Consider the following 115343-nt stretch of genomic DNA (forward strand, 5'->3'; position numbering starts at 1 on the left):
CGAAGCAGCCGGGCGTCAACCCGCAGGGCTGGGTCGGCATCCAGTACGTCTCGATCCCCGAGTTCCAGGACGTCGGCAACCAGTGCGCCCAGCTCGTCGCGGACTACCTGGCCAACCGCGGCACGATCGACGACGCGCTCAGCAAGTGCCAGTCCATCGCCCAGGCTGCGGGCGACAAGCACAAGAAGTGACCTCCTGTTGACGAACAGGTGACACCTGGTGCCGGGCCCGGCACGCCCCGGGCCCGGCACCACACCCCCTCCAACCCGCAGTCGCACGAGCCGCACAAGGGAGTGCCGACATGACGACGACCACCACCACGCAACCATCCGAGCTCGAGGACGTCCGAGCCAGCACCGCGACCGACAAGCGGCGCGTGCAGCGGACGGAGCTCTGGCGCAACCGGGGACTGCTGCTCCCGGCCGTCATCTTCCTCATCCTGCTGACGCAGATCCCGTTCCTGACGACCATCGGGTTCTCACTGACGAAGTGGAACCTGCTCTACCCCAACGACCGTGCGTTCGCCGGGTTCGACAACTACACGAGCGCACTCACCTCGGGCGACCTGTGGCCCTCGATCCGCGCCACGGTGCTCATCACGGCCTTCTCGGTCACCCTGGCGGTCCTCTTCGGCCTGCTCTTCGCCGTCCTGCTCGACCGCCCGTTCCGCGGTCGCGCCCTCGCCCGGACCCTGATGATCACGCCCTTCCTCATCATGCCGGCGGCGGCCTCGCTCATCTGGAAGTACTCGATGTTCGACACCAACATCGGGATGCTCAACTGGGTCTTCCGGACCCTGCACCTGCCGGTCGTCGCCTGGAGCACCGAGCACCCGATGGCCACGGTGGTCATCGTGCTGACGTGGCAGTTCACGCCGTTCATGATGCTCATCCTGCTGGCCGGTCTCCAGGGCCAGGACAAAGGCATCCTCGAAGCCGCCCAGGTCGACGGGGCCGGCACGTGGCGGACCTTCACCTGGATCACGCTGCCCCACCTACGGATGTACATCGAGATCGGGGTGCTCCTCGGCTCGGTCATCATCCTGCAGGTCTTCGACCCGATCGCGATCCTCACCAAGGGGACCGGCGGCACGAAGACCCTCGCCTATCTCCTCTACGAGCGGGCCTTCATCGGGCTCGACGTCGGGCAGGCAGCGGCATACGGCGTCGTGACCGTCGTCCTCACGATCATCGTCGCGACCATCGCTCTCAAGAGCGTCTTCAAGGTCTTCATGGCAGGAGGAAGCCGATGAACGGCTCAGGCAGCACCACGAGGTCGAAGGCATCGGCCCGAGGAGCCCTCACGACGCTCGTCACGTGGATCCTCGTGCTCATCTTCTTCTTCCCCGTCTTCTGGATGGTCCTCAACGGGTTCAAGCCGGAGTCGCTCGCGTCGTCCGTCAACCCGACGTTCATCTTCAAGCCCGTCACGGAGGGCTACCAGCTCGCGATGGACCGCGGGATGGCCGGCTACCTCCAGAACTCGCTGACCGCCGCTGTCATCGCGACGATCATCTCGGTGGTGCTCGCGATCCCCGCCGCGTACGCCCTGTCGATCCGGCGGGTCAAGAACGTCGAGAACTCGCTCTCGTTCTTCATCTCGACCCGGTTCATGCCGCTCGCCGCGATCGTGCTGCCGCTCTTCATGATCTTCAAGACCGTCGGGCTGCTCGACAACATCTACATGCTCGCCATCGTCTACGGCGCCATGAACCTGCCCGTGACGGTGTGGATGATGCGCTCGTTCTTCCTCGAGGTGCCCTACGAGATCATCGAGGCGGCCCGGGTCGACGGGGCCGGCATGTTCCGTGAGATCGTGCGGATCGTCCTGCCGCTCGTCCTCCCCGGGGTCGCGGCCGCAGCGCTCATCAGCTTCATCTTCGCGTGGAACGAGTACTTCCTCGCCCTGCTGCTGACGAGCTCGGCCGCCCGCACGACGCCGCCCTTCCTCGGCAGCTTCGTCGACGGCCGAGGACAGTTCCTCGCCGTCCTGTCCGCCGCAGCGACCATCGCGGCCCTCCCCGTCATCATCGCGGGCTGGGCGGCCCAGAAGCAGCTCGTCCGCGGCCTGTCGATGGGGGCGATCAAGTGACCGGCACCAGCACCACGCCCGGTCCCGTCACGCTCCCCGCCGTCGACCGTGGACGGAGCCTCGAGGACTCGGTCGTCGTCGTCACCGGTGCCGGCGGTGGCATCGGTGGCGCGATCGCCCGGATCGTCCTCGAAGCGGGCGGTCGCGTCGTCGCCGGTGACCTCCGGCCCGAGGCCCTCAGCTCGCTCCGCGACGCCTGGGGCGAGGAGCGGCTGGCCGTCGGCCTCGGCGACGTCCGGGACGAGAGCACCGCCGACGCGCTCGTCGCCGCGGGAGTCCAGGCCTTCGGTCGGGTCGACTCCGTCGTCGCCAACGCCGCCGTCGGCTTCTACGGCGGGATCCTCGACTACTCGGCCGAGCAGGCCTCGCTCATGGTCGACGTCAACGTCAAGGGCACCGTGTGGCTGGCGCGGGCGGCCGTGCGCCAGTTCCGCGCCCAAGGTGGAGGTGGTGACATCGTCATCATCGGCTCGGTCGCCGGACTCCTCATCGGGGGCGGCAAGGAGGCGGTCTACTCCGCCACCAAGGCTGCGCAGATCAACCTCGGCTACGCCCTCGACCGCGAGCTGCGCTCGGAGGGGATCCGCACGACGACCATCGCACCGGCCGGCGTCAACACCCCCTTCGCCGCCGCCGACGGACGCTTCGGCGACCGCGACCCGTCCGAGGGCGACTTCATGGAACCGGAGGACATCGCCCAGGCCGTCGTCTACACCCTCCGACAGCCACGACGGATGCGCACCGAGCTGTGGACGATGTGGAGCCTGTCCGAGACGCACTGACGACCGTCAGCCGCGCGTCGAGGACGACCGGCTCCCCCGTGTCCGGCCACCCCGCCGCCGACGACATCCCTTTCCTCCGAGAGGACCCAGACGACCATGACCACCACGCCCGCCACCTCGCCCCCGCGGCCCACGACTCTCGCGAGCGCGACGCTCGACGCACTCCCCGCCGCGGTGGGCCGACCCACCTACGACCGGACGGCCGTCACCGCGAGCATCGTCCACTTCGGCGTCGGCGGCTTCCACCGTGCCCACGAGGCGATGTATGTCGACCGGCTCATGGAGCTGGGCGTCCCCGGAGCCCTGGACTGGGGCATCTGCGGCGTCGGGGCCCTCCCCCACGACCGGCGCATCGTCGACACCCTCACGGCGCAGGACGGCCTCTACACCCTCGTCGTCAAGCACCCGGACGGCCACCGGGAGCCGCGCGTCGTCGGGAGCCTCGTCGAGCTCGTGTTCGCACCGGACGACCCGCAAGCCGTCGTCGACCGGCTGGCCCACCCCCGGACGCGGATCGTGTCGCTGACCATCACCGAGGGTGGCTACCTCGTCAACCAGGTCACGGGCGAGTTCGACGCCGCCGACCCGGCGATCCGGGCGGACCTCGAGGAGGGCGCCGTCCCGCGCACCGTCTTCGGCTACGTCGTCGCGGGTCTCGCGGCCCGCCGCGACGCGGGGCAGGAGCCCTTCACCGTCATGTCGTGCGACAACCTGCCGGGGAACGGTGACGTCGCGCGGACGATGATGACGGCATACGCCCGCCTCAAGGACCCCGCGCTCGCGGACTGGATGGACGAGCACGTCTCCTTCCCCAACGGCATGGTCGACCGCATCACACCCGTCACGGTGCAGGACGACATCGACCGCCTCGTCGAGGAGTTCGGGGTCGAGGACGGGTGGCCCGTCGTGTGCGAGCCGTTCACGCAGTGGGTCCTCGAGGACCACTTCACCCGGGGGCGTCCTCCCCTCGAAGCGGCCGGCGTGCAGCTCGTCGAGGACGTCGTGCCCTACGAGCTGATGAAGCTGCGCCTGCTCAACGCGAGCCACCAGGCCCTCTGCTACCTCGGCTACCTGTCCGGCTACCGCTACGCCCACGAGGTCTGCCAGGACCCCCTCTTCGTCGACTTCCTGCTCGGCTACATGGAGCACGAGGGCAGTCCGACGCTCCCCGACGTGCCGGGGGTCGACCTCGACGCCTACCGGCACGAGCTCATCGCGCGCTTCGCCAACCCGGAGGTGCGTGACACGCTGGCACGCCTCTGCGCCGAGAGCTCGGACCGCATCCCGAAATGGCTCGTCCCCGTCATCAGGCGCAACCTCGAGACGGGCGGGCAGATCGACCGCTCCGCGCTCGTCGTCGCCTCGTGGGCGCGCTACGCGGAGGGCGTCGACGAGCAGGGCGAGCCGATCGAGGTCGTCGACCGCGTCAAGGACCGGGTCATGGCCGCAGCCGCGCAGCAGGGCACCGACCCGCTCGCCTTCCTCCGCGACCGGGACCTCTTCGGCGACCTCGTCGACGATGAGCGGTTCACCTCGGTGTTCACGCGGGCCCTGTCGGCCTTGCACACCAAGGGCGCTCGGGAGACCCTGCAGTCATGGACCGGGCGGAGCAGCACGACGTGACCGATGGACGCACCCTCGTGGCGGGGGTCGACAGCTCGACCCAGTCGACGAAGATCGTCGTCTGCGACGCCGAGACGGGGCAGGTCGTGCGCACGGCCCGGGCCCCTCATCCCGACGGCACCGAGGTGCACCCGGACCGGTGGTGGGAGGCCTACGAGCACGCGTGCGGCGACGGCGTCCTCGACGGGGTGACCGCCATCGCCGTCGGTGGCCAGCAGCACGGCATGGTGACGCTCGACGAGGACGACACCGTCGTGCGGGACGCCCTGCTGTGGAACGACACCCGCAGCGCGGGGGCAGCCCGCGACCTCACGACCGAGCTCGGCGGCGTCAGTGCGTGGGTCGACGCCGTCGGCCTCGTCCCCGTCGCGAGCTTCACGGTCACGAAGCTGCGATGGCTCGCAGAGCACGAGCCCGACCACGCTGCACGGGTGGCCAGGGTGGTCCTCCCCCACGACTGGCTCACCGGCCGGATCCTCCAACAGGGCAACGGTTTCGAGCGCTGGAGCACGGACCGCGGGGACGCGTCCGGCACGGGCTACTGGTCGGCCGCCGACGGTGACTACCGGCTCGACCTGCTCGACCGGGCGTTCGGCCGGACCCTCGAGGTCCCCGAGGTGCTCTCTCCCGCCCAGGCTGCCGGCCGCACGGCCGACGGCCTGCTCGTCGCCGCCGGCACGGGCGACAACATGGGTGCCGCTCTCGGCCTGACTCTCCACCCCGGTGACGTCGTCGTCTCGCTCGGCACGAGCGGCACCGTCTTCACGCCGCACGGCTCGGCGATCCGCGACGAGACCGGTGCCATCGCCGGCTTCGCCGATGCGACCGGTCACCACCTCCCGCTCATGTGCACCCTCAATGCGGCCCGCGTGCTGACCGCGGCCGCATCGATGCTCGGTGTGGACCTCGCAGAGCTCGACCGTCTTGCGCTGCAGGCGATCCCGGGCGCGGGTGGCCTGACCCTCCTGCCCTACCTCGACGGCGAGCGCACCCCTGACCTCCCCGAGTCGACCGGCACTCTGAGCGGACTCACCCGCACGAACGCGACACCCGAGAACCTCGCCCGGGCCGCGGTCGAGGGGATGCTGTGCAACCTCGTCGCGGGGGTCGACGCCCTGCGCGACCACGACGTCGAGGTCGGACGCATCCTGCTCATCGGCGGAGCGGCCGCGTCACGTGCCGTCCGCGAGATCGCGCCGGGCCTCTTCCGCGCCCCGGTCGTCGTGCCGGCACCAGCCGAGTACGTCGGCGTCGGCGCCGCGCGCCAAGCCGCGTGGGCCCTTTCGGGAGAGGCGGACCCACCGACGTGGGCCCTCGCGATCGACTCGGAGTATGCCGTCCCGAGGAGTGACGAGCAGGCGCACGTCGACGTCGTGGCGCGCTACCAGGACCTCGTGTCCCGCACCCACGGGGTCTGAGCCACCAGCGCTCGGGACGCGAGCGGCATACGCCCTCATGCCTCGCGGAGGCTCGGCGCGACGGCCGAGCCTTCGGGGGGCGCCTACGGGTGGTGCCGTGACAGGACGGCGAACCCAGCCGTCAGGCGAGGGCCTTCGCCTTGAGGGCAGCGAACTCATCGGCGGAGATGGTGCCCGCGTCGAGCAGCTCCTTCGCCTTCGCGATCTGCTCCGGTGCCGAGGTGCTCGAGGCCCCAGCGACGGAACGAACGTAGTCCTCCTGCGCCTGGCGGGCATCCGCGTACTTCTGCGTCGAACGCTCGTTCATGCCGCGACCGCGGACGATGAGGTAGACGATCGCGGTGATGAAGGTGAAGAAGACGAGGCACACGACCCACAGCGCCTTCATCCCGCCGGAGACCTGGGGGTCGCGGAACAGGTCGGCCACGATCGAGAACAGCACCAGGAGGTAGGTCGCGAACGCGAAGAAGATGACGATGAACCAGACGATGTCCCAGAACGACATGGGGCGACCTTTCTCGGAGGGCAGCACGGAAGCGGTGCTCACCCCCATGGTCGTGACGCGCAGCCACCGTCGACATCATCCACACGGGGTGACCGCGCGGCCCGGCGCCTCAGCGGTACTCAGGGTTGTGCCAGCCGAAGTGCTCGCCGGCGTTCCAGGCCGACCGCAGGTTGCCGTAGGCCGGCACGCCCCCCGCGTCGTGGAGCATCCTCGCGAGGTGCATGAGGTTCCACGTCATGAAGGTCGTGTTGCGGTTGGTGAAGTCGTTCTCCGGGCCACCGCTGCCGGGGTCGAGATAGCTCGGCCCCGGACCGGCCTCGCCGATCCAGCCGGCGTCGGCGTTGGGCGGGATCGTGTAGCCGACGTGCTGGAGGCTGTAGAGCACGTTCTGGGCGCAGTGCTTGATCCCGTCCTCGTTGCCGGTGATGAGGCAGCCGGCGACCCTGCCGTAGAAGAGGTACTGCCCCTGGTCGTTGAGCATCCCGCTCAACGAGTAGATGCGCTCGATGAAGCGCTTCGTGACGCTCGAGTTGTCCCCGAGCCAGATGGGGCCGGCGACGACGAGGATCTGGCTGTCGAGGATGCCGGGGTACAGGTCGGGCCACGCGTCGCTCTCCCAGCCGTGCTCGCGCATGTCGGGGTAGACGCCCGTGGCGACGTCGTGGTCGACGAGGCGGATCTCGTCGACGGTGACCCCGTGCTCGCGCATGATGGCGACGCTCGCGTCGACGAGCCCCTGAGTGTGGCTCGGCTCGGGGCTCTTCTTCAGCGTGCAGTTGACGTAGGTGGCCTTGAGGCCGGTGAAGTCCCAGTCGGTCATGGAGTCGACTGTCCTCCGACGCGGCCCGCCGCCGCAATGGCCCGGATGTGACGAGGTGCTGACGTCCTCGCGGTCGTCAGCACCTCGTCGGTCACGTCTCAGGACGTCGGGTGGTCAGCGGCGCGTGAAGCCCATGACCTTGCGGATGAGCAGGATGCCGACGACGCCGGCGGCGGCCCCGAAGACGCCGCCGAGGGCCTCGTACGTCAGGCCCGTCTGCAGCGTGGAGACGAGGGAGTCGAGGGAGTCGGGCTGCTCGATCCCTCGCTGCGCGGCGCGGCCGAGCATCGCGAGGACGAGGTTGACGGCGAGCACGACCCAGAGGGCGATGATCAGCGGCGGGGTCGTCGACGGACGATCGTGGCGGGTGCGCGGGTTCGCGTGCTCGGTGCCCCAGAGGACGTCGCGCAGGGCCAGTGGACCCAGGACGACGTTGGCGAAGGGGATGAACCATCCGCCGATGGCCATGCCGGTGCCACGCGTGTAGAGCGCGTGGTCGGACCGGTCGGAGGTCCAGACCCGGTGGAGCCAGACGAGCATGACGATGCCGGCCAGCCCGGCGAGGGCGAGGATCGGCAGGTAGAGGGCATCGGCGCTCTCGGCCTCGCTGACGACGGCGTCGAAGTCACCGTCGCTGAGCAGCCCCTTGATCCGGATGTCGAACCAGGCCAGGTAGAGGTTGGCGACGGCCGCGACCGCGAAGAGGGCCTGCGCGATGATGGCGAGCACGGCGGTGGACTGCTTCCACGGGCGCACCTTGACGGTCTTGGAGTTGGCGGTCAGGCCCGGCTCGGGGGTCGGCGCCGGCTGGGCCGGTCCGGTCGGCGCGGGCAGGTGGCCCTGCGGGGCGATCGGGACGGGCGGCGCCGCGGCCGGGACCGGGGGTTCGTGAGGTGCAGCGTGTTGGGTCATGAGTGTTCTCCCCTGTCGATGAACGTGTGCGCCCGAAAACTACAGCAGCAGGCGCGCCGACAGGAGCGAAGAACGGGGCGACCGCCGCGACCGGGCCGACACCGACCCGCCCTCGAAGGTCACATCTGCTCGGGGGACTCCAGTCCGAGCAGGTCGAGACCGGTCGTCATGACCCGGAAGACGAGCGCGCACAACGTCAGTCGCGACTCCTTGACCTCGTCGAGCTCGGCCTTGAGCACGGGACAGTTCTCGTAGAACGCCGAGAACGCCTGCGCCAGCTCGAAGAGGTAGCCGGCGAGCCGGTGCGGCTCGTAGGTGTCGCCGACCTCGGCGACGACGTCACCGAAACCGAGCAGGTGCGTCGCGAGGGCACGCTCGTGCGGCTCGCCGAGCAGGATCGGCGCGTGCTGGGCGGCCGGATCGAGCCCGATCTGGCGGAAGATCGACCGGACGCGGGCGACGACGTACTGGAGGTAGGGCCCGGTGTTGCCGGTGAGCGCGACCATGCGGTCGAGGTCGAAGACGTACTCGCTGTCGTGCGCGACGGACAGGTCGGCGTACTTCACGGCGCCGATGCCGATCTGCCGGGCGATGGTGGCGCGCACGGTCTCGTCGAGGTCGGGCCGCGTGCCGTCGATGACGGTCCGGGCCTTCTCGACGGCCTCGTCGAGCAGGGCCATGAGCCGCAGCGGCTTGCCGGAGCGGGTCTTGAGGATCTTGCGGTCGTCGCCGAGCACGTTGCCGATCTGGACGTGGACGGGCACGACGTCGTCGGGCAGCCAGCCGGCCTTGCGCGCGGTGTCCCACACCATGTTGAGGTGCAGGGCCTGCGGGGCGCCGATGACGTAGAGCACCCGGTGCGCCTTGAGGTCCTCGACGCGGTGCTTGATCGTCGCGAGGTCGGTCGTGCCGTAGTTGTAGCCGCCGTCGCTCTTGCGGATGATGAGCGGCACCGGCTTGCCCTCACGGCCGGTGTAGCCGTCGAGGAAGACGCACAGGGCGCCGTCCGAGACGGTCGCGATGCCCTTGGCCTCGAGCTCGGCACAGAGGTCGGCGAGCACCTCGTTGTAGGTGGACTCACCGGCGAGGTCGTCGTCGGTGAGCGTGATGCCGAGCGTCGAGTAGATCTTGTTGAAGTAGATCTTCGACAGGTCGACGAGCTCACGCCACAGGGCGAGGGTCTCGGGGTCGCCGGCCTGCAGGCTCACGACGCGCGTGCGGGCCCGGACGTTGAAGTCGCCCTCGCTGCCGGCCGGCTCGGCCTTGTCGGCGCGGTCGAACTTGACCCGGGCCGCCTGGTAGAAGGCGTTGGGGTCGGTGACGAGGAGGTCGGCCTCCTCGGAGTCTCGACCGACATCGAGCAGGTGCTCGATGAGCATGCCGAAGGGCGTGCCCCAGTCACCGATGTGGTTCTGCCGGATGACGTGGTGCCCGAGGTGCTCGAGGGTGCGGGCCAGGGAGTCGCCGACGACGGTCGTGCGCAGGTGCCCGACGTGCATCTCCTTGGCGACGTTGGGTGCGGAGTAGTCGATCGGGATGTTCTGCGTCGCCTGCAGCGCGACACCGCCCCGCTCGTCGGCCTCGACGTCCTGCAGCAGTCCGGCGATCCACGAGCTCGAGAAGGTGAGGTTGATGAAGCCGGGACCGCTCACCTCGACGGAGTCGCACACACCGTCGAGGTCGAGGGCGTCGACGATCCTGGCCGCGACCTCGCGCGGCGGCATCCCGACCTTCTTGGCCAGGGCGAGCGCTGCGTTGACCTGCACGTCGGCGAACTGCGACGGACGCAGCACCGGGTCGGCCTCGCGGAAGTCGTCACCGAGGGCGGCGGCGATCGCGGACTGGACCTTGGGCGTGAGCGCGACGAGCGGGGAAACCATGCCGGCAAGTCTATTTGCGCCGACCGGGTGCCCGCGCCACCGTTTCGGGCCGGCCCCACCGAGGGCGTATGCCGTGTCGCCCGGACCCTAACCGAGCGCGGGCCGAGCGTGGTGGCCCCGCGGAGAGGTCCCGGGCACGAGCGTGGCCGCGTGCACACCGTTGTGCACGCGGCCACTGTCCGTCAGGGAACGGTCACTCCCCGTCGCGGTGGAAGCCCGCGCGCCGGGCCGCCTCCTCGCTGTAGAACCACACGTCGGGCTCGACGTCGTCGTAGCCGGCGTCGTCGGGGCCGACGAAGGTCGTGCCGTCGCGCCGGCCCTTGACGGCGTGACCGAGCGGCTGCGCCCCGTCCGCGATGGGTGCGGCCGAGCCCAGGCCGAACCCGCCGTCGGCGACCTCGTCGAACCCGGAGATGCGTCGCCCGGAGGCCGCCGGCTCCTCGGCAGAGTCCGTGTCATCGGCGGTGTCATCGGCCGTGTCATCGGCCGTGTCGTCCGCCGAGTCATCCGTGGCGTCATCCGTGGCGTCGGAGGTCACCGCGTCAGCGGTCCTCGTGTCGGCGTCGGTCACGACGGTGTCGTCGTCCGTGCGGGCCTCGGCCGCGTCCTGGTCGGACTCGTGCGCCGGCTCCGCCAGCTCCTCGTCGGCCTCGCTCTCGTGCGAGTGCGGCGCCATGTCGACGTCGAAGCCGTCGTCGACGGTGTCGTCGTCGAGGTCGGTGCCCTCCTCTGGACCTCGTTCGCCCGGTGTCGTCGCCCATGGCTGGCCGCGGTGGTCGCCGGGGTCGTCGGCCGGGGTGCCGCCACCGGTCGCGACCTCGTCGCGATCGTCGAGCGCGGGCACCTCGACGGACTCCGTGTCCGCCTCGGCCTGCGCCGGGTCGCTCTGCGGCGTCGGGTTCTCCGAGGCGGTCTCGTCGGCGGACCGGTCTGCGGGCTCATCGTCGGCGTGCTCGTCGTGGACGGGCTGCTCGTCGTGGACGGGCTGCTCGTCGTGGTCGTGGTCGTCGTCGCTCGACGCCAGCGCGCCAGCAGCAGCCACACCTCCGGCGGCGGCCCCCACCTGCGGGGCCTCGTCCCGCGCGTCAGCACCCGCGTCGGCACCAGCATCGGCACCCGCATCCGCATCCGTCGCGGACCAGTCGTGACCGCCCGCCTCCCCTGCGGCGTCAGCACCCGCGTCGGCACCACCATCGGCACCCGCGTCCGCATCCGTCGTGGACCAGTCGTGACCGCCCGACTCCCCTGCGGCGTCAGCACCCGCGTCGGCACCACCATCGGCACCCGCGTCGGCGTCGGTCGACGGCGCTGCCGCCGTCGCTTCGCCGGTGACCTCGGGCTCGTCGGTGACCTCGGGCTCGTCGGTGGCGTAGGAGGACTGCTCCTCGTCGGCGCGCAGGTCCGCCTCGCTCGCGAGGTCCGTGCGCTGCGTGGCCGACTCGTCGTCCGTGGCGGACGCGCTGGGCGCGAAGGGGTTCTCGGCGTCCGCGAGGTCGTCCTCGTCGTCGTCGTGCGCGAACGCCGCGGCCCCGACCGCTGCCGCACCGGCAGCACCCGCCGCACCGGCGGCGAGCCCGGCACCGCGCGGCGGCTCCTGACCCGGCAGGCGCTTCCCGGCGTCGTCGACGCGGTAGCCCTCGTCGTCGGTGGCGACGTCGGGGTCGACGCGGTCGGCCTCACGCTCGAGACCTGCGTGCTCGACGCGGGCGGACTCGGCGGAGGTGCGGTGCGCCTCGGCCTGCTCCTCGAGCCGCCGCGCCTCCGCAGCGACTCGCTCGGCCTCGGCGGCCTTGCGCTCGGCCTCGGCGCGGGCATCAGCAGCCATCGCGGCCGTCACCGACGCGCGGTCCTCGGTGTCCTGCACCTCGGGCAGGCGCTCCTCGACCTTGGCTCGCAGCTCTCCGGCCTCGAAGCGGCGTGCCTCGACCTCGCGACGCCGCCCTGCCGAGACGAACAACCAGATGATCACTGCAATGACGACGATCGCCACCACGATCCACAGAATCGTCTTGCCTGTGTCGGACATGCCATCCCCTTACGGATTACGGGCCCTCACGACCACTTCCCCCGAAACCTACTGCGCTGGGGGACCTCTGCGGCACCCAGCGCGCCGACGTCGTCGTGCACGTACCCCGAACCGTGGGCACGTCCGCCCGGTTCGCACCCCGACGAGCGCGCGTATGCCGTCCGGCCAGCCGGACGGCATACGTCATCGGTGCTCGGGTGCAGCCCCGCACGCCGCTCGTGCGCGCGAATCCCGTTGCTCCGCGGCCCCACTCGGGTCCGCCCGAGGTGCTCAGCCGAGTCCGAGCTTCTTCGCCGTGGTCTCGCGCATCTCGACCTTGCGGATCTTGCCCGTCACGGTCATCGGGAACTCGTCGATGATCTCGACGTAGCGCGGGATCTTGTAGTGGGCGAGCTGACCGGTGCAGAACTCGCGCAGCGACTCAGCGGTCAGCGGGGTGGCGCCCTCCTTCATCCGCACCCAGGCGCACAGCTCCTCGCCGTACTTCTCGTCCGGGACGCCGATGACCTGTGCGTCGAGGATGTCCGGGTGCGTGTAGAGGAACTCCTCGATCTCGCGGGGGTAGACGTTCTCGCCACCGCGGATGACCATGTCCTTGATTCGTCCGGTGATCTCGACGTAGCCGTCGTCGTGCATCACCCCGATGTCGCCCGTGTGCATCCACCCGTCCTCGATGGCCTCCGCCGTCTTGTCGGGCTGCTCCCAGTAGCCGAGCATCACCGAGTAGCCCTTCGTCAGGAACTCGCCGGCCTTCCCCCGGGGCAGCGTCTCGCCGGTCACCGGGTCGACGATCTTGATCTCGAGGTGCGGGCCGACCCGACCGACCGTGCCGACCTTCTGCTCGAACGTGTCGTTCGTGCGGTTCTGGGTCGACACCGGCGACGTCTCGGTCATCCCGTAGCAGATCGTCATCTCCTCGATGCCGGCCGCGATGAGCTGCTTCATCAGCTCTGCGGGACAAGGGGATCCGGCCATGATGCCGGTGCGCACGGTGGACAGGTCGTAGTCGGCGAAGGAGGGGAGGTTCCACTCGGCGATGAACATCGTCGGCACGCCGTAGAGCGAGGTGACCTTCTCGTCCTGGGTGGCCTTGAGGGTCAGCGCGGGGTCGAAGCCGGGCGCCGGGATCACCATGCAGGCACCGTGCGTCGTGCAGGCGAGGTTGCCCATGACCATCCCGAAGCAGTGGTAGAAGGGCACCGGGATGCAGACGCGGTCGGCCTCGGTGTAGTCGCACAGCTCGCCGACGAAGTAGCCGTTGTTGAGGATGTTGCGATGGCTCAGGGTCGCGCCCTTCGGGAACCCCGTGGTGCCCGAGGTGTACTGGATGTTGATCGGGTCGGTGTTCGAGAGTCCCGCCTGGACGCGCGCGAGCTCCTCCGGGGCGACCTCGTCGGCACGGGCGACGAGGTCGGCCCAGTCGGACGTCCCGATGTAGACGACGCGCTCGAGGCCGTCGACCTCGTCGCGCACCTCGTCGACCATCTGCCGGTAGTTGCTCGACTTGAAGGACTCCGCCGCCACGAGGGTCGAGATGCCGGCCTGCCCGAGGACGTACTGCAGCTCGTGGGACCGGTAGGCCGGGTTGATGTTGACGAGGATGGCGCCGATCTTGGCCGTCGCGTACTGCACGAGCGTCCACTCGGAGCAGTTCGGCGCCCAGATGCCGACCCGGTCGCCCGTGCCGACGCCGACGGCGAGCAGCGCGCGGGCCAGCCGGTCCACGTCGGCCCGCAGCTCGGCATACGTCCACCGGCGGCCCTGGGTGACGTCGACGAGGGCGTCACGCTCGCCGAACCGCTCGGCCGTGGCGTCGAAGCTGTCGCCGATCGTCGTCTCGAGCAGCGGGGTGTCCGTCTCGCCGCGGGTGTGCGAGAGGTTCGGGTCGAGCGTGACGGGCGGTGCGGCGGTCATCGGTGGCCTCCCGGCGTGCGGCGGTGGACGGTCTCACCACACCCAACCCCGGCACGACCCGGCGCACAAGGGAAAGCGCGCGAGGTGGAGCGAACTCACATGGTGCGCCGGGTGGACGTGCCCGTCGGCGACCTCACGCGTCGGCGGCCGGAGGCGCGTGCACTCCCCGGTGGATCTCGTAGGCCCGGGCGTCACCGGGCGAGTCCGGGTCGTCCCGGATCGGTCGGTCCGACATGAAGAGCCGCGTCACGTTGGCCAGCTCGCCGGGGTGGCTGAAGTTGATGGCGTGCGCGGCGCCGTGGATGACGACGAGGATCACGTGGCTGTCGGTCTGCCCGGCGACCTCCTTGATCCGCGGGGGCGCGGGCATGAGCGGGTCGGCGCTCCCGACCACGACGAGCGTCGGGATGTCGAGCGCGAGGAGGCGGTCGAGCGCCGGGTAGCGGGTCAGGGCCCGGAACATCCGCACGGTGCTCGGCACCCCGAACCGCAGGTAGTCGGGCACGGCCACCGGGATGAGGCCGAACGGCTCGCGTATGCCGTCGCGCGCGAGCTGCTGCACGGCCCGGCGCAACGGCTGGTTGTGAAGGCCACCCGCCGGCGCGACGAGCACGGCCCGCTCGAGACGCTCCGGGTAGAGGTGGGCGAACTCGCAGATGACGGCGCAGCCCATCGAGTTGCCGACGAGGGTCACCCGCTCGACACCTCGGTCGTCGAGGAACGCCGCTGCCGCGTGGGCGAGCTCGGGCACGTCGAGAGGCTCGCGCGGCCGACCGCTGCGACCGAAGCCGGGCAGGTCCGGGACGAGGGTGCGGAACTCTCCCGCGAGCCGCTCCGCCGTCGGCAGCAGGTAGCGACCGGAGAGACCGAAGCCGTGCAGGTGCATCATCGGTGCGGCGCCCGGCGGCCCGGGCGACTCGCGGTAGAAGAGCTTGACCCCGTCGATCACCGTCCATCGCTCGGCGAGCGCCGGCGCGGCCACGGTCAGGCCTCGCCGGGCAGGGGCGAGCGTCGCCGCGTCCAGGACCGCGAGGATCGGACGGATGCCGGTACTGATGGGTGAGTCGACACCGGACCAGAGTCCGCCCCCCGGCACGCGTGCCGCGTCACCCCCACAGGATGAACGCGGACGGCCGAGGCCGCCTCGGACAGCACGACGCCCCGGCCGGGAGACCCGGTCGGGGCGTGGTGTTCTGTCTCAACACAGAGTGCACCCGTAGGGATTCGAACCCCAAACCTTCTGATCCGTAGTCAGATGCTCTATCCGTTGAGCTACGGGTGCGTCGTTCCGTCACTCGGAGGAACGAAAAGTTACCTTAGCGCCTCGGGTCCGCATCCACGAAATCGGCCCCGGCTCGAGCCTGACGACCCCGCCCGGCACCCCACGAGCAGCGGCCCGCGGACGCCGCCTCACGGCATACGCGGTCGGCCCGAGCAGGGGCCACGATCACCCGATGCCCGGTACCGGCGAGTACTGAAATTCCTGCAAGAAACCGACAACAGATCGTCGTTTTTCTTGCGGGCCCGAGCCCATGTGAGGCGTCTCACCGCCCCGGCGCCCGCATGCGGTCAACGGCGTCCACGACGGCGCGTACCTTGAAGTCATCACGTCATCTGTTCAGCATGTGGACACCTGCAGCCCGATCCGGGCTCGTCCAGGATCCACCTGCGGAGCAGCTTCACACCGGCACGACGTGGTGCCGGGCGGCACCGCGCGCGAAGGGATGGGCCCCGAGTTGACCACGACCCACGAGAAACAGACACACACGACGCACGCGGGTCTTGCCGCGTGGGTCGAGCAGGTCGCCGAGCTGACGCAGCCGCGCGACATCCGCTGGATCACCGGCTCCCCCGAGGAGTGGACCGAGCTGACCGACCACCTCGTCGAGGCCGGCACCTTCGTCCGGCTCGACGAGAGCAAGAAGCCGAACTCCTTCTACTGCGCCTCCGACCCCAGTGACGTCGCGCGCGTCGAGGGGCAGACCTACATCTGCTCCGTCGACGAGAAGGACTCCGGGCCCACCAACAACTGGATGGCGCCCGACGAGATGAAGGCTCGGATGACCGAGCTGTACCGCGGCAGCATGGCGGGCCGCACGATGTACGTCATCCCGTTCGTCATGGGTCACCTCGAGGCCAAGGTCCCGATGTTCGGCGTCGAGATCACCGACTCTGCCTACGTCGTCGTCTCCATGCTCGTCATGGCCCGCTGCGGCGACAAGGTGCTCCACAAGATCGAGGAGACGAACGCCGACTACGTGCCGGCGCTCCACTCGGTCGGTGCCCCGCTCGCCGAGGGCCAGGCCGACGTCGCGTGGCCGTGCTCCGACACGAAGTACATCGTCCACTTCCCCGAGGAGCGCACGATCTGGAGCTACGGCTCCGGCTACGGCGGCAACGCCCTGCTCGGCAAGAAGTGCTACTCGCTGCGCATCGCCTCGGCCATCGCCCGCGACGAGGGCTGGATGGCCGAGCACATGCTCATCCTCAAGCTCACCTCGCCCAAGGGGTCCGTCCACTACATCGCGGCGGCCTTCCCGTCCGCCTGTGGCAAGACGAACCTCGCGATGATCACGCCCACCATCCCCGGCTGGAAGGCCGAGATGGTCGGCGACGACATCGCCTGGATGCGCTTCGGTGAGGACGGCCGCCTCTACGCCGTGAACCCGGAGTTCGGGCTCTTCGGCGTCGCCCCCGGCACGGGCGAGTCGACCAACCCCAACGCGATGGCCACCATCGAGAAGGGCAACTCGGTCTTCACCAACGTCGCCCTGACCGACGACGGCGACGTGTGGTGGGAGGGCATGACCGACGAGCCGCCGGCACACCTCACCGACTGGCACGGCAACAGCTGGACGCCCGAGGACGGCAAGGCGGGGACGCTCTCGAGCCACCCGAACAGCCGCTTCTGCACGCCGGCCTCGCAGTGCCCGATGATCGCCCCGGAGTACGACAACCCCGACGGCGTGCCGATCGACGCGATCCTCTTCGGCGGCCGCCGCAAGACGACCGTGCCGCTCGTCTACGAGTCGCGCGACTGGCAGCACGGCACCTTCATCGGCGCCACGCTCTCCTCGGAGACCACCGCCGCCGCGACCGGCGCCGTCGGCGTCGTGCGCCGCGACCCGATGGCGATGCTGCCCTTCATCGGCTACCACGCCGGCGACTACATGAACCACTGGCTCGAGATCGGCAAGAGCGCGGACGCCTCCAAGCTCCCCCGCATCTTCGGCGTCAACTGGTTCCGTCGCGACGAGGAGGACGGCTCCTTCCTCTGGCCCGGGTTCGGCGAGAACAGCCGTGTCCTCAAGTGGGTCATCGAGCGCCTCGACGGCGACGCCGATGCCGTGGAGACCCCGATCGGGTTCGTGCCGACCGAGGGCGCCATCGACATCGACGGGCTCGACATGACGCCCGAGCAGGTCGCCAAGGCCATCCGGGTCGACGCGGCCGACTGGGAGAAGGAGCTGCCCCTCATCCAGGAGTGGTTCGACAAGTTCGGCGAGCAGCTCCCCGCGGAGCTGTGGGCCGAGTTCGACGCCCTCAAGGCCCGCGTCAGCGAGCGCTGAGAGGTCGGTCCACCGCCTGCTGGCCGGCGGGCGGCGGACGACGTGATGCAGGGCCCGGCACCTCACGGTGCCGGGCCCTCCGTCATGCCACGGGTCCGTGGCGTCGTCGACCCGCCCGGCACCCGAGGTCGTATGCCGTGTCGCCGGGGCAGGCGGCATACCCCCCTGTCGTCGGGTGCCCGTCGTGGGGTACAGGTGGGCCATGAGCAACTCACACCCCTACACCCGCGACGAGACCGAGGCCGAGCGGCTCGATCGCAACTTCGGCGAGCAGCTGCAGGAGCTGCGCATCGCCCAGGCCGGCGTCCAGATCCTCTTCGCCTTCCTGCTGACCATCCCGTTCCAGCAGCGCTTCACGATCTTGAGCGACCTGCAGCGCGACATCTACGTCGCGACCCTCATGGCCGCCGCCGTCAGCGTCATCGTCTTCACGGCGCCGGTCGCGCTGCACCGCACGCTCTTCCGCGACGGGCTCAAGGACTTCATCGTCACCTACACCGACCGGCTGATGAGCGTGGGGCTGCTCACGCTCGGGCTCGGCATCATCGGCGGAGTGGTGCTCGTGCTCGACGTGCTGATGTCGCACACCGCCGCGTTCTGGTTCGGCGGCGCGCTGGGCGTGCTGGGGCTGGCGCTGTGGGTCGGGGTGCCGCTGTCGAAGAAGGGCAGCGCCCGCCAGAACCTCGAGGGCGACGACGACGCGAATGCGAACGGCGCCCACTCCTCGCCCGCCTGAACCGTCGAGAGGCCACCGTTTGCGGGTCCCAACTGTTGAGGGGCCAATGTTTGCGGTCCTGCCCAGGGCGGAGGCGGCGGGAGCCGTCGCGTTGGTCGTGGCTCGTTCCTCGCCGCGACCAGCCGCTCCTCCCAGCATCGCGCCGCCTCCGTGGAAGAACGCCGAATGCCCCCGAGCTCGCTCGGGGGCATTCGGCGTTCTGGCGCGGAGGCGGCGGGATTTGAACCCGCGAGAGGTTTTATCCTCAACCCGCTTAGCAGGCGGGCGCACTAGGCCACTATGCGACGCCTCCGTGCCCGCGACGAGGCCGCCGAGGCGGCGTCAGATGCACGGGCGAGCACAGGCTACCGGCACCGGTGCGCCCGACCCAAACCGGGGGTGGACGCGTCCAGGCGCCTTACCCAACTCGATGCGGCATATATCAGGTTGGCAGGGCACAATGTGCATCGGCTCGTGCGCACGGGCCGATGCAGAGAGGACTCCATGACCTACCCGAACACGCGAGGTCCGGCTGCGCCCCCGACCCGTGAGGCGCTGCGACGCGAGCTCAAGTCAGGCTTCCGTCGCGCCGTCGGGCTCACGGCCCTCGGCACCGTCGTCCCCGGAGCAGGCCTGACCCAGACCCGTAGCCGCAAGTTCGGATGGCTGCTGCTCGCTCTCGCGATCGTCAGCCTCGGCGTCGGCGCGTACTACGTGATGCGCACCGGCGTGACGAACGCCGCCCTGTCGATCGTCGCGCGCCCCACGGTGCTGCAGACGCTCGCCGTCGCCTTCGTCATCGGCGGCATCCTCTGGTGCGGCTCGATCATCCTCACTGCCGTGCAGTCGCGCCCCACGAGGCTCGACCGTGCCCGTACGCGCCTGCTCGCCGGCTTCACCACCCTGATGGTCTTCGTCGTCGCCGGCTCGTCGTTCAAGTTCGCCGAGTACGCCACGATCACGCAGAGCACCGTGGCGCAGGTCTTCGGCAAGACCCCCACGACCCCCGGAGCCGGAGCCCAGGTCTCCGAGGGCGAGGACCCCTGGGCCGAGCAGGCCCGCGTCAACATCCTGCTGCTCGGCTCCGACGCCGGCGCCGACCGGGTCGGCATCCGCACCGACTCGATGATCCTCGCGAGCATCGACACCAAGACCGGACGCACCGCGCTCATCTCGATGCCGCGCAACCTGCTCAACGCGCCACTGGCGCCGAAGAGCCCGCTGCGCGCCATCTACCCCTCCGGCACGTTCGGCTCGCCCGACAGCTCCTGTGACCAGGGCACCGGCCAGTGCATGCTGACCAACCTCTACGTCGACGCCGAGAACTACGCCAAGGCCCACCCGGGCGCCTACCCCTCGGGTGACCAGCCCGGGCGCGTCGAGCTGCGTGGGACCGTCCAGGAGATCACCGGACTCGAGGTCGACCAGATGGTCGTCATCGACCTCAAGGGCTTCTCGCGCCTCATCGACGCCATGGGTGGACTCGACATCAACGTCAAGCTGAGCGGCTACGGCACCAAGCTGACCATCGGCGGCGAGCACGCCCCCGACGGCAGCGTCTTCGGCGTCAAGGGCTACTTCGAGCCCGGCCGCCAGCACCTCGATGGCTACCACTCCCTCTGGTACGCCCGCTCGCGCGCCGCCGACAGCGACACGTTCCGCCAGATGCGCCAGCGCTGCGTCGTCCAGGCGATCGTCCAGCAGGTCAACCCGGCCCAGATGGTCTCGAAGTACCCCGAGGTCGCGAGCATCCTCAAGGACAACATCTACACCGACATCCCGGTGCAGAACCTCCCGGCCTTCGTCGAGCTCGTCGAGCGTGTGCAGAAGTCGAAGATCAACAGCGTGGCGCTGACGCAGAAGCAGAAGGTCTACTCCAACGACCCCGACTACGCGCTCATCCGCGAGCTGATCCAGAAGGGCATCGCGCCGCCGAAGGCGACGCCCAAGCCCTCCTCGACGTCGACGAGCACGCCGACGAAGACGAAGACCCCGACCTCGTCGAGCACCGACTCCTACGAGACCTGCTGACCCGCAGGCCCGCCGACCCACAACAAAGCCCCCGGCCGATGGCCGGGGGCTTTGTCACAAACGACTGAGGTTGGTGTCGCTCGTTGCTGTTGCTCTCGAGTGATCAGAGCGGGCGAACTGCGTCGGCCTGCGGGCCCTTGGGACCCTGCGTGACCTCGAACTCGACTCGCTGCGCCTCGTCCAGCGAACGGTAACCGTTCGACTGAATGGCCGAGTAGTGGACGAAAACGTCGGGGCCGCCGCCGTCCTGGGCGATGAAGCCGAAGCCCTTTTCAGCGTTGAACCACTTGACGGTGCCCTGTGCCATACGGGTAACTCTTCCTTCTTTAGCGTGTGGGACAACGCACCTCGCGCATCCCAAGCTGCCGCTTTGACTCCACTCGACGGGCGCGAACCCACCGAAGCCGAAAGGAAACCCGTCACCGTTGCGGATGACGGGCACCTGCTCGACTGCGAGGAACTGCAACTGCAACCGCGACGAACCTAGCAGAATACCGGCCGGTCGGCCCGTCGGATGACACTCGTTTTTGGGCGTTCAGGAACCGTTCGTCGCGACGTCACGTCGGGTGCCTCGCAGCGCGAGCCGCGGGGGTCGGTCGCCGCGGATCGTCGCGACCATGTCGAGGACGCGCCGGGTCGCCCGGACGTCGTGCGCGCGGAACACCGTGGCCCCCAGCCAGGCCGCCACCGCGGTCGCCGCGAGCGACCCCTCGAGCCGCTCCTCGGCCGGCAGGTCGAGCGACTCCCCGACGAAGTCCTTGCGCGACATCGCCTGCAGCACAGGGTAGTTCAGGGCAGTGATGTCGGCCGTGTGCCTCAGGACCTCGAGCGAGTGCGCCGTGGTCTTGCCGAAGTCGAGCGTGGGGTCGACGAGGATGCGTTCACGAGGTATGCCGGCCTGCTCGGCCGCCAGGGCGCCGTCGGCCAGGGTGCGCACGACGTCCCGCACGACGTCGAGCGGGTCGTCGCCGTAGGTGACGTCGACCGGATCGGTCCGGGGCGGAAGGCCGCCGGTATGTGAGATGACGTAGCCGGCACCGATGCCCGACGCGACGTGGACGAGCTCGGGGTCGTGTCCGGCCCACGTGTCGTTGACGAGGTCCACGACCCCGGCCGCCTCACGGGCCACCTCCGACCTCCACGTGTCGAGGCTCAGCAGGACGTCCGGGTGCTCGGCCCGCGCCCACTGCAGGAACGGGACGACGCGCCGGATCTCCTCGTCGGCGTCGACGACCTCGCCCTCCTGACCGGCGCGCACGCCACCGACGTCGACGAGGTCCGCGCCGAGCTCGACGGCCTCGACGAGGGCCGCCTTGGCGGACTCGAGGTCGGCGTGGCGGTTGCCGCTGAAGAAGGAGTCACGGGTCCGGTTGACGATCGCCATGACGGCGGGCGAGGCAGCGTCGAAGCGGCGTCCCCGCAGGACGAGAGGGCTCGCCGACGTGAGCTCGAGAGGGGCCAGCCGGCTCAGGATCTCGGCGGTGTCGGGCGCGGGATCCGAGCCGGAATGTCTGGTCACACTGTCGTATCTCACGGCCCCACCCAAAGGTCAACGCCGGTCGGGAGCATGGTTGCGGAACTGTTACCATTGTCGAGCAGACATCGCCCACGGCCCGGCCACGCTCCCGGCCGGGTCGCGGGTGGTCCGCCGGTCCTGATCGTCCCGCAATGACGGTCGACCAACCGGGCCCGCGACGACGCGTCGGCGGGCCCAGTCACCAAGGAAACTGAATACAGAGATGTCGTACATCGTGTCGTTCTTCGCGGCCATGAACCGTCCGTCCACGTCGATGCCGGTCGGTCAGTACAACTCCAGCACGACGTTCGAGGAGAGGCTCGGCCTGCTCTGAGAGCGCGTGCAACCGCTGGGCTCACCGTCGAGGCCGGCGCATGAGAACAAAAGGGACTCCGGATCTCCGGAGGCCCTTTTTTCATGCCCGGATCCGGTCCGAGGCCAGGCCGGAGGAGTGGGGTCGTGAGGTCGCGCGTGAGATCGCGCACGAGGTCGTGCGACTGCTGCGCCCTGGCGACACGAGCTGCGCGATCTCCCGCGCTGTCTGGGTGCACCCGTGGCCTGCGGCGTGGCGACGCGCTCCGGCCAGCGTGCGGAGGGCGTGGGACTCCGCGCTGGTACCGGGCTCGTTACTCGCCCGGGCCCAGCGCTCCCCGTCATCTCACGCCTCCGCAAGCTGCTCCGAAGGCGCTCCGCGCCGACGGAGCAGTTGGCGGAGGGCGTGGGATTCGAACCCACGATGGGCTATGAACCCATAGCGGTTTTCAAGACCGCCGCACTCGGCCACTATGCGAGCCCTCCAGTGTCCGCGGAAGTCTAGCCGCGGGCGACCCAGCCGTCCGAATCATCCCGGCGCCGACCATGACGCGCCCGATGACACGCCTCATGATGCTGCGTCTGGTGTGGTCATCACCCCACGAGCGGCAGGACCATCCGCAGGACGATGACGGCGGTGCCGGAGCAGTGGGTCAGATGTACATCGCCGGGTCGAGCCACTGGTTGGTCGCGTCGCGCTTCGGGAACCGGATGACCGCCGGGATGCCGGTCGCGACCGCGCCGGAAGGGACGTCCTTGACGACGACCGAGTTGGCGCCGATCTGGACGTCGTCGCCGACGCGGATGGGCCCGAGCACGCGGGCACCGGCGCCGATGGTGACGCGGTTGCCGACCGTGGGGTGCCGCTTGACGTGTTCCATCGACCGGCCACCCAGGGTGACCCCGTGGTAGATCATGACGTCGTCGCCGACCTCGGCGGTCTCGCCGATGACGACTCCCATGCCGTGGTCGATGAAGAACCGCCGGCCGAGCCGGGCCGCCGGGTGGATCTCGACGCCCGTGATCGAGCGCGTCACCGTCGCGAGGACCCGCGCCGGCAGCCGTCCGCCCGGGCGCTTCCACAGCTCGTGCAGGCCGCGGTGCGCCCAGATGGCGTGCAGCCCAGGAGAGGTCAGGACCATCTCGAGCCGGGAGTTGGCCGCGGGGTCGCGCTCGATCGCGCCGTCGACGTCCTCGCGGGCCCGGTCGGCGAGCTTGCGCACGAGGCCGAGCGGGCCGGCATACGACCGCCCGCCGGGGACGACGGCGGCTGCGTGGGAGGTCACAGTCGCCGCCGGCTCCCCGGCTGTCCCGACCACCTCGGCCGCGCCGTCACCGCGCACGAGCGTCAGCGGCTTCTCGGCCGGCCGGGGCTCGTGGTCGATCTGTGGTGCGGTGCTCATGCACGACTCCTTGGTGGCATTGCAGGTGGGGCGGGCGAACGAGGGGACGTCAGTCGACGAGGCCCTCGAAGAGGATCGTCGACAGGTAGCGCTCACCGAACGACGGGATGATGACGACGATCGTCTTGCCGGCGTTCTCGGGACGCTGGGCGACCTGGACGGCGGCAGCGATGGCGGCACCGGACGACAGGCCGACGAGCAGGCCCTCCTCGGTCGCGGCGCGGCGGGCCCACTTGACGGAGGTCTCGGCGTTGACGTCGATGACCTCGTCGTAGACCTCGGTGTCGAGGATCTCGGGGACGAAGTTGGCGCCGATGCCCTGGATCTTGTGCGGACCGGGCTGGCCGCCGTTGAGGATCGGGCTCTCCTCGGGCTCGACGGCGATGATCTGGACGCTCGGCTTGCGGGCCTTGAGCACCTGGCCGACGCCGGTGATGGTGCCGCCCGTGCCGATGCCGGCGACGACGATGTCGACCTCGCCGTCGGTGTCCTTCCAGATCTCCTCCGCGGTGGTCCTGCGGTGGATCTCGGGGTTGGCCTCGTTGGCGAACTGGCGGGCCAGCACGCCGCCTCGCTCGGCGACGATCTCGTCGGCCTTGGCGACCGCGCCCTTCATACCGGTCGACGGGTCGGTGAGGACGAGCTCGGCGCCGAAGGCGCGCAGCAGCGCGCGGCGCTCCTTGCTCATCGACTCGGGCATCGTCAGCACGACCTTGTAGCCACGGGCGGCGCCGACCATGGCGAGCGCGATGCCGGTGTTGCCGGAGGTGGCCTCGACGATGGTGCCGCCGGGCTCGAGCTGCCCGCTCGCCTCGGCGGCGTCGATGATGGCGACGCCGATGCGGTCCTTGACGGAGTTGGCGGGGTTGTAGAACTCGAGCTTGGCGGCCACGGTCGCCTGCGCCCCGTCGGTGACCTTGTTGAGGCGCACGAGCGGCGTGTTGCCGATCAGCTTGGTCACGTCGTCGTAGATCGGCATTGCTGGAGCCCTTTCGGCTGGGTACGGCGGAACGGTCTGTCGCCTCGATTGTCTCCGACAACCGAGTTCTCGTTATGCATATTCCAACACGTCGTTATCGATTGCCAAGGCCGCGCCCATGATCCGGGCGCCGACACGACGCCGGGCCACCCGGCACACACCCCGAAGGGCGTATGCCGCCCGGCGCGGGACGAAGGGGACGAGCGTCACGCCGCGACGGCCGTCACAATCACTAAGCGCTTGCTCACGCGTCAGTAGACTCCCCGGCATGAGTGCGCTCCAGATCGTCGCCGTCGTCGTCTGCCTCGGCGTGACCGCCGTCGCCGTCGCCCTGCTCGTCAAGACGGTCAACCACTTCCTCGCGACCTTCCGCCTCGGCCAGCCCGAGGACCGCGGCGACGACAAGGGGGCCCGCACGCGCACGCTGCTGCGCGAGTTCCTCGGCCACACGCGCATGTCGCGCCTGCCGGTCGTCGCGATCGCGCACTGGTTCACGATGGTCAGCTTCGGCGTCCTCTTCTTCACCCTGCTCAACGCGTTCGGTCAGCTCTTCCAGCCGGAGTTCGTGCTGCCGCTCATCGGCCACTTCTTCCCCTACGAGTGGATCACCGACTTCTTCGCCTTCGCGGGCTTCCTCTCGATCCTCGTGCTCATGGCGATCCGCCAGAAGAACCACCCGCGCTCGGCCGCCGGTGAGGACGGTCGCCGCAGCCGCTTCTTCGGCTCCACGTGGTGGCAGGCCTACTACGTCGAGCTGACGATCCTCGGCGTCACCCTCTGCATCGGCCTGCTCCGCGCCCTCGAGTGGACCCTCGCGCGCAAGACCGGCACCGGCATGGACACCGCCCTCCACTTCCCGCTGACGGGCTGGATCGGCAACTTCTTCACCGGCCTGTCGGTCAGCGCCGTCGAGAACCTCATCGTCGTCATCGCCGCGGTCAAGATCCTCATCTCCTTCGCCTGGATGATCACCATCGCGCTCCAGCCGACGATGGGCGTCGCCTGGCACCGCTTCCTCGCGTTCTTCAACATCTTCTTCAAGCGCCACGCCGACGGCCGCACGAGCCTCGGCGAGCTCCAACCGATCCGCGTCGGCGGCGAGGTGCTCGACTTCGAGAACGTCGACGAGCTCGACGAGGACGCCGCGCTCGGCGTCGGCAAGGTCGAGGACTTCACGTGGAAGGGCCTGCTCGACTTCACGACGTGCACCGAGTGCGGTCGCTGCCAGAGCCAGTGCCCGGCATGGAACACCGACAAGCCCCTCTCCCCCAAGCTGCTCGTCATGACGCTGCGCGACCACGCGCACGCCAAGTCGCCCTGGCTGCTCGCCTCCGAGGAGGTCCGCGCGGGCGGCATCGAGTCGGCCGAGGGCTTCAGCGACGCCACGAAGGGCGCCGTCGCGACCGAGCAGCTCGTCGGCGAGACCGGCTACGACATCCGCCACCCGCTGACGGCCTACAACCCGCACGGTCCCGACGCCGTCATCGACGAAGACGTGCTCTGGTCGTGCACGACGTGCGGCGCCTGCGTCGAGCAGTGCCCCGTCGACATCGAGCACGTCGACGCCATCGTCGACATGCGCCGCTACAAGAACCTCATCGAGTCGGCCTTCCCGGCCGAGCTCAACGGCCTGTTCAAGAACCTCGAGAAGAACTCGAACCCCTGGGGCCTCGCACCGCGGCTGCGGATGGACTGGGCCAAGGACCTCCCCTTCGAGGTCAAGCAGGTCGGCCAGGACGTCGAGAGCCTCGACGAGGTCGACTACCTCTTCTGGGTCGGCTGCGCCGGCGCCTACGAGGACCGCGCCAAGAAGACGACCCGCGCGGTGGCCGAGCTGCTCGACACCGCCGGTGTCTCCTTCGCCGTGCTCGGCGACGGCGAGGCCTGCACGGGCGACTCGGCCCGCCGCGCCGGCAACGAGTTCCTCTTCCAGATGCTCGCCCAGCAGAACGTCGAGACCCTCAACGAGGTCGGCGCGACGAAGATCGTCGTCACCTGCGCGCACTGCTTCAACACCATCAAGAACGAGTACCCGCAGCTCGGCGGGCAGTACGAGGTGCTGCACCACACGCAGCTGCTCAACCGCCTCGTCCGCGAGAAGCGCCTGACGCCCGTCGCGCGCCCGGGTGACGCGGTCGCCACCGGAGCGGCGTCGACCGGCGCCAAGGTGACCTACCACGACCCCTGCTACCTCGGTCGGCACAACCAGGTCTACGCCCCGCCGCGCGAGCTGCTCCAGATCCTCCCCGGCGTCGAGTACGCCGAGATGGAGCGCAGCAAGGAGAAGTCCTTCTGCTGCGGCGCCGGTGGCGCCCGCATGTGGATGGAGGAGAAGCTCGGCACGCGGATCAACACCAACCGCACCGAGGAGGCTCTCGCGACGGGCGCCGAGCGCATCGCCGTCGGCTGCCCCTTCTGCAAGGTCATGCTCTCCGACGGCCTCAACGCCGCGATCCAGGACGGCAAGGCCACCGACGCCGTCGAGGTCGTCGATGTCGCCCAGATGCTCCTCGCCGCCGTGCGCCGCGGCGACGGCGGCGGTGAGCCCGACGAGGCGGAAACGCCTGAGCCCCAGCCGGACCCGGAGCCCGCACCGGTCGCCTGAGCCCGCCGGACGGCATACGCCCGTTTCCTGACGAAGGCCCCCTCCGCACCCGCGGAGGGGGCCTTGTGCGTATGCCGTCACGCGACGTCGGCGTGTATCAGCGGGTCGCGCCCGCCGCACTGACTCCCTGCAGCCGGCGCACCGCAGCCGGCCCGAGCACCGGGGGAACCCATGAGCCTGACCGATACCTCCGAGGTCTTCGTCTCCGCCGAGGAGTCAGCCCTCAACGACCTCGTGACGGCGCTGTGCACCGCCAGACCACACCTGCTGTCGTACGGGTCACCGGCCTTCGTGCCGGTCTCGGACGTGGCCGACACGCAGATGCCGCCGATCCTCTTCCCCGGCACCGGGGGCATCCAGTGGCACGTGCGCTTCTCGGTGCCCCACCTCGACCTCTACGACGAGGACGCGCCCCTGCCGCCCCAGCTGAGCCTCGGCCCGGGGCAGTTCAGCGTGTCGACGAAGGTGCAGATCTGCGTCGACTGCCCGAAGGACCGGCACGACCCCAAGGACGACCCGCACGACCCGCACGACCCGCACGGCGACCACGGTGGCGACCACCCGAACGAGCCGGACGACCCCCGCTGGGACGACAAGCCGGGCAAGGCCGAGAACCCCGTGTGCACGACCATCGAGCTGTATGCCGTCGGGCACCTCGTCGGGACGACGTTCGACGGGCAGCCCGCCCTCGGATTCGCCGTCGACGCGGTCGAGCTCGTCGACGTGATGCCGGACGACCTCGAGTCGGTGCTCGAGTGCCTCATCGGCCAGATGCTGCGCGCCGTCCTCACGGCGATCCGCGTCCCCGTCTCGGCGCTGCGCGTCGGCGCCTTCACCCTGACCCCGACGGTCGGCCCGCTCATCGACACCGACCGCGTGCTCGCCCGCGGCAACCTCTAGGAGACCCACATGTCCGAGATCATCGCCGCCATCGACGAGGGCGCGGCCAACGACTTCCTCGACACCGTCGTCGCCGGGCTCGGCCCGCAGTCGACGAGCGGCTCGTCCAGCCTCGGACCGTTCGCGGTGAGCTACTCCGTGAGCGGCACCCTGAGCAACGGCACCGTCGACCTCATCCCGCCGGGCACCCTCCGGATCGCCGACCTGCGCCTCGACTGGAGCGCGAGCGCGACGCTGTCGCTCGACCTCGGCGACTTCCTCCCCGAGATCCACATCCCCCAGGTCTGCATCGACATCCCGTGCGTCGGGACGGTCTGCACCCCGCGGATCGACATCACGTGGCCCACCGTCTCGGTGCCCGTGTCGTTCGGCGACTTCGTGCGGGCCACCGTCGACCTCGGGCTGTCCGTGACGCTCGTCGGTGGCGTGTGGAAGGTCGAGGGCATCGTCCAAGGCGTGCCGAGCCTGGCCTTCGGCCCGGGGACCGCGGCGATCGTCGCCGGCATCGGGATCGCCGTCGCGGCCGCCGTCGCCTGGGTGCCGCTCATCGGTCCCTTCCTCGCCGGGCTCGCCATCGCCGTCACCGCGGCCATCGGGATCGCCGGGCTCACCGGCTGGCTCGGCCCCATCATCACGCCGTTCATCTCGGGCACCCGCTTCCCGGTCTACGAGCAGCCCGAGTGGTTCGAGGTGCTGCCGGCGACGTCGGCGATCGACCCGGCCGTCTCGGTCCACATCGACGCCGTCGGCGCCGAGGTCCAGCACAACGCGCCCGAGGACGAGCTCGTCCTCAGCGCCGACATCAGCGCCTGAGGAGGGCGGAACCATGAGCGACCACTTCGACAGCAGGGCGCTGCGACAGACCGACTGCTACGGGCAGCGGTTCATGAAGCCCGGCACCTACGCCTACGCGATCGGCCACGCCGGCACCGCCGCCCTGGCCCAGGACCACCCCTACGTCGTCGTCGTCGAAGGTGACTCCCCGAAGCGCGGCGAGATGGCCCAGACGCTCGTCACCGTCCACGCCGAGGGCAAGGCCTTCGTGCCCGACGCCCCGAAGGTGACGGTCAACGCGGGCGACATGGTCATGTGGCACTGCCCCGACCCGCACGCCCGGCCCTTCGCCGTCTCGGGCGAGAAGGACTTCTTCTCGAGCGACCGCCTCGTCAACGAGTCGGGCTACTCGCACGCCTTCACGTGCACCGGGACCTACGAGTGGGCCGACGCCCACGGCTCCGGCGCCAAGGGAGTCGTCCGCGTCTCGACGCCCGACTCGAGCTCGGACAAGGGGATCCGGACCTGGCAGAGCCAGCAGCGCCAGGGCGTCCTCGTCATGGTCACGGACGGCCAGGCGGAGCCCGCCGAGGTCGACGTCGTGCTGGGCCAGACGGTCTTCTTCGCGATCGTCGCCGGGCCGGGCATCTCGATCACCGACACGGCCGTCATCGAGGCCGAGCGGCCCGTGCCCGGGATCGCCTTCTACCGCAAGCCCACCCGGGGCAAGGACGCCGTAGCCTGACCGGGTGACTGCGACCCCGACGCCCGCCATCGCCCAGGACCTCGCGCCGACGGGCGTCCTCCGCGCCTCGATCAACCTCGGCAACCCCGTGCTCGCCCAAGGCACCCCGGACTCGCCCAGCGGGGTGACCGTCGACATCGCCCGCGCCGTCGGCGATCGGCTCGGCGTGCCCGTCGAGCTGGTCTGCTTCGACGCGGCGCGCCGGTCGTTCGAGGCCATGACGACGGGCGCGGCCGACCTGTGCTTCCTCGCCGCCGACCCGGCCCGGGCGACCGAGGTCGCCTTCACGGCGCCGTATGCCGTCATCGAGGGCGTCTACGTCGTGCCCGTCGACTCGCCCGTGGTTTCCGTCGCCGACGTGGACCGCGAGGACGTCCGGGTGGGGGTCAAGGAGGGCTCGGCCTACGACCTCTTCCTCTCCCGCACTCTGGCGCACGCGACGGTCGTGCGTGGCGACGAGGGCGTCGACGTCTTCGTCACCGAGGGTCTCGAGGTCGGCGCCGGCATCCGCGAGCCCGTCACGGCCTTCGCCGCGCGCCGCGACGACGTGCGGGTCGTCGACGAGGCGTTCATGCAGATCGGGCAGGCCGTGGGAACGACGTGTACGCGTACGGTCGAGACCGTCGCCTTCCTCCACGAGCTCGTCGAGGAGCTCAAGGCGAGCGGCTTCGTCGCGGACGCGCTCTCGCGGTCGGGGCAGTCGGGGGCGGCGGTCGCCCCGCCCGCCTGACGGCATACGCCGGTCGGACGGCATACGCCCGCCGACACCCGGCCCACGACGGCGTGGAGGTCCGCACCCCCGCACAGGGGTGCGGACCTCCACGGTCCGGTCGGACTCAGCCGACCCGGCCCACGGTCGGAGCGGTGATGCCGAAGGCCGACAGCTCCGCGCCGGTCAGCAGGCGCGAGCGGATGAGGAACCGCACACCCTCGGGCGCCTCGACGGAGAAGCCGCTGCCGCGGCCCTTCACGACGTCGACGGTGAGGTGCGTGTGCTTCCAGTACTCGTACTGCGAGACCGACATCCAGAAGCCGATGGGCGCTGGGGCACCCTCGACAACGAGGTCGGCCAGGTGCACGTCGGCCTCGCTCGTCATGAACTCACCGGCCGGGAAGCACATGGGAGAGCTGCCGTCGCAGCAGCCGCCCGACTGGTGGAACATCAGCGGACCGTGGATCCCGGTGAGGCGGCGGAGCAGGTCCGCCGCCTCACCGGTGAGGTCGACCCGGCTGGGGGAAGCCGATGGCTCACCGGGTGCGACCGTCTCTGGGGGCGTGGTGGCCACGGGGGCCGGCCCGCTCAGAAGAACCCGAGCGCGTCGGGCGAGTAGGAGACGAGGAGGTTCTTCGTCTGCTGGTAGTGGTCGAGCATCATCTTGTGGTTCTCCCGGCCGATGCCCGACTGCTTGTAGCCACCGAACGCGGCGTGCGCCGGGTACTGGTGGTAGCAGTTCGTCCAGACGCGACCGGCCTTGATGCCACGGCCCATCCGGTAGGCGCGCGAGCCGTCGCGGGTCCACACACCGGCGCCGAGGCCGTAGAGGGTGTCGTTGGCGATGGAGAGCGCGTCGGCCTCGTCGTCGAAGCTCGTGAGCGAGACCACCGGGCCGAAGATCTCCTCCTGGAAGATCCGCATCGAGTTGTCGCCCTCGAAGATCGTCGGCGCCACGTAGTAGCCCTCGGCGAGGTCGCCGTCGAGCACGTTGCGGTCGCCGCCGGTGAGGATCTTCGCGCCCTCCTGGCGGCCGATGTCCATGTAGGACAGGATCTTCTCGAGCTGGTCGTTGCTGGCCTGGGCGCCCATGGTCGTCTCGGTGTCGAGCGGGTTGCCCTGCTTGATCTTCTCGACCCGGGCCACCGCGTCAGGCACGAAGTCGCTGTAGATCGAGCTCTGCACGAGCGCGCGCGACGGGCACGTGCAGACCTCGCCCTGGTTGAGGGCGAACATCGTGAAGCCCTCGAGAGCCTTGTCGTAGAAGGCGTCCCGCTCCTGAGCGACGTCCTCGAAGAAGACGTTGGGGCTCTTGCCGCCGAGCTCGAGGGTGACCGGGATGATGTTCTGCGAGGCGTACTGCATGATGAGGCGGCCGGTCGTCGTCTCGCCGGTGAAGGCGATCTTGGCGATGCGGGGGCTGCTGGCGAGCGGCTTGCCGGCCTCGACGCCGAAGCCGTTGACGACGTTGAGCGTGCCCGGGGGCAGCAGGTCGCCGATGAGCTCGACGACCTTGAGGATCGACCACGGCGTCTGTTCGGCCGGCTTGAGCACGACGCAGTTGCCGGCGGCGAGGGCCGGGGCGAGCTTCCACACGGCCATGAGGATCGGGAAGTTCCACGGGATGATCTGGCCGACGACGCCGAGGGGCTCGTGGAAGTGGTAGGCGACGGTGTTCTCGTCGATCTCGCTGCTCGAACCCTCCTGTCCCCGAAGGACGCCCGCGAAGTAGCGGAAGTGGTCGACGGCGAGCGGGAGGTCGGCGGCGAGGGTCTCGCGGACGGCCTTGCCGTTCTCCCACGACTCGGCGACGGCGAGCGACTCGAGGTTGGCCTCGATGCGGTCGGCGATCCGGTTGAGGATGAGCGAACGCTCGCCGAGCGAGGTCTTGCCCCAGGCGGGTGCGGCGGCGTGGGCGGCGTCGAGGGCGGCCTCGATGTCCTCCTCGGTGCCGCGGGCGACCTCGCAGAACGGCTTGCCGTTGACCGGCGAGATGTTCTCGAACCAGAGGCCCTTCTTCGGGTCGACCCAGTTGCCGCCGATGAAGTGGCCGTAACGGTCGAGGACGGTGACGAGCGAGTCCGGCGAGCCGGGCGGTGCGTAGACGGTCATGGTTGATCTCCCAACATCCTTGGTGGTTCCCCTCCCAGGGGTTGGCGTGACCGTAGGCAGCGCAACGTTGCAACCACGTTGCGTCGCGTATGCCGGGTGGCGGCGTCACGGCATACGCCCGGTTGGGGTCAGGTGGGGCCGAGCTCGCGGTCGAGGCGGTGGATCTGGTTCTGGACGAGGGGCATGAGGGGCGAGCCGGGGCCGAGCACGCGTGCCTGCGCCTGCCACATCTCGTAGTCGTCGGCGCCCGACGCGGAGCGGGTCCACGCCGACATGAGGTCGGCGCGACCGCTTCCGAGGACGGCTCGACGCAGGTCGCCCTCGACGCTCGCGCGCAGCCGGACCACCCCGGGTGCCGTCGACCGCGGGAGCAGGGGTCCCCGGTAGGCCCGCATCGCGCTCGCGACGTCACCGGCGGCGAGGTGCGCCTCGACCCCGATCCAGTCCCCGGAGAGCTCGGCGACGAGGCGATACGGGCGCGATGCGAGGAGGTCCTCCCCGAGCAGGCTGCGCAGCCGGCCCATCTCGACCCGGAGCGTCGAGGCGCTGCTGTCCTCCTCGTAGAGCAGGACGGCGAGCTCGTCGCCGGAGAGGCCGCGCGGTGCCGAGGCGAGCAGGAGCAGGATCTCGCTGTGCCGCGGGCTGAGCCGCACCGTCCGGCGGCGGCCCCGGCCGTCGTCGACGGTCAGGAGGGTGTCGTTGCGACCGAGCGACTCCATGAGCACCGAGAGCCCGCGCCCGACGGCGTCGGGCTGGGCGCCTCGGCCGCTGACGAGCAGCTCGCGGGCCAGCTCGGACTCGGCCATCCGGGCCGCGGCGCGCACCATCGCCATCGTCTGCGGCACGACGATGTCGTCACCGCCGGTGATGTCGAGGACCCCGAGCACGCTCTGGTCGGACGGGTCGTGGATCGTCGTGGCCGCGCAGCTCCAGCGCTGGACGGAGTGCCGGAAGTGCTCGGCGCCGATGACGTTGACGGACTGGTCGAGGCGCAGCGCCATGCCGGGGGCGTTGGTGCCGGCGAGCCGCTCGTCCCAGTTGCTGCCCTCGACGAAGCCGATCGACTCGGCGCGACGGAGCACGCTCGGCGTCCCGCACACCCAGAGCAGCTGACCGGAGGCGTCGGACACCGCCATCACGGCGTCACAGTCGCGCGCCGCCTGGCCGAGCACGTCGTCGAGCAGGGGGAAGACCCTCGCCAGCGGGTGCGCTTCACGGTGGTCGCGGAGGGCGTCCCCGGGCAACGTGATCGGCGCGTCGACGGTGTCGACCTGCACGCCGGCCGCGGCCGAGCGCAGCCACGAGTCGGCGACGTGGGCGCGGACCCCGCCGCTCTCGGACTCGGCGTGCGCGTCGACGGGCATGGGCCGATTGTGCACACACTCCGACGCCCAGCGACAGGAGTGCACGCGATCCCACAGCCACCACCCTGACCACGGGGTTGGACAGAAGGGGTGGTCAAGGAGCCGATTGAGGCGCACCATGAAGGAACCCGCACAGGATCCTTGATGGGAAAGTCCGAGGAGCGACGATGTCACGACGAGCCCCCTTCGTGCCCGACGGCGTGCCGGTGCTGTCGCGCGGCCGCCACCGCAGCTCGCGCAAGGGCGCGTGCTTCATGGAGATGGCCTCATTCCTGGCCGGCGAGCGGTGGAGCGACCACCCGGAGTGCACGCACCCGGTGCTCGCGACCCTGGCGCGCTGCGTCAACGACATGCTCGACGAGACGCATCGCCAGCGCCTCGTGATGATGATCCCCGAGGTGGTGGGCCTCAACCCGGACGACCCACGGGTCACGACGGCGCTCGTGCTGACCACGGCTCGGGCGGCACTGCCCGTCGCCGCCGAGGAGCGCCAGAACGTCATGGCCCTCGCCATCCTCAACGCCGAGGGCATCCTCGCCGAGCAGGACGGGCGCGCTCACGGACAGCTGTCCAGGGCCTCTCGCGCCGCGCTCACAACGGCGCCGGCGGCCGAGCGTTGGGCGCGGATCCACTTGGCCCGCATGGGATTCAACACCGCAGCCGTCCGGCCGGCCAACGCCGCCAAGGTCGTCGCCCTCGCCGTGGACGGCATCGCCCGCGCCTGTGTCGACGACCCGGAGGAGCGGCTCGTCAAGCTCCTCCGCGACGGCATCGACGTCGTGGCCACGTTCGCGCCGCTCGCGCCCGAGCCGGTCAGCGTCACCTGGGCCACCCCCGCGTCGACGCCCGTCGCCCCCGAGACCACCCCCCAGGCAGGCAGCCTCACCCGCTGATCGCGCCCGCATACGCGAGTGGCCACGTCCGAGGTCGGACGTGGCCACTGCGCGTCGGCCGCGGGTCGCGGCAAGCGCCTGCCGTCAGCGGGTCTCGCGGAAGTCGACGTGCTCGCGCGCCACGGGGTCGAACTTGCGCAGCACCATGCGGTCGGGGTTGCTGCGACGGTTCTTGCGCGTCACGTAGCTGTAGCCGGTGCCGGCGGTCGAACGCAGGGTGACGACGGGGCGCAGGTCGGTGCGCTTGGCCATGGGGGCTCCTTCGGTCTCGGGGTCATGAGTTTTCGCGACTGTAATGAGAACCATTCTCGGTGGTGCTACATTCCCGGTACGGCCGAGTCAGCCCGGCCTGTCCTGTCGGGGCACGACCGAGGCCCCCGCATCCGACGCGGGGGCCTCAGGCGTGTCCTGCGGACAGAAGGCGTAGGCCGTCAGCCGCTCAGCAGGTGCCCCGGATCAGGCGAGACCGGCGCTCGCGAGCCACGTCTTGGCGACCTCGCTCGCGTCCTTCTTGTCGACGACGACCTGCTTGACCATGTCGGCGAGCGACGTCGTGTCGAGCTTGGCCGCGACCGGGTTGAGGGCCGCCTTGAGGCTGTCGGCCTTCTCGGTGCGCACGAGCGGCACGACGTTGTCGGAGCCGAAGAGGCTCTGCGGGTCGTCGAGCACGACGAAGCCGTCGGCCGCGATGGACGGGTCGGTGCTGAAGATGTTGGCGGCCTTGACCTGGCCGTTCTTCAGTGCAGCGACGGCGGCCTGGCTCTGCAGCGCGCGGAACTCCTTGGGCACGACGTTGTAGACCGACTTGAGGCCGACGAGGCCCCGCTGGCGGGTCTTGAACTCCGGCGGCGCCCCGAGCGTCAGCTCGGCCTGGTGCGCGGTGAGGTCGGGGATCGCCTTGAGCGACCACGCATCGGCCGTCTCCTTGGTGACGGCGATGGAGTCCTTGTCCTCGGCCGCGGACTTGTCCAGGACCGAGAGGCCCTCCGGCACCGCCTTCTGCAGGGCGGCGTAGACCTCGTCGGGCTGGGTGACCTTGGCGTTCTTGTCGAAGAAGGTGAGAAGCGTGCCGGAGTACTCGGGGAGCACGTCGACCTCGCCACCGGAGATGGCCTTGAGGTAGGTCTCGCGGCTGCCGATGTTGAACTGGCGCGTCACCGTCATGCCCTTGGCCTCGAGGGCCTGGGCGTAGATCTCGGCGAGCAGGGCGCTCTCGGGGAAGTCGGCGGAACCGACCTTGACCGAGCCGGCGGCGCCGGTCGATCCACCGGTCCCGCCGGCAGCGGGGCTCGAGGCAGGGGCGAGCGGGTCGCCGCCGCCACCGCAGGCGGCGAGCGGCACGACGGCGGCGAGGAGCAGGCCCGCGGCGAGGAAGCGCGTGCGTGTCATGGTCGGTCCCTTTCGGATGGGGTGCCCGTGGCGGCGGTCGCCTCCACGGGGCCGGTGCTGCCGGAGCCGACGACTGCGGCCTGCCGCGAGTCGGGGTCCGAGCGGTCTGCACCGTCGGGGTCTGGTTCGGAGTGGGGATCGGAGTTTCGTGCGCGTGAACGGGCAACACGCGTGGCCCGTCCGGAGATTCCCGGTGAGACGGCCCTCTTCTCGAGCAGGGCCAGGAGGCCGTCGGCGACGAGGGCCAGGACGGCGACGAGGATCGACCCGGAGACCATCTGCACGTAGTCACGCGAGGCCAGCCCGTCGATGAGGTAGCGGCCGAGGCCGCCGAGGCTGACGGAGGCCGCGATGGTGGCGGTGGCGATGACCTGGAGGGTCGCGCTGCGCAGGCCGCTGAGGAAGAGCGGGAGCGCGATGGGGGCCTCCACCTTGGTCAGCACCTGCCAGCCGGTCATGCCCATCCCCCGGGCCGCGTCGCGCGCAGCGGGCTCGACGCTGTCGATGCCGGCGTAGGTGCCCGACAGCAGAGGTGGGATCGCGAGCAGCACGAGGACGGTGATGCTCGGGATGACGAAGGCGAGATCGCTCTGGATGAGCGGCCCGACGAACATCGACACGGCGAAGAGCAGCCCCAGGGTCGGGATGGCCCGGGCGGCGTTGGCGCCCGTGACGAGCCAGCGCAGGCGTCCGGAGTGGCCCACCCAGGCGCCGAGCGGCACGGCGACGACGAGCGCGATGAGCAGGGTCAGCCCGGTGTAGAGCAGGTGCTCGAGCACGCGGTTGGGCACGCCGTCGGTGCCCTGCCAGTTGGCCGGGTCGGTGAACCAGGCCCAGATCGTCGCGAGGCTCATGCGGCCACCGCCCTGGTCCAGGGGGTGAGGAACCGCGAGACGACCTGGATGACGAGGTCGAAGACGAGCGCGAGGAGCAGGCACGCGACGATGCCGACCCACACCTCGGTCGGGAAGGAGCGGGCGTAGCCGTCCGTGAGGAAGTAGCCGAGCTGCGAGATGCCGATGAGCGAGGCGACACTGACGATGCTGACGTTGCTCACGGCAGCGACGCGCAGGCCGGCCGCGATGACGGGCACCGCGAGCGGGAGGTCGACCGCGCGGAACCGGGCGAACGAGCCGTAGCCCATCGCGATGGCCGCTTGCTGCGTCGACCCGTCGACGGAGGAGAGCCCGTCGGCGACGGTGCGGGTCAGCAGCGCCACGGTGTAGACGGTCATCGCGACGATGACGTTGACGGGATCGAGGATCTTCGTGCCGAGCAGCGGCGGCAGCAGGATGAAGAGCGCGAGCGACGGGATCGTGTAGAGCAGACCGGTCGTCGTGAGCAGCACGGCCCGCAGCCGCGGCCGGCGCACCGCGAGCCAGCCCAGAGGGAGGGCGATGACGAGACCGAGCACGAGCGGCAGCCCCGCGAGCCAGGCGTGCTGGCCGGCGCGGGACATGATGTCGCCGATGTGGTCGAGGGCCCAGGTCACCGGGCGGTCGCCTCCTCGGCGGGGGCTTGGGAGGCGACGGCGTCGCGCCGGGCCTCGATCGCGGGGATCACCTCGGCGGCGCGGATGGTGCCGACGAGGCGTCCGTCGTCGTCGGCCACGACGCCACGCCCGCTCGGGGACGACAGGGCCGCGTCGAGCAGGGCCCGCAGCGATCCGGTGGTCGAGGCCACAGTGCCACCGCGGTGCAGGACCGTGCGCGTCACCTCGGACTCGACGGCAGCCGCCCGGACCCAGCCCAACGGCTCGCCCGCTGCCCCGACGCACAGCACCCATGGCGTACCGACGGCTCGGACGTCGTCGGCACTGGCACCGAGGGACACGGTGGGCTCGTCGGCGAGCGAGAGCTCGGGAGCCGCGGCGAAGGACAGCGCGCGGTAGCCGCGGTCGCGGCCGACGAAGCCGGCGACGAAGTCGTCGACGGGGTCGGCGAGGAGCTTGGCCGGCGAGTCGAGCTGGGCGAGAACGCCGCCCACGCGCAGGACCGCCACCTGGTCGCCGAGCTTGACGGCCTCGTCGATGTCGTGGGTCACGAAGAGGATGGTCTTGCCGAGGTCGGACTGGAGCCGCAGGAACTCGTTCTGGAGCTGCTCGCGCACGACGGGATCGACGGCCGAGAAGGGCTCGTCCATGAGCATGACGGGCGGGTCGGCTGCGAGCGCGCGGGCCACACCGACGCGCTGCTGCTGGCCGCCGGAGAGCTGCGCGGGATAGCGCTTGGCCATCGCCGGGTCGAGGCCGACCCGCTCGATGAGCTCCATGGCCCGCGTCCGCGCGGTGCGCTTGTCGGTGCCGAGCAGCCGCGGGACGGTCGTGACGTTGTCGAGGACCGTGCGGTGCGGGAAGAGACCGGCGTGCTGGATGACGTAGCCGATGCCGCGGCGCAGCTCGGCGACGTCGAGCGAGGCAGTGTCGCGGCCGTCGATCGAGATGGTGCCGGACGTCGGGGTGATCATCCGGTTGACCATGCGCAGCGTCGTCGTCTTGCCGCAGCCCGAGGGACCGACGAGGACGGTGATCTTGCCCGTCGGGGCCTCGAGGGTCAGGTCGTCGACAGCGACCGACCCGTCCCCGCGGTCGGTGCCGGACGCATCGGCGTATCGCTTGGTCACGCCCTCGAAGCGGATCATGTCCCTCAACGTACCCGCCTGCCCCGACCGCGCCGCGATCCTCGTCGAGGGTCAGATGTCGACCGTGACGCCCCCGGAGTGCACGACCCGGGCGACGACGGCCCCGATCGGGCCGGATCGCGGCTCCCCCGTGCCACCGAGCTCGTTCGCGAAGGTGGCCTCGACGACCTCAGCGACGAGGGCGGTCCAGAGCCGGGCCCGCACGAGCATCGCGTGGTCGGCGCGCGCGACGCGGACGAGGGAGGCGTCGAGACCGTCGGCCTGCATCTGCTCGACCGCGCGGCGGGTGCGGACGAGCGAGCAGATGACGTCACGGTCGCCGTGGACGAGGACCGTGCGCCGGCCATCGCCCGGGTGCGGGTCGCCCGGCTCGACCCACGGAGCGAGGCCGACGACGAGGCGGACGTCGGGCTCGTCGCCGACGAACATCGCGACCCGGCCGCCCATCGAGTGACCGACGAGGGCGATCGGGACACCGGGGTATGCCGCCCGCACCTGTGCCAGCGCCCACCGGGCGTCCTCGACGGGCATCGCGTCGCCGTTCCAGCCACGGACGCGGAAGCGGAGTCGGGCGACGGCGATCGGACCGGGCACCCTCTTGAGGGACCGGGCGAACGGCACGAGGCGCGCGACGTTGTGCGACCAGGGCCGGTTGGGCTCGTGCCCGTCGACGGCACCGCCGTGCATGACGAGGGCGACGACGGCCGCGTCCGCGGGTCGCGCGTCCCAGACCAGGGAGGCCAGCGGCATGCTGTCGCCGTCGGCCGCGGTGGTGTCGAGGTCGGCGCTCACACCTGGGTGCGGTGGAAGCTCGCGAACGAGCGGCTCGCCGTGGGACCGCGCTGCCCCTGGTAGTGGGAGCCGTAGGCCGCTGAGCCGTAAGGGTTCTCGGCCGGCGAGCTGAGGCGGATGAAGCAGAGCTGGCCGATCTTCATGCCGGGGTAGAGCATGATCGGCAGGGTCGCGACGTTGGACAGCTCGAGCGTGACGTGGCCGGAGAAGCCGGGGTCGACGAAGCCGGCGGTCGCATGGGTCAGCAGGCCGAGCCGTCCGAGCGAGCTCTTGCCCTCGACGCGCGCAGCGAGGTCGTCGGGGAGCGTCACGGTCTCGAGCGTCGAGCCGAGGACGAACTCGCCCGGGTGCAGCACGAAGCTGTCCTCGTCGGGACCGACCTCGACGAGCCGCGTCAGCTCCGGCTGCTCGGCGGCCGGGTCGATGTAGGGGTACTTGTGGTTGTCGAAGAGCCGGAAGAACTTGTCCAGCCGGACGTCGACGCTCGACGGTTGGACCATCGAGGGGTCCCACGGGTCGAGCACGACCCGCTCGGCGGCGATCTCGGCCCGGATGTCCTTGTCGGAGAGCAGCACGGGACGAGGCTATAACGCCGGGCCGGATTCGCCCCGACACTCCTGCCCGACTCTCCTCCCTCGCGGACGCCCCACGGACGCCGTCGGCGACCTATCGTCACGTCATGGACCCCTCCGACCCCTCCGGCCCGGGCTCCGGCCGCGCCGACGACGCCCTGCTCGCCGACTTCCACTCCGTCCTCCGGCGGATCCTCGAGTCGCTACCGTCCGACGAGGCCGGACAGCGGCTGTCGGACGCCCTGCGCGAGCACCTCGGGGTCGAGCCGCACCTGCTGGCCGTCGTCTCGGCGACCGTGCTGCCGCACCGCCTCGTCGACGCGGACATCGCCCTGTCCGAGGTCGCGGGCGCCGATCCCGACGCCGCCGTCATCGGCATCGCCGGCGACGCGCGTCACCACATGTCGCTCGGCGACCTCGTGCAGCGCTTCCACGGCCAGGTCATGTCGGTCGGCCAGGTCGACTACGACCGGATGCCGACCGGCCCCGGCAAGGACGACCAGCGACAGGTCGTGACCTCCGGCATCCGCCTCTTCCACTTCGACGGACACGCCGTCGCGGTCCGTCAGCAGGGCATGAACCGACAGTTCGGGCGCGAGTCCGGGACCATCGAGGTCGTCGCCCGCGACCGCGACGTGTCCGACGCGCTCATGGCGCGCATCCAGGAGCTCATGGACGAGCGCAGCGTCATCCGCGGCCAGGTCGTGACGTTCGGCTCGGACCCCTACGGCCCCGGCATGGCGGGCGTGACCTTCATCGAGCGACCGACCGTCGACGCGGCCGCCGTGGTGCTGCCCGACGGGGTGCTCGACCGGGTGGCGCACCACGTCATCGGCATGGGCGAGCACCGGGAGCGGCTCGTGGCCCACGGGCAGCACCTCAAGCGCGGGGTCCTGCTCTACGGGCCGCCCGGCACCGGCAAGACGCACACGGTGCGCTACCTGCTCTCGGCGACGCCGGGCACGACGGCGGTGCTGCTGAGCGGCGGCTCGTTGCGCTTCATCCACGACGCCGCCAAGGTCGCGCGGGCGCACCAGCCGGCGATCGTCGTCCTCGAGGACTGCGATCTCGTCGCCGAGGACCGGTCGTTCGCCCCGATGGGGGCCTCTCCCCTGCTCTTCGAGGTGCTCGACGCCCTCGACGGCCTCGACTCCGACTCCGACGTCGCCTTCGTGCTGACGACGAACCGCGTCGAGGACCTGGAGGTCGCCCTGTCGCAGCGGCCCGGCCGTGTCGACCTGGCCGCCGAGATCCCGCTGCCGGACGCCGAGGGCCGTCGCGAGCTGCTCCGCCTCTACGGCGGGCACCTCTTCGGCCCCGAGGCGATCTCGGCCGCGGCCGCCCGGGCCGAGGGCACGACAGCGTCCTTCGCCAAGGAGCTCGTGCGGCGCGCGGTCCTCGCGGCGGCGGTCGCCGACGAGCCGCCGGCCGACGACCACCTCGGCCAGGCCCTCGACGAGCTCCTGTCGGACGCGCAGGCGCTGACGCGCAGCCTCCTCGGCGTGGGCGGCAAGGACGAAGACGGCGCCGCCGTCGACCCCGGTGGTATGCCGTCCGGCCGGCTGCGACCGCGTCGCCCGGTCGTGCTCCTCGGCCCGTCCTCCGACGGCGGGATGACCCGCCCGGGACCACCGCCGTGAGGTGACGCGTGCCGAGCGCGCCCGGGCCCCGCTGCGCGACCCGGGCACACGGCATACGCCCTCGGTGGTCTGGGGGCTGCTGCTCAGCCGGCGAAGGCGCGCACCGGCTGCCCCGGCACCGCGACGCGCACGCGGAAGACGGCTCCGGCCTGGGGCTCGGGGTCGTCGAGGTTCTCGCGCGACGTCGTGACGTAGAGGTCGCGCAGGTCGTCGCCGCCGAACGTGCACGCCGTCGTCAGGCGCACGGGGACGGCGACCTCGGCGAGCACGTCGCCCCCCGGTGAGTGGCAGCGGACGCGGCCCGCGCCGTTGAGGGCGACCCAGACGTTGCCGGCGCTGTCGACCGTGAGCCCGTCAGGGTGGCCGACGTCGTGGGTGACGAAGGGGCGCCGGTCGGTGAGCTCGCCGTCGACGACCGTGAAGACGTCGGTGCGGCCGGTCGGGGTGTCGTCGTAGTAGGCGAGCCGGCCGTCGGGCGAGAGGTCGATGCCGTTGGAGATCGTCACGTCGGGCAGCAGGGTCGTGACGTCGCCGTTGCCGTCGACACGGAAGAGCCGCGCGCTGCCGGGCACGCGGTCGTAGCCCATCGTCCCCGCCCACAGGCGGCCCTCGCCGTCGACGCCGCCCTCGTTCATCCGGACCGCCGGGTCGTCCCAGAGGTCGAACCACGGGGCGGGTGTGCCGTCCGGCTCGTCCGCGAGCGCCAGACCGCGCTCGGTCGCGACCACCCAGCCGCCGGACCTGCGTGGCCGCACGAAGGCGGCGACGTCGCCGACGTGCAGGCGGTCGACGGAGCCGTCGGCGCGCAGGGTCAGGACGTCACCGGCGAGAAGGTCGACCCAGCGCAGCCCACCCCACGTCGGCGACCACACGGGCCCCTCGCCGTGGTAGCAGACGGCGTCGGTGACCTGCTCGAGCTCTCCCGTCACGATCGGGCCGCCGTCGGCAGCCATCAGTCCCACCACACGCCGACGTAGTGGTGGCCGTCGGGCACGACCGGCCCGTCGACGAGCCACTGCGCGCTCGCGGCGGGGCCGCCGCTCGACTCGGTGTCGGCATCGATCGTCATCGCGTCGACCTCCTCGGGGAGCAGGGTCGTGATGACGGCCACCCCACTCGCGTAGGGCCATTCGTCGTCGGGGAAGTCCTGGAACTCGAGGACGTCGAGCTCCACCCGCACGTCGTGCACCTCCGGGTGCTCGCGCAGCTCGAAGAGCACCCGGCGCACGGTGTCGAGCGGCACGTCCTCGGGACGGTTCGGCGCGATGCACCACTCGCAGTCGTTGCCCTCGAAGAACTGCTCGAGGGTGACGGCCACCTGGGCACTCGCCCCGCCGCGCTCGCGGACATGGTCGACGAAGGCGGTCTGCTTGGCGAGATCCATGACGGTTTCGGCCCCTGGGGTCGCGTTCCTGGCACTGGCGCGGTGTCGGCTACACTGACGCCGCGTGCCGCCTTGCGGACCCTTTCGCGGGGCACCTCCGGGCGGCCCGTGCGAGCGTAGCTCAATGGTAGAGCGCCAGCTTCCCAAGCTGGATACGCGGGTTCGATTCCCGTCGCTCGCTCCACACGACGCGAGGGCCCCGACCGGTATGCCGTTCGGGGCCTTCGCTCGTCTCGCGGCGTCCGCCTAGCAGGTCGTCCACATGCAGACGAGCTGCGTGGGTGCCGTCGGGTCAGCGGCGACCGAGCCGTGGCCCCAGATGTGGTCGCCAGAGGGGTCGACGCCCGCCTTGGTGACCCACATGGCACCCACCCACACGTCCGGGCCGTCGGGCGCGGCCTCTCCGTTCGTGGCTGGCTGGACCTCCTTGGCGGTCCGGAACCAGGCATCGATGACGCTCATTCCGTCGCGGGTGTAGCGGGCCAGCTTGCGTCCCTCATCGGTGTTGTCGAAGGTGATCGCGCCGTAGCCGAGCATCGTGTGCAGGCCGTCGAAGGCGCCGTCCCAGCGGCTCAGCACGTCGCCGCCACCGGCCGAGATGACGTCGTCCTGGAGCGGCCCGCAGGCGGCCACGGCGAACCACTCGAGGTCGTTCTGGCCGTAGAGGTCGCCGGGTGATGCCGGCGCCGCACCGACGGAGCTCGGGGTCAGGAGCACCGACTGCTTCTTGCCGGGCACGCACAGCACCCAGCCGTTCTGGTTGGCGTGGCCGGTGTAGAAGACGAAGTCGGCGGCGTCGACCCACGTGTCGTCGTCGGAGTGCCAGTCCGACTCCCAGGCGTTGAGGTCGCCCCAGTTGAAGTTCGTCTGCCACCCGTCGGCCGACAGGCCGTCGACGAAGCCCTGGGCGTTGGCAGGGCTGCCACCCAGGGGCGTGCTCTGGTCGATCTGCCTGACCCAGCTGGTGCCCGCCTCGCTCGGGTTGACTGCACGGTCGGCTCGGGCCCCGTTGCGGTCGAAGGGTCTCCGGGCTGCCGGGGGCCTGTCCCCCCGCTCCGACTGCTCCTCCACCTGCGCAAAGACGGGTCCGCGGTCGGTGGCCGCCACGAAGGTGTGGCGCCCGTGCACGGTCGATCGACCCCTGCCACCGGCGTGCTCGACGTCGAACGCGCTCGTGAAGACCCACACCGGCGTGAGCACCTCCTGACCGACGTCACCCGGCGCGAGGTAGTACGCGAGGTAGGCACCCTCGCGGTCGAGCTTGTCGCCCGAGCCGAGCCTCTCGAACGCCTCGTCGACGTCGAGCGCGTCGACGAACGTCGGCTCGCCGACCGGGCGGAAGCCGCCGTTGGCGCCGATGAGCCGCCCCCCGTCACCGAAGGTGAACGAGAGCTTCCCACCACCGCCGATGACCGGGAGGACCTTCGGCTCCGAGTCGACCCCGGGGTTGCGGATGCCGAGGGTGAAGCGTGCCTGCACGTCCAGCTGCCGGGTGCGCCGGTCCGCACGTGCGCGGCGGCGTGCCCGTGCAGCGACGTGGGTACCGCCGGGGCCGAGCTCGACGAGCTCGACGAGCTCACCGGTCCGCGGCGCGAGGGCGTGGCGCTCCATGAGGTCCCTCGCCCGCGCGTAGGCCTCCTCAGGCGTGGGCAGCACGGGTCGCAGGGATGGGTTGTGCAGCTGCGAACGGTCCGCCGCGAAGAGCTCGCCGGAGGCGGTGAAGACCTCGAGCACGAGGTTCTCGTCGGAGACGGAGAGACGGTCCCCGTCCTCGGTCACCTCTCCCCGCAGCTCCAGCAGGTCGGCGGCGAGGGCGGCGACGCGTTCGAGGTCGAGCCGCGGTCGGCCCAGCTCGAAGACGGGCAGTGACGTGGTCATGGAGATCTCCCTGGTCCGGACGTCGGACGACGCAGGGGACAGAGGCCCACGGGACAGTCACTGATACGCCGTCCCGTGGCCGGTGGCGGACGCGCCCGACACCGGTCACGGGACGGTGTGACGGGCGTCAGGGCATGCGGCCTGCGACCCAGCTCGTCGTCCAGATCCTCGAGAGCTGGACGCGCTGGCCGGGTCTGGGTGCGTGCCAGACCTTGCCGTAGCCGGCGTAGATGCCGACGTGGTAGGCGCGGCCCCCGGACATGAAGAAGATGAGGTCGCCCTGCTGGACGTTCGCCTTGCTGATGCGGACGCTGGCGAGTCTCTGTGCGTTGGCGGTGCGCGGGACGCCGACGCCGAGACGGGTGCGGTAGGTGTAGTAGACGAGGCCGGAGCAGTCGAACGCCGACGGGCCCGCGGCCCCGTAGCGGTAGGGATCGCCCTGCTGTGCGGCGGCGATCCTGACGGCGGTCCTGCCGCGCGCAGCACGCGTGGCGGCCGAGACGTAGGCGACCGGTTTGGCCTTGATGGTGACCGGAGCGGTTCCCGCTCGAGAGGCCGCCTGGGGCGTCACCGACGATGTCGGCGCGCTACCCGTCCCGACGAGGAGGGCGGCTGCGAGAAGTGGCGTGATAGCCAGGGACTGCAAGGGAATTCGGCGTGCAAGGGTAGAAGCGGGCATGGTGGATTCCTTCCCACGCCTGTGAGGTGAGCTGTCGGGTTCGGGCGGAAGATGCCCGGCCGCAGATGCGGCTTCACCCCAAGGACCGGCTGGCCGGCCCGAAAGTGGGTCCCCCACTCCTGTCCGTTATTGCGTTGCTGCCCCACCGGTGGACAGGACTCGGCGTGCGGTGGGCCGCTCGGGGGAGACCCCGGGCGATGAGCATCCATCGACGGTGACAGACAGGTCACGAAAAGGGTCCTACACGAACAGATTGTGGCAATAGTTGACAAGTCAAATGCGGTGGGAGCGGACATTCCGTCGGCCACCGCGGCGTGATGGACGTCCTCGGCAGCCCACGGCATACGCAGTCCGGCGCTGCTGCGCTCCGGTAAACCGGTGGACCACCGCGGACGTCGTGACACACCATGGACGCTGCTCCGTCGGGGCACGTCAGTCGTCAGCGGGGAGGCCCGCGGAGAGGTGGGTGGCCGTCATGGCCTGCTCAGCGGTCAGGGTCCCGCCCCACCTCCCCCACCCCGGCTGACCGGGTCACCCGGTCCTGCCCGACTGACAGGAACAGACCGTGAAACCATTGACGGACAACGAGATTCGCGCCTCCTTCGTCAACGCCTCCCGGCGTGAGGCCAAGCAGGCCACCCTTCCCGCCGACCTCGACCTCGGATGGCGCTGGGAGACGCTCGACTACCTCGGCTGGGTCGACCGCAGCAACCCGCAACGGGCCTACGCCGTCGTCCCGGTCGACGAGGAACCCGTCGGCTTCCTCCTCCGGACCGCAGAGCGCACGCGCAAGGCGAGCGCGATGTGCGCCTGGTGCGAGGACGCCTTTGCGACGAGCGAGGTGGCCCTCTTCGTGGCCCGGCGGGCCGGGGCATCCGGCCGCGAGGGCAACAGCCTCGGCACCCTCGTGCACGCCGACTTCAGCTGCTCGACGCACGTCCGGCGCCCGCCGAACGGCATGGAGGGCGGCCTCGACCCGCTCGCCCTCGACGAGCGACGTGTCGAGGAGCTGCGGGCGCGGTCGTCGGCCTTCGCCCGCCGCCTGCGCGACGGCTCGTGACCGTCGGCTGACCTCGAGCGCGTCGGCCCGGACCCGAGCGGGCGGTCCGGCGGCGCGCCCGAGCGCCGTTTGGACGTCGCGGCCCGACTGTTGCTACGGTTGGCGACGCCTCGCAGGCGTAGTTCAGTAGCAGAACAGCCTTCTTCCAGAAGGAAGACGTACGTGCAATTCGTGCCGCCTGCTCCAGATGGGAAGGGCCCGGTCTCCGTGACCGGGCCCTTCTGCTGTCCGGGCCCTTCTGCTGTCCGGGCCCTTCTGCTGTCCGGGCCCTTCTGCTGTCCGGGCACGTATACCGTCCGGGCACGTATGCCGTCCGGGCACGTATGCCGTCCGAGCACGTATGCCGTCGGGTCGGGGCTCGCGGGCCGGGTGGCCGGCGCTCCCCACCGTCAGCGCTCGTTGCCGCGCCGGTAGTTGCCGGTCGCCCGGGCCAGGGCGTGCTGGACCGCGTCCTCGTCGTCGCCGTCGAGCACCCGTTCGAGCCGGCGTGCGGCTGCGCCGGCGACGAGCCGGCCACCCCGGCTCACGCGGATCTGGCCCGAGGCGGTGCGCTGCCAGTCGAAGGGGTCCAGGGCGAGGCGGTGACGGGCGTCCATGTCCCCATCCCAGCGGCTCCCGACGCGTGACGCACCCCGTTTGCGACCGGGCCGTCCCGGCGACGGGTGCGTGGCGCACAGGCCGGCCGGGCGGCATACGCCCTCGGAGGCCGCTCGTGGCGCAACCGTGACCTCTCCCCCTTGCGATCGTTACCGGTCAGTAGCATCATGGAAGTGACCGGCCAGTAACTTGGCGCGCCCGCCGACGACAGCGCGGACGCACGACGAGCGACAGAACGTGGAGGGTCCCCGGATGGGCCACTACAAGAGCAATGTGCGTGACCTCGAGTTCAACCTCTTCGAGGTCTTCAACCGTCAGGACGTCCTCGGCACCGGCATCTACGCCGACGTCGACGTCGACGCCGCCAAGGACATCCTCCGCGAGGTCTCACGCCTCGCCGAGCACGAGCTGGCCGACAGCCTGCTCGACAGCGACCGCAACCCGCCCGTCTACGACCCGGTCGGCCAGTCGGTGACGATGCCCGAGTCGTTCAAGAAGTCGTTCAAGGCCTACGTCGACGGCGACTGGGGCAACCTCGACGTCCCCGCCGAGCTCGGCGGCATGGTCGTGCCGGCCTCCCTGCGCTGGTCGGTCGCCGAGATGGTCTGCGGCGCCAACCCCGCGATCCACATGTTCACGGCGAGCTACTCCTTCGCCAACCTCCTCTGGCACCTCGGCACCGACGACCAGAAGAAGCTCGCCAAGCACATCGTCGACCAGGCCTGGCACACGACCATGGTGCTCACCGAGCCCGACGCCGGCTCCGACGTCGGCGCGGGCCGCACCAAGGCCGTCCAGCAGCCCGACGGCACGTGGCACATCACCGGCGTCAAGCGCTTCATCACCTCGGCCGAGTCCGACATGGTCGACAACGTCGTCCACTTCGTCCTGGCCCGCCCCGAGGGCGCAGGCCCCGGCACCAAGGGCCTCTCCCTCTTCATCGTGCCGAAGTTCCAGGTCGACCTCGAGACCGGCGAGCTCGGCGAGCGCAACGGCGCCCACGTCACCAACGTCGAGCACAAGATGGGCCTCAAGGTCAGCACCACGTGCGAGGTCACCTTCGGCGAGCACGAGCCGGCCGTCGGCACCCTGCTCGGCGACGTGCACGACGGCATCGCCCAGATGTTCAAGGTCATCGAGAACGCCCGGATGTTCGTCGGCACCAAGGCGATCGCCACACTCTCGACCGGCTACCTCAACGCCCTCGAGTACGCCAAGGAGCGCGTCCAGGGCGCCGACCTGACGCAGATGACCGACAAGGCGGCGCCGCGCGTCACCATCACGCACCACCCCGACGTCCGCCGTTCGCTCATGCTCCAGAAGGCGTATGCCGAGGGCCTGCGAGCCCTCGTCATCTACACCGCGAGCCAGCAGGACGCGGTCAACCAGGCGCAGGCCGGCAACCCGGCCGTGCCGCTCGAGAGGGGCTCGGCGGCCGAGGTCGCCAACCGGATCAGCGACCTCATGCTGCCCCTCGTCAAGGGCCTCGGCTCCGAGCGCGCCTGGGTGCTGCTCGGCACCGAGTCGCTCCAGACCTACGGCGGCTCGGGCTTCCTGCAGGACTACCCGATCGAGCAGTACGTCCGCGACGCGAAGATCGACACGCTCTACGAGGGCACGACCGCCATCCAGGGGCTCGACTTCTTCTTCCGCAAGATCGTCCGCGACAAGGGCCAGGCCCTGCAGCACGTCGCCGGACAGATCCAGGAGTTCGCCAAGGACCTCGGCGGCTCGCTCGACACCGAGCGCGAGCTGCTGGGCCGGGCCCTCGAGGACGTCCAGGGCATCGTCGGCCACATGATCGGCGACGCCATGAAGAGCGACCCGCGGATGGGCGGCGACACGGCCAACCTCTACAAGGTCGGCCAGAACACGACCCGCCTGCTCCTCGCGGCCGGTGACCTCGTCGTCGGCTGGCTGCTGCTCCGCCAGGCCGAGGTCGCCCAGAAGGCTATCGACGGCGGCGCCACGGGCAAGGACGCCGACTTCTACCGCGGCAAGGTCGCCGCAGCGTCCTTCTACGCCAAGAACGTCCTGCCGAAGCTCGCCGCCGAGCGCGCCATCGCCGAGGCCACCGACAACGACCTCATGGACGTCCCCGAGTCCGCGTTCTGACGCGCACCACCCCTCACCTCGAGGCGCCCCTCCCCACCCGGGGAGCGGGCGCCTCGTCGTCTCACGACGGCGTGCGTATGCCGTCCGCCCCGGTCACGGGGTGCCGTGGCGGGCGCGCGGTGGCGCGGCCGTGAGTGGAACGCGAGCCGGCTCGGTCGCGACGACCGAGGGGGACGAGCGAGGTCAGGCGAGCGACCGCTGGTAGGCCGGGCACAGCTCGACGATGCGGAAGCCGAGGTCCTCGTTGATCGAGACCATCCACGAGTTCGTGTCGTCGTTGCCGGTGACGACCCGCTGCCGCTCGGGGTGGTCCACCTGCAGACGCCGGAGGTTCTCGACCTTGAGGGCCATGCCGAGCCGACGTCCCCGGTGGTCGCGGTGCACGAGCGTCCCCCACTGCCAAGCGATCCCAGGGGCGCCCGAGGGCAGCATGAAGTCGGTGTAGGCCACGACGTCGCCACTGTCCTCGTGGACCGCGACGGTCGTCAGGCGTACGCGCCCTTGGGCACTCGCGACGTCGAGGTACTCCCGGTAGCGCGCCGGCGTGAGGGACTCCTCCTCGAACTCGATGTCGCCCGTCGGCGCGTCGACGGCGAGCTGGTTCATGACGGCGCAGAGCGACTCCTGCAGGTGCTCGGGCACGCCGCCGACATGGGTCTCGAGGCGGTAGACGCCCTCCCAGCGCGGTCGGGCGTGCTCGGCGTGCCGGGCGAGGAGCTCCTCGGCGACGGGCAGCTGGAGGTGGCGCATGATCTCGGTGTTGCTGAGGTGGAAGCCGTGCCGCTCGGCGAAGCGGCGGTAGCCGTGTCCGTCCGACTCCGGGGGCACGAGGAAGTCGACGACCATCGTGACGCGACCCTCCTCACGGGCCCGCTCGAGGAGGCGCTCGACGAGGGCGGTGCCGGCGCCGCGCCTGCGGTGGGCCGGGTCGACCTGGACGTCGGTCCACGTCATCGTCGTGTTGTCCGACAGCGGCAGCCAGAGCGTCGCGACGCCGACGAGCTCGTCACCGTCGTGGGCCGCCCACATCTCCATGCGTTCGGCCTCGTCGACGTGACGCCACTCGACGAGCGTCTCCGCGAGGGACGGTGGCTCGTTCCACGGGCGCTCGTGGCCCTTGCTGGCGATGATGACGTCGTACGCGCGGGCGCAGACGGCGTCGTCGTGCACGTCGATGAGCCTCGTCTCCATGGCACGACGGTAGGGGTCCGCGCGTGGGCGCTGCCATCGAGTTTCCCTGGGACGGAGCGCTCACTCGACAGGGACGGGGCGCTCACTCGACGGGTGGAGCGCGCGTCAGGTGCGGGGTGCGCGGGGGCGGGTCGCCCCTAGCAGGAGCAGGCCGGCCGCTAGGACGACGAAGCCGACGACCGGCGTGACGTCGCCGACGAGGAAGAAGACCGGCCGGTTGCCGAGCACGTCGACGCCGACGATCGAGACGATGAGGATGCCGAAGAAGAGCACGCCCGCCGACACGGCGGCCACGGGGTCGACCCAGCCCCGCGGTTCCGGCACGGCGTCCGCCGCCGGGCGAGGCCCGCGGTCGAAGCCAACGAAGACGGCCACGAGCAGGCCGGTCACGACCGCGAGCACGGCGAAGAGGAGCGGCCGGGTCAGCCACCACTGCCACGACGCGACGGACGGCTGGACGACGCCGACTGCGCGCAGCGCCAGGAGCACCGTCATGAGCGCCGTGAGGTGCCAGAGGAAGGCGGTCATCGCGAAGGGTCCGGCCAGGAAGACCGAGCGCCAGACACGGGGCCGGGCGAGCACGCGCGCCATGACCGGCCGCAGGACGACGGCGAGGCCGCAGATGCCGATGCCCTGGGCGAGCAGGGCCGCCGTGGGCGGCGCCATGTTGGAGACGGCCTGCCCGGAGAGGCCCACCATCGACGTCGGGTAGGGCCCGAACGCGACGGCGAGACCCATCGCGCCGAAACCGAGGAGGGCCATCGCCCAGCCGCGTGCGGTCGTGAGCAGGCCGTCACGCCAAGCGAACCCGAGCTGGTGCAGGGCCAGCCAGACGAGGGCGAAGTTGAGGTTGCCGACGAGCTCGGGGCCGCCCCCGAAACGCACGACGTCGACGACGCACGCCAGCAGGACGAGCACCACGACGACGACGAGGCCCCAGCGCCGGTGGAGGTCACGCATCAGCGGGGCGAAGGCACAGGCCCCCAGGTAGATCCCGACGAACCACAGCAGCTGCGGCACCATGACGAGGGCGTCGCGTGCGAGCCTCCCCGCGTCACCGGGACGCGACGTCAGGCCCGATAGGTCGGCGACGACGCCGAGCGCTACCCAGACGGCGAGGAAGGCCAGGGTGGGGCGCAGCAGGCGCGTCGCCCGCGCCCGGAAGAACGCGGCATACCGTCCGCGGGGCTCGGGTCGCCGGCGCTCGAGCGACTCGAGCGTGTGGGCGTGGGCGACGCCCCCGACGAGGAAGAAGAGCGGCATGACCTGGAGCAGCCAGGTCAGTGGCTGGAGGGCCGGCACGACCGCGAGCGCGTTCGTGATCTGCCCGTCGGGCGTGATCGAGACCATGAGCCAGTGCCCGAGGACCACGACGAGGAGAGACCCGACACGGAGGGTGTCGACCCAGCGGTCCCGGTCGGCGGGGGTCGCGGCGTCGATCTCGGAGGCCGTGCGGGGCGACGCGTCGGGGTGGGTCCGGCTCACGTCTCATCGAAGCACGGACAGCGCCCCGCGCAGGTGAGTTCTCCTGCTCAGGCCACCGTCCGTGGCTCAGCCCCCCGTCCCCCACTCACCCACCGCCGAAAGGCCACGAACCGGAGTTCCGGTTCGTGGCCTTTCGACGGTCGAGGGCCGGGTTCGTGGCCCTCCGACGGTTCTAGATGGTGCCGTCGCGGTGCTCGACGCGACGCTCGACGACCTCGTCGCCGTCGACCCGGCGCTCGACGACGTCGGGAGCGCCCCGGCGCTCCGTGACGACCGTGTGCTGGGTGCGCGCGCGCTGGGCGTTGAGGACGAGCGCGAGGATGATCGCGAGCGCGCCGGCCACCATGAGGATGATCCCGATCGTGTTGCCCGTGCTGCTGCTCAGGTTGAGGACGCTGGAGTCGATGTTCGTGAAGCTGAAGATCGCGCCGACGACGAGCAGGAAGATCCCGAGTCCGATACCCATGAGGTCTCCTTGGCTGGGGTACGCCCTGGACGCGTACCTGCGGTCCACATACCCGCCGGTCGGCAAACCGTCACGATCCCGGCATCGACGGGCCCGCGGTCAGCCGGAGCGCCGCCGCCCGAACGCGAGAGACACGGCCGAGACGACGAGCATGACGACCCCGACACCCACGGCGATCGCGATCTCGTAGTAGAGGGTGCGCGCCGCGAGACCGTAGGCGGCGTCGGCGATGGTGCGCGCCACCTCCGGGTCGACGCGGCGCATGAGCGGCTCGCGCGAGACCATGACGGCGAGGGCGAGCGCGAGGGCCGTGACGATCCAGCCAATGGCGACGAGCGTGGTCGCCGTGCGCCAGCGCCGCGCGAGCGCGATCGACAGCAGCGCCAGGGCGCCCACGACGAGCGGTCCCCACGGGCCCCACGCGTCGGCGATGCGGTATGCCGCCTGGGCCTTCTGCAGGTCGGTGGCCTTGACGAGGGGGATCGTCACGACCGGCGCGATCGACCCGGCGTCGGGGACCCCGGCCTGCTCGAGCGTCGACGTCAGGGCCGGGACCGGGATCGTCAGGCGCACCGAGACGCGCCCCTGGTCGTCGAGCTTCGTGTCGGCCCGGCCCTCCATGACGGCGATGAACTGGGTGTGCAGCGCCCGGATGCCGGTAGCCCAGGCCGTGATGACCTGGGGGCTCGCGACGAGGGCGGCAGCCTGGGTCCGGATCGGCGCCTCGAGCGCCTTCTCGATCGCCGGCTGGAGCTGGACCGCGCCGAGGACGCCCTCGACGACGCCGTCGGTGAGGGCCTCCTGGACCAGCGGTTTCGTGACGACCGGCCGCAGCTCCTCCACGAAGACATCGGTGCGCGTCAGCATGACCGACGCCCAGAAGCCGACGAGCGACACGGGCAGCAGGACGATGGCCAGCAGCCCGCACACCGCCGAGAGGACGGAGCGTCCGCTGCCACCAGATGCCGGTCGTGCCACGTGTGCCGCCTTGTCGTCCGCTGGTCTCGTCACGACCTGCCGGGGGGTCGAACCGGCTAGCTTGCGGCCTGGACCCCGCGAAGGTCGAGAGTCAGTGTGGCATCGGCGGTCGGGTCGAGGGTGACCGGGATCCCCCAGTCCTGCTGGAAGAGGTGGCACGCGGCGTGCTCGGGCACCTCGCCCGTCTCGGGGTCGCCGTCGCAGGCGGCAGCCTGCACGGAGATGTGCAGCGTGCCCGACCCGATGCCGTCACGGAGGACGAGCGTCCGGGTCAGGCCCTCGGCCCGCCCGGCCCCGGAGACGAGGAGCGCGTCGGGCGTCGCGGACACGTCGAGGCGTGTCGGGTCGCCCCAGCGCAGGTCGAGCTTCTGCCCGGTCGGCGGCACGAAGGTCACCTCGAGGGCGACCTCACCGGCGGGCAGCGGAGTCGGCGGCCGCTGGGTGCGGTGGGCGGGGCCGTCGACGCGCTGGGCGGCCTCGGGCAGGCTCACGCGGGTGAGGCGGTGGGCAGCGGACTCGACGACGACGAGGCGCACCTCGCCGGTCTCGGGGTCGTGCTCGACGACGGCGTCGCTCGGCTCGGCCAGTCCCTGGGCCAAGGTCGACACCTGGCCCGTCACGGGGTCGAAGCGTCGGACGGCACCGTTGTAGGTGTCGCTGACGGCGACCGAGCCGTCGGGCAGCTCGGTCACGCCGAGCGGGTGCTGGAGCAGCGCGTCGGCGGCGTCGCCGTCACGGTGACCGAAGTCGAACAGGCCGGTGCCGACGTGGGTCTCGACGACGAGGCCGCCGTCCGCACCGGTCGTCACCGACCGCAGGGCGGAGGTCTCGGAGTCGGCGACCCAGACCCGGTCGCCGGAGGCGGAGGCGGAGAGCCCGGAGGGTTGGGCGAACCACGCCTCGGGTGCCGGCCCGTCGACGAGGCCCTCGTTGGACGTGCCGCCCACGACCTCGACGCGGCCGTCCTCGAGGGTGTTGCCCGGCGTCCACGCCCACAGCTGGTGCGTGCCGGCCATCGCGACGAGGAGCCGGTCGCCGAGCCACGCGAGGTCCCACGGCGTCGACAGCGGCTGCTCGAGGGCGGGACCGCCCCCGGTGCGCTCGCGGAGCTGCGACCCGGTGCCGGCCACGACGTGGACCGAGCCGTCGGAGAAGCGGATTCCCTTGACCTGGTGGTTGACCGAGTCGGCGACGAGCAGGTCGATGCCGAGCCGCTCGGCCACGTCGGGGGTCGCGAGGACGACGCCCTGCGGCTCGTTGAGCAGACCGTCGCCACCCCACCGGGCCCGCTCGGTCTCGAGGTCGTCCTCGAGGTGCACGACCTCGTGGTCGGCCGTGTCACTGACGACGAACGACCCGTCCGGCAGGGCGACCGCCTTGCCGGGGAAGCGAAGGGCGGTGTCGGGGGCCGGCGGCGGGACGTAGGGGTCGTCGCCCGGCCGGAGGGTGCCCTTGGCCCGGTGCTCCTCGACGAGCTCCGTGACGAGGGAGGCGAGACCCGGGCCGTGGCCCTCCCCCGACATCGACGCGACGACGTAGCCCTCCGGATCCAGCACGACGAGCGTGGGCCAGGCGCGGGCGGCATACGCCTTCCACGTCACGAGCTCGGGGTCGTCGAGCACGGGGTGGTGGACGGCATACCGCTCGACGGCGGCGGCCAGCGCGTCGGCGTCGGCCTCGTGCTCGAACTTCGGCGAGTGGACGCCGATGATGGTCAGCGCGTCGGGGAACTGCGCCTCGACGGGCCGCAGCTCGTCGAGCACGTGGAGGCAGTTGACGCAGCAGAAGGTCCAGAAGTCGAGGACGACGACCCGACCGCGCAGATCGGCGAGCGACAGCGACCGTCCGCCGGTGTTGAGCCAGCCACGGCCGACGAGCTCGGGGGCACGGACCTTGACGCGGGAGCGCAGCGAGGCGGTCTCGACCCCGGCACCGGGCGTCACGAGAGCCTCCGGTCGGTCAGCACGGGGAACGTGCGGCGCCACTCCGGCGTCGCCGCGGTGTCGATGTCGATGCTCAGCACCTCCTCGTCAAGGCCGGCGGCGGCCAGAACCTTCCCGGTCGCGTCGACGACCTGCGAGTGGCCACCCATCTCGTGGCGGGCGTGCGTGCCCGCGGTGTTGCACTGGAGCACGACGCACTGGTCCTCGACGGCACGCGCCTGGCCGAGCAGGGTCCAGTGCGCGACCCGCTTGCGCGGCCAGGCCGCCGGGATGACGAAGACCTCGGCGCCGTGCTCGAGAAGGCGCCGGTAGAGCTCGGGGAAGCGCAGGTCGTAGCACGTCGAGAGCCCGACCGGCACCGTGCCGCCGTCCGCGACGGGCACGTCGACGACGACGAGGTCCTCCCCCGCGTCCATGAGGGTCGGCTCGCCCTCGCCGAAGCCGAAGCGGTGGATCTTGCGGTACGTCGCGACGAGCTCGCCGTCGGGCGAGAAGACGAGGCTGGTGTTCCAGAGCCCTCGCCCACCGGGCTCGGCGGGCTCGGCCCGTTCGACGATCGAGCCGCCGTGCAGCGTGACCCGGGCCTCGCGGGCGGCGGCGGCGAGCGCCTGCGCGATGGGCCCGTCGACGGCCTCGGCCCGCTCGTCCCACGCGGTGTAGTCGAAGCCGCCGGCCGACCACAGCTCGGGCAGCACGACGAGGTCGTGACCGGCCTGGGCCCGCACGAGATCGACGACGCGGGCGGTGCGGTCGGCGACCGACTCGTCGTCGCCATAGGCCAGCTGGATGAGCGCAACCTTCATGGTCCAACTCTCACACGGTCGAGCCGGTGCCGGGCCCGCGGTTCCGTCCCGCGGGCACCCTGGGCACGCGAGGCGGCCGACCGCGGTCGCCTGCAGGCCATCAAGGCGAGACTCGCACTCGCGACGCAGGTCGACGCGACGGAGCTCACGGCATACGGCCCCTGTCGGGAGGTCTACCTCGAGTCGCCGACAGGCGACGCCGACGCGGGGGTCACGGAGCTGCGGCAGCCGGTGCGCTGAGCTGCGCCGCGTGGCGCTCGCGGCGTCGTGCCGCGAGCTCCTCGCGGAGCTCCGGGTCGCTCCGGACGAGGTAGACGAGGCCACAGTCCTGCGGTCCGCTCGCCCCCGGGAAGCAGAGGGTGCACGGCTCTCCGAGCCGGGTCGGGCACCTCGGGTCGGACGGTCGCTGCGGCATGTCGCCTCCTCGACGCCAATACTACATCGAGTAGTAGTGAAGCTCCGACCGCCCGGTCAGCGCCGCGAGCCCTCGTCGCGGCGGGCGAGCGCGGCCAGACGCTCGTTGTATGCCGTGAGCTCGGCATCGCCGTCACGGTCGGCCCGGCGGTCCTGCCGCACCGACTCCGCGCTGTCGGTGCGGAACCACTGCAGGGCGACGGTGAGCGCGAGCACGAGGCTCGGCAGCTCACCGATGGCCCACGCCACACCCCCGCCGTAGCGCTGGTCCGCGAGCGGGTCGGTGACCCACGGGATGGCGACCGTCGGGAAGAAGTCTCCGCCGAGGAGCGTCGTGCCGCTGATCATCGCGACACCGAAGAAGGCGTGGAAGGAGATCGTCGCGAAGAGCACGACGAGGCGCAGCGCCGGGCTCCAGCGTTTGGGGCCCGGGTCGACCCCGACGAGCACCCACGCGAAGAGGTAGCCCGTGAGGACGAAGTGCGCGGTCATGAGCAGGTGCCCCGTGTGAGTCTGCAGGGCCAGCTGGAACAGACCGGTCCAGTAGAAGACGACGAGGCTCATGAAGAAGAAGACCGCCGCGAAGACCGGGTTGCCGACGACGGCGAGGAACCGCGAGTGGATGAGCGCGAGAAGCATCTCGCGCGGGCCGAGCGTGCCGTCGCGGCGTGACCGGACGGTGCGCAGCGCGAGCGTCACGGGCGCACCGAGCACGAGGAAGATCGGGACGACCATCGCCTCGAGCATGTGCAGCGTCATGTGCCACGAGAAGGCGACCCGCCCGTAGATGCCGAGCACGCCGTTGGTGGCGTAGACGAAGAGCAGCCAGCCCACGACCCAGCTGACGGTCCGCATCACCGGCCAGGCGTCGCCACGACGGCGCAGGCGCACGACACCGGCCAGGTAGAGCCCGACCGCCAGCAGGCCGGTGGCGAGGAAGAGCCACTCGACCCGCCAGGCCGTGAGCCACGACATCGCCGTGGGGGCGGGTGGCGCGGGGTAGCCGGTCAGCGAGAGCGCGGCGCTCGGGTCTGCCACCGTCTCGGGCACCGGGGGCTCGCTCCGCGCGAGCGCGGTCGCGACGCCGAACGCGAGCGCCATGACGAGGGTCTCGGCGACGGCGAGGCGCACGAAGAGCCGGCTCCGCAGCCTCCGGGCACCCTCAGGGACGCCGGTGCCGGCGGCGCCGGCACCCGAGGTGCCGGTCTCGTCGATGCGATCGAGCGTGACGCGCCGGTGCCAGACGCCCGCGACCCCGAGGACCGCGAAGGCCAGGACCTTGACGAGGACGAGGACGCCGTAGGGCGTCGCGAGGTCGGACCACGAGCCGAGCCGCGTCGTGGCCGACATGACGCCGGAGGCGCCGAGGGTGACATAGCACCAGAGGGCGACGGTCGAGTAGCGGCGGGCGACGACGCCGAGCGCGTCACCCAGGGGACGACGGAGCACGATCAGTGCGAGGAGTCCACCGACCCAGACGGCGGCACTGAGCAGGTGGGCGGCGATCGCGTTGACGGCGGTCTCGTGGTCGGCCGACCCGCCCGCGTGGCCGGCGAGGCCGAGGACGAGCAGGCCGAACGCCGAGACGACGGTGAGCGCGAGCGCGACCGCACGAGAGCGGGCCACGGCGGCGACCGAGGCGACGACGAACGCGGCGACCGCGCTGATGAGCCCGACCCGGAGCGGCTCGATCGACCACACCGACCCGGTGAAGTTGCGTCCGAAGAGAGGGTCGCTGAGCGGCATACCTGCTGCATCGGCGAAGGTGAAGACGACGCCGACGGCCCCCGCGAGCGCCCAGACGAACGCCGCGGCGGTCGCGACCCGGAGGGCGGCGGCGCGGCGCGGCTCGTCGAGCGCGGCGCTCTCGGCGCGCGTGCGGCCGGGGATCATCGTGGCGGCGAGGAGCAGCGAGCCGATGGTGAGCGAGGCGGCGACGTCGTGGACGACCCGGACGAGCGGAAGGGCCCAGCGGACGACCGGGCCCGCGTCGGTCAAGCCGCCGGGCAACGGGGCGGCCGCGCCGGTGTAGCGCGCGGCGACCACGCTCGCCAGCAGACCGACCGCCACGACGGCGGCGAGCACGAGCGGGACGAGCCCGGAGGCCGGGGAGGTGGGGCCTGTCCGCGGGCCGGCGAGACCGTCTCGCTGCAGGGTTGGCATGCCTCAAGGGTAAGTAGTCTGATGACATGCCCATGCATCCGGCCGCCCCAGACGACCGCAACGGACTGATCGACGCGTTCGACCACTCCGTGCAGTCGATCATCGACCTCGGGCACTCCTGCCGAGACGAGGACTTCGAGATCCAGACCGAGTGCCCCGGCTGGACCGTCAAGGACCAGATCGCCCACGTCGTCGGGGCCGAGAAGTCCTTCGCCGGCATGCCGCGGCCCCAGGTCGAGGTTCCCGACTACCCGCACGTCCACAGCGACTTCGCCCGCTTCGTCGAGGTCGACGTCGAGGCGCGGCGCGGCCTCTCCGGACGCGAGGTCGTGGCCGAGCTGGCCGAGTTCCACCCGCAGCGCGTCGCCGACCTGCGCACGTCGGACGCCGACATCGACACCGTGATCGGCGGTTTCTTCGGGCCCGAGACGACCTTCGGCGACCACCTGCACCGTCGGATCGTCGACGCCTGGGTGCACGAGCAGGACCTCCGCGCCGCCCTCGACCGGCCCGGCAACCTCGACTCCGCGAGTGCCGCGGTCTTCACCGCCGACATCCTCGCCGCCCTCCCGCGCATCGCCTCGAGGGTCGCCGGCATCGGGGCCGGCCACGCCGTGGTGCTCGACGTGAGCGGTCCCGTCGTCGCGCGCGGTGGGGTGCGCATCATCACCGGTGACGACGGGCGCCCTTACGGCGAAGCACTTTTCAGCGGCAACGACCGGCCCGAGGGTGAGGAGCAGCTCGACGTCACGTCGATCCACCTCACGACGGACGCCCTGACGCGTCGGGCCGCCGGACGCCGCGGCGTCGACGAGATCCACTACACCGTCACCGGCGACGAGGACATCGCCCGGCGCGTCCTCGAGGCGCTCGTCGTCGTCACGCACTGAGGCCCCTGAGCCGGCTGGTCCCACGCACCTCGGGAACACCGCCAGGGCCGTCGCTGCTCGCGCCCGCGTATACACCTCGGGACCCCTGGACGGGGCCGAAGTCCACCTTGTGTATATAGGGGCAACGGCTTAGCGTCACTAGTAGTCGGTCAAGCCAGCGCCGCATCGGGGATCCGATCCATCGGAGTTGAAATGACCGACCCATCCGTGGGTCCGCGCAAGGATGCGCGAACCAGAGAGCTCATCAGTACCCTGCGCACCTCGGACTCGTCGTCCGAGCGCGCCACCGCCCTCGAGACCGTGACCGTGCTGCACATGCCGCTCGCCCGCTCTCTCGCCCACCGCTACTCGGGCAAGGGCCTCGACCGAGAGGACCTCGAGCAGGTCGCGTTCCTCGCACTGCTCAAGGCGCTCCAGCGGTTCGACCTGTCCAAACCGACCGAGTTCGGCGCCTACGCCACACCCACCATCACCGGTGAGCTGCGCCGCCACTTCCGCGACCACGGCTGGCTCGTCCGCCCGCCGCGCGAGCTGCAGGAGCGACGCCAGCTCGTCACCGACACGAGGTCACGGCTCGAGCAGCGGCTCGGCCACGACCCGGACGCCGGCGAGCTCGCCCACGAGCTCGACATCACACTCGATGCCGTCAAGGAGGCCCAGGTCGCGGCGACCAACCTGCGCCCCGCCTCCCTCGACGCGACGACCGCAGACGGTGGCCGTCCGGTCCTCGACCTGCTCGACGCCCGCGGCGACTCGGGGTCCGACCCCGCCCTCGACGAGGGCATCGTCGTGCGCACCGCTCTCGGGCGGCTCCCCGCCCGGGACCAGAAGCTCGTCGAGCTCCGGTTCGGCGGCGACATGACGCAGGCCGAGATCGCCGAGTCCATGGGGCTCAGCGCGATGCAGGTGAGCCGCCTGCTCCGGCGCACGCTCGACGAGCTGCGCCGCCAGCTGTCCGCGGAGGGCATGGCCTCGGCCTGATCCCCCGCCGCTCCGACCGTGGTCCCGACGCCCGTCAGGCGCGTCGGGGCCACTCGTCATCCAGCACAGGGTCGTGCCCGCGTGCGCGCCCACGTCGGGCGCGTCGGGCGCGGCGTCGGGTCAGACCGTCGAGTCCGCCGTGGCACCGCCGGCCGGGCCGGCATGACCGAACTGCGACTCCTGCCCCTCGATGACCTGCGAAGCCACCTGGGCCAGCTTCATGTTGAGCTCCTGCGAGGTGCTGCGCAGCAGCTCGAACGCCTCCTGGCCGCTGATGTGGTGCGCCGCCATGAGCAGACCGACGGCCTTGCCGATCTCGCGGTTGCTCGTCAGCCCCTGTCGGAGGGTCGCCGCCTCCTCGCGCGCCCGGATCGCCATGAGCGCGACCGAGGCGAACGAGGCGATGACCGCGCCGACGTCGGCCGACTTCGAGGTGAGCCCGCCGGGGGTGTCCGAGAAGAGGTTGAGGGCACCGACCTTGTCGCCCTCCAGCAGGAGCCGGTAGCCGATGGCCGACCGGACCGGCGTCTCGGCGACGATGCGCTCGGTGAAGCGCGGCCACGGGGTCTTCGCGTCGGTGAGGTCGGCGTCGTGCTGGTAGGCCTCGGAGACGATGGCGTCGACACAGGGGCCCTCGCCGACCTCGAGCTCGATCTGGTCGATGCGTCGGGCGATGTCGTCGGTGCTCGCCGCCGTGACGTAGCGGTCGCGCGTGCGCACGAGGAGCGACGCCCGGTCACAGCCCTCGACGAGGCGTAGCGCGGAGTCGACGAGCGACTGGTGGATCGAGCCGGCGTCGGCGCCGGCATAGATCAGGGCCGACATCTGTCGGAAGGCGTCGTTGATCGTCGGATCGACGGGAACGTCGCTCGTCATGGCACTCCCTGCACATCTGGCCCGGCTGCTCCGCACACTGCTGGACGGTTCGGGCACGTGAGTCATCCTCGCACCTCCCCGATGGCGCGAGACCACAGACAACCACATGAGCCCCGCACGTGGCGAGACGATCCGATGGCTGGACAAACCTTCGACAGGTGAGTTGACAGCCGAGACGGTTCGGGCAAATACTTGCATGCTGCAAGCAAGTAGTTGACCCAGGGGGCATGTGATGGCCGTGAGCAGGGACGAGGCGAACGACGTCTTCCTCGGGCTCCTCCGCGTCCAGAAGCTGCTCGTCGCGGCCAAGCACACCGCCCCTCGGCTCGAGGACGGCGTGGACGTCACGGCATACCCCGTGCTCTTCGTCGTGGCGGGCCAGGGCACCGTCCGCATCTCCGAGCTCGCGACGACGCTGCACAACGACGTCTCCACCGTGAGCCGCCAGGTCAGCGCACTCGTGGCGAGCGGACTGCTCGAGAAGAGCGCCGACCCCAGCGACGGGCGGGCGTGGGTCGTCTCCCTCACCGACCACGGCCGCGCGGCCCTCGAGCGCATCCAGTCGAGCCGCGCCAGGTGGTTCCAAGGGCTGCTCTCCGAGTGGGACGGCCCTGCCGCCGAGGAGTTCGTCGACCGGCTCCGCGAGCTCGGCGACGCGCTCGACAGCAACCTCCGGGCCCGGGGTGCAGCGCCGCCCCCCATGCCCTTCGACTCCACCAGAGCCCAGAAGCAGAAAGAGGACTGACATGTCCGACACCACCGCCGAGCCGCCTCGCGTCGACGCGACCGCGGACGCACCAGCCGGTGCAGGCCCCGACGCGCGACCGGTGCTCTCCCACAAGGAGATCCTGACCATCCTCGTCGGGCTCATGATGGGGATGTTCCTCGCCGCGCTCGACCAGACCATCGTCGCGAGCGCCATGCGCGTCATCGCCGACGACCTCAACGACCTTGCCGGCCAGGCATGGGTCACGACGGCATACCTCATCACCGCGACGATCACGACGCCGCTCTACGGCAAGCTCGGCGACATCTACGGGCGCAAGAAGCTCTTCATCTTCGCGATCACGATCTTCACGATCGGCTCGATGCTCTGCACGCTGTCGTGGTCGATCCCGTCGCTTGCGGCCTTCCGAGCCGTCCAGGGCATCGGCGCCGGCGGCCTCTTCTCGCTCGCCCTCGCCATCATCGGCGACATCGTGCCGCCGCGTGAGCGCGCGAAGTACCAGGGCTACTTCCTCGCCGTCTTCGGCACCTCGAGCGTCCTCGGCCCGGTCATCGGCGGCTTCTTCGCCGGCCAGGAGACGCTCCTCGGCGTCACCGGCTGGCGCTGGGTCTTCCTCGTCAACGTGCCGATCGCCGTCGCCGCGCTCATCGTCGTGACGCGCACGCTGCACCTCCGGCACACGCGTCTCGACCACCGCATCGACTACTGGGGCGCCCTCAGCCTCTCGGTCGCCCTCGTGCCGCTGCTCATCGTGGCCGAGCAGGGACGTGCGTGGGGCTGGGGTTCACCGACCTCCATCACCTGCTACGCCATCGGCCTCGCCGGTCTCGTCGCCTTCTTCCTCTTCGAGCGGTCCATGGGTGAGGAGGCGCTCATCCCGCTGCGCCTCTTCACGAACCGCACCGTCGCGTCGTCGTCGGTCGCCTCGGTCTTCATCGGCATGGGCATGTTCGGCGGCCTCGCCGCGATCCCGCTCTACCTGCAGATCGTCAAGGGCTCGTCGCCGACCCAGGCCGGCCTCCAGCTGCTCCCGATGACCCTCGGGATCATGGCTGGCTCGATCGTCTCCGGTCAGCTCATCTCCCGGACCGGGCGCTACCGCCACTTCCCGATCATGGGCGCGGCGATCCTCGTCCTGTCGCTCTTCGCCTTCCACTTCGTCGGCGCGGACACCCCGCTCTGGAAGACGATGATCGTGATGTTCTTCTTCGGTATCGGCCTCGGCTTCAACTTCCAGCCGCTGACCCTCGCCGTGCAGAACGCCGTCGACCGCCGCGACATGGGCGTCGCCACGTCGTCCGCGACCTTCACCCGCCAGATCGGCGGCACGCTCGGCACCGCGGTCTTCCTGTCGATCCTCTTCTCGCAGGCCGGCACGAAGATCTCCGAGGCGTTCGCGGCGATCGCCCCGACCCCGGAGTTCCAGGCGGCCCTGCGCAACCCGACCGGTGGCGACCCGGCTGCCAACAAGGCGTTCATCGAGCAGCTCCAGGCCGCGCGGCAGTCCGGCGGCTCGGGGGCGGGCGTCGGCGGCGCGGCCCTGTCGGACAGCTCGTTCATCAACCAGCTCGACCCGGCGCTCGCCAAGCCGTTCCTCGTCGGCTTCTCCGACGCGATGTCGGTCGTCTTCGTCGTCGCTGCCGGGGTGCTCGTCCTCGCGTTCATCGCCACGCTCTTCCTGCCGAACATCGACCTGGGCCCCAAGCCCGGTCAGGCCGCGCCGGCGAAGGACGAGGACGTCGTGGTGGCCCCCGCCGGCCACTGACCCTCCGGGCACACCCCGCCCCACCGTCGAGAGGCCACGATCTGTGGCCTCGGAGCAGTCGAAAGGCCACTTCTCGTCGGAGAAGTGGCCTTTCGACGTGGTGGCACCGGCGAAACGTGGCCTTTCGACGGTTCAGTCGGGGCGTATGCCGTGGGCTCGGGTCAGCGGAGGTTGTGCAGCTCGCGGCGGGTGAGGAACGCGCGCGTGCCCAGGGCCATGACGAAGGCGAAGGCGCCCGCGATGATCGCGACCCAGTAGCCGTGCTGCGGTCCGACGTGGTCGACGACGATGCCCGACACGGCCGAGCCGGCCGCGATGCCGATGATGAGTCCCGTGAGCACGATCGTCATGCCCTCGTTGAGCTGGGCCTTGGGGACGATCCGCTCGATGAGGTTCATCGTCGTGATGAGGGTCGGAGCGGTGGCCATGCCCGCGACGAGCATGAGACCAGCGAGGACCCAGAGGTTGCCGGCGAAGAGCACCGGGATCTCGAGGACCGCCATCCCGAACGTCCCGGCGATGAGGAGCTTGACGAGGCTGCGGCCGTGCGAGACGTGCCCGAAGACGAGGCCCGCGGAGGCCGACCCCACGGCATACAACGCGAGGATGGCGCCGGCGGCGCTCGGCGCGCCCAGCTCCTGCGAGACGGCGAGCGTCACGACCTCGTTGACGCCGAAGATCGCCCCCGTCATCACCATGATGAAGGCGAGCGGGATGAGGCCCGGCACCGTGTAGGCGTGCTCGGTGGGTCGCTCGTGGTGCGGCACGACCGGCGGCTCCGTGGACCGTGCCGAGATGAAGATCAGCACGCCCACGGTGTAGGCGACGGTGGCGAAGGCGAAGCCCGCCTCGGGGAAGAGCGTCGTCGACAGCCAGATCGCGAGGACCGGTCCGATGACGAAGGTGACCTCCTCCATGACCTGCTCGAACGACATCGCCGCGTGGAGGTTGCGTGGGTCGTCGGCGAAGATGTGCGACCACCGCGCGCGGGCCATCGTGCCGAGGTTGGGGATCGCGCCGCACAGCGGGAACGTGATGAAGAGCAGCCACGAGGGCAGCCCCCGCATCGAGACGAGGAGGGTCATGACGGCCCAGAACCCCGACCAGAGGAAGAAGGGGATGGCGATGCGGCGCTGGCCGTAGCGGTCGACGAGCCGCCCGAGGAAGGGGGCGAAGAGCGCCAGGGAGACCATCCCGACCGCCACCACGGCCCCGGCGAGCGCGTAGGAGCCGGTGCGTGCCGAGACCATCGCGACCACGGACACGGCGAACATCGAGCCTGCCGAGCGGGCGATCAGCCCGCCGGTGATGAAGACGCGTGCCCCCGGTACCTCGAAGAGAGGTCGGTAGGACGCCAGCACAGGTGCTCCTTCGCGGTGGGGGACGGCCAACTTCCCCATCCTTGCACCACGACCCCCGAGGATCCGAAATGCCGGATTCGTGGTGAGCCGTGCCTCACACCCCGTGCTTGCGGCGCAGCGACCACATCTGCGGCGAGCGCTCGAGCTCGACGGCGACGTCCCACGGCATGCCCCCGGGCGCCGTCTCCCGGCGGAAGCTCGCGACCATCCGTCGGGCGAGGGCGGGGTCCCGGGCGACCCGAACGGCTACCGCCATCGCCGCGTCCTGCACGTCGCCGTCGTCGTAGGCCGCCCAGGCGAGTCCCAGCGCGACGGCGCGCTCGCCGTCGACCTCGTCGCCGAAGAGCCCGAGGGCCGCGGCGGCCTCGCGCCCGGCGACCCGGTTGATGAGCGTGAAGTGGCCGCCGCCGGGGTGGATGCCGATCTGGGCGAAGCCGGGGAGCAGCCGGGCCGTGCGCGAGACGATGCGCAGGTCGGTGGCAAGGGCGAGGTTGAGGCCGGCCCCCACTGCCGCCCCGCGCACGGCCGCGACGGTCGGGACCGCGACCCCGCCGATCGTCGTGAACGCGGCGTAGACGGTCTCGAGGTTGCGGTAGGCCTCGTCCTCGACGGGGTCACGGCCCGTGTCGGCGAGGACGCTGCGGACCGCCCCCGCGCAGAAGTGGGCTCCGCCCGTGACGACGACGGCACCGACCTCGTCGTCGGCCTCAGCCGTGCGGGCGGCGTCGATGAGCTCGCGCGACATCTCGACGGAGAGGGCGTTGCGGCGCTCGGGCGCGTCGAGGGTGATGAGCGCGACGCCGTCGGTCACGTCGTAGCGGATCTCGGTCATGCGGCGAATCTCCTTGGCTACCAGCGAGCTCGGTGGTTCAGGGGGTCCAGAGGGGTCCAGAGCGGTCCCGGTGGTTCAGGGTCGTTCAGGGGGCGTGCTGCGTCTTGGCACGGCCGGTCGTGATGAGGGTCCAGAGTCGGTCGTGACCAGCGGACGAGGCGAGCGCCGTGAGGGTCTCGTCCCAGTCCTGGAGGGAGCCGTACTCGCTGCGCCGGGCGAGGATCGGGCGCGTCAGGGTGTGCAGCTCGTGCTCGAGGGTCGTGCCGATGGCCCCGAGCGCCTGGTGCGACCCGCGGACGACGACCGAGGCGGCGTGCCCGACGCACGACTTGGCGACCCCGACCGCGAAGAGCATGCCGGGGTCGGTCCAGTCGGACGCGGCGGCCCGGGCGACGGCGGCGTCGGTGGCGGCACGGGCCAGGGCCGTCTCGCAGGCGATGTCGGACACGAGGTGCTGCACCGCCTGGAAGCGCCCGATCGGCCGCCCGAACTGCTCGCGCTCGCGCACGTGCGCGAGGACGACGTCGACGACGCGTTCCATGGCGCCGACGACCTGGGCCGAGCGGGCCAGCGCCCCACGCAGGTGGAACTGCTCGCCGATCGCGTGGTCGACGACGATGCCCGCCTCGAGGTCGTCGAGGTCGAACTCGACGGTGTCGCTGGGCTCCCCGGCGAGGTTGCGGCGCTCCTCCACGCCGACGCGGTCGATCGGCACGTCGGCGACCCGCCACTGGTCGCGGTCCTCCCAGAGGGCCACGACGCTGCTCGCGTCGCGCGCCCACGTGACGTTGAGGGCGACCCCGGACGGGTCGGGACGGCATACGGTCCGGAGGCCTCCGTCGTTGGGCAGCCCGGCCGCCTCGAGCAGCCAGCCACCGAGCACGTCGTGCTCTGCGAGCGGCACGGGCGCGGCCGCCGCGGCGGCGAGCCCGAGCAGCGCTGCGGCGTCGACCCAGCCTCCCCCGCTGCCGCCGGCGGACTCCGAGCCGGTGAGCCGCGTCAGTCCGAGGTCCTCGAGGCGCTGCCACAGGCCGCGGTCGAGGTCGACGACGGCGGTGGGCGTGGCGCGGGTGGCGCGGTAGTCGGCGAAGAGGTCGGTGAGGACCGCGACGAGGTCGGGGTCCGGCGTCGTGGGCGCGGCGAGGTCGCGGGGGTCGGCCATCAGCGCATCCCGAGGCCGCGGGCGATGACGCCACGGAGGATCTCGTTGGTGCCGCCACGCAGCGTGAAGCCTGGACGCTGGAGGATCGCGGCGTGCAGGAGGGTGTCGAGCTCCTCGTCGAGGGCCCACCCGGTGGCGGTCAGCGTGTCGACGTAGTCGGCGATGTCGCCCTCGCCCGTCGTCCCGAGCACCTTGACGACCGCCGCGGCCGTGTCGGCGTCCACGGCGTTCTCGAGCGCCGTCGAGACGGCGAACGACATGTGGTGCAGGGCGGCGACCCGGGCGACGTGGCGACCGAGGCCCGGGTCGGTGGGCAGGCGTCCGTCGTCCATGGCCTGCGCGGCGGCGGCGAGGAGCTGGAAGGTGGACAGGACCCGCTCGGGCCCGCTGCGCTCGTGGGCGAGCTCGGACGTCACCTGCGACCAGCCCTCCCCCACCTCGCCCAGCACGCGGTCGTCGGGAATGAGGACGCCGTCGAGGTGCACCTCGTTGAAGTGGTGGTCGCCGCCCATCGAGATGATCGGGCGGATCGTGACAGCCGGCGCCCGGAGGTCGACGATGAACTGGCTCAGCCCCGCGTGGCGGTGGGCGGGGTCGAGCGGCGCCGACCGGGCGAGCGCGAAGAAGGCGTCGGCCTCGTGGGCGCCGGAGGTCCACACCTTGGTGCCGGTGAGCCGCCAGCCGCCGTCGACCCGCTCGGCGCGGGTGCGGACACTGGCGAGGTCGGAGCCCGAGTCCGGCTCGCTCATCCCGATGCCGAAGACGACCTCGCCGCGGCTGATCCCGGGCAGGTACGCCTCCTTCTGCTCCTCGGTGCCGTAGCGCAGCAGCGACGGTCCGATCTGCCGCTCGGCGATCCAGTGCGCCGCGACGGGAGCCCCGACGACGAGCAGCTCCTCGGTGACGACGAAGCGCTCGAGAAAGGTGCGGCCCTGCCCGCCGTACTGCTGCGGGATGACCATCCCGAGCCAGCCGCGCCGGCCGAGCTCGCGGGTGAAGTCACGGTCCCAGCGGGTGAGCCACGTGTCGACGTGGGGCACGAACGCGCCGGCCGCGACCTGCTCGGCGAGGAAGGCGCGCACCTCGAGACGCAGCTCGGTCAGGGCGGGCAGCTCCCGCGCACCCGGAGGGACGAGACGGGCCATGCTCACCTTCCTCACGCGACGTCGCAGCGGTTCGTGCGCCACTCTCCCACACGGTCCCTCGCGAGACCCGAGGCCGTATGCCGTCCCGCCGGGTGCCGTCCGCCACACCCGGTCCGCATGGTGCCGAGCGCTCCCTCGACTGAGCGCGCAACCCCACCCCCAATGGCCGCCCAACCAAACTCGAGTGAGCGCCCAACCACACTCGAGTGAGCGCTCAACCCCACCCTGGCGGCGCAGGGCGTTGACTCGACTGTGACGGGGCGTTCACTCGACTGTGACGGGGCGCTCACTCGACGGGGCGTGGGCGTGGGTCAGAAGGCGGTGGCGACGAGGTAGGCGCAGAGACCGACGATGACGGCGGTGATGACCACGGCGACGGCCGTGGTCAGGCGGTGGTTGACGAGCACGCCCATGATCCTGCGGTCGCGGGTGAAGAGCAGGAGCGGCACGAGGGTGCCGGGCAGGGCGAACGACAGGACGACCTGGCTCCACACGAGCGCGTTGGTCGGCTCGACACCCAGGCCGAGGATGACGAGCGTGGGCACGACGGCGAGCATCCGGCGCAGCAGCGGCGCGATGGGCCGGCGGCCGAAGCCCTGCATGACGACGTCACCCGTCTGGACGCCGACGAGGGTCGAGGCGAGCCCCGACGCGAGGAGGGCGACCGCCAGCATCGTCGCGGCGACCTGCCCCGCGTTGGCCGACAGGGCGGCATACGCCGTCTCGATGCTCGCGCCGGCCGTGGAGGGCAGGGCTGCTGCGAACACGACGAGGCTGATGTTGGCGGCACCGGCGATCGTCATGGCGATGACGACGCTGCGCACCGTGCGACGGCCGCTGCGCAAACGCTCGGCGTGGCTCGCCTCGCTGCCGTCGTCATGACCCCGCGACGCGGCCGAGTGGAAGTGCAGGGCGTGCGGCATCACCGTCGCGCCGACGATGCCGACCGCGAGCAGCGCCGCCGACGAGTCGAGCGGTCCGGGCACGACCGAGCGCAGCAGCGCGACCCGGTCGACGTCGGCGACGAGCACCTGCCACAGCAGCGAGCCGATGATGACGACGAGCAGGACGAGCACGACCGAGTCGAAGTGGCTGCGCCCCCGGACCTTGAGGGCGAGGACGACGAGGCTGAAGAGGGCCACACAGACGGCCCCGGCCATGAGGGGCATGCCGAAGAGGAGCTTGAGCGCGATGGCCCCGCCGACGACCTCGGCGAGGTCGGTCATGATGACGACGAGCTCGGCCTGGGCCCAGAGGAGCAGCCGGCCGACGCCCGGGAAGCGTTCGGAGCTGTGCTCGGCGAGGCTCTTGCCGGACGCCATGCCGAGCTTGGCCGCGAGGTACTGGATGACCATGGCCGAGCAGCTCGCGAAGACGACGACCCACACGAGCGTGTAGCCGTGCTCGGCCCCGGACGTGATGTTGACGCCGAAGTTGCCGGGGTCGACATAGGCGATGGCGGCCAGCAGCGCCGGGACGAGGGTGCGGGGCGCGCCGATGGTGCCGCCGAGCCCACGCTCGGGCGACCGGTCGTCCACGCGTGGCTGCTGCGCCACTCGCTCACCCATGGGACACAGCATCGAGCCTCCGGGGCGCGTGCGCCAACTCCCCCGGCGTCGGTGCGACGAAGGCCTCACCCCGACCGGCCCCCCTCCAGGAGCTCAGCGGGCCGACGCGACCCCCAGGAGGGCGGCGATCCCGAGGGCGCTGCGCGGGTCGTAGGCGGCCGTCCACAGGCCTCCGTGCGCGGCACCATACGCCTCGTCCTGCCAGGCCGTCGGCTGCGCGGGCGAGCCGGTGCGCAGGTCGTGGACGAGGAGCGCGGCCATGAGCGTGTTGGCCGTGCCGGGCTCGAACACCTCGATGCCGAAGCGGTGCGCGCCGGCGTAGGCGGCGGCGAGCGCCCGGTTCTTGACGACCGAGCGGGTGCGCGTGGGCGGGGCCACCTTGAACGACACGAGACCGCCGTCGGCGCGGTATGCCGTCGCCCGCCACCGCTGGAGGCGCTTGGCGAGCAGGTAGTTCGGTCCCTGCTGGAGCACGACGCTGTCGTTGATGCCGGGGTCCTGGCCGGGCACGTAGTTGCGGCGCAGGAGCCGGCCGCCACTCACGGTGCGCAGCGGCACCCGCAGGACCTTGGAGGTGCGCCGGTGGGCGTAGCTGTCGACGGAGCGCTCGACCGCGGCCCCGGGGACGGCGAAGACGTCGGTCGGGGTCGCGAGGAAGGCGAGAGCGACGTCGTCGCGGCCCTTGGCCTCGACGACCGCGCGGGTCAGAGAGTCGACGGCCATCGAGACACGGACGTTGGTCTCGCCGTCGGCATAGACGTAGTTGCCGATGGCGATCGGTCCGTCGATGGCCGCGACCCATCGGGTGACGGCGCCGAGGTCGTGGACGAGATCGCCGCCGGCGCGTGCTGCCAGTGGCTCGCCCCCGGGGCGGACCGGCACGGTGATGGATCCAGCGAGTCGGCGCGTGTCTCCGATCAGCTTGTCCCACAGGTCCTTTCGCGGCAGATCGACGGCGGCGACGTCGGCGCCCCAGCGCAGCAGCGAGCGCAGTGGGCCCATCTCGGCGGCGGCACCGAGCACCACGACCGTGCGGTCGGAGAGGTCGAGCCAGTCGGGGTTGTCGATGACGAGGCCGACGGCCTCGGCGCACGTGGGCTCGACGGTCCCCGCCTCGACCCACAGCTCGAGCCGTCGACGCAGGGCGTCCCCCGAGAGTCGCTCACCGGCATACGGCACCGAGAGCGTGCGGTCGGGCGCGCCCTCGCCACGCACGGTCTCGGAGCCGAGCGCGGGCACGCTCTCGTCGGCGGCGACGGCCACCTCGAGCGGTCGGTCGCCGTCGTCGGTCGCCCAGCGCATGCGGGCGTGCAGGGAGTCGAGCCCGCTCGTGGCGATGGCCTGCGCCGCGCCCGGGACCGCGACCCCGGCCTCGACGAGGCGCCGGAAGTGCGGGAGGTAGCCCTGGCGCCAGTTCGTCTCGCGTTCGGCGGAGGCGGCGCCGACCGGGTCGACCCCCCGCAGGGCGTCGGCGACCACGGCACGTCCGGTGGCAGTCGTGCTGCGGCGTCCGGACGTCGGGTCGAGTGGGAAGACCACTCCTCTGGGGTCGCTCATGGCTCCATCCTGCCGGGTGGGCAGCTCGATCCGTCGCGGCCGGCTGGTCGGCGGGCGCTCGGTCGGCCTGCCCGGCCGCCCGGCCGTCCTCCGCGGTCGCTCAGCCCTGGCGGAGCCGTCGGTCGACGACGAGGTAGGACACGCTGGCCGTGGCCAGGTTGCCGGCGCGGTCCCGTACGAAGCACGTGACGGTGTGGGTCCCGAGCCGACGGGTGTTCGGCGCGCGGCCACCGTTGCAGCTCTGGCGGGCGACGCCCGAGAGTGCGTCGGTCGCCCGTGGCACTGCGACGACGACCCCGTGCCGGGGCACGACCGCTGGGATGGCGACCGGGTCGAGCGTCGGCGGCGTGCCGTCGTAGCGGTAGGAGAAGCCGACGTAGGGCGCCGCCCGGCCCGCACCGTCGACACACGTGCCGTAGACGGTACGAGGCACTCCCGAGTCGACGGCGACGACGGATCCGCCCTGGCACGAGGCGATCCCGCCGCCGAGGTCCTGCGTCACCCAGTGGTAGCGAGCCGGGGCGGCATACCAGCCGTCAGCGTTCGGGCCACCCTCGACACGGAGCCCGCTCGGCGGCGTCGTGATCACGACCGACGATGCCGCGACGGCGCCATGGCCGCTGCGCGGCGCGCCCTGCACCCCCGTCAGACCGAGTCCTCCCCACGCGAGAGCCGCCAGCCCGGCGACCCAGGCGATGCCGTGGACCGCGCCGCGCACTCGTCCGTCCGTCACGGCCGGCTCCCTCGCCCGGGGTGCCCCGTCGACACCCGTCACAGGTCGGAAGGCCGTGAGCCACCGCTGATACGACGCACAGCAGATCGGTGCCCACGTCGCGGGACGGGTCGCCCACGCCGTGACATCGGGGACACGGGCTCGCGGCGTCATAGGCGTCATCCGGGCGAGGCGCCCGGATCGTCGGTCGGTCCGGCGCCGGGGATGGTGCCGTGGACCACTCGATCAGGCCGGCCCGGCCGAACGGGAGGACGATGGGGACATGAGCACCAAGACGGCCGCACACGCGGCGGAGCTGACGGCGGACCGGGCCACCGAGGTCGAGCGCATCACCGGGCTGCGCCGGGAGTTCACCGAGGTCGTCGAGGCGTCGGCGGCCAACATCGCCGACGACGAGCACGACCCCGAGGGCTCAACCATCGCCTACGAGCGCACCCAGATCGGCGCCCTCATCGAGCAGGCGGAGCGGCACCTCGTCGAGATCGACGCCGCGCTGCAGCGGATCACCGACGGCGGCTACGGCCGGTGCGAGGTCTGCGGCGAGGCGATCCCCGACGAGCGGCTGCGAGCCCGACCCACGGCCCGGACCTGCATGAGCCACGCGGGGACCGCCCTGCGCTGACCGACCGTGCGGCAGCGGGCAGCAGTGAGGGCCCGTCGCCACGAGCCCCCACTGCTGGTCGAGCGTCTAGAGCCGCGTCACGGTGCTGCTGCCACCGGCCGCACCGCCGAGTCGACGACTCCGACGACGTTCACTGCGCGGACCCGGAAGGACCAGGCCTGCCGGGCGACGTTGCCCGTCGTGAAGGTCGTCGAGCCCGCCGCCAGCGCTCCGGACTGCCCGGAGACCGTCGCGAAGCTGTTCGCGCTCCACTGGACGACGTAGCTCGTCTCGTTGGCGACGTCACCCCACGTCAGCGTCACCCGCTCGTTGTTGCCGGACCGGACCGCGGTCGCCGTGGCGATCGTGGGCTGTCCCGGGAGCAGCACCGCCGCCGTGGAAGTGTTGCTCGGCGTCGACTGCCCGGCGACGTTGACCGCGCTGACCCGGTAGGCATACGTGCTGCCGACCGAGACGGCGCCGTCGACGTAGGTCGCCGTTCCGGTGTTGGCACGCGCAGGTGGGGTCGCGAGCCGGGCGAACGCGCCGCCGTTGACCGAGCGCTCGACGAGGAAGCCGGACTCGTTCGTGGCGTTGTCACGCCACGTGAGGCTGACCTGCGGACCTGCCGCCAGGGTCGCGGTGAGGGTCGTCGGGGCCGCCGGCGCATTGACACCCAAGGTGGCCGAGGTCGAGCTCGCCGTCATCGTCGGGAATCCCTTCCCGTAGCCGACCGTGTTCTGGGCGACCACCCGGTAGAGGTAGGCCGTGCTCGGGTTCGACGTGGAGTCGGTGAGCGTCCGCGACTGGTGGACGTTGGTGTCCGTGAGCGGCACGTTCACCGTTCCCACATCCACCCACGTCGTCCCGTCGGTGGACCGCTGGACCACGAACGCCGTCTCGGTGATCGAGTTGTCGCCCCACGTCAGGGTGATGTGGCGGTTGTTGCCGTTGCCCGTCACCACTGCTCCGCCGGTAGCCGGCCAGGTCGCCGTGTTCGGCGGCAGGGCCAGGGACTCGGGACGCATCATGTCCATCTCCTCGTGACTGAGGATGTGGCAGTGGATGACGTACTCCCAGCCCATGTTGACGAGTGAGTTGACGATGGCACCCGTCGGGTTCCCTTGCGGGTCGATGTTGTTGAACCCGGACTGTGATCCGAGGGGCATCATCGGGTTGAGGGCGCGGATCGCGTTCGGCACCTCGAAGGGCACCTGGGGGACCACAGGCCGCAGGGCGACGATGGTGTCCTCGAGCGGGCTCATCCGCACGGTGTCCTTCCAGCCGAGCTCGTTCGCGTCCGGTGGGATGACGATGTTGTCCCACGTGACCCGGTTGAGCACCTGGACGTCGTAGAGGTGGAAGTGGATCGGGTGCGTGTCCACGCCGTTGTGGGTGAAGCGCCAGATCTGCGTCCCGTCCTTGGCGTCGGTGATCGGGGTGACCGCGACGTCCGCTGCCGGCAGGTTGGTGCCGTCGATGAGCTCGGTCGCCGGGTTGATGTACGGGTACAGCGTGACGTTCTGCGCTCCCGGTGCCGGAGGTTGCGCCTCCACGCCGAGGTTGGCCTGCATGCGCCCGTAGTCGTCGAACGTCGAGGAGTTCATCTCGTCGTGGATCGCCTTCGGTTCGAGCCCCATCGTCATCTTCGCGGTGGGAGCCGCAAGGGTGTTGAAGCCGAAGGTGCCGGTGTCGTTGACGCGCACGAGGCCGTCGCACCTGGTGACGTTTCCCGTCTTGACGTTGCAGTTGCTGCTGGCAGCAAAGCTCGTCCCATAGGCCGAGTTGTAGGCGGCTTGGCCGACGATCGCCGGGTGCTGGCCGGACTCGAAGACCCCGGATCCGTTCGGCTGGTGCTTGAAGGCGGCGGCGAGCGCCGTCACGTTGAAGGCCGGCGCCGGGGTGGCGGCCGCGATCTTCACCTGCATGACGGTGCGGGTGTTGGGCCCGTAGCCCGGCATGACGGTCGGAGCCCCGGTCGGACTGAGGTCCGGGCCGCCCGTGTAGTAGTCGTACGACGGCACACGTGCCGGGAAGGCAGCGGGTGCGTCGTTGTAGAGGATCAGCGTCTTGCCCGCGAACTTCGAGAAGTCGACGACGACGTCGGCACGCTCCGCCGGAGCGAGCAGCATCGAGTGCTTGTCGACGTTGCCGAAGTCGAAGCGGGTCGGGTCGGTGATCCAGGTCGTCGGCTGCTGGCCGTCGATCACCGCGGGCGCAGGCAGGAAGCCGCCCTCGCTCGCGATCTGCACCCAGTCTGGGCCGGCGGCGTCGTTGTGGGCGTCGGCCGGTGTCGGTGACACCGTCGGGTCGGTCTGCGCGGCAGCCAGCTCGGTCGGGTTCAGCCTGACCTCGCTCTGGCCGTTGCCGTTCGCCGGGTCGGGGTCGGCCGTGTACCACTGGAAGTTGAAGAACCGGTCGTTCGCGGCGTTGAGCAGCCGCATCCGGTACGTCTTCGGCTGCAGGGTCATGGTCGGGTAGGCGACACCGTTGACGATCGGGGTGTCGTTGAACTGCTCCATGCCGGCCGACACGTTGGGCGTGCCGGGGATCTGCTCCGGCTCGCAGAACGGGTCGGTCTGGTACTGCCACGTCGACGGGTCGTCGAGGTTGCAGCTCGGGTCGTAGTACGGGTTCGCGATCGGTCCGTACGTCGTGCCCGTGGCCGGTGGCCAGAACCACGGTCCGTACATCCACCGTCCGTAGGCGCTCAGCCCACCGGGGTCACCCGGGTTCTGCGCCGGCATGTAGACGTGGTGGTACCAGAAGCTGCCCTTGGTGCCCCATCGCTTCGCGTCCCACGTCGGATCCTGGCCGTATGCCGTGACCTTGCCGTTGACGTCGACGGTGTCCTTGAGCTGGGCGTCGCCGGGCACGAAGGTCCGGTCCTGGACGATGAGCGGCAAGGTGTCGGTGGCGGTCGGGATCAGGCCCGCGTTCACGAGCGCCTTCTCGGTGTTGTCGGTGATGATGTAGCCGGCGGCCTCACCGGCATACACGTTGAGACGCGTGATGCCCCACGAGTGGTCGTGGTAGAACATCAGCCGCGCGCTCTGCTGGTTGGTGTAGTAGAACGTCGAGCAGCCATCGTCCTTCGCGGCACAGAGTGCGGGAGAGCTGGGGTTGGCCGGGTCCGACAGCATGTCGGGGACGTTCTGCACGCTGACGCCCTGCGGCCACGACGTGCTCTCCCCGGCGGGCGTGATCCACTGGTGCGGCGTCCCGTCGCTGATCCACGGGGTCGTGCCGCCGTGCAGGTGCAGGGTGGCGCGGTTGTCCTTGAAGCAGTCGACGGCCTTCGGCTCCTGGGTGCACGCGGGGTTGCGCACGGCGTCGGTCACGGCGCCGCTGTCGACGGGTGCTGGCATGGCCATCGGGCCCATGCCGGAGCCCATCATCGTGCTGTCGGTGGGCAGGAAGAGATCACCGTCGGCGCCCTTGGGCAGCAGGTTGCGGAAGACGATGCGCACCGGACGGTCCTTCGTCGCCGCGATGATCGGGCCGAGCCACTGCGGGGCGGTCACCCCGGTGTAGCCGGAGATGGCCTGCTGGTCACCGTTCTGCAGCTCGTTGAAGAGGGTGACGTGCCGGCCCGGGACTGCGGTCGTCGAGAGCTGGACGTAGCCGCGGACGAGGGTTGCCGGAAGGTCGGACGAGAACTTCGTGCGGTACTGCACGAGACCGATGACGTACTCGTCGGCGACCTTGCCGTTGTACGTCTTCGCCTCGGGGACCGCCAACGGGATGAACTTGTTGTCGGGCCCCATGGCTGCGTCCGTCCCCTGCACCTGGGCGATGGCGGGACAGCCGGATCCGTCGACCTTGGGGTCGCACGTGACCGGCAGAGCGTCCTGGAACTTCTTCATGCCCGCCGTGAGGTAGCCGCTGCCGGCATTCGTGACGGTGACCGAGTCGAGCGATCCGACGTCGGTCGTCACGGCGCCGGTGGCACCCGTTCCGCTTCCGGTCGGGTCCGTGACAGCCACCGTGGCCGCGGTGTACCCCGAGCCCGGGACGTCGACAGCGAGTCCGACGAGCTCGAGCGTCGCGGTCGCCGCGGCTGGGGTCGACCCACTGATCGGGTCGGCGAGCGTCCCGTCGAGGATCCTGACGCCCGGTGCGGTCGTGTAGCCCGAGCCGGGGTCGTCCACCGTGACCTTCTGGACCACGCCGCCGACGAGGTCGGCCTGCTCGACGTGACCGGTGGCACGCGTGCCGTTCGGGTCGTCCGGGAGGTCGATGAGGACGGTGGGCAGGGTGTAGCCCGTGCCGCCGCCCGTCAGGGCCACGGCGTCGACGCCACCGGAAGGCGTCACGCTGGCGCCCGTCCCGTCACCTGCCACGGTGGCGACGAAGCCGGAGTAGCCCGCGCCCGCGGCCGTGACCGACGCGGAGACGACCGCGCCGGTAGCCTTCACCGTCGCGGTCGCCGTCGCCTGGTTCCCGCCGGCGACGGTCGGCGCGTTGATGGTGACGGTGGGCGAGGTGTAGTCGTGCCCCGGAGCTGTCAGGTTGATCGCACCGATGCTGCCGTCAGGTCCCACCTGCGCTACGGCGGTCGCGCCTGCTCCGGTGCCGGCGTCCGTGATGCTGACCGTCGCCGTCGGCAACGTCAGGGGGCTGTTGGCCCAGTTCGGCCAGGGCCCGAAGTAGTGGGGAACCTTCGACGCGTCCGTGGCTCCCGTCGGTGGCGACGCTGCCGCGACCGTGGCCGGCACCACCCCCGCCTGCAGGCCCAACGCGAGCACCGTCGCGGCACTGGCCACGATCGCCGACAACCATCTTCTCGGACTGCTACCTGGCATCTTCCCCACCTGCCCCGTGACCTACTTCGCATGTCCAGCGAATTCACAAAGGTTAGACAGGAATGGGGGTCAGAACGTCCACTTTCTCTTGGATTGAAAATGCGAAACCTTTTGCGCCACAAGCGATTCCGGAAATGGATTTCGCCTGTCCGCATTCATGCACAATCGTGCTCAGGTTCGGCAAAACGGGACACTTGCCAAGCCCAGAGAGGGACGAAGCTCGCATACGACGAGGACGTGTGACGAAGCCCTCTTCGCCTTTTGCCGCGGCCGCCCACACAGCGATCTACCGTCGAGTCATGAGAAGGAAAGGATGGACCTTCCTCTCGAACCACGGACACGTTCTGGTCTGCCTGGCGGACGACCCGGACATGTTGCTCAAGGACGTTGCCTCCAACATCGGGATCACCGAGCGGGCAGTCCAACAGATCGTGGCCGACCTCGAGGGGGCCCGCGTGATCACTCGGCACCGCGAGGGGCGGCGCAACCGCTACGTGGTCCGTCGCGAGGTGCGCTTCCGCCACCCCCTGGAGGCAGGACTGCGCGTCGGCGACTTCATCGACCTCGCCCGGCGCCGCCCCCGACTGCGGATGACGGACGCACCCCCGCACCTCACCCCCGCGCGGGAGCGCGAGCGCGACGTGCAGTGACGCCGTCGCGGGCGTCCACCTCCGTCAGCGGACGATCCGGAAGTTGAACATCGGCGTGCCGAGGGCGCCCATCAGACGCAGCCAGACCGGCAGCAGCATCTCCGTGCCGCGGGCGGTCGTGATGTCGCCGAGGTCGATGACGTCCTCGTGACCGAACTCGACGAGCAGGGCCGTGACGGCGGCCTTGGCCCCGGCGTGGTCGCCGGACACGAAGACGCTGCTGCTCTCGGGCAGGCCGGCCGGGCGCACCATGAGCTCTGCGGTCAGCGTGTTGAGCGCCTTGACGACTCTGGCGTCGGGGAAGGCACGCTGGATCTGCTCGCCGAGCGAGTCGGAGTCCTTGACGAAGAGGGTGGGCGGCATCCCTGCCGAGAAGTCGAGCGGGTTGGCGATGTCGAGCAGCACCTTGCCGGCGAGAGCGTCGGCACCGGCGAGGCCGAGCACCGCGAGCGAGGCGTCGCCGCTCGTCGCGTTGACGACGGCCTCGGCCGAGGCTGCGGCCTCCGCGAAGGTCGCGAGCGAGATGCCCGGGTATGCCGTCGCCCACGTCGCGAAGGCGGCGTTGCCCATCTGGTCGGGCTCGGTGCGCGCGAGCGTGCTCGCCGGGTCACGCGTGCCGATGGTGACCGCGTGGCCGAGCTCGTCGAGACGGGACGCGATGGTGCGACCGACGGAGCCGGTGCCGAGAACTGCGTAACGCATGGGAGGTCCTTGGGTGTCGGAACAGAATAGACAGGTCTGTCTACTTGGCGGGACGCTAGCAGACAGATCTGTCTACTCGCAAGGTATGATGGCCCCATGGCACGGACAGCGAGCGCGGCTCGGCAGCGCATTCTCGACACGGCCTTCGCGCTCTTCTACGCCCACGGCATCCGCGCGGTCGGGGTCGACCGGATCATCGCCGAGTCCGGGGTCGCCAAACAGACCTTCTACAACCACTTCCCGGCCAAGGACGACCTCGTCCTCGCCTACCTCGACGTCGTCGACACGACCTGGTCGGGGCAGCTGCATGCTGCTGCCGAGGCGGCCGGCCCGGCGCCCGCCGACCAGCTCGTCGGGCTCTTCGACGCTCTCGACACGGCCTGCCGTCGCGACGGCTACCGCGGGTGCGCCTTCATCAACGCCGCGGCCGAGAACGAGCCGGGCACGGCGATCCACGCCCGGACGCTCGCCCACAAGGACTCGGTGCGCGGCTGGGTGCGTGGGCTCGCGGTCGACGCGGGAGCACCCGACCCCGACGGCCTGGCGCGCACCCTCACCCTGCTCCTCGACGGCGGACTCGCGAGCGGCTCGCTCGATGCCCTGCCGGACGCACCCCGCGCCGCCAAGGCCGCGGCCGAGGCGCTCGTCAGCGGGGCGACCGCCTCGCACTGAGCGACCTCGAACCGGTCCGCCTCAGCGACGCCGGTCCGTCTCAGCGCCCCGGCAGCTCTGCGGCGCTCCTCAGCGCAGGCCGGCCGCGATGCGGTCGAAGGCCTGGTCGATGTTGCGCTCGAGACGACCCGAGCCGCCGTTCTGCTGGTGCTCGATGCAGGCGCGCACGGCCGCGATGGCCACGGCCACCGTCAGGCGCGCCTCGAGCGACGCGCCCGGCTGCACGCCGAGACGACGCTCGAGCGCGGCCGTCAGGGCGTTCTCGATGCGGATGTTGTTGCCCACGAGCGCCGGGGCGAGCGACGGCTCGCCGAGCAGGATGCGACGACGCCGGGCCCGCAGCTCGCGGTCGATCGACGCGGGCGCGAGCATGCCGGCGAGGATCCGACGGAGGGACTCGAGCGGCGTCTCGCCCTCGACGTCCTGCTCCAGCGCGGCGGCATACGACTCGAGCTCCTCGGCCGTCGTGCCGATGACGGCGGCCTCCTTGGACGGGAAGTAGTTGAAGAACGTGCGGGCGCTGACGCCGGCCCGGGCCGCGATCTCCTCTGTCGTGACGGCCGCGAAGCCCTTCTCCTCGACGAGGTCGAGGGCGGCGAGGTTGAGCGCGCGGCGGGTCTCGCGCTTCTTGCGCTCCCGCAGGCCGCACGACTCGTCGGTCAGCAGGTCCGTGCTCATGCCCCCATCGTGACACGTTCACTGCATGGACTGCAATTTTGCAGTGACTGCACTTTCGGCGTACCGTGGCGGACATGCCACAGAAGACCCAGGGGGTAGCCACGGACACCGCGACCACATCAGCCAGCGAGGCGACTGTCACCAAGGCGCCCGGACTCGACCGCCCGACCCGCAACATCTTCATCGCACTCATGCTCGGCATGCTCGTGGCGTCGATCAGCCAGACGATCGTCGGTCCGGCGATGCCACGCATCGTCGCCGAGCTCGGCGGCATCGACCACTACTCATGGCTCGCCACGGCCGCCATGCTCGTCAGCGCGATCACCGTCCCCATCGTCGGCAAGATGAGCGACCTCTACGGTCGCCGCGGCTTCTACCTCGGCGGGCTCGTCGTCTTCATGGCCGGCTCGATCCTCTCCGGCTTCGCCCAGAACTTCTGGTGGCTCATCGCGGCCCGCGCCATCCAGGGCGCCGGCATGGGCACCCTGATGCCGCTGTCGCAGACGATCATCGGCGACATCATCCCGCCGCGTCAGCGCGGCAAGTACCAGGGCCTCATGGGCGGCGTCTTCGGCCTCGCCTCGATCCTCGGCCCGCTCGTCGGCGGCTTCGTCACCGACAACTGGGGCTGGCGCTACCTCTTCTTCATCACGCTGCCGGTCGGCGTCTTCGCCTTCTTCGGGATCAGCCGCTTCCTCCACCTCGAGCACACGCCGCGCGAGACCGTCGTCGACAAGGCCGGCATCGCCGCGCTCTCGATGACCCTCATCCTGCTGCTCGTGCCCACCTCGCTCGGCGGCACGACGCTCGCGTGGGGCTCCCCCGCCATCATCGGCATGTACGCCGCCGGCATCGTCATGCTCGGCGTCTTCATCGCCATCGAGCGCAGGGCCGTCGAACCGGTGCTGCCCCTGCGCCTCTTCAAGAGCCCGCTCTTCACGCTCTCCAACATCGCGGCCTTCATGGTCTCCGTCATGATGTTCGGCGCGATGATCTACCTCCCGGTCTACGCCCAGGGCGTGCTCGGCGCGTCGGCCACCAACTCGGGTCTCATCCTCATGCCAATGTCGGTCGCCATGATCGGCCTGTCGATCATCTCGGGCCTCGTCATCACCAAGACCGGCCGCTACAAGCTCCAGACCATCGTGGGCATCCTCATCATGGGCGTCGGCTTCTGGCTGCTGACCCAGCTGCACTACGGCTCGAGCCAGACCGAGCTGACGCTCTCGATGATCGTCTTCGGCATCGGCCTCGGCATGGCGCTGCAGGTCTTCACCCTCATCATCCAGAACTCCTCGCAGCGCAAGGACCTCGGCGTCGCGACGGCGTCGACGCAGTTCTTCCGCAACGTCGGCTCGACCGTCGGCACGGCCGTCTTCGGCACGATCATGACGAGCGGCCTGGCCGGCAACATCGCCTCGCACCTGCCCGCCTCCGTGGTGCAGCAGATGCAGGCGTCCGGACAGCAGGTCAGCGCCGGTTCGGTGCTCGACCCGTCGGCCCTCGCCACGCTGCCGCCGCAGATCGCCACGGGTGTCCAGCAGGGCCTCGCCGACTCCCTGCACACGGTGTTCGTCTGGGGTCTCGTGCCTTTCGCGCTCGCCCTGCTCGCCGCGCTCTTCATCAAGGAGGTGCCGCTGCGCGACACCGTGCACACGCCCGACGAGGCCGGCATCGAGCTGCTCGACACGATGTCGCAGTCTGCCCCTGACGACGAGCTCAAGGTGCCGCTGGGCCGCGAGGCCGGCAACACGCGTACGCACGAGCGGCTGCTCGGGCTGCGCCTCGGCCTGCTCGCCGACTCGGCGCTGCGCGGTGACCGTCCCCTGCTGACCCAGGCCGTGAGCCGACTCGGCGAGGGCGACCTCGACGCCGGCGCGGCGCTGCTGCACCGCACGTCGCGGATGCTGACGACCGAGGACGCCACGCTCGCCGCCGAGACCGAGCGGTTCGCCGTCGAGGTCGCGGCCCGGGCCAAGGTGCCCGGCGGCATCCTCGACGAGGCGCTCAAGCGCGAGCTCGCCACGGCCGTGGCCGAGCGCGACGCCCGCACCGTCATGACGACGGTCGAGCCGACCGTCGCCGAGCGCCACGAGGCCGTCGACATCCGCCTCCTCTCCGCCGTCGGTGACGACCTCACCGCCGCCTACCTCGTCGACCGGCAGAACGCCAAGGTCGCCGAGCAGGCCGAGGCGTTGGTGCGCTGACCGCGCCCCACTCCCCGACCTGACCCGTCGAGAGGCCGCCTGTGGGCTCCTCCGACACATCGAGAGGCCAGTTCTCCCCACCGAGAGCTGGCCTCTCGACTGCGTCCAGGCGGCCCGACGTGGCCTCTCGAACGGTGTGAGGGAGGGGCGTATGCCGTCCGGCCGGCCCACGCTGGGAGATGGGCGCGCGCTCGGGTCCCAGCGTGTCCGCATACGGTGTCGGGATGAGCAAGGTAGCCCTCGTCACCGGCGCGTCCTCCGGCATCGGCGAGTCCATCGCCATCCACCTCGTCGAGTCCGGGTGGACGGTGTATGCCGTCGCCCGCCGCGTCGAGCGCATGGCCGCGCTCGACGCGCGCGGCATCATCCCCTTCGCCATGGACGTCACCGACGACGCGTCGATGGTCGCGGGGGTCGACCGCATCATCACCGAGCAGGGGCAGATCGACGCCCTCGTCAACAACGCCGGCTACGGCTCGTACGGACCGGTCGAGCACGTGCCGATCGACGAGGCGCGACGACAGTTCGAGGTCAACGTCTTTGGGCTCGCCCGCCTCACCCAGCTCGTCACGCCGCACATGCGCACGCGGCGTCGCGGCCGGATCGTCAACATCTCCAGCATCGGCGGCAAGATCTACGAGCCACTCGGCGCCTGGTACCACGCCACGAAGTTCGCGGTCGAGGGCTTCAGCGACAGCCTGCGCATCGAGCTCGCCCCCTTCGGCATCGACGTCGTCATCGTCGAGCCGGGCCCGATCATCTCGGAGTGGAACACCATCGCCCGCGAGAGCATGGTCGAGCAGTCGATCGGCACCGTCTACGAGGACCTCGCCCGCCGGATGGCCGTGATGTTCGAGCGCGTCGACACCCCGCGGATGAGCTCCGGGCCCGAGGCGGTCGCCGAGAAGGTGCTCAAGGCGCTGGAGGCCGCGAACCCCGCGGCGCGCTACCCCGCCGGACGCGGCGCGCGCGCCATCGTCACCGCGCGCCGGCTGCTGCCGGACCGCGCCATGGACGCCGTCATGAGGCGCGCCCTCTCCGGCTGACCCGTCCACCGTCCCGACGTCGAAGGGCCACGAACCGGTACCGGTTCGTGGCCCTTCGACAGTCGGGTGGGTCAGGCGGTGGCCCGAGCCGTGGGGTGCCAACCGCTGCGCGCCATCGACAGCAGACGCTCGAGCAGCCGCCAGTCCTCCTCGACCGGCGGGGGGCCGCCCCGCTGCCCCGCCGGGCCGGGGCGCCCCGGCCCCGTGGTCCCCTCGAGGTCCGCACCGGCCGGCCCGGCCGGGAGCGACACCGCGACGTGGAGACGGACGACGGCGTCGACCAATGCCGACAGCGGGTCGTCGTCGGCCTGCCTCGCGCCGTCCAGGAGGCGGCCGAAGACCTCGCGGACCCCGGGTCCGGGCGTGCAGCCGAGCTCGTCCGCGAGCAGCCGCCGGCACTCGTCGTAGGCGCGCAGGCCCTCCGCGTAGCGGCCGCGCTGCTCACAGCACTCGAGGACGACCCGCCAGGCGGCCTCGTCGTAGGGGTCGGCGGCGAGCGCCTCTCTCGCCCAGCGGTGGGCACGATCGAGGTCTCCCGCGTCGAGGGCCACCCCCGCCGCCTCGGCGAGGGCCCGCAGCAGCTCGGCGTCGAGCTCCTCACGCGCCTGCTCGATCCAGTCGAGGTGCTCGTCCGGCAGGAGCAGGCCACCGGGGCCGCCGGCTCCCCCGAGGGCATCGAGCATGTCGAGGACGTCGAGGACGTCGAAGGCAGCGACCCAGCCGCGCACGGCGGCCGGCCCCGAGCAGGCGCGCGCCCGGGCGGCCAGGCGCCGGAAGCGGTGGACGTCGACGTCGACGAACGCCGAGTCGAGCAGGTAGCCGCCCGGCTCCGTGCGCACGGCGCTGCCGAGCCCCGGCGCCAGGGCGTCGAGCCGCTTGCGGACCAGGCTGACGTAGCCCTCGAGGGTGCTCAGGGCGCCCGCCGGTGGGGCGTCGTCCCACAGCAGCCGCACGAGACTTGCCTTGCAGACGGCCTGGTCGGGCCGCAGCAGCAGCGCGACGAGGATCTGGCGCGGTTTCGCCCCGCCGAGCTGGCGCGGTCCGATCGACCGGTCGCCGACCGACACGCGCAGACTCCGACACAGTGTGACCCCGGCTCGCACGGGTCCCTCAACCCCTGCTCGCGCCCCCAGGCTCGAGTTCGTCATGTCAACCCCTCCCTTGACTCCTCCATGGTCGGGCGAGGAGGCAACCTGCGGGCTCCACCACGTGCGGGGAGGTCGGACCCGAAGATTGGGGGTGAGCAGTCGGCTCACTTCACGAACACGGCGCCGTTCATCTGCTAGCCCATGCCCGAGCTCGTGGGGCTCTCCGAACGAACGACGTCGAACCACCCCGCCTGGCTCGACGCCACTCCGACCACGGTGACGGCCAGCACAGCGGCCACCGCGAGTCGGCCCAGGTGCTCGGGCCGGAGGCGGCGTACGGCGGCGACCGGGACGCCGCGCAGCAGGACGACGACGAGGACGAGGGCCACGAGCTCCAGGAGGCCGGCAGCGATGTCGGGGAGCCCGACGGCCTCGGGGACGCCGGGGTCGGGACCGACCGGCAGACCCCAGGTGCGCGACCACGCCCACACGACGAGTGGACCGGCCGAGAGCGCGGCCACGACGAGCAGGAGGCCGCGAGCGGGCGCGGGCCACCGGAGCACGAGGAACGCCGCCACGGCCTGGGCGACCGCCAGCGCGACGAAGAACCAGGCCGCGGCGACCCACTCCTCGAAGTGCTCCGGCACGACCGCCAGGTGGATGAGCGCACCACCGACGAGGGCCAGGGCCAGGAGCCGCCGCCGCTCACCGCAGGCGTCCAGCGACCGACTCCGGGCGCGCGCCGACCGGACGGAGTCCAGTCGGCCGCCGTGGAACATCGTCACCCACGCGACGGCTCCGAGGTTGGTGACGAGCAGGAGCACGGCTCCGAGCCCGGTGGCGCGCAGCTGCAGCCACCACGTGTCCTGCCGCAGCCGCTCGATGCAGTCCGCCCGGCAGTCGCCCCGCATCGAGGCCATCGTCTCGAGCTGGCCCGACTGGAGGTGGAAGTCGTACGCGGCCCCGACCGCCATCTCGACGGCGCCGACGAGCGTGGCAGCCACGACGACGAGCCCCGCGGTCAGCAGCAGCGGCGCCCGTCCCCGGTCGCCGTGTCGTCGGTCCGACACGTGCACGGCGAGCGCCAGCGCGGCGAGGACGGCGCACACGTAGACGGGCACGAGGACGGTGGACTCGTGCCACCAGGTCGTGAACGGGCCCTGCCCGCGACCGACGGCGCCGACCGCACCGCGCATCGAGGTCACCCAGAAGCCGTCCGCGTAGGCCAGCACCACCGCGAGGGGCAGCACCGTCGCCCAGGGGACGGCGCGTCGGCGCCCCGGGACGGTGGGTGGGGCCGCGACGACGGTCGAGGAGGTGGTCATGGCAGTGCCTTTCCTTCCCAGTGGTGGACCACGGCGTAGGCCGTGTCGTGGGCGTCCACGCGGAGGCCACGACACGGCATACGCTCCCTACGGCGTGATCTCCCAGCCGAACATCATCGCGTGGTCCTCGTGCGCGAGGTTGTGGCAGTGCGCGACGTAGGGACCCACGAAGTCCCGGAATCCCCGGTAGACGATGACGGACTCGCCCGGGTCGAGGGCCGTCAGGTCCTCGCGCGAGACGTCGTCGGGGTGACCCGCGCTGCCCTTTGTCGCGTCCTTGCCGTTGCGCATGACGACGCGGTGCTCCTCCATGTGCAGGTGGAACGGGTGCACCCAGCCGCCGCCGCCGTTGCGGATCTCCCAGAGGTTGAAGCTGCCGCGCTTCTGCTGCGCGAGCGGGGTCTTGCCGGCGGGGTTCTTGAGGCTCGTGCCGACGTGCGTCGGGTCGAACGGCTGGCCGTTGATGAGCCACTCGACGTCGGCGGACGAGCTCCCGCGCTCGACCTCGAAGACCAGGCGGTTGTCGAGCATGCTCTGCCAGTTGCCCGGCAGCGGCGGCAGCGACCGCAGCAGCTGACCCGGCTGCGGGATGAGGCTGTCGTCCGGGGCGTCGTCGCCGATGACGAACTTCAGCACCGGCACCTTGTAGTTCGGGTCCGGCGAGAACCGGGACGAGTTGGACCACATGCGACCGTTTGGCATCTTCATGACGTTCGTGAGGTAGACGACGTCGCCCTTCGTCGTCGGCGTCCCGTCCTGGTAGCGGGTGAAGTCGACGATGACCTCGCGGCGCTTGGCCGGCCACAGCTCGAACGAGTCGCGCTTGATCGCGAACGGCAGCAGGCCGCCGTCCGAGGCGATCTGGGTGAACTGCATGCACTGCTGGCCGTCAGGGATGCGGTACTGCCCCTCGAGCTCGTCACCGCCGTAGCCCAGGGACGCGGATGACTTCGGGCCCGTCGTCGACGCCATCAGCTTGAACTCGTAGATGCGGGCGATCGAGGCATCGAGGAAGCGGAAGCGGTACTTCCGGCGTCGCACGACCATCGTCGGGTAGGCGGTGCCGTTGACGGTGAAGATGTCGCCGACGAAGCCGTGGTTGGGGAAGTGCTTGTAGAACGTCTTGCCCCACCACTCCGGGTGCGTCGCAGGGTTCTTCGCTGCCGGGAACTCCCCCATCCCGTCGTGGACGTCCTGGTGCGTGGTCACCCCGTCGTCGAGGCGGCAGTCGTAGAACGCGAGCGGGACGTCGTAGTCGACGTCGAAGGAGCCGTCCGGGTTGTCGCGGCGGACGCCGGGCAGCCTGAGCCCCTGGCGCTCGTCTCCCATGTCCGTGCCGTTCTTGGGGTCGTAGATCGGGTAGAGGCCGACCATGCCCTTGTAGACGTTCGACCCGGTGTGGTCCATGCGGTGGTCGTGGAACCAGAAGAAGCTCTGCTTCTCGCGGTCGTCCCCTCCCGCCGGCCAGTTGAGGTAGAGGTTGTCGCAGAAGGTCTGGGGTCCGTAGCCGGTCGACTTGGGGCCGTAGGTCATGCAGTAGTGCGGGTTGCCGTCGCTCTCGGGCGCCGTGTGGCCGTTGTGCAGGTGGGTGAGGAACGACCAGTCCGGGGACCCGAAGTCCTGCCGATCGAGGCCGAGCGGGTTCTCGTCGAGGTGGTTCTCGAAGCGGACGAGGACGGGCTTGCCGTACTCCGCGTTGATCCTCGGGCCGGGGAAGGTGCCGTTGAAGCCGTAGATCGTGCTCATCGGCAGCCAGCGCTTCGTGCCGGCGGCATAGGTCGCGCCGTAGGCGTCGAACGACGCCGTCGGTTTGCCGTTCGAGTCGATCGGCAGCACCTGGGAGGTCGTGAACGAGTGGGTGCGCAGGAGCAGGTCGATCTTGTAGACGATCGGGTCGGGGTAGCCGAGCGCGGACGGCCAGATCTGGTGCCGCTCGCTCCCGAACGAGTTCTGCTGTCCCACACCGGGACCGGGAGGCTTTGCCCAACCGCTGAAGGTCGACACGGGCACGGGCGCCAGGGCCTTCGGTATCGGGAGCGGGTCGGAGAAGGGCGAGAGGATCAGCGGGCTCGTCGGGAAGGCCTCGACGTAGAAGAGCAGGTCGCCGAGTGTCGTCGACGAGGCTGCGAAGGCGCCGTCGGGCGACAGCAGACCCTGCTGCGCCAGGACGGGACCGCCGAATCCGCGGGCGGCGACGAGGGCGGCTCCGAGTCCTCCGGCGGCCCCGAGCCGGAGGACGGTGCGTCGGTAGACCCCGCCGGGCTCGAGCTCACGCGGGTCTTGGGGTTCCGAAGGTGTGGAGGTGTTCATGCCTGCTCCTCAGGTGGTGGACGGCGAGCCCCGTGGTGCGTGCTGCTCCCGGTGCCCGACGTCCCGGTCGAACTGTGCTGCTGCAGTGGGCCCCCCGACCAGCGGGGGATGTCCACGCCCATGGTGGGCGGACCTGCTCGGGAGAACCTCGGGGTCCGTCGGGAGTACCGGTCGGGACGCGGTCGGCGCTCGCGGGACGAACCGGACCCTTCGGATTCGTGGGACGGCGCCCGCCGACGTGGCCGATACTGAAAGCCGACATGCTCCCGGGGGGGTGCCCATGAAGGCTTCACCGTGCGTTGACAGCACACAGACATCAGTCCTGGTCGTGGACGACCACCGCGTCCTTGCCGACGCCATCGGCTTGGTGATCAACGGCGAGCCCGACCTGCGCTGTGTCGCAACGGCGCTCAACGCTGCCCAGGCTCGCGCGCTGGCGGCGTACTGGCAGCCCGACGTCATCCTCATGGACGTCCGGCTCGGTCAGGACGACGGCATCGACCTCGCCACGGACCTCATCAGTGCCGTCCCGAACGTGCGCATCATCGTGCTCAGCGCCTTCATCGACCAGGCCCTGCTCACGAGGTCGCTCAACGCCGGAGCGTGTGCCCTCCTTCCCAAGGACGGCTCCCTCGACGAGATCCTCGGCGCCGTCCGGTCGTCGACCCGGAAGGGCTTCGCCATCGACCCCGGCCTGCTGCGCACGATCGTGCGGGCCGGCGCCGACCGCCACGGGGCTCCCGTCCCGCGCCTGACGCCGCGCGAGGCCGACGTCCTGCGCCGGCTGGCGGACGGAGCCGATGCCGTCATGATCGCCAGGGAGCTCGGGATCTCGGTGCTGACGTGTCGCGGCTACGTCAAGACCCTGCTGCGCAAGCTGCACGCACACTCCCAGCTCGAGGCCGTCGTGACCGCGAGCCGGCTCGGCCTCATCGCACCGACCAGGCGTGGCTAGCGCACCGGGCTCGCAAGGGTCCGGTGGGACACACGGCCGGCCCCCGTCGATCGTGCGCGAGGCCATCACCCGTTTCGGGCTGTGGACGCTCGTGGCCTTCCTCATCGTCGCGGTCGGGGCGGTCCTGGTGGCACGCGCGTTGGCGGCGGACCTCGCGCTGCGCGAGGCGAGCCTGCGAGGCAGGACCTTCGCGACCAACGTCGCAGCGCCCTTCGTCGACACCGCGGTGCGCTCCCGGCGCCCGAACTCCTCACAGAGCCTGGTCACGGTCGTCGAGTCGCGGCTGCGGGACGGGTCCCTCGTCCACGTCAAGCTCTGGTCGATGGAGGGCAACGTCATCTGGTCGGACGAGCGCGACCTCATCGGCCGCACGTACGTCATGGACGAGGACGTCGCCGCGCTCTTCGGCACCCAGGACGTCGTCGCCGACGTGTCGGACCTCAGCAAGGTGGAGAACGTCGAGGAGCGCACCGCGGGCCAGCTGCTCGAGGTGTACGTCGGTGCGTTCGACGCCGACAGCAAGCCGGTCGTCATCGAGTCCTACTGGTCGACCGAGCGGCTCGAGAGCGACCAGCGGCTGCTGCTCTACGCGCTGACGGCCCTCGCCGTCGGCGCCATGCTCATCCTGACGCTCTTCCTCCTGCCGTTGGCCCTGTCGCTGGCCCGTCGGGTCGACCACGCGCGCACCGAACGCGGGGCGATGCTGCGCCATGCTCTCGCCGCCTCCGACATGGAGCGGCGCCGCATCGCCGAGGAGCTGCACGACGGCCTGATCCAGAATCTCGCGGCCCTCGGCTACGCCCTCCCGATGGTCGCCCGCCAGCTGCCCGACAGCTCGGTCGAGGCGCGCGAGCTGCTCGACTCTGCAGGTCAGAGCCTCCGCGGTGACATCTCGTCCCTGCGGGGCCTGGTCACCGACCTCTACCCGGCCGACCCGTCCCTGCCCGGGCTCACGGCGGCCCTCGACATCCTCGCGGCGCGGGCCCGCGAGTCGGGCGTCGCCGTCGACGTCGAGGTCTCTCCCGGCTACGCCCACCTGTCCAGGGAGGCGATCCAGCTGACCTACCGCATCCTGCGCGAGGGCCTGCGCAACGTCGTCAAGCACGCCGACGCCTCCCGCGCGACCCTCGTCGCCGCCGTCGAGGGCGACGAGGCCACGGTGACGGTGCTCGACGACGGCAGCGGGCCACCTCCGGGCCCGGTCGCCACCGGCCACCTCGGCCTGCGCCTGCTCGAGGACACCCTGACCGACGTCGGTGGGTCGCTGCGACTGGCGCGCCGCACCGAGGGCGGGACCGAGCTCGTGGCGCGTTTCCCGACCTCCTTCGCGAGCGAGCTCCAGCTCCCCTGAGCGTCGCCGGCCGCGGCGTCCGGAGGGTCAGCGCGGGATCCCGGGCTGTCGCCCCCTACCGACGCCGCGGACCGCGTCGAGGACCGTCGACGGCACCGCATCCTTGACGATGTATGCCGCCGCGCCGGCTTCCAGCGCCGCGCGCCGTCCCTGCACCGACGGCTCTCCCGTCAGCACGACGACCTGGGTCGTCGGCAGGTCCTGCAGGATCCTCCGGGTGGCCTCGACCCCGCCGATGCCGGGCATCCGGATGTCCATGAGCACGACGTCGGGGTGAGTGCGCCGGGCCACCTCGACCGCCTGCTCGCCACTCTCGGCGGCGCCGCAGAGCTCGAGGTCACCCTCGAGGGAGAAGAGCGAGGCGAGCCCGATCCGGAGGATGTGCACGTCGTCGACGACGAGCACGCGGACGACGTCCGGTCCCTGCGGGGTCGGGTCCGAGCGGAGAGCAGTCACCGGCGGGGCCCCCGTCCTGCCCGGGCACACCACGGACCCGGCCCGTGCACGCGCTGCCCACCCATGACGGACCTCCACTGCTCAGGGGCGATCGCCCGATCGGGAACTCCACCATCGTGGCGCGGCGCGCCGCGTGGCGCACGCGCCACGGGTGGGGTCGGCATACCCCCAATCGTGGGGGTGTGTCCCGATCCGATCGCGGTCCTCCTGAGGCGTCGCCGGCAGGACGGAACGTCGAAGGGCCACAAACCGGTACTGGTTGTGGCCCTCCGACGGTTGGAGTGGGTCAGCCCCAGACGAGGGCCTGGGCCGGGTCGGCGAGGATCGCGGCCAGGTCGGACAGGAAGCGGCTGCCGAGCTCACCGTCGATGAGACGGTGGTCGAAGCTCACCGCGAGCTGCGTGACGTGGCGGATGGCGATCTCGTCGTTGCCGTCGGCATCGGTGACGACCCACGGCTGCTTGCGGATCGCACCGAAGCACACGATGGCCGACTCCCCCGGGTTGATGATCGGGGTGCCGCTGTCGACGCCGAACACGCCGACGTTGGTGATCGTCATCGTGCCGCCCGACATCTCGGCCGGCTGGGTGCGGCCCTCGCGAGCCGTGGCGGTGAGCTGTCCGATGGCCTGCGCCAGCTCGAGCATCGTCATGGCGTGGGCGTCCTTGATGTTCGGGACGATGAGGCCACGCGGGGTCGCGGCGGCGATGCCGAGGTTGACGTAGTTCTTCTGGACGATCTCCTGGTTGGCCTCGTCCCACGTCGCGTTCATGCCGGGGTTCCGCTTGACCGCGAGGACGAGCGCCTTGGCGAGCACGAGCAGCGGCGTGACCTTGACGTCCTTGAACTCGCGGCTGCCCTTGAGGCGGTCGACGAGCTCCATCGTCTTCGTGACGTCGATGGTGATCCACTCGGTGACGTGCGGTGCGGTGAAGGCCGATCCGACCATCGCCTGCGCCGTCATCTTGCGGACGCCCTTGATCGGCGTGCGCTCCTCGCGCTCACCCGCGCCGAACGGCATACGCGAGATGGCCGGCGCGGCACCCCCGACGGCGGAGTCGGCTTGTGCTGCAACGCCGTTCACGACGGCGCCGCTTGCATGGTTCGTCACGTCGTCGCGCGTGATGATGCCGTCGGCCCCGGTCGGGGTGACGGACGCGAGGTCGATGCCGAGGTCCTTGGCGAGCTTGCGGACCGGCGGCTTCGCCTTGGGACGGCCACCGGCAGCGGACGCGACCGGGACGGCAGGAGCCGGCGACTCGACACGCGGAGCCGGGGCTGCGTGCTCGGCGACGGGTGCGGCAGCCGCGACCTGCTCGGTCTCGGTCGGTCCGGCGGCGACGGGGTCGGCGGCCATGCCCTTGCGGGCACGACGGGCCGTGGCGCCGGCCTTGGCGCCGTAGCCGACGAGGATCGCCTCGGAGTCGCCACCCGCGCCCTCGGCCGGGGCGGCCTTCTCGCCCGGGATCGACGGTGCGGCGGAGGGAGCGTCGTCGCCGCCCTTGCCGTCGTCGATCGAGATGATCGGCGTGCCGACGTCGATCGTCTGGCCGACCTCGACGAGCAGCTCCTTGACGGTGCCGGCCCACGGGATGGGCAGCTCGACGAGCGACTTGGCGGTCTCGATCTCGAGGACCATGTCGTTGACCTTGACGGTGTCGCCGGGCGACACCTTCCACTCCACGATCTCGGCCTCGACGAGCCCCTCACCGGGGTCGGGCAGGTTGAACGTCTTGATTGCCATGTGTCGCAGCCCTTCTCAGTACGCGAGCGCGCGGTCGACGCCGTCGAGGATGCGGTCGAGGTCGGGGAGGAACTCCTCCTCCATCCGGCTCGGCGGGTAGGGGATGTTCGCGCCGGCGACCCGGATGACGGGTGCCTCGAGCTCGTAGAAGCACTGCTCCGTGACCTGCGCCGAGATCTCCGACGCCATGCCGAGGAAGCTGCTCGCCTCCTGGACGACGACGAGGCGACCCGTCTTGCGCACCGACTCGACGATGGTGTCGATCGGCAGCGGCGAGAGCGAGCGCAGGTCGATGACCTCGATGCTCGTGCCCTCGGCCTCCGCCGCGGCGGCCGACTCGAGCATCGTCTTGACGACAGGGCCGTAGCCGAGCAGCGTCACGTCGGTGCCCTCACGGAGCACGTTGGCCTCGAAGAGGCCGCGCGGCGCGGTGGTCGCGGTCGTGTCGTACTCCGCACGGTCGTGGTAGCGGCGCTTCGGCTCGAAGAAGATCACCGGGTCGTCGCACGCGACGGCCTGCTGGATCATCCAGTGGGCGTCCTCGGGGTTGCTGCACGCGACGACGCGCAGGCCCGCGGTGTGGGCGAAGTAGGCCTCGGGGCTCTCGGAGTGGTGCTCCGGGCTGCCGATGCCGCCGCCGAACGGGATGCGGATGACCATCGGGATCTTGACCGCGCCGAGGGCACGGGCGTGCATCTTGGCGACCTGGCTGACGATCTGGTCGAAGGCCGGGTAGACGAAGCCGTCGAACTGGATCTCGCAGACGGGGCGGTAGCCGCGCAGCGCCATGCCGACCGCGGTGCCGACGATGCCGGACTCGGCGAGCGGGCTGTCGATGACGCGGTCCTCGCCGAAGTCCTTCTGCAGACCCTCGGTGATGCGGAAGACGCCACCGAGCTTGCCGATGTCCTCACCGATGAGCACGACCTTGGGGTCGGCCTCCATGGCCTTGCGCAGGCCGTTGGTGATGCTCTTGCCAAGCGTGACCTTCTCGAGCTGGCCGGCCATCAGTTCGCCTCCTCGAAGCTCGCCTTGTAGGCGAGGTAGGCGGCACGCTCCGCCTCCATGACCGGGTGGTCCTCGGCGTAGACGTGGTCCCACATCGTCTCGCCGGCCATCGTCTCCATCGTGACGCAGCCCTCGCGCAGCTCGGCTGCGAACTGGTCGGCCTCCTCGTCGATGCGGACGAAGAAGGCCTCGTCGGCCATCCCCTCGTGCGCGAGGAGCGTCTTGAGGCGCAGGATCGGGTCGCGGAACTTCCACTCCTCGACCTCGGCCGAGACGCGGTACTTCGTCGGGTCGTCGGCCGTCGTGTGCGCACCCATGCGGTACGTGTAGGCCTCGATGAGGAGCGGGCCGTTGCCGTTGCGGGCCTCGTCGAGGCAGTGCTGCGTCACGGCATACGTCGCGAGGATGTCGTTGCCGTCGACGCGGACACCCGGGAAGCCGAAGCCGCGGGCGCGCTGGAAGAGCGGGATCCGGGTCTGCTTCTCGACGGGCTCGGAGATGGCCCACTGGTTGTTCTGGCAGAAGAAGACGACCGGCGCGTCGAAGCTCGCCGCGTAGACGAAGGCCTCGTTGACGTCACCCTGCGAGGAGGCGCCGTCGCCGAAGTAGCAGATGACCGCGGTGTCGCGGTCGGGGTCGCCGGTGCCGACGTTGCCGTCCATCCGCACACCCATCGCGTACCCCGTGGCGTGCAGCGCCTGGGCCCCGATGACGATCGTGTAGAGGTGGAAGTTGTTCTCCTGCGGGTCCCAGCCGCCCTGGCTGACGCCACGGAAGAGCTGCAGCGAGCTCTGCGGGTCCATGCCACGCACGAAGCCGACGCCGTGCTCGCGGTAGGTCGGGAAGACGAAGTCGTGGGGCCGCAGCGCACGACCGGAGCCGACCTGGGCCGCCTCCTGGCCGAGCAGGCTGGGCCACAGGCCGAGCTCGCCCTGGCGCTGCAGCGCGTAGCCCTCGGCGTCGAGCCGGCGGATGAGGACGAGGTCGCGGTAGAAGCTCCGCAGGTCCTCGGGCGTCAGGTCCGCGACGTACTTGTCGTAGTCGGGATGGGACACGCGCTGACCTTCGGGGGTCAGCAGCTGGATCATGTCCGGGCCACCGTCGCCGACCGCGGGGGTCGGCTCCTGCAGCTCGGCGACAACCTTGTCGCTCACTGGGGCTCCTTCGCCGGTGAGACCGGCCTACTCGTTCGGCCCGCAAACGGGGGTCACCCGCTCGTCGGCTTCTGGGGGGCGCAGGGCCGCCGTTCGTGACGACGGACACGTGCTTGGTCCTCGACCCGGAACTTACCGGAGAGCCCTGCGAATCTCACAATGCGGGACGACGTCGCGCTCCACCGAGAGGCTGACCTGCGCGGACGCCGCCGGGTCCGAGGAGGGCACCACCCGGGCGGGAGGGCGTATGCCGTGTGCTCGGGGCGCGCTCGCCGGCGCGGTCAGCGCCGGGTGCCCCAGGTCCAGGCCGGGGTGGTGAGCAGGCCCTGACCCTGCACGAAGGTCTCGCCGAGGTCCTTGACGAGGGTGATGCCTCGGGCCGGTGAGCCGAGCCCGACCGGTGCCTCGTCGTCGTCGGGATCGACCACACCGAGCTCGCGGATGAGCGCCTCGGAGTGGGAGACGACCATGACCTGGCTGCGTTCGGCCGCGGACCGGACGAGCCGTCCGAGCGGTGGGAGCAGGTCGGGGTGCAGCGACGTCTCGGGCTCGTTGAGGACCATGAGCGACGGCGGGTCGGGCGTCAGCAGCGCGGCGACGAGGAGCAGGTAGCGCAGCGTGCCGTCGGACAGCTCGGCCCCGGCGAGCGGCCGCAGCATCCCGGGCTGGTGCAGCTCCACGTCGAAGCGGCCGCTGTCGACGGTGACCTCGAGGATCGCCCCGTCGAAGGCGTCGGCGACGGCTCGGTCGAGCTCGGACCGGCCGTTCTCGCGGATCGTCTGGAGCGCGGCGGCGAGGTCGCGTCCGTCGTCGGCGAGCACCGGGGTGCGGGTGCCGACCTGGGGCGTCCGGGCCGGGGCCTCGGCGTCGGCGCGGAACCCGTCGTAGAACCGCCAGCCGCGGATCATCCGGCGCACCCGGAGCAGCTCGGGCGCCCGCTCGGGGTCGGCGAGCTCGGTCAGCATGCTCTCCCACGGGCGCAGCGAGCGGGTCAGTTCGACCCACCCGGGGCGTGCACCGCGACTCGGGCCCGACGCCGTGCCGGCGCCCGACTCCCTGTAGGCCGCTCGCGAGCCGGTGCGTGATCCCGGGGCCTCGACGGGGTCGGACTCCCACTCCGCGGCCTCGCCGTCGTCGGGTCCCCAGTCGGAGGCCCAGCCGTCGTCGCTTCCGCCCACGGCGCGGGTCTCGACGACACCCCACCGGCGGCGCACGAGCACCGAGCCGGGCCGCATGACGGGGCCGGCCCAGACCACCTCGCGCTTGATCTCGGGGTCGCGCAGGAACGCCGACGGCGTCCCTGCCTCGCTGCCGGTCGACTGCTGCGGCAGGCCGAGGTCGACGAGGTAGCCGAAGTCGTCGGAGGCGAAGCCGAGCTGGAGACTGATCGGGCCCTTGCGACGGGTGCCCTGCACGGCGTGACCACGGTCGCGGGCGCCGCCGAGGGTCGCCGGGCCGGCCCACAGCGCGGACTGGAGGCCACCCTCGCGGGCGAGGGTGGCGATGACGTCGCCCCGGCCGCAGCCGGCGAGGAGCCGGAGCGACCGGTAGAGGCTCGACTTGCCGCTGCCGTTCGCGCCCGTCACGACGTCGAGCCCGTGCAGGGGCACGACGACGTCGCGCAGCGAGCGGTAGCCGGACACGGCGACGGCGGTGAGCATGCCGTGAACGTACGCCGGAGGACCGACACGGGCCGCCCGGCCGTTCAGGTCATCACGTCGTCAGGTCGTCAGGTCGTCAGGTCGCCACGCGACGCCGAGCCACCCTCGTCAGCATCGCGACGATCGCCAGCGCCCCGAGCACCACCACGGCCGGGAGGAAGAGCGCCACCGGCGTCATCGCCGTGTCGAGCTGCCCCACCTCCGCACTCCCTACCCACCCGAAGGAGAAGGGTTCACTGCGGACCAGGACCAGGAGGGACACCGCGACAGCGAGAGCGGCGAGCGTCGCAGCCGTCACCGCGACAGCCGGCACGACCGGGGTTCTCCGAGCGGCCGCCACCCAGAGCCCGCCGGCGGCGAGGAGCAGGACGATGGCCGCGACGACGAGCAGGACCGCGGTGAGCGAGCTCTCTCGCTGCACCTCGATCGCTTGGCTCACGGCCCGCACGCGTCCGTCGAACCAGATGTCGACGAGAGTCTCGCTCCCCCCGGCCGTGCGTGAGACGAGGTGGTGAGTGGGCCAGACGAGGACCGCGGCGAGCAGGACGGCCCCCGTCACGAGGAGCAGCGGCACGGCCCTACGGAGCCCGGACACGACGCGTCAGGCCCCGGGGTCGACGCCGTCGCCGCCGGCACCGGCGGACCAGGCTGGCAGTTCCTGCAGCGACCACCGGTTGCCGTCGGGGTCACTGAAGTGGACGAAACGGCCCCACGGCTGCTCGTCGACCTCGGACGCCTCGACGCCGCGACCGACGAGCTCGGCCCTGATGGCGTCGGCGTCGGCGACGACCATCTGGAGGTTGTCGAGGCCGCCGGGGACGATCTCGGTCAGACCCTTGCCGATCGCGATCGAGCAGGCCGACCCGGGTGGGGTCAGCTGCACGAAACGGATCTCGTCACTGACCGTGTGGTCGTGGTCGAGGACGAATCCGACCCTCTCGGCGTAGAACTCCTTGGCCCGGTCGACGTCGGTCACGGGCACGGCCACCAGCTCCAGCTTCATGTCCATGCCCCGACGGTAGGGCCGCCCACCCACACTGCGGACGTCCGGCACACGACCAGTTTCCACGAGGCCCGATCCAGCCCTCACCTGTCGGTGTCGGTCGGCGGCACTCCCCCGTCCGCGCCCGACGGGAAGGGCGTGTCTCTGAAGCCGACCTCGGGCGCCCGCCCCGTGCCGACCGGACCGGGGTCCATCAGGGTGGCGACGAGCGGTGGGGTGGCCTCCACCAGGGCGCGACGCTGCCGAAGTAGCGCCGCGACGCCGGACACCGTGCCGGTGACCGAGTCCGCCACGCGCGGCAGCAACACCGGGACGACGAGACCGGCGACTGCTGCCGTGAGCAGGACGACCGACACGACCTCGAGCCAGCCGACCGTCGTCGTCACGACGACGAGCCCGGGCTGCAGGCCGATCGTCCGGTCGTCGACCGACAGCCGCTGCACCACGGATGCCGCGACCGTCGCGAGAGCCAGCGCCAGGCCGACCCCCGACGCGAGCTCACCGGGCCGCCCGCCACGGACGAGCCGGGCGACCAGCCCGGCCGCGGCGAGCAGCAGGACGACGACGAGGAGCACCGCTCGCGGCACCGGGTCGGGACCGGAGAACGCGTCGAGGAGCACACCGTCCGAGGTGTAGACGACCTCACGTCCCCACGACCAGATCAGCTGCTCGTAGCCCTTGGTGAAGTCGCCGACCTCCGGGACGCGGACCGCGACGACCTTCGTCGGCCACACCACCGTGGACGCCGCCAGCACCACGCCGACGCCGCCGAGCGCCACCCCCGCCACACGCGTACGCCATCCCGGCCCGGCTTCCGGGTCGGCGTCGTGGACGGGACCGTCGGTCATCTCGGCGGCCGGAACCGGTCGGGGTCGACGGTCGGGTCGTCGGAGAAGCCGACGCCCGTGCCGGCGTGCTCGCGCCGCGCAGGGGACCGATGGTCGGGGCCCGCGGGCACGTCACGGATCGTCGCGATCCCGACGCGCGGCGCTGCCGTCTCCGTGGTGCCTGCCGCATCGGACACCTCGTCGTGCGTGGCCGCACGGCGGGCGAGCGCCCGCGCGCGGACGACGGCCGACCGCGCCAGCGCGGCCACGGGTCGCAGCACGAGGAGACCGAGCGACACGACGAGCAGCGCGGCGGAGGCCACCTCGAGGTAGCCGGTGGGGAAGGTCTCGACGACGAGCTGGTCACCGTCGCCGAAGATGCCCGAGATCGTGTCACCGACCCGTCGTCCCAGCCCACCGACGACCTGGGATGCAGCCCAGGCGAGTCCCGCCACACCGAGGATCCGGCCATCGGTGCCGGCCCGGAACGCGTACGCGAGGACGCCGGCGAGGCCTGCGGCAAGGGCCACGACGAGGATCACCAGGCCGGTCGTGTTGCCGACGTCGATCTGGCCGTCCGTGTTGGCGGTCGTGTCTGCGACGTGCCCCCAGCTCCAGACGGACAGCCGGAACGGGGACGCGTCGGGCTCGGCCGACTCCGGCGGCTTCTGGAAGATGGCGTGGGTCGGGAGCACGAGCGTGGGCAGTGCGAGCAGCACCCCGAGAAGCCCGACGAGCGCGGCTGTCAGCCGGCCGGCGACCATGTGCTTCCGGATGTCCGTCACGGCGTCCTCCCGGGCTTTCCTGCCGTCGCCGGCGTGTCAGCCCCTCCGCCCCCACCGCCCGCACCTGCGTCGTCGAACGACACGGGCGCGGTCGTCAGGTGCTCACCGACAGGGCGCAGCCCGGCCGGCCCCGCCCGACCTGCTGGAGGGCCGGCAGCCGCAGTGCCGGCAGCCGGCGTCCCGGGGAGCTTCGCCGGCAGGGTGCTCCGGCCCGTCGACCGGGCCGCGGCCACACCCATGAGCACGAGCGCGACGACGAGCACGCAGGCAGCGACCGTCTCGAGCGACCCCGCCTGCGTCATCTCGGTCCGGACCGTGAGGCCGGCAGCCCCCTGGTCGACCTCGCCGAGCGAGCGGCCGAGCCGCTCGGCCACCGTCGTCAGGACGCGACCGGTCAGCAGCCCTACCGTGACGAGCCCGAGCACGTGACCCCACGTGACCCGGCGGGCCAGCCATACGCAGACGCCTGCGAGGCCCGAGACGAGGAGCACCACGAGGACGGCGAGGCCGAACGGGTTCCACTGGTCGCGCAGCTCGACCCCCTCGAGACCGGCCACCCGGACGCGCCCCCAGCTCCACTCCCACTGGTGCGACAGGAGCGAGCCGTGCTCGCGGTCGGCGACCGCCATCTCCCGGGTCGGCGAGTACAGCGACGGCACGACGAGCAAAACACCGAGCAGCGCGAGGCTGCCGCTGAGCGCGCGACCGGCGAGCCGCCTCCGCACCGTGCCCATCCGCGACCTCCTGCGCCACGACCTGCAACGACGGCCGCGCGACACCGCGCGGCTCAGCCCATTGTCGCCCCGATCGGCTCGGTCAGCGGGCCCCGAAGCGTTCGGCGACCTCGATGAGCCGGGAGTTCGCGTCCACCTCGCCGATCGTGACGCGCACGCCGTCGTCGCCGTACTGCCGCACCGTGAGGCCGGCCTCGGCACACGCCTGCGAGAAGGCCGTCGAGTCGGCGCCGAGCGGGAACCACACGAAGTTCGCATCGGACTGCGGAAGTTTCCAGCCCTGGTCGCCGAGGGCCCGGACGACCCGGTCGCGCTCGGCGACGAGCGACTCGACGCGCGCGTTGAGCTCGTCGAACGCGTCGAGCGAGGCGATGGCGGCCACCTGCGCGACCGAGTTGACGCCGAAGGGCGTGGCCGTCTTGCGGAGGGCGGCGGCGACAGGCGGGTGCGCGACGGCATACCCCACGCGGAGGCCGGCGAGGCCGTACGCCTTGGAGAAGGTCCGCAGGACGACGACGTTGGGGCGGTGGCGCCACGTCTCGAGCCCGCGCACGGCGTCGGGGTCGCGGACGAACTCGACGTACGCCTCGTCGACGACGACGATGACGTCGCTCGGGACCTTGTCGAGGAAGGCCTCGAGCTCCGCCTGGTGAACGCACGGTCCGGTGGGGTTGTTGGGGGTGCAGACGAGGACGACGCGGGTGCGGTCGGTGATCGCGGAGAACATCGCGTCGAGGCGGTGGCGGGCCCGCTCGTCGAGGCCGACCATGACGGGCTTCGCGCCGGCCAGCTGCGTGACGATCGGGTAGGCCTCGAACGAGCGCCACGCGAAGACGACCTCGTCACCGGCGTCGCACGCGGCGTTGACGATCTGGGCGAGGACCGCGACCGAGCCGGTGCCCGTCGCGATGCACTCGGCCGGGACGTCGAGCGCCTTCGCGAGCCGCTCGGTCAGCGCCGTGACGGCCATGTCGGGGTAGCGGTTCACCGTCGCCGCCGCGTCGTCGATCGCCGCGAGCACCGACGGGAGCGGACCGTAGGGGTTCTCGTTGGACGACAGCTTGTATGCCGTCACGCCGGCGGGTGCCGACGCGGGCTTCCCGGGCTTGTAGTCGGGCATCTGGGCCAGCACGTCGCGGAGCCGCACGGTGGCGCCCGACGCCTGCGGGGCGGCATACGCCTCGTCCGGGGTGGCGCTCTCGGTCACGCTCTCGCTGACGGTCTCAGGGCTGTCGCTCATACCCGAACTGTAGAGCCAGTGTCCACGCGGGCGACCGGCCCATGGACGCTCTCCTGACGGCGACGCCGGTCTGTGGCTAGGCTCACATCGTCGCGCCACCGCCGCCTCGACATCTTCTTCATGCCCAGCCTCACGAAAGTCAGATCATGCGCATCGGCATCCTCACCGGGGGCGGGGACTGTCCCGGCCTCAACGCCGTCATCCGGGGCGCGACCCGCGCCGCCGAGGTCACGTACGACAGCACCGTCATCGGCTTCCGCAATGCCTGGCGCGGGGTCATGGACAACGACTACGAGATCCTCGACGTCGACCGGTGCCGCGGCATCCTGCCCCTCGGTGGCACGATCCTCGGCACGAGCCGCGACCAGCCGTTCGCCCACGAGGACGGCCTCAAGCGCGTGCGCAAGGCCTACGACCGGCACGGGCTCGACGCCATCATCGGCATCGGTGGCGAGGGCTCGATGGGTGTCGTCAACCGCCTGCACGAGAACGGTTTTCCCGTCATCGGCGTGCCCAAGACGATCGACAACGACATCTCCCTCACCGAGATGACGTTCGGCTTCCAGACCGCCGTGCAGATCTGCACCGACGCCATCGACCGGCTGCACACGACGGCCGAGAGCCACCACCGCGTCCTCGTCGTCGAGGTCATGGGCCGCCACGTCGGCCACATCGCGATCTGGTCGGGCCTCGCCGGGGGCGCCGCGATCACGCTCGTGCCCGAGGAGCCCTTCGACGTCGACGAGGTCTGCGAGCGAATCGTCCACCGGCACAAGAAGGGTCGCTTCGCGACGATCGTCGTCGTCGCCGAGGGCGCGCTGCCCAAGGCCGGCACGATGGACATCCCGGCGCCCGAGGTCGACAAGTACGGCCACCAGATCCTCGGCGGCATCGGCTCGATCCTCGCCCGCGAGATCCAGGGCCGGACCGGCATCGAGAGCCGGATGACCGCGCTCGGCCACATCCAGCGCGGCGGCTCGCCCGTCGCCTTCGACCGAGTCCTCGGCACCCGCTTCGGCGTGGCTGCGGTCGAGGCCGCCCTCGACGGGGCGTGGGGCCAGATGGTCGCTCTGCAGAAGGGCCGCATCGAGCGCGTGCCCGTCGCCGAGGCCATCGGCTCGCTCAAGATGGTCGAGCCGGACCTGTTGCGTCTCAACGCGATGTTCCAGCCGCGGATCCCCGGCGACGAGCACCCCGGTCTTCCCGCCGATGCGCCTGCGCCCGTGGAACACTGAGCGCATGCTCCTCAACTTCGCGCTTCGGACGGTGGTCAACGCCGTCGCCCTGGGGGTGGCCGCGTGGGCCATCCCCGGCATCACGTTCGGTGGTGGCTCGACGGGTCAGGTCATCTGGACGGTCGTCCTCGTGGCCCTGATCTTCGGCATCCTCAACGCCTTCATCAAGCCGATCATCAAGCTCATCTCACTGCCGCTCATCATCCTGACGCTGGGCCTGTTCGTCTTCATCGTCAACGCCCTGATGCTCGAGCTCACGTCGTGGCTGGCCGGCAAGCTCGACCTCCCCTTCCACGTCGAGCACTTCTTCTGGGACGCCGTCTTCGGCGGCCTCATCATCACGTTCGTGTCGATGCTGCTCAGCTTCATCAAGACCGACTGAGGTCCCTGCGCCCAGTGCGCGTATGCCCTGAGCCCGCCTTCCACGTGGAGGGCGGGCTCTTGGCATGTCGGGACGCCGGCGTCCCCTACGCCCAGCGGTCGTCGAGGTTTCCCTCCGGGGCAGGCGGGGTAGGTACCACCCCGACTGGCGTTTACAACGTAAACCATCGACTCCCTGGAGACTCTCGTGGACAACATCAGCACAGCACTGACGGACCTGTGGAGGTCCGTGGCGCTCTTCGTACCCAAGTTCTTGGCCTTCCTGGTCATCCTCGTGATCGGCTGGCTCGTCGCCAAGGCCATCGGGAAGGTCGTCGACAAGGTCCTCGAGCGGGTCGGTTTCGACCGCGCAGTCGAGCGCGGAGGCATCAAGCGCGCGCTGGCCAGGAGCGAGTACGACGCGTCGACCATCGTCGGCAAGATCGTCTACTACGCCCTGCTGCTCTTCGTGCTCCAGCTCGCCTTCGGCATCTGGGGCCCCAACCCGATCAGTGACCTGCTCAGCGGTGTCATCGCATTCCTGCCCAAGGCCGTCGTGGCCATCGTCATCGTCGTCGTGGCCGCTGCGATCGCCGCTGCCGTGCGCGAGCTCATCACCAACACCCTGGGCGGCCTGTCCTACGGCAAGCTGCTCGCCAACATCGCCAGCATCTTCATCCTGGGGCTCGGCATCATCGCCGCCCTGGGGCAGGTCGGTATCGCCACCACCGTGACGATGCCGGTGCTCATCGCCGTGCTGGCGACCGTGGCCGGCGTGATCGTCGTCGGCGTCGGAGGCGGCCTCGTCAAGCCGATGCAGGCTCGCTGGGAGGGCTACCTCGACACCCTGGCCGAGGAGACCGGCCGGGTCCGCGAGCAGGTACGACAGGCCCCGGGCGTCGGCGAGCAGGCACGACAGGCGAAGGCGCGTCACGACGGGGGCGACACCACCACCCCGGCCCCCCAGGAGGCCGCTTCGGCTGACGACTTCTACCACGGGCGGCCCGAGACGGGTCAGCCCACGGCGTCCTTCGACCCGACCCGGACCACGGCGTTCGAGGCCGACGACCAGCCCGACAGCCACTACCGTCCGACCAACGGCGGTCAGAGCACGTACTGACGTCCACTCCGGTCGAACCGGCTCTCGAACGGGCGGAATCCCCATGGGGTTCCGCCCGTTCCGCCCGTTCGCGTCCGACCGGGGAGTGGGCGGTGCCAGCCGGGCATGATGGACTCGAGGGAACCACCGCCGAGCGTCCGAGGAGCAGCCATGACGACCCCGGGAGCCCCGCCCGAGATGGAGGAGGCGGCCGGAGCAGGCCGCGCCGACGGAGGGCACCGCCTCACCCGAGACCGCATCGTCGACGAAGCCATCGCGCTCGTCGACGCCGAGGGTGTCAACGCACTGACCATGCGCCGTCTCGGCGCACGTCTCGGCGTCGAGGCCATGGCCCTCTACCGCTACGTCAACGGGCGCGAGGACCTCCTCGAGGGAGTCGTCGACCGCCTCGTGTCCTCGCTCGAGATCGACCCCGGCACGCGCATGGAGCCCTCCGACGGCTGGCAGGCGTTCCTGCAGTGGATGGCGCACAACGTGCGACGGCTCGCCCTCGACCACCCGCTGGCCTTCCCCCTGATCGCCACGCGACACCCGGCGGCGCCGTGGCTGCGGCCTCCCCTGCGCAGCCTCGCGGTGGTCGAGGAGTTCCTCAACGGGTTGATGCAGCGCGGCTTCACCGAGGACCAGGCCGTGTGGGCCTACCGCACCTACACGAGCTTCCTGCTCGGCCACCTGCTGCTGGAGTCGGCCACCCGGGGGGCGCAGTTCTCGGGGCCGGAGACGCCTCTCGACGAGGGCGGGGCCCACCAGCCCAACGACGACGGGACGCTGCCCCTGGACGCCTTCCCCACCGTGCAGCGGCTGGCTCCGAAGCTCGAGGAGGACCGGGTCGAGGTGGACTTCGAGGAGGCCCTCGAGGCCCTCCTCGAACGGATGGATCTCCAGCTCAGCCAGTAGGAGCCCGGTCGGTGGCCGTCGCGTAGCGCAGGAGGAGCGCGCCGTCGTCGAAGCGCTCGACGTCGTCGAGCCGCAGGCGTATGCCACCGGGTGGCCCCGCGTGAGGCAGCGTGACCAGCCGCTGGCCGTCCGGGTCGCTCGACACCACCGGGTCGAGCAGGACGACGATCTCGTCGACGAGCCCGGCGGCGAGCAGGGCGCCCGTGAGCGCGCCGCCACCGTCGGTGCGGACGTCGCGCACGCCGTGCGAACCCGCGAGGTGCGCGAGCCCTGCGGCGAGGTCGACGCGACCGGACGCCGGTCCGGTCGCGTCGACGTGCTCGATGCCGCGGCGGTCGAGGTAGCGCAGGTAGTCGGTCGGGGTGTGGCGCGTGACGAGGACGACGACGTCGCGGTACCACGGCTGGGACAGGGCTTGGGTCCAGCACCGCACGGCGCCGCGGCTGTCGGGGACGACGAGGAGCGGGCGCGGCTCGGTGACGAGCGACTCGAAGCCGGGCACGACGGGCAGGCGCTCGGGCCGCAGCAGGATGCGCTGCTGGTCGGTATCGGACTCGGGCGGCCCGAAGGCGAGGGCGGTCGTGCTGCCCATGAGGATCGCGTCGCTGCGCCAGCGGAAGCCCAGCCGGTAGTAGCGGGACGGGTCGGTGTCGAAGCCGACGACCCTCCCGTCGATGCTGGCCTCGTTGTAGACGACGACGTGGGGACGGTCGGGGCGCTCCATCCGACCACGGTAGGGGTCCGCACCGACGGTCGCGGGCGCTCTCGCACCACCGCTCGGCGACGGGCGCAGGGGCCGTCGGGGTGTCGGTGTCGAGGGTGTGGGCGCAGGGTCCTACCGTCGTGGCATGCGGTTGCTCCACACCTCCGACTGGCACCTCGGGCGCACGCTCCACGGCGTGAACCTCCACGAGGCGCAGTCGGCCGTGCTCGAGCGCATCTGCGAGCTCGTCGAGGACCCACCCGACGGCATCCCGATCGACGCCGTGCTCGTCGCGGGCGACGTCTACGACCGCGGGGTGCCGCCCGTCGAGTCGGTCCAGCTCTTCGAGTGGACGCTGTCCCGGCTCTCGGCCGTCACGACCGTCGTCGTCACGTCGGGCAACCACGACTCGGCGATCCGGCTCGGCTACGGCGCCGGCCTCTTCCGGGACAGCATCCGGATGGTCACCGACCTCGGCCAGCTCGACCTGCCCCTGCTCCTCGAGGGCAGCGACGGCGTGCGGGCCGCGGTCTACGGCATCCCCTACCTCGACCCCGACCACGCGCGCGTTGCGCTGGCAGGGGGTGGCGAGCCGCTGCCCCGGTCGCACCAGGCCGTCGTGGGTGCGGCGTGCGACCGCATCCGCGCCGACCTCGCCGACCGGCCCGGGGTGCGGTCGGTCGTGCTGGCCCACGCGTTCGTGGCGGGTGCCGAGCCGAGCGACTCCGAGCGCTCGATCATGGTCGGCGGCGTCGACCGGGTGGCCGGCACCGTCTTCGCCGGCATCGACTACGCCGCGCTCGGGCACCTCCACGGGCCGCAGGCGCCGGAGTCCGCAGACGGCTCGGTCGTGCGTTACTCGGGGTCGCCGCTGCGCTACTCGTTCTCCGAGCAGGACCACGAGAAGGTCGTGCTCCTCGTCGACCTCGACGCGTCCGGCCCGGCCCGGGTGACCCCGGTCGAGATCGTGCAGCCGCGCGCCATGGCGACGCTGCGCGGTCGCCTCGACGAGCTGCTCGAGTCGCCGTCGTTCGCGAGCGCCGAGGCCGCGTGGGTGCGCGTCACGGTCACCGACCGGGTGCGCCCCGACTCGCTCATGGACCGCCTCAAGTCCCGCTTCCCGCACGCCCTGCAGGTCTTCCACGAGCCCGAGGGCGCGATCGACCGCGGGCGAGGCGGCACGACCGTCGTCAGCGAGCGCGACCCCCGCGAGCTCGGCTCCGACTTCATCGCCTACGTCACCAAGACCGAGGCGAGCGGCGGCGAGGTCGACGTCTTCGAGGCCGGCTTCGAGGCCGCCGTCCGGGCCCAGCACCGGGCCGAGGCGCAGGAGGTGGCGTGACGTGCAGCTGCACCACCTGTCCATGACGGCCATCGGGCCGTATGCGGGCACCGAGGTCATCGACTTCACCACCGTCGGGCGCGCCGGCCTCTTCCTGCTCGAGGGGCCCACCGGGTCGGGCAAGTCGACGATCATCGACGCCATCACGTTCGCGCTCTACGGCAAGGTCGCGCAGGCCTCGGCCGACGTCGAGCGCATCCACTCCCACCACGCCGACCCGCGCACCGTGCCGGTCGTCGTGCTCGTCTTCGAGACGCAGTCGGGGCTCTACCGCGTCCAGCGCACGCCTCGCTTCGAGCGCCCCAAGTCGCGCGGCGACGGCACGACGGTGCAGCAGCCGACGATCAAGCTGTGGCGCCTCCAGACGCCCGACGACCTCGAGGGCGGCGAGCTGCTCTCGACCAACATCGGGGACTGCGACGACGAGATCACCCGCGCCGTCGGGCTCACCCGCGACCAGTTCGTGCAGACCGTGATCCTGCCGCAGGGCGAGTTCGCGACGTTCCTGCGCGCCCGGTCCGAGGACAAGGGCAAGCTCCTCGAGAAGGTCTTCGGCACGGCGTTCTTCCGCCGGGTCCAGGACGAGATCGTCGAGGCCGGGCGAGCCGCGCAGGCCCGACGCCAGTCAGCGGTCGACGAGATCCGGCTCGCGGTGCACGCCCTGGCGGTGTCGGCCGGGCTCGAGACCGAGCGGCGCGACGAGCTCGAGGACCTGAGCCGCACGACGCCGGAGTCCCTCGACGCCGAGCTGGCCCAGGTCGTCGACGAGCTGACGACGCGCGAGCGCCACGCGGGCAAGGCGAGCCGCGAGGCCATCGAGACGCACAAGCAGATGGCCGACATGGTCAGCGACGCCCGGCTGCGCATGCAGCGCCGCGAGCGGCTCATCCAGCTCCAGCAGCAGGAGCACGACCTCGGCAAGCAGGCGGTGGCCTTCCAGCAGCTCGGCGAGGAGGTGGCCCGAGCGCGCCAGGCTCGCCCGGTGGCCGGCGCCGTGCGCACCCTCGCCCAGTCCGAGGCGACGCTCAAGCGCGCAGAGGCAGCCCTGACGCAGGCCCGCGCCCGCGTCGACCCGGCGCTGCGCGACCGCGGACCGGCTGCCCTGCGCGAGGCCGCCGCCCAGGCCCGTGAGGTCGTCGGCTCCCTCACCGGTGCCATCGCGCTCGAGGGCGCGCTCGCCGGCCGCATCGCGGACCTGGCGCGGCTGCGCGAGCGGCTCGACGGAGCACGTCGGTCGGTGGCGTCGGTGACGAGCGAGCTCGAGGCCCTCCCCGGCACCATCGCCACGCACGAGGCGGCGCTCACAGAGGCGCGCCGTCTGGCGGCACTGCTCGACGGGCGCGCCGCCGAGGGCGATCGGGCGAGGGCCCGGCTCGAGGCGTCGGTGGCCCGCGCGGCTGCGGTGGCTCGGGTCCCGCGGGCCGAGTCGGCCGCGACCGAGGCGCTGGGCACGGTGGCGGCGGCCGAGTCGTTGCTCGCGGGGCTGCGCCGGGCTCGCATCGACGGCATCGCCGGCGAGCTCGGGCTCTCGCTCGTCGGCGGCGACCCGTGCCCGGTGTGCGGGTCCGTCGAGCACCCCTCCCCTGCCCGCCCGACCCTCGACGCCGTCACCCCCGAGCAGATCGACGCCGAGGAGTCCCGCGTCGTCCGGCTGCGCGAGCAGGCCGCCACCACCGCGGAGGCCCTCGGGGCCCTCCGGTCAGAGGTGCGCGAGCTCACGGCCCGGTGCGAGGGGCTCGACGTGACCGAGGCCCGCGCCCGGGCCGAGGCGACGGCGCACGAGCTCGCGGCCTCGGTGCGGGCCCGTGCCGACGTCGAGGCCGGGGCGGCGCGTGTGACCGAGCTGCGCGACCGCGTCGACACGCTCAGCGCCGAGGCCGCCCGGCTCGGTGCCGATCTCGCGCGCGGCGAGCAGTCGGTCGTCGACCTCGACGGCCGCACCGCCGAGGAGACGGTCGTCGTCGAGCAGGCCCGTGACGGCCACCCCAGCGTCACCGCGCGACGCGAGGCCCTCGTCGCCGGCGCCAGCCGCATCGACTCCCTCGTCGACGCTCTCGGGCAGCGTGACGTCGCCGCGTCGTCGGTCGCCGAGGACACCGCGGCGCGCGACGCCGACCTCGCGCAGTTCGGCTTCGCCGACGTCGCCGAGTGGATGGCGGCCGACCGCGGCGCCGAGTGGATCAATGCCAAGACCCAGGAGATCGCGGAGTTCGAGCGGGCCTGCACCCAGGTGCGCGCCGGGCTGACCGGGCCAGAGCTCGCCGACGTCCAGCTCGACGCCCTCTTCGACGACATCGAGCAGCTCGAGGCCCTCGCGGCCGCCGCGAAGAAGGACATGGAGGCCGCGAGCAACGAGCACGGGAGCCTCCGTGACCAGGTGACGCGCACCAAGCGACGGGTCACCGACATCCGCGAGGCCATGGCCCGCAACGCCGCCGTCATCACCTCGACCGCCGACGCCGTGCGGGTCGGCCAGCTCGTCGCGGGCAACGGCGACAACCAGCTGAACCTCGACCTCGCGAAGTACGTCCTCATCCGCCGCTTCACCGAGGTGCTGTCGGCGGCCAACACCGAGCTCGGCCGTTTCTCGGGCGGCCGCTACACGCTCGAGCACACCGACGCCAAGAAGGGCAACGCCAAGTCCGGGCTCGGCGTGCGCGTCCACGACATGCACACCAACCAGGTCCGCGAGGTCGGCACCCTCTCCGGCGGTGAGACCTTCTACGTCTCCCTGTCGCTCGCCCTCGCCCTCGCCGAGGTCGTGCGCGCCGAGTCCGGCGGCGTCGACCTCGGCACGCTCTTCGTCGATGAAGGCTTCGGCACCCTCGACCCCGACGTGCTCGACGACGTCATGCACACCCTCGAGGGGTTGCGCGAGGGGGGCCGCACCGTCGGCATCGTCAGCCACGTCACCGAGCTGAAGTCGCGGGTCGCCGACCGCATCGAGGTGCTCGTCAAGCCCGACCGCACGAGCACCCTGCGCATCACCGCCTGACCGCCTGACCGCCTGACCGCCTGACCGCCGGAGCCTCCTCCACACGTCGAGAGGCCACGATCTGCGGGTCTCCACACGTCGAGAGGCCACATCCTGCGGGTCCCGGACCCCTACGATCCGATCATGAAGATCGCCGCGAGCGTGTTCGTCGGGCTGGCCGCACTGCTGCACTTCTTCATCTTCTGGATGGAGACCGTCGGCTGGACCCGCCCCGAGGTGTGGAAGCGCTTCGGCGTCGCTGACCAGGCGGCTGCTGACGTGACCCGGCCGATGGCCTACAACCAGGGCTTCTACAACCTCTTCCTCGGCATCGGCGCCGCGCTCGGCCTCGTGCTCTGGTGGACCGGCCACGACACGGCCGGGCGCACCCTCGCCCTCTTCTGCACGGGCTCGATGGTGGCCGCGGCCGCGGTGCTCGTCACGACCGGCCGCAGCTACGTGCGCGCCGCCCTGACCCAGGGCACGCTGCCGCTCATCGGCTTCGTGCTGGCCCTGCTCAGCTGACGTCGGCGGCGGTGCGCCTCACCCGGGCCGCGCCGACGACGAGGATGACGACGCCGACCGCGGCCGACCCCGACGCGAGCGCCGAGTAGCCGAGCGACCCGACGACGATGCCGGCCGCCACGCCTCCCCCGGCACCCGCCAGACCCATGAGCACGTCGGCGAGTCCCTGGGTGGCGGGACGCTCGTCGGTCGTGACGACCGACGTGAGCAGGGTCGAGCCCGACACGAGGGTGCACGACCACCCCACCCCGAGCAGGAAGAGGGCGACGAGCAGCAGGCCGGACCAGCCGGCCTGGGAGCGGGACGCGAGCAGCGATGCGACCGTGAGCACGACGCCGCCCGTCATGGCGACCGGCGGCGCGCCCCACCGGTCGACGGCCGCCCCCACGAGCGGCGACAGGGCGAACATCCCGAGGATGTGCACCGAGATGACGAAGCCGATGACCTCGAGCTCCGCGTGACCGTGCTTCATGTGGATCGGCGTCATGACCATGACGCTGACCATGACGAGGTGGCCGAGCGCCATGACGAGGATCGCCTGGAGCGCCCGCGGGTTCGACCGCACCACGGCGAGGCCGCGGCGCATCGAGCCGTCGTGGTTCGGCACGTCGGCGACGCCGCCGGATGCCGGGTCGGCCACGACGTCAGGCGCCGCAGCCCGGCGCCCCTCCTCGCGGTGGGCGGCGTCGAGGGCACGCGCCGTGAGCAGCGGGTCGGGCCGCAGCAGCCGGTCGACGACGAGCCAGGCGGCCACGAAGCCGACGAGGGAGAAGACGAACGTCCCGGCCAGCTCGGGCAACCCGAGACGGTGCGCGAGCACCTCGCCCGGTCCGACGAGGTTCGGTCCGACCACCGAGCCGATCGTCGTGGCCCACACGACGATCGACAGGTCGCGCCCGCGGCGCGCCGGGTCCGCGAGGTCGGCGGCGGCATACCGCGTCTGGTTGTTGGCGGTCGTGCCGCCACCGAAGAGGAACATGCCGACGACGAAGAGGGGGAACGAGCGCAGCACGGCCGCCACGAGCACGAGCGACGCCCCGACGAAGGCCACGGCCAGACCCCAGCGCAGCCCGACGCGGCGGCCCCGGGCGGCCGTCGCCCGGGCGACGGGGATCGTCAGCAGCGCCGTGCCGAGCACCTGGGCTGTCGTGCCGACACCGGCGAGCGCCTCGGTGCCGCTGAGGTCCTCGGCGATCAGCGCGCCGACGGCGATGCCGCAGGCCATGCCGACCCCGCTGAGGATCTGCGACCCGACGAGAGTGCGGACCACCTTGCGTTGCAAGGTCGCCCGGTCGAGCTGAGCTGGAGCGAGGACCATCAGCAGCTCAGACGTGACGGCGCGACGTAATGACGCGGAAGCGGTTCGCGACGAAGGCGGCGTCGGTGTAGGCGGAGTTCGCGGCCGGGTTGGCCCCGGTGCCGTGGAAGTCGGAGAAGGCAGCCGTCTGGTTGACGAAGATCTGCCCCGTCAGGTTCTCGGACAGGGCGACCCCACCCTCGGCCGCCGCGTCACGCGCCGCATCGAGCACCGCGTCGCTCGTCGAGTAGACGGCAGCGGTCATGGCACCGTGCTCGCGCACCGTGTCGGCGAGCTGCGCGAGCGACTGCTCCGTCGAGGCCGTCCGGATGAGGAAGCCGACGGGACCGAAGCACTCCTGGGTGTAGACGTCCTCGCGGGCGACGTCGACGGCGACGAGACCCGGGGCGCGCACGACGGCGTCGCCCCACGTCGGGTGCACGACGCGACGCGAGTCGAGCACGACGCGGCCGTCGGCGTCCTCGGCGATCGAGGCGAGGGAGTCTGCGTTGGAGCGGACCTGGTCGTTGACCGTGGCCCCGAGCAGCTCGACGGCCTTGGCGTCGTCACCGGTGAGCCGGCCGACGGCGCCGGCCAGTCGCTCGCCGAACTCGTCGAAGGTCAGGTGGCCCTCGTCGGTGTCGACGCCCCCCTCGGGCACGTAGAGGTTCTGCGGGGCGGTGCACATCTGCCCGGAGTAGAGCGTGAGGCTGAAGGCGAGGTTGCCGAGCATCCCGCGCAGGTCGTCGGTCGAGTCGACGACGATCGAGTTGAGGCCGGCCTTCTCGGTGTAGACGAGCTTGCCGTGCGCGGCCGCCGACTCCTCGAGCCAGGCCCCGAAGGCCGGGCCTCCGGTGTAGTCGATGATCGCGACCTCGTCGCGCTCGGCGAGGGTCTTGGCGAGACCCTGCCCGTCGGCCTCGGCCGCGAGCTGCACGAGGGCCGGGTCGAAGCCGGCCTCGGCGAGCACCGACCGCGCGACCTCGACGGAGATCGCGAGCGGCAGCACGGCCCGCGGGTGCGGCTTGACGACGACCGCGTTGCCCGTGACGAGCGAGGCGAAGATGCCGGGGTAGGCGTTCCACGTCGGGAAGGTGTTGCACCCGATGACGAGCGCGACCCCGCGCGGCACGAGGCGGTAGTCCTTCTGCATCCGCGTCGGCGCGGGCTTCCCCTCGCGATCACGACCCGGCTTCTCCCAGACGACCGACGCGGGCACCCGCTCCTGCTCGACGAGCCCCGCCGCGATCGCCTCGATCGCCCGGTCCTGGGCGTGCGGGCCGCCGGCCTGGAACGACATGACGAAGGGCTGCCCAGACGTGTGCATGACGGCGTTGGCGATCTCGAAGCTGCGCTTGTTGATGCGGTCGACGATCTCGACGCACACCGCGGCCCGCACCTGCGGACCCGCGTCTCGCCAGGCCGCCATGGCCGCGCGTGCCGCCGCGAGCCCGGCATCGACGTCGAGCGCCGGGTAGGTCGCGCCGAGCGTCGGTCCGTAGGGGGAGACCTCGCTCCCCACGAGGGTGCCGTCGGTCGGCTGGCTCGACAGGGCGGCATACGCCCCGTCCAGGTGGGCCTCGTGCGCGGCGAGCCCGTCGGCCGCGGCCGTCTCGCCGTAGACGCGGGGGCTGGGCGACTCGGGGTAGCGGGAGTACCAGCTGCGGCTCGCCAGGGCCTGACGGATCTCGTCGAGGACTCCCGCGTGCGCGTCGAGCAGGGGGTGGGTGGGCGTCGTTGCCGGTGCAGTCACGGGTCGATGCTAGCCCCGCTCCGGACCTCAGCCGTATGCCGTCACGGGCGGTCCGCGACCGCCCGCCGCGCGCCCGGGGTGGGCCACGCGGCAGGATGGCGGGCATGGACAGGGACACCACCGAGGCCAGCACGGACCACCCCGACCAGTCCGCCTTCGGACCCGTCGGCGTCATCGGGGCGGGGGCCATGGGGGCCGGCATCGCCCAGGTGGCGGCCACCGCGGGCCACGCGGTCACCCTCGTCGACTCGGTGCCGGGCGCCGCGGCAGGTGCCGTCGACACGATCGGCGCCGCCCTCAAGCGGCTCGTGGACAAGGGCCGCCTGTCCGACGAGGACGCGTCGGCGGTGCTGGCACGCATCACCCCGGCCGCGTCGGTCGAGGAGCTGCCCGAGTGCGGCCTCGTCATCGAGGCCGTGCCCGAGGACCTCGACCTCAAGCGCCGGATCTTCGCCGACCTCGCCGACGTCCAGCCGTCGACGACGGTGCTCGCGACGAACACGTCGAGCATCGACATCGACGACATCGCTGCCGAGGTGGCCGACCCGGAGCGGGTGCTCGGACTGCACTTCTTCAACCCGCCGCCCGTCATGCGGCTCGTCGAGGTGGTGCACGGCGAGCGCACCGCGCGGGCCTTCGTCGAGCACGCCGTCGCGCTAATGGACGCCTGGGGCAAGACGCCGGTGCGGTGCAGCTCGACCCCGGGCTTCATCGTCAACCGCGTCGCGCGTCCCTTCTACGGCGAGGCGCAGCGCATCGTCGAGAGCGGCGTCGCCGACGCGGCGACGGTGGACTGGGCGCTCCGCGAGAAGGGCGGCTTCCCGATGGGGCCGCTCGAGCTCACCGACTTCATCGGGCAGGACGTCAACCTCGCCGTCGGCACGTCGGTGTGGGAGCAGACGGGACGTGACGAGCGCTACGCGCCGACGGCCTTCCAGCAGGGTCTCGTCGAGGCCGGCCGGCTCGGCCGCAAGACGGGCTCCGGGGTGTACGCGTATGCCGCCGACGGCTCGGTCACCGGTGCCGAGCCGGACGTCGAGCTCGCCGAGCGCCTCGTCGGTGGACCGGTCGCGACCGACCCGCTCGCGCGCACGCTCGCGATGCTCGTCAACGAGGCCGTCGACCTCGTCGCCCGCGGTGAGGCGAGCGTCGACGACGTCGACACGGCGATGCAGCTCGGCACGCGCTACCCGAAGGGGCCCATCGCGTGGGGCCGCGAGATCGGCTTCGACGTCGTCGCCCGGCAGCTCACCGAGCTCGACGAGGCCTTCCCCGGTGGTCGCTACCGGCCGAGCCCGGCCCTGACCGACGGGAGCCTGACGTGAGCGAGACCCAGCTGCCCGCCGGTGGTGGGGACGGCCAGGACGTCGAGGCCGGGGTCGCGTTCGCCCGGCAGATGTGGGACGACGACGTGGCCTCGCGACGCCTCGGCATGGAGGCCGCCGTCGTCGAGCAGGACCACGCCGTCGTGCGGATGGCGATCCGCGACGACATGGTCAACGGTCACGCCATCTGCCACGGCGGCTACATCTTCACCCTGGCCGACTCGTGCTTCGCGCTCGCCTGCAACTCGCGGGGGCGCCTCACGGTGGCGGCCGGGGCCGACATCTCCTTCACCGCGCCGGGCCGGCTCGGTGACGTGCTCGTCGCCGATGGCCACGTGCGCTCGGCGTTCGGGCGCAGCGGCATCACGGACGTGACGGTCAAGCGGGAGTCCGACGGTCAGATCATCGCCGAGTTCCGCGGCC

Annotated in this window: 100 protein-coding genes, 5 tRNA genes and 1 riboswitch (2 of these 106 only partly in view); of the genes, 40 read left to right on the plus strand and 65 right to left on the minus strand. The window is 71.3% G+C overall.

Annotated features, from left to right (window positions below; translation table 11 throughout):
• The 6 genes from ASH01_RS08495 to xylB all read left to right on the plus strand — a co-directional run.
• On the plus strand, positions 1-191 hold the final stretch of the coding sequence (locus ASH01_RS08495; RefSeq protein ID WP_056774211.1) for an ABC transporter substrate-binding protein. 1174 nt of this gene lie to the left of the window's left edge; only the last 191 of its 1365 coding nucleotides appear in the window; the start codon falls outside the window, past its left edge; the stop codon is at positions 189-191.
• A gap of 110 nt (positions 192-301) precedes the next feature.
• Positions 302-1252 carry a carbohydrate ABC transporter permease gene (locus ASH01_RS08500; RefSeq protein WP_056774214.1) on the plus strand — a complete coding sequence of 317 codons (951 nt, stop codon included), beginning with the start codon at positions 302-304 and terminating at the stop codon, positions 1250-1252.
• Entirely contained in the window at positions 1249-2091 is an 843-nt protein-coding gene (locus tag ASH01_RS08505; RefSeq protein WP_056774218.1) for a carbohydrate ABC transporter permease, read from the plus strand. Before ASH01_RS08500 ends, ASH01_RS08505 begins: the two co-directional genes overlap by 4 nt.
• The gene (locus ASH01_RS08510) at positions 2088-2873 is read left to right on the plus strand and encodes an SDR family oxidoreductase (protein ID WP_056774223.1); all 786 of its coding nucleotides are present in this window, start codon (positions 2088-2090) and stop codon (positions 2871-2873) included. Before ASH01_RS08505 ends, ASH01_RS08510 begins: the two co-directional genes overlap by 4 nt.
• Positions 2874-2969: 96 nt before the next feature.
• Entirely contained in the window at positions 2970-4496 is a 1527-nt protein-coding gene (locus tag ASH01_RS08515) for a mannitol dehydrogenase family protein (RefSeq protein ID WP_056774224.1), read from the plus strand.
• Positions 4469-5914 (plus strand): xylulokinase, encoded by a 1446-nt coding sequence (gene xylB / locus ASH01_RS08520; protein ID WP_056774227.1) that lies wholly within the window; start codon positions 4469-4471, stop codon positions 5912-5914. The genes ASH01_RS08515 and xylB overlap by 28 nt, the downstream gene beginning before the upstream one ends.
• Before the next feature lie 121 nt (positions 5915-6035).
• Here the strand turns inward: xylB and ASH01_RS08525 are convergent, their stop codons facing one another.
• The 8 genes from ASH01_RS08525 to ASH01_RS08560 all read right to left on the minus strand — a co-directional run bounded on the left by ASH01_RS08525 (position 6036) and on the right by ASH01_RS08560 (position 15253).
• Positions 6036-6419 carry an SHOCT domain-containing protein gene (locus ASH01_RS08525; RefSeq protein ID WP_056774230.1) on the minus strand — a complete coding sequence of 128 codons (384 nt, stop codon included), beginning with the start codon at positions 6417-6419 and terminating at the stop codon, positions 6036-6038.
• Positions 6420-6528: 109 nt separating this feature from the next.
• Complete coding sequence (locus tag ASH01_RS08530) at positions 6529-7239, minus strand: flavodoxin family protein (protein WP_056774232.1); 711 nt, start codon at positions 7237-7239, stop codon at positions 6529-6531.
• Between the two features lie 114 nt (positions 7240-7353).
• Entirely contained in the window at positions 7354-8151 is a 798-nt protein-coding gene (locus tag ASH01_RS08535; protein ID WP_056774235.1) for a DUF4328 domain-containing protein, read from the minus strand.
• Positions 8152-8270: 119 nt separating this feature from the next.
• A complete protein-coding gene (gene argS, locus ASH01_RS08540) occupies positions 8271-10031 on the minus strand; it encodes an arginine--tRNA ligase (RefSeq protein WP_056774238.1) in 1761 nt (586 codons plus the stop codon).
• A 193-nt stretch (positions 10032-10224) separates the two neighbouring features.
• Complete coding sequence (locus tag ASH01_RS08545; RefSeq protein ID WP_056774240.1) at positions 10225-12057, minus strand: sunset domain-containing protein; 1833 nt, start codon at positions 12055-12057, stop codon at positions 10225-10227.
• A 270-nt stretch (positions 12058-12327) separates the two neighbouring features.
• The gene (locus ASH01_RS08550) at positions 12328-13971 is read right to left on the minus strand and encodes an AMP-binding protein (protein WP_056774246.1); all 1644 of its coding nucleotides are present in this window, start codon (positions 13969-13971) and stop codon (positions 12328-12330) included.
• A gap of 133 nt (positions 13972-14104) precedes the next feature.
• Positions 14105-14953 (minus strand): alpha/beta fold hydrolase, encoded by an 849-nt coding sequence (locus tag ASH01_RS08555; RefSeq protein WP_056775249.1) that lies wholly within the window; start codon positions 14951-14953, stop codon positions 14105-14107.
• A gap of 227 nt (positions 14954-15180) precedes the next feature.
• Positions 15181-15253: transfer RNA gene (locus tag ASH01_RS08560), tRNA-Arg, on the minus strand.
• Positions 15254-15695: 442 nt separating this feature from the next.
• On the opposite strand from ASH01_RS08560, the gene ASH01_RS08565 reads away from it, so the two are divergent.
• Both ASH01_RS08565 and ASH01_RS08570 read left to right on the plus strand, forming a co-directional pair.
• Complete coding sequence (locus ASH01_RS08565; protein ID WP_056774247.1) at positions 15696-17540, plus strand: phosphoenolpyruvate carboxykinase (GTP); 1845 nt, start codon at positions 15696-15698, stop codon at positions 17538-17540.
• A gap of 202 nt (positions 17541-17742) precedes the next feature.
• Positions 17743-18276, plus strand: a complete 534-nt coding sequence (locus ASH01_RS08570; RefSeq protein ID WP_056774250.1) for a DUF6328 family protein — start codon at positions 17743-17745, stop codon at positions 18274-18276.
• A gap of 205 nt (positions 18277-18481) precedes the next feature.
• On the opposite strand, the gene ASH01_RS08575 is transcribed toward ASH01_RS08570, so the two are convergent.
• Positions 18482-18568 (minus strand) — tRNA-Ser (locus ASH01_RS08575).
• A 191-nt stretch (positions 18569-18759) separates the two neighbouring features.
• Between ASH01_RS08575 and ASH01_RS08580 the strand changes: the two genes are divergently transcribed.
• Positions 18760-20286, plus strand: a complete 1527-nt coding sequence (locus ASH01_RS08580; protein WP_056774252.1) for an LCP family protein — start codon at positions 18760-18762, stop codon at positions 20284-20286.
• Positions 20287-20389: 103 nt separating this feature from the next.
• Here ASH01_RS08580 and ASH01_RS08585 read toward each other — a convergent pair whose 3' ends face one another.
• The 5 genes from ASH01_RS08585 to cysK form a co-directional block, all read right to left on the minus strand.
• Positions 20390-20593 (minus strand): cold-shock protein, encoded by a 204-nt coding sequence (locus ASH01_RS08585; protein WP_013491183.1) that lies wholly within the window; start codon positions 20591-20593, stop codon positions 20390-20392.
• A gap of 228 nt (positions 20594-20821) precedes the next feature.
• A complete protein-coding gene (folP, locus tag ASH01_RS08590; RefSeq protein ID WP_443081116.1) occupies positions 20822-21760 on the minus strand; it encodes a dihydropteroate synthase in 939 nt (312 codons plus the stop codon).
• Between the two features lie 749 nt (positions 21761-22509).
• Positions 22510-22600 (minus strand) — tRNA-Ser (locus tag ASH01_RS08595).
• A gap of 167 nt (positions 22601-22767) precedes the next feature.
• Positions 22768-23517 (minus strand): serine O-acetyltransferase, encoded by a 750-nt coding sequence (cysE, locus tag ASH01_RS08600; RefSeq protein ID WP_082619614.1) that lies wholly within the window; start codon positions 23515-23517, stop codon positions 22768-22770.
• Between the two features lie 49 nt (positions 23518-23566).
• A complete protein-coding gene (cysK, locus tag ASH01_RS08605) occupies positions 23567-24496 on the minus strand; it encodes a cysteine synthase A (RefSeq protein ID WP_056774255.1) in 930 nt (309 codons plus the stop codon).
• Between the two features lie 268 nt (positions 24497-24764).
• Between cysK and ASH01_RS08610 the strand changes: the two genes are divergently transcribed.
• The 5 genes from ASH01_RS08610 to ASH01_RS08630 all read left to right on the plus strand — a co-directional run bounded on the left by ASH01_RS08610 (position 24765) and on the right by ASH01_RS08630 (position 30250).
• Positions 24765-27101, plus strand: a complete 2337-nt coding sequence (locus tag ASH01_RS08610) for a (Fe-S)-binding protein (RefSeq protein WP_056774257.1) — start codon at positions 24765-24767, stop codon at positions 27099-27101.
• A gap of 171 nt (positions 27102-27272) precedes the next feature.
• Complete coding sequence (locus tag ASH01_RS08615; RefSeq protein ID WP_056774259.1) at positions 27273-28001, plus strand: hypothetical protein; 729 nt, start codon at positions 27273-27275, stop codon at positions 27999-28001.
• 9 nt (positions 28002-28010) lie between these two features.
• Complete coding sequence (locus tag ASH01_RS08620) at positions 28011-28814, plus strand: hypothetical protein (protein ID WP_056774261.1); 804 nt, start codon at positions 28011-28013, stop codon at positions 28812-28814.
• Between the two features lie 13 nt (positions 28815-28827).
• Positions 28828-29520: a hypothetical protein gene (locus ASH01_RS08625; protein WP_056774263.1), complete on the plus strand. Its 693-nt coding sequence runs from the start codon at positions 28828-28830 to the stop codon at positions 29518-29520.
• A gap of 4 nt (positions 29521-29524) precedes the next feature.
• Positions 29525-30250, plus strand: a complete 726-nt coding sequence (locus tag ASH01_RS08630) for a transporter substrate-binding domain-containing protein (protein ID WP_056774266.1) — start codon at positions 29525-29527, stop codon at positions 30248-30250.
• A 106-nt stretch (positions 30251-30356) separates the two neighbouring features.
• Here ASH01_RS08630 and ASH01_RS08635 read toward each other — a convergent pair whose 3' ends face one another.
• From ASH01_RS08635 to ASH01_RS08645, 3 genes are all read right to left on the minus strand, one after another.
• Positions 30357-30806 carry a DUF779 domain-containing protein gene (locus tag ASH01_RS08635; RefSeq protein ID WP_056774267.1) on the minus strand — a complete coding sequence of 150 codons (450 nt, stop codon included), beginning with the start codon at positions 30804-30806 and terminating at the stop codon, positions 30357-30359.
• Positions 30807-30820: 14 nt separating this feature from the next.
• Entirely contained in the window at positions 30821-32344 is a 1524-nt protein-coding gene (exaC, locus tag ASH01_RS08640) for an acetaldehyde dehydrogenase ExaC (RefSeq protein ID WP_056774271.1), read from the minus strand.
• Between the two features lie 128 nt (positions 32345-32472).
• The gene (locus ASH01_RS08645; RefSeq protein ID WP_056774274.1) at positions 32473-33708 is read right to left on the minus strand and encodes a helix-turn-helix domain-containing protein; all 1236 of its coding nucleotides are present in this window, start codon (positions 33706-33708) and stop codon (positions 32473-32475) included.
• 167 nt (positions 33709-33875) lie between these two features.
• Between ASH01_RS08645 and ASH01_RS08650 the strand changes: the two genes are divergently transcribed.
• Positions 33876-34601, plus strand: coding sequence for a hypothetical protein (locus tag ASH01_RS08650; RefSeq protein WP_056774277.1), 726 nt, complete (start codon positions 33876-33878; stop codon positions 34599-34601).
• 84 nt (positions 34602-34685) lie between these two features.
• On the opposite strand, the gene rpmG is transcribed toward ASH01_RS08650, so the two are convergent.
• The 7 genes from rpmG to dcd all read right to left on the minus strand — a co-directional run bounded on the left by rpmG (position 34686) and on the right by dcd (position 39997).
• Entirely contained in the window at positions 34686-34853 is a 168-nt protein-coding gene (gene rpmG, locus ASH01_RS08655) for a 50S ribosomal protein L33 (RefSeq protein WP_020143871.1), read from the minus strand.
• Between the two features lie 204 nt (positions 34854-35057).
• The gene (locus ASH01_RS08660; RefSeq protein ID WP_056774280.1) at positions 35058-35990 is read right to left on the minus strand and encodes an ABC transporter substrate-binding protein; all 933 of its coding nucleotides are present in this window, start codon (positions 35988-35990) and stop codon (positions 35058-35060) included.
• Positions 35987-36844, minus strand: coding sequence for an ABC transporter permease (locus ASH01_RS08665; protein WP_056774283.1), 858 nt, complete (start codon positions 36842-36844; stop codon positions 35987-35989). Before ASH01_RS08665 ends, ASH01_RS08660 begins: the two co-directional genes overlap by 4 nt.
• Complete coding sequence (locus ASH01_RS08670; RefSeq protein ID WP_056774286.1) at positions 36841-37482, minus strand: ABC transporter permease; 642 nt, start codon at positions 37480-37482, stop codon at positions 36841-36843. The genes ASH01_RS08665 and ASH01_RS08670 overlap by 4 nt, the downstream gene beginning before the upstream one ends.
• On the minus strand, positions 37479-38630 hold the full coding sequence (locus ASH01_RS08675; protein ID WP_056774290.1) for an ABC transporter ATP-binding protein: 1152 nt from the start codon (positions 38628-38630) through the stop codon (positions 37479-37481). Before ASH01_RS08675 ends, ASH01_RS08670 begins: the two co-directional genes overlap by 4 nt.
• Before the next feature lie 51 nt (positions 38631-38681).
• A complete protein-coding gene (locus ASH01_RS08680) occupies positions 38682-39422 on the minus strand; it encodes a serine aminopeptidase domain-containing protein (RefSeq protein WP_082619615.1) in 741 nt (246 codons plus the stop codon).
• A complete protein-coding gene (gene dcd / locus ASH01_RS08685) occupies positions 39419-39997 on the minus strand; it encodes a dCTP deaminase (protein ID WP_020143865.1) in 579 nt (192 codons plus the stop codon). The genes ASH01_RS08680 and dcd overlap by 4 nt, the downstream gene beginning before the upstream one ends.
• A gap of 104 nt (positions 39998-40101) precedes the next feature.
• Between dcd and ASH01_RS08690 the strand changes: the two genes are divergently transcribed.
• Positions 40102-41634 (plus strand): AAA family ATPase, encoded by a 1533-nt coding sequence (locus ASH01_RS08690; protein ID WP_056774293.1) that lies wholly within the window; start codon positions 40102-40104, stop codon positions 41632-41634.
• An 83-nt stretch (positions 41635-41717) separates the two neighbouring features.
• Here the strand turns inward: ASH01_RS08690 and ASH01_RS08695 are convergent, their stop codons facing one another.
• The gene (locus ASH01_RS08695) at positions 41718-42587 is read right to left on the minus strand and encodes an SMP-30/gluconolactonase/LRE family protein (protein ID WP_056774298.1); all 870 of its coding nucleotides are present in this window, start codon (positions 42585-42587) and stop codon (positions 41718-41720) included.
• Positions 42587-43018 carry a hypothetical protein gene (locus ASH01_RS08700; protein ID WP_056774299.1) on the minus strand — a complete coding sequence of 144 codons (432 nt, stop codon included), beginning with the start codon at positions 43016-43018 and terminating at the stop codon, positions 42587-42589. Before ASH01_RS08700 ends, ASH01_RS08695 begins: the two co-directional genes overlap by 1 nt.
• A gap of 110 nt (positions 43019-43128) precedes the next feature.
• Between ASH01_RS08700 and ASH01_RS08705 the strand changes: the two genes are divergently transcribed.
• Positions 43129-43202: transfer RNA gene (locus tag ASH01_RS08705), tRNA-Gly, on the plus strand.
• Between the two features lie 62 nt (positions 43203-43264).
• Here ASH01_RS08705 and ASH01_RS08710 read toward each other — a convergent pair.
• Together ASH01_RS08710 and ASH01_RS08715 are read right to left on the minus strand one after the other, a co-directional pair.
• The gene (locus ASH01_RS08710; RefSeq protein ID WP_056774303.1) at positions 43265-44896 is read right to left on the minus strand and encodes a DUF6345 domain-containing protein; all 1632 of its coding nucleotides are present in this window, start codon (positions 44894-44896) and stop codon (positions 43265-43267) included.
• 127 nt (positions 44897-45023) lie between these two features.
• The gene (locus ASH01_RS08715) at positions 45024-45542 is read right to left on the minus strand and encodes a C40 family peptidase (protein ID WP_235509578.1); all 519 of its coding nucleotides are present in this window, start codon (positions 45540-45542) and stop codon (positions 45024-45026) included.
• 34 nt (positions 45543-45576) lie between these two features.
• A riboswitch (cyclic di-AMP (ydaO/yuaA leader) is annotated at positions 45577-45719 on the minus strand.
• 421 nt (positions 45720-46140) lie between these two features.
• On the opposite strand from ASH01_RS08715, the gene ASH01_RS08720 reads away from it, so the two are divergent.
• Positions 46141-46635 (plus strand): FBP domain-containing protein, encoded by a 495-nt coding sequence (locus ASH01_RS08720; protein WP_056774307.1) that lies wholly within the window; start codon positions 46141-46143, stop codon positions 46633-46635.
• 112 nt (positions 46636-46747) lie between these two features.
• Positions 46748-46821 (plus strand) — tRNA-Gly (locus ASH01_RS22925).
• Between the two features lie 203 nt (positions 46822-47024).
• Here ASH01_RS22925 and ASH01_RS08725 read toward each other — a convergent pair.
• Entirely contained in the window at positions 47025-47231 is a 207-nt protein-coding gene (locus ASH01_RS08725; protein ID WP_056774310.1) for a hypothetical protein, read from the minus strand.
• A 253-nt stretch (positions 47232-47484) separates the two neighbouring features.
• Here ASH01_RS08725 and ASH01_RS08730 point away from each other — a divergent pair, with 253 nt between their 5' ends.
• Positions 47485-49347: an acyl-CoA dehydrogenase gene (locus ASH01_RS08730; protein WP_056774313.1), complete on the plus strand. Its 1863-nt coding sequence runs from the start codon at positions 47485-47487 to the stop codon at positions 49345-49347.
• A 183-nt stretch (positions 49348-49530) separates the two neighbouring features.
• Here ASH01_RS08730 and ASH01_RS08735 read toward each other — a convergent pair whose 3' ends face one another.
• From ASH01_RS08735 to ASH01_RS08770, 8 genes are all read right to left on the minus strand, one after another.
• On the minus strand, positions 49531-50538 hold the full coding sequence (locus ASH01_RS08735; RefSeq protein ID WP_056774316.1) for a GNAT family N-acetyltransferase: 1008 nt from the start codon (positions 50536-50538) through the stop codon (positions 49531-49533).
• 105 nt (positions 50539-50643) lie between these two features.
• Positions 50644-52023, minus strand: coding sequence for an acyltransferase family protein (locus ASH01_RS08740; protein ID WP_056774319.1), 1380 nt, complete (start codon positions 52021-52023; stop codon positions 50644-50646).
• Positions 52024-52195: 172 nt separating this feature from the next.
• Positions 52196-52489 (minus strand): DUF6458 family protein, encoded by a 294-nt coding sequence (locus tag ASH01_RS08745; RefSeq protein WP_056774322.1) that lies wholly within the window; start codon positions 52487-52489, stop codon positions 52196-52198.
• A gap of 99 nt (positions 52490-52588) precedes the next feature.
• Positions 52589-53467 carry a hypothetical protein gene (locus tag ASH01_RS08750; protein WP_156415502.1) on the minus strand — a complete coding sequence of 293 codons (879 nt, stop codon included), beginning with the start codon at positions 53465-53467 and terminating at the stop codon, positions 52589-52591.
• 56 nt (positions 53468-53523) lie between these two features.
• Positions 53524-55410: an NHL domain-containing thioredoxin family protein gene (locus ASH01_RS08755; protein WP_056774327.1), complete on the minus strand. Its 1887-nt coding sequence runs from the start codon at positions 55408-55410 to the stop codon at positions 53524-53526.
• Entirely contained in the window at positions 55407-56213 is an 807-nt protein-coding gene (locus tag ASH01_RS08760) for a carbon-nitrogen family hydrolase (RefSeq protein ID WP_056774329.1), read from the minus strand. Before ASH01_RS08760 ends, ASH01_RS08755 begins: the two co-directional genes overlap by 4 nt.
• 211 nt (positions 56214-56424) lie before the next feature.
• Positions 56425-56628 (minus strand): DUF6767 domain-containing protein, encoded by a 204-nt coding sequence (locus tag ASH01_RS08765; protein ID WP_056774332.1) that lies wholly within the window; start codon positions 56626-56628, stop codon positions 56425-56427.
• A gap of 56 nt (positions 56629-56684) precedes the next feature.
• Entirely contained in the window at positions 56685-58790 is a 2106-nt protein-coding gene (locus ASH01_RS08770; RefSeq protein WP_056774335.1) for a cytochrome c oxidase assembly protein, read from the minus strand.
• Positions 58791-58816: 26 nt separating this feature from the next.
• Here ASH01_RS08770 and ASH01_RS08775 point away from each other — a divergent pair, with 26 nt between their 5' ends.
• Together ASH01_RS08775 and ASH01_RS08780 are read left to right on the plus strand one after the other, a co-directional pair.
• Positions 58817-59680: a maleylpyruvate isomerase family mycothiol-dependent enzyme gene (locus tag ASH01_RS08775; RefSeq protein WP_235509579.1), complete on the plus strand. Its 864-nt coding sequence runs from the start codon at positions 58817-58819 to the stop codon at positions 59678-59680.
• A 192-nt stretch (positions 59681-59872) separates the two neighbouring features.
• On the plus strand, positions 59873-60661 hold the full coding sequence (locus ASH01_RS08780) for a sigma-70 family RNA polymerase sigma factor (RefSeq protein WP_200959116.1): 789 nt from the start codon (positions 59873-59875) through the stop codon (positions 60659-60661).
• A 120-nt stretch (positions 60662-60781) separates the two neighbouring features.
• On the opposite strand, the gene ASH01_RS08785 is transcribed toward ASH01_RS08780, so the two are convergent.
• Positions 60782-61537 (minus strand): GAF and ANTAR domain-containing protein, encoded by a 756-nt coding sequence (locus ASH01_RS08785; RefSeq protein ID WP_056774344.1) that lies wholly within the window; start codon positions 61535-61537, stop codon positions 60782-60784.
• Between the two features lie 232 nt (positions 61538-61769).
• Between ASH01_RS08785 and ASH01_RS08790 the strand changes: the two genes are divergently transcribed.
• Entirely contained in the window at positions 61770-62282 is a 513-nt protein-coding gene (locus ASH01_RS08790) for a MarR family winged helix-turn-helix transcriptional regulator (RefSeq protein ID WP_056774348.1), read from the plus strand.
• A gap of 1 nt (position 62283) precedes the next feature.
• Complete coding sequence (locus tag ASH01_RS08795; RefSeq protein WP_056774351.1) at positions 62284-64029, plus strand: MDR family MFS transporter; 1746 nt, start codon at positions 62284-62286, stop codon at positions 64027-64029.
• Positions 64030-64190: 161 nt separating this feature from the next.
• Here the strand turns inward: ASH01_RS08795 and ASH01_RS08800 are convergent, their stop codons facing one another.
• From ASH01_RS08800 to ASH01_RS08830, 7 genes are all read right to left on the minus strand, one after another.
• A complete protein-coding gene (locus ASH01_RS08800; protein ID WP_056774354.1) occupies positions 64191-65390 on the minus strand; it encodes an MFS transporter in 1200 nt (399 codons plus the stop codon).
• A 94-nt stretch (positions 65391-65484) separates the two neighbouring features.
• Positions 65485-66222 (minus strand): enoyl-CoA hydratase-related protein, encoded by a 738-nt coding sequence (locus ASH01_RS08805; protein ID WP_056774356.1) that lies wholly within the window; start codon positions 66220-66222, stop codon positions 65485-65487.
• 85 nt (positions 66223-66307) lie between these two features.
• Positions 66308-67384, minus strand: coding sequence for an acyl-CoA dehydrogenase family protein (locus ASH01_RS08810; RefSeq protein ID WP_056774358.1), 1077 nt, complete (start codon positions 67382-67384; stop codon positions 66308-66310).
• Positions 67384-68529, minus strand: coding sequence for an acyl-CoA dehydrogenase family protein (locus ASH01_RS08815; protein WP_056774360.1), 1146 nt, complete (start codon positions 68527-68529; stop codon positions 67384-67386). The genes ASH01_RS08810 and ASH01_RS08815 overlap by 1 nt, the downstream gene beginning before the upstream one ends.
• 311 nt (positions 68530-68840) lie before the next feature.
• Positions 68841-70097, minus strand: a complete 1257-nt coding sequence (locus ASH01_RS08820) for an Nramp family divalent metal transporter (RefSeq protein ID WP_235509580.1) — start codon at positions 70095-70097, stop codon at positions 68841-68843.
• 93 nt (positions 70098-70190) lie between these two features.
• Complete coding sequence (locus ASH01_RS08825; RefSeq protein WP_056774363.1) at positions 70191-71654, minus strand: hypothetical protein; 1464 nt, start codon at positions 71652-71654, stop codon at positions 70191-70193.
• 100 nt (positions 71655-71754) lie between these two features.
• The gene (locus ASH01_RS08830; RefSeq protein WP_156415503.1) at positions 71755-72387 is read right to left on the minus strand and encodes a hypothetical protein; all 633 of its coding nucleotides are present in this window, start codon (positions 72385-72387) and stop codon (positions 71755-71757) included.
• Positions 72388-72649: 262 nt separating this feature from the next.
• On the opposite strand from ASH01_RS08830, the gene ASH01_RS08835 reads away from it, so the two are divergent.
• Positions 72650-73009, plus strand: a complete 360-nt coding sequence (locus ASH01_RS08835; RefSeq protein WP_056774367.1) for a TraR/DksA C4-type zinc finger protein — start codon at positions 72650-72652, stop codon at positions 73007-73009.
• Positions 73010-73086: 77 nt separating this feature from the next.
• Here ASH01_RS08835 and ASH01_RS08840 read toward each other — a convergent pair whose 3' ends face one another.
• Entirely contained in the window at positions 73087-77766 is a 4680-nt protein-coding gene (locus tag ASH01_RS08840) for a multicopper oxidase domain-containing protein (RefSeq protein ID WP_235509581.1), read from the minus strand.
• 326 nt (positions 77767-78092) lie between these two features.
• Between ASH01_RS08840 and ASH01_RS08845 the strand changes: the two genes are divergently transcribed.
• Positions 78093-78443 carry a helix-turn-helix transcriptional regulator gene (locus tag ASH01_RS08845; RefSeq protein ID WP_082619617.1) on the plus strand — a complete coding sequence of 117 codons (351 nt, stop codon included), beginning with the start codon at positions 78093-78095 and terminating at the stop codon, positions 78441-78443.
• 24 nt (positions 78444-78467) lie between these two features.
• Here the strand turns inward: ASH01_RS08845 and ASH01_RS08850 are convergent, their stop codons facing one another.
• Entirely contained in the window at positions 78468-79145 is a 678-nt protein-coding gene (locus tag ASH01_RS08850) for an NADPH-dependent F420 reductase (RefSeq protein ID WP_056774370.1), read from the minus strand.
• Between the two features lie 96 nt (positions 79146-79241).
• Here ASH01_RS08850 and ASH01_RS08855 point away from each other — a divergent pair, with 96 nt between their 5' ends.
• The gene (locus tag ASH01_RS08855; RefSeq protein ID WP_056774373.1) at positions 79242-79817 is read left to right on the plus strand and encodes a TetR/AcrR family transcriptional regulator; all 576 of its coding nucleotides are present in this window, start codon (positions 79242-79244) and stop codon (positions 79815-79817) included.
• Positions 79818-79886: 69 nt separating this feature from the next.
• On the opposite strand, the gene ASH01_RS08860 is transcribed toward ASH01_RS08855, so the two are convergent.
• Positions 79887-80495, minus strand: coding sequence for a TetR/AcrR family transcriptional regulator (locus ASH01_RS08860; RefSeq protein WP_056774375.1), 609 nt, complete (start codon positions 80493-80495; stop codon positions 79887-79889).
• Between the two features lie 74 nt (positions 80496-80569).
• On the opposite strand from ASH01_RS08860, the gene ASH01_RS08865 reads away from it, so the two are divergent.
• Together ASH01_RS08865 and ASH01_RS08870 are read left to right on the plus strand one after the other, a co-directional pair.
• The gene (locus ASH01_RS08865) at positions 80570-82702 is read left to right on the plus strand and encodes an MDR family MFS transporter (RefSeq protein ID WP_056775269.1); all 2133 of its coding nucleotides are present in this window, start codon (positions 80570-80572) and stop codon (positions 82700-82702) included.
• A 224-nt stretch (positions 82703-82926) separates the two neighbouring features.
• Complete coding sequence (locus ASH01_RS08870; protein WP_056775271.1) at positions 82927-83748, plus strand: oxidoreductase; 822 nt, start codon at positions 82927-82929, stop codon at positions 83746-83748.
• A 71-nt stretch (positions 83749-83819) separates the two neighbouring features.
• Here the strand turns inward: ASH01_RS08870 and ASH01_RS08875 are convergent, their stop codons facing one another.
• From ASH01_RS08875 to ASH01_RS08885, 3 genes are all read right to left on the minus strand, one after another.
• On the minus strand, positions 83820-84815 hold the full coding sequence (locus ASH01_RS08875) for an AfsR/SARP family transcriptional regulator (RefSeq protein WP_056774378.1): 996 nt from the start codon (positions 84813-84815) through the stop codon (positions 83820-83822).
• Positions 84816-85030: 215 nt separating this feature from the next.
• Complete coding sequence (locus ASH01_RS08880) at positions 85031-86161, minus strand: hypothetical protein (RefSeq protein WP_056774381.1); 1131 nt, start codon at positions 86159-86161, stop codon at positions 85031-85033.
• Positions 86162-86248: 87 nt separating this feature from the next.
• On the minus strand, positions 86249-88471 hold the full coding sequence (locus tag ASH01_RS08885) for a multicopper oxidase family protein (protein ID WP_056774384.1): 2223 nt from the start codon (positions 88469-88471) through the stop codon (positions 86249-86251).
• Positions 88472-88799: 328 nt separating this feature from the next.
• On the opposite strand from ASH01_RS08885, the gene ASH01_RS22455 reads away from it, so the two are divergent.
• A complete protein-coding gene (locus ASH01_RS22455) occupies positions 88800-89426 on the plus strand; it encodes a response regulator (RefSeq protein ID WP_056774388.1) in 627 nt (208 codons plus the stop codon).
• A gap of 52 nt (positions 89427-89478) precedes the next feature.
• Entirely contained in the window at positions 89479-90777 is a 1299-nt protein-coding gene (locus tag ASH01_RS08895; protein ID WP_056774391.1) for a sensor histidine kinase, read from the plus strand.
• A 27-nt stretch (positions 90778-90804) separates the two neighbouring features.
• Here ASH01_RS08895 and ASH01_RS08900 read toward each other — a convergent pair whose 3' ends face one another.
• The 11 genes from ASH01_RS08900 to hisC all read right to left on the minus strand — a co-directional run bounded on the left by ASH01_RS08900 (position 90805) and on the right by hisC (position 101389).
• A complete protein-coding gene (locus ASH01_RS08900) occupies positions 90805-91233 on the minus strand; it encodes a response regulator (protein ID WP_056774392.1) in 429 nt (142 codons plus the stop codon).
• Between the two features lie 286 nt (positions 91234-91519).
• On the minus strand, positions 91520-92977 hold the full coding sequence (locus ASH01_RS08905) for a dihydrolipoamide acetyltransferase family protein (protein ID WP_056774396.1): 1458 nt from the start codon (positions 92975-92977) through the stop codon (positions 91520-91522).
• A 15-nt stretch (positions 92978-92992) separates the two neighbouring features.
• Positions 92993-93985, minus strand: coding sequence for an alpha-ketoacid dehydrogenase subunit beta (locus ASH01_RS08910; protein ID WP_056774399.1), 993 nt, complete (start codon positions 93983-93985; stop codon positions 92993-92995).
• The gene (gene pdhA, locus ASH01_RS08915; RefSeq protein ID WP_056755923.1) at positions 93985-95139 is read right to left on the minus strand and encodes a pyruvate dehydrogenase (acetyl-transferring) E1 component subunit alpha; all 1155 of its coding nucleotides are present in this window, start codon (positions 95137-95139) and stop codon (positions 93985-93987) included. The genes ASH01_RS08910 and pdhA overlap by 1 nt, the downstream gene beginning before the upstream one ends.
• 281 nt (positions 95140-95420) lie before the next feature.
• Complete coding sequence (locus ASH01_RS08920) at positions 95421-96800, minus strand: AAA family ATPase (protein WP_056774402.1); 1380 nt, start codon at positions 96798-96800, stop codon at positions 95421-95423.
• A gap of 76 nt (positions 96801-96876) precedes the next feature.
• Positions 96877-97374, minus strand: a complete 498-nt coding sequence (locus ASH01_RS08925) for a hypothetical protein (protein WP_056774405.1) — start codon at positions 97372-97374, stop codon at positions 96877-96879.
• A gap of 27 nt (positions 97375-97401) precedes the next feature.
• A complete protein-coding gene (locus ASH01_RS08930) occupies positions 97402-97809 on the minus strand; it encodes a glyoxalase superfamily protein (RefSeq protein ID WP_056774407.1) in 408 nt (135 codons plus the stop codon).
• Positions 97810-97886: 77 nt separating this feature from the next.
• Positions 97887-98651 (minus strand): hypothetical protein, encoded by a 765-nt coding sequence (locus ASH01_RS08935; RefSeq protein ID WP_056774410.1) that lies wholly within the window; start codon positions 98649-98651, stop codon positions 97887-97889.
• Positions 98648-99415: a hypothetical protein gene (locus tag ASH01_RS08940; protein WP_056774412.1), complete on the minus strand. Its 768-nt coding sequence runs from the start codon at positions 99413-99415 to the stop codon at positions 98648-98650. The genes ASH01_RS08935 and ASH01_RS08940 overlap by 4 nt, the downstream gene beginning before the upstream one ends.
• The gene (locus tag ASH01_RS08945; protein ID WP_056774415.1) at positions 99412-100149 is read right to left on the minus strand and encodes a hypothetical protein; all 738 of its coding nucleotides are present in this window, start codon (positions 100147-100149) and stop codon (positions 99412-99414) included. Before ASH01_RS08945 ends, ASH01_RS08940 begins: the two co-directional genes overlap by 4 nt.
• Before the next feature lie 82 nt (positions 100150-100231).
• Positions 100232-101389, minus strand: a complete 1158-nt coding sequence (gene hisC, locus ASH01_RS08950) for a histidinol-phosphate transaminase (RefSeq protein WP_082619622.1) — start codon at positions 101387-101389, stop codon at positions 100232-100234.
• A gap of 146 nt (positions 101390-101535) precedes the next feature.
• On the opposite strand from hisC, the gene ASH01_RS08955 reads away from it, so the two are divergent.
• The 4 genes from ASH01_RS08955 to ASH01_RS08970 all read left to right on the plus strand — a co-directional run bounded on the left by ASH01_RS08955 (position 101536) and on the right by ASH01_RS08970 (position 105001).
• Positions 101536-102624: a 6-phosphofructokinase gene (locus tag ASH01_RS08955; RefSeq protein WP_056774416.1), complete on the plus strand. Its 1089-nt coding sequence runs from the start codon at positions 101536-101538 to the stop codon at positions 102622-102624.
• Positions 102625-102628: 4 nt separating this feature from the next.
• A complete protein-coding gene (locus ASH01_RS08960) occupies positions 102629-103006 on the plus strand; it encodes a phage holin family protein (protein WP_056775276.1) in 378 nt (125 codons plus the stop codon).
• 186 nt (positions 103007-103192) lie between these two features.
• Positions 103193-104104, plus strand: coding sequence for a mechanosensitive ion channel family protein (locus ASH01_RS08965; RefSeq protein ID WP_200959113.1), 912 nt, complete (start codon positions 103193-103195; stop codon positions 104102-104104).
• 150 nt (positions 104105-104254) lie between these two features.
• Positions 104255-105001 (plus strand): TetR/AcrR family transcriptional regulator, encoded by a 747-nt coding sequence (locus tag ASH01_RS08970; protein ID WP_235509582.1) that lies wholly within the window; start codon positions 104255-104257, stop codon positions 104999-105001.
• Here the strand turns inward: ASH01_RS08970 and ASH01_RS08975 are convergent.
• Entirely contained in the window at positions 104991-105725 is a 735-nt protein-coding gene (locus ASH01_RS08975) for a RibD family protein (RefSeq protein ID WP_056774419.1), read from the minus strand. The genes ASH01_RS08970 and ASH01_RS08975 overlap by 11 nt on opposite strands.
• A gap of 124 nt (positions 105726-105849) precedes the next feature.
• On the opposite strand from ASH01_RS08975, the gene ASH01_RS08980 reads away from it, so the two are divergent.
• The 3 genes from ASH01_RS08980 to ASH01_RS08990 all read left to right on the plus strand — a co-directional run bounded on the left by ASH01_RS08980 (position 105850) and on the right by ASH01_RS08990 (position 110545).
• On the plus strand, positions 105850-107046 hold the full coding sequence (locus ASH01_RS08980; protein ID WP_056774421.1) for an exonuclease SbcCD subunit D: 1197 nt from the start codon (positions 105850-105852) through the stop codon (positions 107044-107046).
• A gap of 1 nt (position 107047) precedes the next feature.
• Positions 107048-110041: an AAA family ATPase gene (locus ASH01_RS08985; protein WP_056774426.1), complete on the plus strand. Its 2994-nt coding sequence runs from the start codon at positions 107048-107050 to the stop codon at positions 110039-110041.
• A 123-nt stretch (positions 110042-110164) separates the two neighbouring features.
• Positions 110165-110545: a DUF1304 domain-containing protein gene (locus ASH01_RS08990; protein ID WP_056774429.1), complete on the plus strand. Its 381-nt coding sequence runs from the start codon at positions 110165-110167 to the stop codon at positions 110543-110545.
• Here the strand turns inward: ASH01_RS08990 and ASH01_RS08995 are convergent.
• A complete protein-coding gene (locus ASH01_RS08995) occupies positions 110538-111863 on the minus strand; it encodes an MFS transporter (RefSeq protein ID WP_056774433.1) in 1326 nt (441 codons plus the stop codon). The genes ASH01_RS08990 and ASH01_RS08995 overlap by 8 nt on opposite strands.
• A gap of 7 nt (positions 111864-111870) precedes the next feature.
• Positions 111871-113595, minus strand: coding sequence for a phenylacetic acid degradation protein PaaN (paaN, locus tag ASH01_RS09000; RefSeq protein WP_056774436.1), 1725 nt, complete (start codon positions 113593-113595; stop codon positions 111871-111873).
• A 104-nt stretch (positions 113596-113699) separates the two neighbouring features.
• Between paaN and ASH01_RS09005 the strand changes: the two genes are divergently transcribed.
• Positions 113700-114920, plus strand: coding sequence for a 3-hydroxyacyl-CoA dehydrogenase NAD-binding domain-containing protein (locus ASH01_RS09005; RefSeq protein ID WP_056774438.1), 1221 nt, complete (start codon positions 113700-113702; stop codon positions 114918-114920).
• Positions 114917-115343, plus strand: the 5' portion of a protein-coding gene (gene paaI / locus ASH01_RS09010) for a hydroxyphenylacetyl-CoA thioesterase PaaI (protein WP_200959111.1). It continues 26 nt past the right edge of the window; the window shows 427 of its 453 coding nt (coding positions 1-427); the start codon lies at positions 114917-114919; the stop codon falls past the right edge of the window. The genes ASH01_RS09005 and paaI overlap by 4 nt, the downstream gene beginning before the upstream one ends.

This window comes from Terrabacter sp. Soil811 (assembly GCF_001429655.1).
GTDB lineage: Bacteria > Actinomycetota > Actinomycetes > Actinomycetales > Dermatophilaceae > Terrabacter.

Excerpts from the sequence above, each read along its gene's own strand:
- ASH01_RS08770 (WP_056774335.1), bottom strand. The coding sequence starts at position 58,790 with ATGCCAACCCTGCAGCGAGACGGTCTCGCCGGCCCGCGGACAGGCCCC.
- cysK (WP_056774255.1), bottom strand. The coding sequence starts at position 24,496 with ATGCCGATCTACGACGACGTGACCAAGCTGATCGGCAACACGCCGCTC.
- xylB (WP_056774227.1), top strand. The coding sequence starts at position 4,469 with ATGGACCGGGCGGAGCAGCACGACGTGACCGATGGACGCACCCTCGTG.
- hisC (WP_082619622.1), bottom strand. The coding sequence starts at position 101,389 with ATGAGCGACAGCCCTGAGACCGTCAGCGAGAGCGTGACCGAGAGCGCC.
- ASH01_RS08810 (WP_056774358.1), bottom strand. The coding sequence starts at position 67,384 with ATGGCCGACCCCCGCGACCTCGCCGCGCCCACGACGCCGGACCCCGAC.
- ASH01_RS08710 (WP_056774303.1), bottom strand. The coding sequence starts at position 44,896 with ATGACCACGTCACTGCCCGTCTTCGAGCTGGGCCGACCGCGGCTCGAC.
- ASH01_RS08585 (WP_013491183.1), bottom strand. The coding sequence starts at position 20,593 with ATGGCACAGGGCACCGTCAAGTGGTTCAACGCTGAAAAGGGCTTCGGC.
- ASH01_RS08870 (WP_056775271.1), top strand. The coding sequence starts at position 82,927 with ATGAGCAAGGTAGCCCTCGTCACCGGCGCGTCCTCCGGCATCGGCGAG.
- ASH01_RS08745 (WP_056774322.1), bottom strand. The coding sequence starts at position 52,489 with ATGGGTATCGGACTCGGGATCTTCCTGCTCGTCGTCGGCGCGATCTTC.
- ASH01_RS08910 (WP_056774399.1), bottom strand. The coding sequence starts at position 93,985 with ATGGCCGGCCAGCTCGAGAAGGTCACGCTTGGCAAGAGCATCACCAAC.
- rpmG (WP_020143871.1), bottom strand. The coding sequence starts at position 34,853 with ATGGCCAAGCGCACCGACCTGCGCCCCGTCGTCACCCTGCGTTCGACC.
- ASH01_RS08785 (WP_056774344.1), bottom strand. The coding sequence starts at position 61,537 with ATGACGAGCGACGTTCCCGTCGATCCGACGATCAACGACGCCTTCCGA.
- ASH01_RS08625 (WP_056774263.1), top strand. The coding sequence starts at position 28,828 with ATGAGCGACCACTTCGACAGCAGGGCGCTGCGACAGACCGACTGCTAC.
- ASH01_RS08880 (WP_056774381.1), bottom strand. The coding sequence starts at position 86,161 with ATGACCACCTCCTCGACCGTCGTCGCGGCCCCACCCACCGTCCCGGGG.
- ASH01_RS08780 (WP_200959116.1), top strand. The coding sequence starts at position 59,873 with ATGACCGACCCATCCGTGGGTCCGCGCAAGGATGCGCGAACCAGAGAG.
- ASH01_RS08620 (WP_056774261.1), top strand. The coding sequence starts at position 28,011 with ATGTCCGAGATCATCGCCGCCATCGACGAGGGCGCGGCCAACGACTTC.
- ASH01_RS08855 (WP_056774373.1), top strand. The coding sequence starts at position 79,242 with ATGGCACGGACAGCGAGCGCGGCTCGGCAGCGCATTCTCGACACGGCC.
- ASH01_RS08660 (WP_056774280.1), bottom strand. The coding sequence starts at position 35,990 with ATGACACGCACGCGCTTCCTCGCCGCGGGCCTGCTCCTCGCCGCCGTC.
- ASH01_RS08725 (WP_056774310.1), bottom strand. The coding sequence starts at position 47,231 with ATGGACGCCCGTCACCGCCTCGCCCTGGACCCCTTCGACTGGCAGCGC.
- ASH01_RS08970 (WP_235509582.1), top strand. The coding sequence starts at position 104,255 with ATGACGACCCCGGGAGCCCCGCCCGAGATGGAGGAGGCGGCCGGAGCA.
- ASH01_RS08845 (WP_082619617.1), top strand. The coding sequence starts at position 78,093 with ATGAGAAGGAAAGGATGGACCTTCCTCTCGAACCACGGACACGTTCTG.
- exaC (WP_056774271.1), bottom strand. The coding sequence starts at position 32,344 with ATGACCGTCTACGCACCGCCCGGCTCGCCGGACTCGCTCGTCACCGTC.
- ASH01_RS08645 (WP_056774274.1), bottom strand. The coding sequence starts at position 33,708 with ATGCCCGTCGACGCGCACGCCGAGTCCGAGAGCGGCGGGGTCCGCGCC.
- ASH01_RS08530 (WP_056774232.1), bottom strand. The coding sequence starts at position 7,239 with ATGACCGACTGGGACTTCACCGGCCTCAAGGCCACCTACGTCAACTGC.
- ASH01_RS08825 (WP_056774363.1), bottom strand. The coding sequence starts at position 71,654 with ATGAGCGACCCCAGAGGAGTGGTCTTCCCACTCGACCCGACGTCCGGA.
- ASH01_RS08790 (WP_056774348.1), top strand. The coding sequence starts at position 61,770 with ATGGCCGTGAGCAGGGACGAGGCGAACGACGTCTTCCTCGGGCTCCTC.
- ASH01_RS08865 (WP_056775269.1), top strand. The coding sequence starts at position 80,570 with ATGCCACAGAAGACCCAGGGGGTAGCCACGGACACCGCGACCACATCA.
- ASH01_RS09005 (WP_056774438.1), top strand. The coding sequence starts at position 113,700 with ATGGACAGGGACACCACCGAGGCCAGCACGGACCACCCCGACCAGTCC.
- ASH01_RS08960 (WP_056775276.1), top strand. The coding sequence starts at position 102,629 with ATGCTCCTCAACTTCGCGCTTCGGACGGTGGTCAACGCCGTCGCCCTG.
- ASH01_RS08935 (WP_056774410.1), bottom strand. The coding sequence starts at position 98,651 with ATGACCGACGGTCCCGTCCACGACGCCGACCCGGAAGCCGGGCCGGGA.
- ASH01_RS08975 (WP_056774419.1), bottom strand. The coding sequence starts at position 105,725 with ATGGAGCGCCCCGACCGTCCCCACGTCGTCGTCTACAACGAGGCCAGC.
- ASH01_RS08610 (WP_056774257.1), top strand. The coding sequence starts at position 24,765 with ATGAGTGCGCTCCAGATCGTCGCCGTCGTCGTCTGCCTCGGCGTGACC.
- ASH01_RS08735 (WP_056774316.1), bottom strand. The coding sequence starts at position 50,538 with ATGGAGACGAGGCTCATCGACGTGCACGACGACGCCGTCTGCGCCCGC.
- ASH01_RS08525 (WP_056774230.1), bottom strand. The coding sequence starts at position 6,419 with ATGTCGTTCTGGGACATCGTCTGGTTCATCGTCATCTTCTTCGCGTTC.
- ASH01_RS08835 (WP_056774367.1), top strand. The coding sequence starts at position 72,650 with ATGAGCACCAAGACGGCCGCACACGCGGCGGAGCTGACGGCGGACCGG.
- ASH01_RS08535 (WP_056774235.1), bottom strand. The coding sequence starts at position 8,151 with ATGACCCAACACGCTGCACCTCACGAACCCCCGGTCCCGGCCGCGGCG.
- ASH01_RS08775 (WP_235509579.1), top strand. The coding sequence starts at position 58,817 with ATGCCCATGCATCCGGCCGCCCCAGACGACCGCAACGGACTGATCGAC.
- ASH01_RS08570 (WP_056774250.1), top strand. The coding sequence starts at position 17,743 with ATGAGCAACTCACACCCCTACACCCGCGACGAGACCGAGGCCGAGCGG.
- ASH01_RS08675 (WP_056774290.1), bottom strand. The coding sequence starts at position 38,630 with ATGATCCGCTTCGAGGGCGTGACCAAGCGATACGCCGATGCGTCCGGC.
- ASH01_RS08500 (WP_056774214.1), top strand. The coding sequence starts at position 302 with ATGACGACGACCACCACCACGCAACCATCCGAGCTCGAGGACGTCCGA.
- cysE (WP_082619614.1), bottom strand. The coding sequence starts at position 23,517 with ATGAGCACCGCACCACAGATCGACCACGAGCCCCGGCCGGCCGAGAAG.
- ASH01_RS08955 (WP_056774416.1), top strand. The coding sequence starts at position 101,536 with ATGCGCATCGGCATCCTCACCGGGGGCGGGGACTGTCCCGGCCTCAAC.
- ASH01_RS08505 (WP_056774218.1), top strand. The coding sequence starts at position 1,249 with ATGAACGGCTCAGGCAGCACCACGAGGTCGAAGGCATCGGCCCGAGGA.
- ASH01_RS08580 (WP_056774252.1), top strand. The coding sequence starts at position 18,760 with ATGACCTACCCGAACACGCGAGGTCCGGCTGCGCCCCCGACCCGTGAG.
- ASH01_RS08995 (WP_056774433.1), bottom strand. The coding sequence starts at position 111,863 with ATGGTCCTCGCTCCAGCTCAGCTCGACCGGGCGACCTTGCAACGCAAG.
- ASH01_RS08920 (WP_056774402.1), bottom strand. The coding sequence starts at position 96,800 with ATGCTCACCGCCGTCGCCGTGTCCGGCTACCGCTCGCTGCGCGACGTC.
- ASH01_RS08550 (WP_056774246.1), bottom strand. The coding sequence starts at position 13,971 with ATGACCGCCGCACCGCCCGTCACGCTCGACCCGAACCTCTCGCACACC.
- ASH01_RS08850 (WP_056774370.1), bottom strand. The coding sequence starts at position 79,145 with ATGCGTTACGCAGTTCTCGGCACCGGCTCCGTCGGTCGCACCATCGCG.
- ASH01_RS08945 (WP_056774415.1), bottom strand. The coding sequence starts at position 100,149 with ATGGGCACGGTGCGGAGGCGGCTCGCCGGTCGCGCGCTCAGCGGCAGC.
- ASH01_RS08815 (WP_056774360.1), bottom strand. The coding sequence starts at position 68,529 with ATGGCCCGTCTCGTCCCTCCGGGTGCGCGGGAGCTGCCCGCCCTGACC.
- argS (WP_056774238.1), bottom strand. The coding sequence starts at position 10,031 with ATGGTTTCCCCGCTCGTCGCGCTCACGCCCAAGGTCCAGTCCGCGATC.
- ASH01_RS08905 (WP_056774396.1), bottom strand. The coding sequence starts at position 92,977 with ATGGCAATCAAGACGTTCAACCTGCCCGACCCCGGTGAGGGGCTCGTC.
- ASH01_RS08885 (WP_056774384.1), bottom strand. The coding sequence starts at position 88,471 with ATGAACACCTCCACACCTTCGGAACCCCAAGACCCGCGTGAGCTCGAG.
- ASH01_RS08820 (WP_235509580.1), bottom strand. The coding sequence starts at position 70,097 with ATGGGTGAGCGAGTGGCGCAGCAGCCACGCGTGGACGACCGGTCGCCC.
- ASH01_RS08730 (WP_056774313.1), top strand. The coding sequence starts at position 47,485 with ATGGGCCACTACAAGAGCAATGTGCGTGACCTCGAGTTCAACCTCTTC.
- ASH01_RS08615 (WP_056774259.1), top strand. The coding sequence starts at position 27,273 with ATGAGCCTGACCGATACCTCCGAGGTCTTCGTCTCCGCCGAGGAGTCA.
- ASH01_RS08930 (WP_056774407.1), bottom strand. The coding sequence starts at position 97,809 with ATGGACATGAAGCTGGAGCTGGTGGCCGTGCCCGTGACCGACGTCGAC.
- ASH01_RS08665 (WP_056774283.1), bottom strand. The coding sequence starts at position 36,844 with ATGAGCCTCGCGACGATCTGGGCCTGGTTCACCGACCCGGCCAACTGG.
- ASH01_RS08805 (WP_056774356.1), bottom strand. The coding sequence starts at position 66,222 with ATGACCGAGATCCGCTACGACGTGACCGACGGCGTCGCGCTCATCACC.
- ASH01_RS08515 (WP_056774224.1), top strand. The coding sequence starts at position 2,970 with ATGACCACCACGCCCGCCACCTCGCCCCCGCGGCCCACGACTCTCGCG.
- ASH01_RS08650 (WP_056774277.1), top strand. The coding sequence starts at position 33,876 with ATGTCACGACGAGCCCCCTTCGTGCCCGACGGCGTGCCGGTGCTGTCG.
- ASH01_RS08760 (WP_056774329.1), bottom strand. The coding sequence starts at position 56,213 with ATGAAGGTTGCGCTCATCCAGCTGGCCTATGGCGACGACGAGTCGGTC.
- ASH01_RS08690 (WP_056774293.1), top strand. The coding sequence starts at position 40,102 with ATGGACCCCTCCGACCCCTCCGGCCCGGGCTCCGGCCGCGCCGACGAC.
- ASH01_RS08700 (WP_056774299.1), bottom strand. The coding sequence starts at position 43,018 with ATGGATCTCGCCAAGCAGACCGCCTTCGTCGACCATGTCCGCGAGCGC.
- ASH01_RS08695 (WP_056774298.1), bottom strand. The coding sequence starts at position 42,587 with ATGGCTGCCGACGGCGGCCCGATCGTGACGGGAGAGCTCGAGCAGGTC.
- ASH01_RS08565 (WP_056774247.1), top strand. The coding sequence starts at position 15,696 with ATGGGCCCCGAGTTGACCACGACCCACGAGAAACAGACACACACGACG.
- ASH01_RS08990 (WP_056774429.1), top strand. The coding sequence starts at position 110,165 with ATGAAGATCGCCGCGAGCGTGTTCGTCGGGCTGGCCGCACTGCTGCAC.
- ASH01_RS08980 (WP_056774421.1), top strand. The coding sequence starts at position 105,850 with ATGCGGTTGCTCCACACCTCCGACTGGCACCTCGGGCGCACGCTCCAC.
- ASH01_RS08545 (WP_056774240.1), bottom strand. The coding sequence starts at position 12,057 with ATGTCCGACACAGGCAAGACGATTCTGTGGATCGTGGTGGCGATCGTC.
- ASH01_RS08765 (WP_056774332.1), bottom strand. The coding sequence starts at position 56,628 with ATGCCGCAGCGACCGTCCGACCCGAGGTGCCCGACCCGGCTCGGAGAG.
- ASH01_RS08795 (WP_056774351.1), top strand. The coding sequence starts at position 62,284 with ATGTCCGACACCACCGCCGAGCCGCCTCGCGTCGACGCGACCGCGGAC.
- ASH01_RS08860 (WP_056774375.1), bottom strand. The coding sequence starts at position 80,495 with ATGAGCACGGACCTGCTGACCGACGAGTCGTGCGGCCTGCGGGAGCGC.